We start from the raw sequence: 115,343 nt of genomic DNA, 5'->3' as shown, positions 1-115,343 counted from the left end.
TAACCTGTAACTTGTAACTTTCAAGGAAAACGTAGATTTCCGAGATTGGGACGACACCTGCCATTGTGGTAATAAGCTGGTCTCCGTAAAGCCGAACCCAAACGGCTATACCGATTAACTCATGCGTGCCCGCATCATAGACGGGACCTCCTGAGTTGCCTGGTAATACAGGTGCGGTAATCTCCACAGCAAAGGCGCTAATGGAACTGATAATGCCGGAGGATGGCCTGGGATTTAAGCCTAATGAACATCCGACAACATACACCGGGGTAAACAGATAATATGTATAATCGCTTGGAGCCAACCGTGCCGTTTTGTCATTGCGAGCGTTAGCGAAGCAATCTCGTATTTTAAGAAGCGCAAGATCCTTATTTGTATCAGTCATCACCACAAAGGCACTAAGTTCACAAAGAGGAGCGTAAACAGTAACGGTAACTGTTGAATAATTCCCGACTACATGAGCCGCTGTTAAGATGTATAGTTCATTTGTTGAATTGTTCAATTGTTCATTAGCTAATGAGCCGGTGGACTGATGAACCAATGAACCTGGAATGATTACGCCAGTTCCTCTGCCTGATAATGCCGTAATCATGACAACAGGTTTGAGCATTTCATCATATTCCCGTTGATAAGGATTGTTAGCCTTATCCATAGGCCTGATGATAATCACATCCGGCGGCATCTCCATTGGCTTGGTCGCCCGCGCCGTTAAGCCTATTAACGCAATTCCTAGAACTAACAGGATGAGCAACCTAATAACTTGAAACTTATAACTTATAACTTGGTTTCTCATACATTCACCTCTTTCCTTTCTCTGGCTCTCCAGTAATCCAGCATCTCTTCCCTGAATTCCGGAGACCACAGTTCCGTATTAAACCCAGCCTTTTCCAGAAATACCCGTTCATAACTGGAAAGTAAGCCACCAGAGCTTGACCTCAAAGCCGGGCCTCTTGACCGGTTCCTTTGCGGAAAATTGCCCAGATAGCAATACCGGCAATAGCCCAGGGTTCGGGCGGTTTGGGAAACCAGGCTGTTACCGTTCGGTAACGGTTTATGGCATTCCTTGCAATTGGTTCTTGGTTCATCCGTTATTTGTTCATTCCTTTTCATATCTTTATCCTCCTTGAAGGGGTCTCAGGGGTTTTCTTCCCCTCTCCCTCCATAAGTACATGCAGGAGTGGGGCGAATGTCACAGGAAATCTTTGGAAAATGGTGAAAATAGTTACGATTTATATTGGCGGAAATGGATAAAAGGAAAACAAACACTAAAAGGGATTTCACTTGACTATCACCGGAAACAAGATATAATTGGTGGCATTAATAAGGTGTTTTAGAATTACTTGGATATCAACTATATGACGACTAAACTTAAAGCCAAGTCTAAACGACCATTAAAAATTAAGGAAGAACTCGCCTTATATACTCCGAATTTCTCATTAAAACAGCCTGATACGATACAAGAAATTAATAATCTTGATTCTAACCTATCGCAGCATTTTCACAGTAAGTTTTTATCTCAATCGGTTTTAACACGTCAACATGTCAGTTTTCAGGCTAATAAAACAAGACCAGCTTATCGTTGGTATAAATTCAAAGAGGCTTTCTCCGCTTCTTTAGTGGAATACCTGCTATCAAAATATCATATCTCCGGTAAAATACTTGACCCGTTTGCCGGAAGCGGCACGGCTTTGTTCGCCGCGAGCCAATCAGGATTAGATGCCGATGGAATCGAATTGCTTCCCTTTTGTCACCGGATTATTTCCGCAAAACGGTATTTAGGGAACGGGCTAACCTCTAAAGACATAGCCATTCTTAAACGCTGGAGCGACGAGAAACCATGGGCAAAGTCGGCTAAAACCATTCCTTTGAATAAAATAAAAATTACGGACGGGGCATATTCTCCAAATACGCTTAATGCCATTGAACAATATTTGGCGTCGATATCTAAGGAAGAGCCAAAAATACAAATTATCCTGCAATTCGCGTTATTATGCGTCCTGGAATCAATTAGTTATACCCGTAAAGACGGACAATGTCTTCGTTGGGATATACGGTCTGGTCGCCAGCTGGGAGGCAAAGCATTTAATAAGGGAAATATTCCAACTTTTACCCAGGCAACGTCCTCTAAAATCAATGAGATTATCAATGATATCTATGAAAGGAACCTAAGCCTTTCTTTCGACAAAAAGCCTCTGCAGGGGAATATTAATCACTTTAAAGGCTCCTGTTTAAACGTCCTGCCCGAACTCCCCAAGAATACATACAACGCGATTATTACCTCTCCTCCATATTGCAACCGGTATGATTATACCAGAACATACGCATTGGAATTAGCCATGCTCGGGACGACCGAAGATGAGATACGGGATTTAAGGCAACAAATGCTTAGTTGCACGGTCGAGAACCGCGCCAAAGACCTCTTGCACATCAATCCAAAATGGGCTCAGGCGATGGAAATAACTGACCGGCAGGAATTATTGCAATCTATACTCAAGTATTTAGATGACCAGAAAAATATGGGGGTCCTCAATAATTCGGGGATACCGCGGATGATTCGCGGTTACTTCTACGAAATGGCTTGTGTTATCAGCGAGTGCTTACGCGTATTAAAACCAAACGGCTTAATGTTTATGGTCAACGACAATGTGCGCTATGCCGGTGTAAGCATATCGGTGGATACGATATTATCCAAAATCGCCGAGGAATTAGGGTTTAGGATTGAAAACATTTTGGTATTACCCAATGGCAAAGGGAACAGCAGTCAGCAAATGGGCAAACACGGACGTGTTTCCTTGCGAAAGTGCATATATGTATGGAGGAAAGCCTAATGCCGTTAAGCAAACCGTATTTGAAACATTTATCAGGCAGTCAAAAGTTGATTACGACTTATGAAGCCACCCGGGCCGGTTTTGTCTCTCTGGCATTGGAAAGAAATCGGCGCGCCACTCCTTTTATTGAACAAGCCCGCTCCTTGAAATCATTTGCCTCTTCCGCTGAAACTCCAAAAGACCTGCTTAATATCAGGGAAATCCGTTCCGCATTATTATGCGCGGCCGGGGTGTCGGATAAAGCGAGCGGTCATTTGGAGGAAAACGATAAAACCGAGGCAATAAAAGGGTTAGTGAAGAATTTCCTTGAACCTGCCGGGGCAAATTTTGTGGAAGAACTGGTTTACAGGTTTCTATTGACCAAAGGTGATACCTTGGGCGGCAGTATGCGTAATGTGGGAGGCGTTCTCGGACAGAGGAAATTCGCCCGCGCCATCATTTCTGCCCTTTCAATCACCAAAACCACATATTACTGGCTGAATTCCAAGAGCAAGACCTGGGTTAAAGCAAACGATGATGACGCGGATATAGAATTGTTCTTGAGAGGAATTAGCTGGAAACGAAAAGGAGCGAAAAGAACCGCCCTTTTCAACCTGACTCCGCCCGTAGTTAAAAATAATATAGATTTTTGCCTGTTAAATTGTGATTATGGGAAAGTTCCCGTCGCCTACAAAAAGCCCGGCATGTATATTTCCTGCGGGGAATTAAAAGGCGGGATTGACCCGGCCGGCGCAGATGAACACTGGAAAACCGCCAATACCGCATTGTCACGGATTAGGAAATCGTTTTCCAAAATAAATCCTCGTCTATACACATTCTTTATCGGAGCGGCTATTGAAAAGAAAATGTCTACGGAAATTTGGGAACAGTTAAAAGACGGGATATTAACAAATGCCGCAAATTTAACTAATCAGGTCCAGGTTAATTCATTATGTAATTGGTTGGTCAAGCTATAAAAATAATTATTAAAAGGATAATATCGTGAACATTCAATGCCCAAAATGTGGCAGACAAAATGAAATTCCTGACAATTGCAAGGCATCTTCTTATGCTTGTTACAATTGCAGGAAACCTCTTGGTTCACCTAAAAGCGGAGAAAATTCAGCAGCTGTAGGACTTATCGGAGGGGCTCTTCTTGGCGCATCAATTGGGGGGCCAATCGGCGCAATAGTCGGAGGAATTTTTGGAGCAATACTTGGAAGCGAAGCTAAAGGATTAGATAAATAATGGATACAACGGCGTTAGGGATTATGGCAGGGATTGGTGGCGTATTTGTCTTTGTAATAATCCAGCTATTTCGACAACGAACATGGAATATTATCAATACTGTTCTCGTTTTTCTGGCATATTTTTCGATTCCTGCCGGTGTGGACCTTCTAATGGCAGCATTTTGGGGTGACGAGAAAAAACTTCCCGAATTATGGAGACAATATATTGTTGTAGCAAGCATAGTTGTAATCGGGGTTTCTATTCAATTTGTTATACAAACCCTAAAGTCGGCGTGGACTAAATTACCCGCGTCTGAAGAAGATATACAAACCGGAAACTAAGCCCTATTGTTATAAGAAAGGTGCTTTATGGAATTATCAGAATTTACATTAAGAATTATCCTGCTCTTCATGCCGGGTATAATATCATTATTTATAATTGACAAACTAGTGCCACACAAAGAATTTAAAAGTTATCAGTTATTTTCTCTTTCTTTATTATTAGGCTTCATTTGTTATTTGCTATACTATCCCATCGTAAAGCTTGTAACTCTAACAGGCATCGAGCTTAAATTTAAATTTATAGAGTCTCTTTTAAATAAGACAATTCCTTTAGATTTAACTGAAATCTTTATAGTAGCAATCCTTTCGATTTTCGTGGGCTTTATATTTACATATTCAATTACTTATAAAATATTATATCGCTTTGCTCATTTTATAAAAGCATCCAATAAAATGGGTGAAGCTGACGTCTGGAGTAATCTTATGAACCAACCCGAAATTGGATGGGTAGTAATTAGAGATGTAAAAAACGACCTTATGTATGAAGGTTGGGTTTTAGCATATTCAGATAGCACAGACAAAAACGATGAAATTTGCTTATCGGATGTCAAAGTATATAAAAACTCTACCGCTCAAGAAATGTATAATATCAATGTTTTATACTTGCCCATAAATAAAGAGGATATGCGGCTTGAAATTACTAAAATGGAGGTGAATTAAAATGACAGAAGACAAAAAGAAAGATGAAACAATTAAATTCGGGTTACTTAAAGAAGGGATGATAAAAAAAGGGGGCGTAAATACCCGACCTCAAACTCCAAGGCCAGAACCACCAAAAGCTCAAGCACCAAAGGAAAACACCAAAAAAGATTCTCTTGGTTAATCAGATACCGATAAGACCAAAGATAGCCCGGACAAGAAACCCGACTCCGGTTCGGATAATACGGAAAACCCCTTCGATGGAACTCAGGACAAGTCCAAGGATAAATAGTTTTTCTTTGTGCCTTTGTGGTGAAAAAATATGGGTACTCAATCCGACGAAACGCTTGCCCTTTCCTACGGTGACGGGAACGATTCTGCGATGGATATCCTCGTCGGCCGCTATTACAAGCCCGTCTGGGGCGTCCTCATTAATAACAGTAACTACAAGGATAAATCCTTTATTGACGACCTTATCCAAATCACTTTCTTTACCATCTGCAAGCTTCTAAAAAACGATAAATTTGGGCCAAGATATCCTGGCCTGCCTGCCGAAGCACCGGCGCAGGCAGGCTCATTCAAAAACTGGATATTCGATATCGCCAAGAAAATCGCCTTTACGGAAAACCGCCGTTATGGACATGCGGAACACGGGCTTGATAAGGAATACCTGGAAACCTTTACCGAAGACCCGATGGCGCGGATACCCGAACCAAGCAGTGATAATCCGCAAAAAGAAATGATGATTAAGCTGATGAATCAGGCGATAAATAAGCTCGAATCCTTAGACCGGAAACTGTTTTTATTAAAGCAAAATAATTCCTATGCCGCTATACTTGAATACGATGAGTTCAGGTTTAATGAGAAGGGCGAGCCAAATAAATCTGGACAATTAAGGATGCGATATTGTAGAATATTAAAATCAATAAGGAGCGAGATTTTATGGAACCTAAAAAAGCTAAACAAGGATTGAACCCGGAACCCGCCTCGCCGTTAGGCGGATGCGAGCAATACAGCCTGGATATCGTTGACCTCGCCACAGGCGAAAGCGCTTTTGTCGGCAAGGAAAGGCGGGAAGAAGTCCTGCGCCATTTGGTTGACTGCGCCCCATGCCGCCAGGCGTTTAAGGATTACGAGAATATTTACGCGACATCCGTAACCGAGGAATACAGCAAGACCCCGGAATTCCAGAAGAAAAAGGAAGACCTGGTTGCCCTCCTGAAAAAAGGCTCTTTCGCCGCCAAAAAGCCGTCGCCATTCGTTGTAAAAATAGTTAAACACGCCGATATGATTTACAGCTACCTGCCGGAAAACGGCAAGCCCATGCCTTTGCCGGAACTGGAAACCAAGTCCAAACTGCCTTCGGATGACCTGCATGACGCAATCGGCTGGCTTGTCTGCAAAGAATGGATTAACATCACGGAGAATGAACAGGTTCATAGGGTGTAAATATATTTACCACGGAGGACACAGAGAACACGGATGAAAGATTTTATAAACTCATTAAAATTAATCGAAATATTAGCTATTTGGGGAGCTGCGTTATCAACAATATTAGCTGTTTTTAAGATATTTGAATATCGTAGGGATAAAGCAAGCATAAAAGTTAGTGTTAAACAGGTGTATGAATCAAGTCCTACCAACTCAATTACAAGGAAAAACATGATAAGGATTTTGGTGGTTAATAAAGGCCGTAGACCGGTAACACTTAAAGAAGCGGGGTTGCGACAGCCTAAAAATTTAGGCGGAAATGATCTAGTTGAAACACAGAATTTAAGTAAAGAAGTTGAATTAACCGAGGGAAAATCTAAAGACTTTTATATGGATGAAGACCAGCTGAAAGAAAAAGAAAAATTATCTTCTGATAAATATGTCGCTTTTGTCAGGGATGCAACCGGTAAATATTACTGGTCACATAATTGGCTAAGCAGATGGCGTAAACTCGGCAGAATAAAATAAATTAGATTATTCTGCCCCTACAAGAGGCTTTGCACTGTAATCTGTGGCTTTGGTTGTTTTTGACATTTTTCAAAATTCCCCCACCTATATTTTTTCGCGCATCTGAGGTGGATTTTTCGCACAGCTGAGATGTTTTTTTGGCACATGAGAGGCGAGTTTTTGGCACATCTAAGGCATTTTTTTGGCACATCAGAGGCAAATTTTAAGCACGTCCAAGGCATTTTTTAAACACGTGAGAGGTAAATTTTTCGCACGACTGAGGCCTTTTTTTGGCACGCCAGAGGTAAATTTTTCGCACGTCTGAGGCATTTTTTTGGCACGTGAGAGGCAATTTTTTGGCACGTATACGGCGTTTTTTTGGCACGTGAGAGGTGGATTTTTAGAACAGTGTCGGAATCTACCCCCCTCCCCCTAGGTGCACCTTGAAACCCGCTTATATTGAGTTTGAGCGAAATTTTTATCTAATTTCAATTTTTCCTGTGACATTTGCCCCACTCCTGCATGTACTTATGGAGGGAGGGTGAAGATATGGAAGACGAAAAGGTAATATCAAGGATTAAGGCGAAGGTGGATATACCATCAGAGCCGCCCGCGGAGTATCTGGAAAAATGGAAACAATCTATGCTAAATGCCGGAACGAAGATGGGGGAAAATATCAAGAATTCCATTTCCGGCTTAGGAGACTACGCCCAAAAGATGGCGAATCATAATATCAAGGACAAGATTGAGTTCTTTAATCCGAATTACCGCACCAGGAGCGGCCGGACATACGAGAGTATTATTAATAGCATGATTAGCAATATGCCCGCTGGCTATAACAAATATAAAGGCAAGATTGAGCAGGCTTTTGAAAAAGTGGATGGGGAAGAAAACAAAAGATTTAATGAATCCATAGAAAGCCAGTCATACCAATCCGCCTTAAAGATAGCGCGGACAAGCCTGCCTTTTACCGGGTATGGCAATAAGATTAGGGGAATAGCGCCGTTTGCGGCGCGGTGGCTCTCCGGAAACCCGGAGGCCCTAAAGCTTACCAAGCCCGGTGATTACGGAATAGAAGGCGGGCCGGTATTAATCACACAACCTGAGCGGGCAGGCGAATTCAGGCAAAGGCTGATAAACCGCATCAGGCAGGCTGGAGCGAGGATAGTTAAATACGGCTTTGCCCCGTTCATCATTGCGGACGAAAACGCCTTAACTAATCAATTAGTAAGCGAATACCTTCTGGACGGCTTGGCGGCCAGGGTGGATTTTGTGTTAGAAAATACCTTGCTCTATCTGGACATCCAGGTTTTCAAATCTTAAATTCTGGGCTTACACAACTTTAACCTCTCCTTTATATTTCCTTAACAGCCTTAGTTTATAATTATATTTAAGAAAGGAGGTAATATTTTACGCGCGACACGGTTATTAAGGAGGCGCCATCCCGAATCCCGTCCGGGGAGGCTTAACCTGATATTCATGCCTTCTTAATACAATCTTAACACAAGAATGTTAAGATTCACCACAGAGACACAGAGAACGCAGAGATTGTTTTATAAGAAAACCAAAGATATAGGAGGATGAAGAACATGAGAAACCTAATATGGTTAATAGTGATAGGGTGCAGCGTGCTTATGGGTTGCGGCAGGGAAGCATCACCTTCCAGCAACACCCCAGCCGGCAACTCGGAATTAACCGGAAGCCTCCAGATTAAAGGCTCGGACACCATGGTCAATCTCGGCCAGGCATGGGCAGAGGCGTTCATGAAAAAGCATTCTAAAACAAGCGTGGCGGTAACCGGCGGCGGCTCGGGCACAGGCATTGCCGCTTTAATCAACGGCACCTGCGATATTTCCCAGTGCTCGCGCGCCATGAAGGATAAAGAAAAGCAACAGGCAAAGGATAAAGGGAAAAACCCGGCAGAGTTTGTCGTCGGGCTTGACGGGCTGGCCGTGGTCGTCCATCCTTCTAACCCAATTGCTCAATTAACCACAGACCAGTTGAGGGATATCTTTATGGGAACAATCACCAACTGGAAAGATGTCGGCGGGAATGGCCAGTCCATTACCATACTCTCCCGCGAGGTTAATTCCGGGACGCACGTGTATTTTAAGGAGCATGTTTTGAGAAAAGGCAACGAGAAAGGGCCGGAGGAGTTTGCACCGAACGCCCTTTTGATGTCCTCTTCCCAGGCGATTGCGGATGAAGTATCGCAGAACCAATCCGCCATAGGCTATTACGGATTAGGCTATGTCAGCAATAAACAAAAGGCGCTGGGGGTTTCCCAAAAAGGCGGGCCTTTTGTCAAGCCCAGCATGGAAACGGTCAAGAATAATTCTTACCCGATTTCCCGCCCGCTTTTCATGTATACGGCAGGCGAACCGCAAGGACTGGCTAAGGCATTCCTGGACTTTGTGCGTTCAGCCGAAGGGCAGGAAATCGTGAAGAAGCTGGATTTTGTTCCCATAAACTGAAGAGGGTTTTATGAAGGCAGGCATTTTCAGGCAGGCAAAAGAATTCGTTATTGAAAAATCCATCCTGATTAGCGGGCTGTTAATCGTTCTTTTCGTCTGCCTGATATTTGTTTTCCTTATCAAGGAATCAAGCCAGTTGTTTAAAACAACCGGCTTAGGCGAGTTTATTACCGGCAAGTTCTGGTATCCGATTTCCGACCCGGCGCGGTTCGGAATCCTGCCCCTCATAATGGGTTCTTTCCTGGTAACCATCGGCGCGATGGTTATTTCCGTTCCTTTGGGAATCGCCTGCGCCATTTATATCGGAGAGGTGGCGCCCGCCGCGGTGCGCGAGATATTGAAACCGCTGGTGGAATTACTCGCCTCGATTCCATCGGTCGTCCTCGGATTTATCGGGATAGTGACGCTGGTGCCTATGGTGAAAAGCGTATTTCACCTTAATACCGGCTTAACGGCTTTAACCGGCTCGATTATGCTCGCCTTTATGGCGATGCCAACCATCGTCTCCATTACGGAAGACGCCTTAAACGCCGTGCCCAAATCATATAAAGAGGCATCGCTGGCGCTGGGGGCGACCAAATGGCAGACGATTATAAAGGTATGCGTGCCGGCGGCGTTATCCGGGATTGTTGCCGCGGTCATGCTCGGATTCGGCCGGGTGATAGGCGAGACCATGGCGGTCATGATGGTTACCGGAAACGCCGCGGTCATGAGCTTTAACTTCCTGAAACCGGTCCGGACGATGACCGCGACAATCGCCGCGGAAATGGGCGAGACCGTGCACCAGAGCGACCATTATTTCGCCCTTTTTGCCATCGGCGCTATTTTATTCATTATAACTTTTATGATTAACCTTACCGGCGATTTCTTTATAAGGCGGATTAAGAAATGAGAAAGTTAATAAGCCCGAAAGTTTCCCAGCGCATCGCCTTCGGCGTCTTGTTGTTAGCCACGCTGGTCGTGGTCGTGCCGGTCGTGTTGATTGTCGCGATGATTGTTATTAAAGGCCTGCCGGCAATCAACTGGACATTCCTGACGGATATGCCGCGCGACGGGATGAAAGCGGGCGGGATATTCCCGGCAATCGTCGGGACGCTCTATTTGGTAACCGGGGCGGTTATTATCGCCCTGCCTATCGGCATCATGTCCGCGATTTATCTTACGGAATACGCCCGGCAGAACCTTTTAACCAGGCTTATCCAGCTGGCAATCGTAAACCTTGCCGGGGTTCCATCCATTGTTTACGGGCTTTTCGGGCTGGGGCTTTTTGTTATCATGCTGAAATTAGGCGCCTCGATATTGGCCGGCGCGTTAACCTTATCCATAATGATATTGCCCGTGATTATCGCTTCAACGCAGGAGGCGTTGACGGCTGTGCCGCAGGGGTTCCGCGAGGCATCGCTGGCATTAGGGGCGACCAAATGGCAGACCATCCGGCGGTGCGTGCTTCCTTACGCCCTGCCCGGCATTCTTACCGGGACAATCTTAGGCATCGGCCGGGCGGCCGGGGAGACCGCGCCGATTCTTTTTACCGCGGCGGCGTTTTACCTGCCGAACCTGCCCGAATCAGTTTTTGACCAGGTGATGGCTTTGCCTTATCATCTGTACGTTATCTCCACGCAGGTTCCGGGATTGAGCATCAGCCTGCAATACGGCACGGCATTGGTATTAATCCTTTTGGTGTTAGGAATGAGTTTATTAGCCATTATCATCAGATGGCGCTTCAGGAGAAACAAGAAATGGTAATCGAAAATCCCAAGATAGAAGTAATCGGCCTTAATGTTTATTACGGCAAGGTCAGGGCGCTGAATGATATCAATATCAAAATAGCAGCCAATAAAGTGACCGCGTTAATCGGCCCTTCGGGGTGCGGCAAAAGCACTTTCTTAAGGACCTTTAACCGGATGAACGATTTGATTAAAGGATGCGGCTGTAACGGACGAATCATTATAGACGGAAAAGATATGTGTAATTGCGACATAGATGTAACGGAACTGCGCCGCAAAATCGGCATGGTCTTCCAGAAATCAAATCCGTTCCCCAAGACTATTTTCGAGAATGTCGCCTACGGGTTAAGGATTAACGGGATGGCCAAATCGCACAAGGAGTTATCCGAAAGGGTCGAGCAAAGCCTGCGCGATGCCGCGTTATGGGATGAGGTCAAAGACGTCCTCCATAAAAACGCCTTTGATTTATCCGGCGGCCAGCAGCAGAGGCTGTGCATTGCCCGCGCGCTGGCAATCAAGCCGGAAATAATACTCATGGACGAGCCGGCATCCGCCTTAGACCCCATTTCCACTGCCAAGATAGAAGAACTTATTTATCAGTTGAAAAAGGAGTATACAATCGTTATCGTAACGCATAACATGCAGCAGGCGGCAAGGATTTCCGATTATACGGGATTCTTTTTGCTGGGCGAGCTGGTGGAATTTGACGAAACCAACCAAATATTCACCAAGCCGAAAGATAAGCGGACGGAAGATTATATTACAGGGAGGTTCGGATAATATGACAAAGATTTTATTTCTGTGTGTCGGAAATTCAGCACGAAGCCAGATGTCGGAAGGGTTTGCCCGTGCTTTGGGGAACAACATGATTGAGGCTTACAGCGCCGGCTCAAAGCCGGCAGTACGGGTCGAACCCTTTGCCATAGAAGTGATGAAGGAGAAAAACATAGATATCTCCGCGCAACGGCCTAAAGGCTTTGAGGCTTTCAAAGATAAGGAGTTTGATTACATCGTTTCCATGGGTTGCGAGAAGGCCCGCCTGAACGGAAAATCATTCGGGCAGGTCTGCCCTTTTATGCCCGGAAAGAAGTATCTTGAATGGGATATCCCGGACCCGAAAGACAAGAGTATAGCCGAATTCCGGGCCGTCCGCAACATCATAGAACAGAACGTCAGGAATTTGATAGATTCCATCAACAAAGGAGGCGAATAAATGAAACGGCATTTTGATAACGAAGTAAAAAGCATCAACGAAAAGCTCGTCCGGATGGCAACCTTGGCGGAGGCGATGATTCGAATAGCGATTACGGCGCTGGTCGACCGCAATGAGCGGATTATCGCCGAGGCGCAGGAAAAGGAAAAAGAGGTGAACACCCTCCAGATAGAAATAGACGAGGATGTGATTACGCTGATAGCCCGGATGCAGCCGGTTGCCGGCGATTTGCGTTTCCTCATCGCCGCTTCTAAGATTAACGACGAGCTGGAGCGGATTGCCGACCAGGCGATTAATATTTGCCAGAATACGGTTTATTTATTAAAATATCCTCCGTTAAAGCCTTTTGTGGATACGCCGATTATGGCGGATATCGTCCAGAAGTCGGTGCGGGACAGCCTGAACGCCTTTATCCAGAGAGATGTCGCCTTGGCGCAGAAGGTGCTTGATTCGGATGATAAAATAGACGCCTTCAAGGACCAGATTTTCAGGGAGCTTTTGACTTATATGATATCAGATTCCCAGAGTATCCAGCGGGCGCTGGCGTTAATCCTTATTTCCAGGAACCTGGAAAAGATGGGCGACCACGCCACGAATATCGCCGAAGAGGTTATTTACCTGGTGCAGGGACGGGATGTCCGGCATCATCATGAGGAAAAGAAGCGCAAATGAAAACAATATTAGTCATTGACGACGAAAAAGACCTGATTAAACTGATTGAACACCATCTTTCCAAGGAAGGGTTTCTGGTCATCGGAGCCAAAGACGGAATACAGGGGCTGGAAATAATCCGCAAGCATAAACCGGATTTAATACTTCTGGATATTATGTTGCCGGGAATGGACGGATTAGAAGTATGCAAACGCCTCAAAATAAGCGCCGAATCTTCAAAGATACCCGTTATCATGCTCACGGCCAAGGCACAGGAAACGGATAAAGTGGTTGGATTGGAATTGGGGGCTGATGATTACATCACGAAGCCATTCAGCCCGCGGGAACTGGTGGCGCGCGTCAAGGCGGTCTTGAGAAGATTCAAGGAAAGCGAATCCAAGAAACAATTAACCATAGAAGATATCGTGATAGATTATAGCGGGAGAACCGTTGCCATAAAAGACAAACTCCTGAGCCTGACCAATACGGAATTCAACCTCTTGTGGCATCTGGCAAATAATATGGGGAAAGTCGTATCGCGGGACGAGCTTATTTCCGCCGGGCGCGGGGATGACGCCATGGTGATTGACCGGACCATAGATGTACATATCGCATCGCTAAGAAAGAAGATGGGTAAATATAAAAGCCGGATAGAAACAATCCGAAGCGTTGGTTATAAATTCACCGCCTCATAAAGTGTAAAATAACCGGCCCTTAAAGGAGTATCGTTTTGTTCCGTAAACTGTTTTTAACTTATTTCATCCTGATTATCCTGTCACTGGCGGTAATGTCGCTTATCGCAATCGGGTCGTTTAAGGAAGTTTACATACAGGAGATTAATCAGCAGCTCGATAACAACGCGCAAATGGCCAGCGCTTTAATCAAGGAAATAAACGTAAGCATTCCTTCGCTTGAATCAAGAATGGTTGAATTAGGAAAAAGCATCCGGACACGGATAACCATCATTGACAGGGACGGCAAGGTGCTGGCAGATTCCGAAAGAGACCCGGAAACGATGGTAAACCATAATGACCGGCTGGAAATTATCAACGCCCGTGCGACAGGCAAAGGACAGGCAATTCGTTTCAGCAACACCCTTTCTTTGGATATGATATATCTGGCAATCCCTTTAACACCGAACGCCCCTGCTGATAAAATAATCCGTGTAGCCCTGCCATTAAGCCAGATTAACCATATGACAAACCAGATGTATCGAACAATAGGGATTACGTTCGGCATCCTGATTATTATTGCGGTTTTAATGGGATTCTGGCTGACCAGGAAAGTCACGCGGCCTCTCAACAAAGTGGCTGCGGTTGCCGAATCCATCGCCAAGGGGGATTTCAGCCAGCAGATTTCCATTGCCTCCAATGACGAAATCGGGACGCTTACTAAGACAATCAACGTAATGAGCGACGAACTCCGGCAGAAATTCTCTGAAATCAGGGAAAAATCCAATATGCTTAATACCGTCCTTTCCACGACCTCCGAGGGAATAATCGCTTTCGATGATGAGTTGAAAATCATATTTGCCAATGCCGCCGCGGGTAAACTAATGGATTTTACCATAGAAAAAGCCGCGAATACCCATCTCTGGGAAACAGTCCGCCACGAACAGCTTGTTAAGTTTGTTAAAAACCGGCAGGTCGGTTCAATGAAAGGCTCTGCATCCATGGATATTGTATCGCCTAACGCCCGCCAATTGCGGCTGTATTACACGCCTATAAACGCGTTGCCTGATAACTTTATGCTGGTAATTTATGATGTGACGGAACAAAACCGTTTTGAGCAGTTGCGCAAGGATTTTGTCGCCAATGTCTCGCATGAATTAAGGACACCGCTTACTTTTATCAAAGGCTATGTGGAAACATTAAAAGAAGGCGGGATGGAGGATAAGCAAAGCGCCGCGGAGTTCTTGAATATCATCGACCGCAATGTCAAGCAGTTAACCAACCTGGTAGAAGACCTCTTGGAGCTGTCGCGCCTGGAATCTTCGCGCCCGATGGGGAGCATCATTCGCCTGAAACCAACCGCTATTAACAAGCTTATCGAAAGGGTGATTGAGAACTACCGGCCGGCTATTGCCGGCAAGCAGCATATTGTTACCAGGAATATTGATGCTTCCATTCCGGAAACGCCTCTTGACCCTGACCTTATGAGCAAAGCGATAGGGAATCTTATTGATAACGCGATTAAATATACTCCCAGCGGAGGTAAGATAGAGCTTAAAGCCGAAATCGAATTGGATAAGCTGAAGATAGAATGTATAGATAATGGAATCGGCATACCGCAAGAGGATTTGGCGCGGGTATTCGAGAGATTTTACCGGGTGGATAAATCCCGCTCCAGGGAAATGGGCGGGACCGGGCTGGGATTATCAATCGTCAAGCATATCATCCAACTGCATCAGGGCGAGGTTTCCGTACAGAGCGAAATCAATAAAGGAAGCACCTTTACCATAAAATTGCCGCTAAATTAGCGTGGAAATCACCGGTGCTAAGCCTGCTTTTAGGCATTATCAATTTATTGACTTTTGCGTAATAGCGGTTTATAATACGCGTAAAATTCCCATCGCCGAATCTCCTATATAGTAGGGGAATGGGGGAACCGACCCGCCCGAACCCCGATTTAATCGGGGGCAGGTAATTGGGGCGAATCCCCGCACTTACTTTTGGAAGAAAGGCTATCAGGCAAAAGATAGTTTATCTACAAAAGTAGGTGCGGGGTAGGGCAACTCTTTTTGCCCGAGCCCGTCAGCTAACCCCGTAGGCGTTAAAGGAGAGAACCCCCGCCCGGACGAATGTCCATTCGGACGAGTGCCGGAAATCCCGGAGGGCCCGACTCTCTAATAGGGATTATCCACGGAGGTTCTGTATGGAAGGCAATCCACTCAACGGCTCCAATCTTAACACCCCTCAAGAAGAACCGGATTTTGGCGCGCGCCTGAAGCGTTTCTTAATCGGCCCGCCTCGTGATCTGAAGGATAAGGGCATCCTGCACCGGCTTTCCCTGATTGCGCTCCTTGCTTGGGTGGGTCTGGGCGCGGACGGGCTTTCTTCATCTGCCTACGGACCGGATGAGGCCTTCCGCACGCTCGGGACGCATACTTACCTGGCAATCATCCTGGCAGCGGTAATGGCGCTGACCGTGTTTGTCATTGCCATTGCCTACAGCCGCGTCATCGAGCATTTCCCGCACGGAGGAGGCGGTTATGTCGTCGCCACGAAACTGTTGGGGGAGAAGGCGGGCCTTGTTTCCGGCTGCGCGCTTTTCGTGGATTATATACTGACCATTACTGTTTCAATCGCCGCTTCGGGAGATGCTTTGTTCAGCTTTCTGCCGATAGCCTGGCACCCATATAAAATATTCGTCGAGATTTTCTTTATACTCGTGCTGATTATCCTGAACTTACGGGGCGTCAAGGAATCCATCCTTATCCTTACGCCGATATTCATGCTTTTCGTGGTGACGCATTTTATCCTGATTTCGGTCGGGTTCTTAGTAAAGGCGCCGTCGCTTGGGGCAACGCTGGATACGGCACAGCAGGGATTTTCAAACGGATTGTCCACAATCGGCATCGGCGGTATGTTTGCGCTTTTCCTTTACGCCTATTCGCTGGGCGGCGGCACTTACACGGGAATAGAAGCGGTTTCCAACGGGCTGGCGATAATGCGCGAGCCGCATGTGCAAACCGGCAAGCGGACCATGCTCTATATGGCGATTTCGCTTGCCTTTACCGCTTCCGGTCTTTTGTTCTGCTATCTCCTCTGGAATGTCAGCGCGGTTGAGGGAAAAACCATGAACGCCGTTTTGGTTGAGAGATTTATTGAAGTCATTCCGCTCGGTTATATTTTCGTGGTGCTGACCCTGGTTTCCGAAGGCGCGCTTCTGGTGGTGGCGGCGCAAGCGGGTTTCGTGGATGGGCCGCGCGTGCTTTCCAATATGGCGATGGATTCCTGGATGCCGCGCAAGTTTGCTTCATTATCCGACCGCCTGACCATCCAGAACGGGGTAATGTTGATGGGTGGGGCGGCGCTTATCGCGCTTCTCTATACCAAGGGCGATGTCCGCCAGATCGTCGTCATGTACAGCATCAATGTTTTCCTGACTTTTTCCATGACCGAGCTTTCCATGTGCCGCTTTTATTTCAGCCGGCGCAAAGACCCTGCCGGATGGAAGAGAAAGATTTCCATCCACGTCATCGGCTTGACTATGTGCTCAACGATTCTTTGTGTGACCGTTTACGAGAAATTCCCGGAAGGCGGCTGGTTGACGCTGGCGGTTACGGGAGCCATCATACTTTTCTGCTTCTGGGTCAGGCGGCACTATCGGGCGCTGGGCAGAAAACTCGCCATGCTTTACACGCATCTTTCCAGTATGCCCAGGGTAACGGAAGTTTTGCCCGGCGCGGTAGATAAAACCCAGCCGACCGCGGCCGTTTTGGTGGGCGGATATAACGGGCTGGGAATCCATACCGTCTTCGCGGCCTTCCGCGAATTCCCCAACCAGTTTAAGAACGTGGTTTTCCTTTCCGTCGGCGCGGTTGATTCCGGCATCTTCAAAGGCGAAGATATGATTGAGCGCCTTAAAAATCAGACCGAGGACGACCTTAAAAAGTATGTCGAACTGATGCACGGGCAGGGCATGCCGGCGGATTACCGGATGGCGGTCGGCACGGACGTGGTGGCCGAACTTGAAAAACTCTGCCTGGATTTGAGCAAGGAATTTTCCCACGTGACATTCTTCGCGGGGCAATTGGTTTTCCAGCAGGAGCGCTGGTATCATCCGATGCTGCATAATGAAACCGCTTTTATTCTTCAGAAGAGATTGCAGTTATCTGAACATACATTGGTAATTATGCCGGCGCGGATTAAATAGTTTCGTTAATCGGTAATAAGTAAAAGAAGCTAAGGTTAATTCCACTTCGCTTAGCTTCCGCGACATGCGTTACTTTTGTGGACACCTGATTATTTAAAGGATAGAAGCACGTGGATGTCGTTGGGATGAATCGGTCCTTCTGGTTAATTCTGTTAAATTAGGAGTTGTTTTTTTGTAATGGAGAGTATCTTTTGGGTGAGGGGTTCTATGCCAATCCTCTTTAATGCGGAAATCGATAACGCCTTTATCTTTAGCCTGCCTAAATCCGCACTCTTAGGCAAGTCACACTTATTTATAGCTAAGATTGTTGCCCTCTCCCTGAACCGTGTTGGGTTCAGGGCGGTGAACCCTAAGTGGTTAACCGTTTCTTCTGCCTTCTCACGCCGTTTGGAACCGTCTACCATGTAAATAATAATATCGCCTTTCCGGAATATTCTTTTTGTGTTTATTGAATTACCTTTTAACCAACCGGCGGTATCCGCCAGCACAAACGGGATTCCTTTTATCGCGATTGTTTCTTCCACCACATCACGGGTTGTGCCGGGAGTCGGATGCTCAATTACCCGCTTTTGGCCTGCCAGCACATTGAAGAGTGTAGATTTCCCGCTGTTTGCCTTTCCGACTAAAACAATTCGCCTTGGATGGTTAAACAGTTTTTCCATCCGCTTTGATTCCGGTGGTTGTTTGCTTGGTTTGGCAAGCCTTTGCAGGAAGAACCTGCACGCCAGTTCTGTCTTTGCACTCAACAGCGATTCCAGAATGCCTTTTTGGACGGAGTTTACCCTTCTATTCTTCAGGGCCAGTTTCAGCAATTGCTGAGTAGTAATTATTTTAATCCCGCTCTTTTTAAGTGCTGAGATTATCTTATCTGCTACCAAAACGCTGCCGTGTGAGTTTATCTCCACGGTATCCAGCCCGCTTAAACTTTGTTTGGCAGGAATCAGGTTTATAATAACTTCGTCTATGATTTTGCCTTTATCCTCGAAATACCCGAGATAGAGTTTGTTAGGCCTGATAATTGAGGTTTTCCCCTTAAGGAAGGGCAATATCTTTTTGTTCACACCTTTACCAATGAAGTGTATAATATTTATCCCGCCTTCTGCTGGGGGAGTAATAGGTAATGCGTAAAGCATTGTTTGGGGCTCTTTCATTAGTACACCGATTTAGTGGATTAGGCGGATTTTTATCATATAAGGATTATCAGCTTTATCAGTTCAATCCGTGTGCAAAATTTTTCTTAATACGCGCGTTTAAAGAGAACCACAAAGACAGTTTTAATGATTATATTAAGGTCTAATCCAAAAGACCAGTTTTCTATATAATATATGTCGAGCTTTGCCATTTCGTCAAAGGAAACCATATTACGGCCACTGACCTGCCAAAGTCCGGTTACTCCAGGTTTGGTTTCCAGGCGGCGTTTGTGCCATTCCTTGTAGTGTTCTATCTCATAAGCGAGTGCGGGGCGGGGACCTATTAAGCTCATATCGCCTTTAATCACGTTAAATAATTGCGGCAGTTCGTCTATGCTCAGCTTCCTCAGCCACTTTCCGATCTTGGTAACGCGCGGGTCGTGTTTTATTTTATACACGGTTTTCTTTTCCCCGGACGCTTCTTCAATGGTGCCTTCAATCCATTTCTTGGTGAAATCCTTGTGTATCGCGCGGCTGGTATCCGTCATCATGGTGCGGAATTTCAGGAAGACAAAGCGTTTGCCGTTATGCCCGATGCGTTTCTGCATGAATAAAACAGGCCCGGCAGAGGTGATTTTGATAAGCAGTGCGGAAACGAGCATTACCGGTGAGGTTAGGATAATGAGAAGCCCGGCACAGAAGAGGTCCAGAATCCGCTTGGTCAGGGCGTTTAAGCCGGTTATATTTGAACGGCGCATCCCGATTAAGGGGATGCCTCCTAGGGAATCCACCTTTACCCAATCCATCATGATTTCGTATAAGTCAGGCACCATTTTCCAGGATATTTTCGCTTTCAGGCATATTTCTACGAGATTTAGCAGTTTTTCCCTGGGTGCGCCTGTAAGCGCAATCCAAATTTCCTGGACATTTTTTTCCGCGATGATTTTTTCTATATCCTTTAGTTTTCCCAAAACAGGGTAATTAAAATGTTTGGGCGGTTCATCTCCAGTCCCGATAAAGCCTAGGAGGTTATAGCCGAATGAATATCCGGAAATCTCATCAGCCAGTTGTTTGCCGACGCTATTATTACCTATGATAATAAGGTTGGTGATACTTCCGGATTTTTTGAGCAGGATTTCCTGCAACCAGCGCATTATAATCCGGCAGGTTAGGATAGCCATGGCCGCCAATACGGCGAAAAACGCCAGGACTGCACGTGAATATTCAAATTCCCGGTAGAAGAAAAGGAAAGAAAGCGAGATTAGCACGCAGAATAAAACGGCCTTAAAAACGGTGATTATTTCATCCGAACCTTTGAGTGCCAGAGCATATACCCCGCTGAAGCGGAAGATAACCAGCCAGATGATCAGGATATAAGGAAGCGTTTTGAGGTAGATTTCCAAAGGCGGGTCGCCCTGCCTGAAAATATCCCAATCTTTAAAGAGATAGAAGCGTATTGCCAGGCTTGCCAGATACGCCGCGGAAATGCCCAGTATATCGGCAATTAAGAGCAAAGCCTTATACCTTTGTTCCTTTTTTATGATCATTTTTGCGGAGTTTGTTGTTAATAGGGGATTACATCATCCAGAAGGGAAAAACTAACGATTTGCTCCTTACGGATGATTACTTCATTCCTGTTTTTATGTATTCCGTTTTTCCTCGTTTGGTTTATATACTGTTCTTTGGTGGATGTGCTTTCGCGGTTATCATGGACATCCACATCATTAAGTGTGATGAAACAATCATCGTATGATTTCAAAGTCCCCATATAGATATAGGAGGAATTGGTATCCACAATCACTTTTTCCACTTTAAAGCCTTGCCACTTTTTGGTTTCGGATGCCATTTAAATTATCCTAATACGATATTAACGATATCGTTATAAAACGCAAAAAATACAAGAGAAAGGATGATAAAAAGTCCGATATATTGCGCCACCATCTGTACTTTTTCGCTAACCGGCGTTCCCTTCATTTTTTCTATTAATGTCAGGAATATCCCGCCTCCGTCCAAGACCGGAATTGGCAAGAGATTTAGGATTGCTAGGTTCAGGCTGAATAAAGCCAGTAGCCAGAGGAAATACGAAATACCTTCTGTCTGGACGACAATATAAGAAAACCTGAAAATTCCTATCGGACCGGCCAGTCCCTTGGTGGATTCTTCCCCTTTGAACAGTTTTCCTATTAGCTGGAAAGTAAGGACGACCAAATCAACCGATTCGTTTAATCCTTTGATGATGGCTTCTCCGAATCCGTATTTTTGCTGGACGCTTTTCGGTTTGAACTCTATTCCTAATAGCCACTGATCCTTTGCTTTTGGTGCAAGAGAGGTTTCAATTATTTCGTCGCCTCTTTTTATCTGGAGCTTTATGAGCTTGCCTTTGCTTTCCCAGACGATTTCGTCCAGTTCGGTTAAATCAGAAATTTCTTTATCGTTAGCCTTGATGATTATATCATCCGGTTTGAGGCCAGCGGATTCCAGGGGGGAGCCGGCTGGAATTTCTCCTAAAACATTACTTGAGGCAAAAATCATATCAACCACTCCTGAGCCGTCAAAATCAGCCCTTGGTGTGAGCTTAAGCGTGAACTCTTCTTTTTTTCTCAATATTTTTACAGATAGTTCGGTATTGCTGTGGGCGTTGACTATCTCCTTGAATTTATGCCAGGAAAGTACGGGCATATCGTTTATAGACAATATTTTATCGCCCGGTTTTAAGCCTGCCATATCAGCCGGGGATTCTTTTTTTACCGAGCCGACAACTGCAGGAATGTTTTCGACCGCCTCGATATCATATAAAGAGTCCATAAACCTTTCGGGTTTTAGAGTCAGCGTTGTAACTGCCGAGACATTGATATTATCGGGCGAGGGTCGGCGTATTTTTATATTAATGGGCTGGTCCTTTTTTTCACTTGCCAGTTGGAGCATTTGTTTGTTACTATAAATGACTTTGCCTGAGATTTCCAGTATTTCATCTCGTGGTTTTAGGCCTCCTTTTTCCGCGGCCGAACCTTTCCTGATATATTTGACCACGTTTGCCAGAGGCAGTGCGCCGAAGCCCTGGCTGCCCTGCGCTGTTACCGTGGCAGTGATTGTTTCTTCACCCCTCAGTGCTTTGACACGTAGTTCGGTGCCCAGAGGTGAGCGCAATACTGCCCTGCGATAATCTTCCATTGTTTTAACAGGCTGGTTATTTATTTCAAGGATTGTATCGCCTACCTGCAAACCCGAATTCCATTCTGATTTTCCCGGAGAGATTGAGCCGATTTGCGGGGAGCTGAAATTTACGCCCAGAAGATACATTATGATGCATGCCGGAATGGCAAACAGCAAGTTCATGGTTGCCCCGGCGGCAAAAACCCCTATGCGTGTAAAAGGTGGCTTCGAGATAAACTCATCAGGAGAGCCTTTTTTCTCCTTATCGGCAAAGCTTTCGCCGGCCATTTTTACATAGCCGCCCAGCGGAATCAAGCAGATGCGGTATTCCGTATCTTTGTGGGTATAACCGATTATTTTGGGTCCGAAGCCGATAGCAAATGCCTCCACTTTTATTTTAGAAAGCTTTGCCACTATAAAGTGGCCCAATTCATGGACGAAAATAAGAATTGTTATGCCAAACATTACGATAAGAACGGTGAATACAGGACCGAATATTGACATCATTTTTTATGCCTCCTTATTTCTTTTCTTGCCCATTCATCGGCTTCCCAGATATCCCTTATGGTGGGGTTAGCGATGATTTTATGCTTATTCAGCGTTTTTTGGGCTAATGGAATTATATCGGTAAAATGTATCTTTCTTGCCCTGAACATTTTCACGGCTTCTTCGTTTGCTGCATTGAGGACCGCTCCGCTTGTCCCGCCTTCTTCTACGACCTGATAGCCCAGCTTTAAAGCGGGGAATCTATCCTTATCCGGTTTGGAAAACGTCAGATCAGGCAGGCAATTATTTATGATTGTTCCGTTTGATGCCGGAAGCCGTTCGGGGTAAGTCAGGGCGAATTGTATCGGAGTTTTCATATCGGGTTTGCCCATCTGCGCGATTATCGAGCCGTCGCGGAATTCAACCATGGAATGGACGATACTTTGAGGATGGATTACTACTTTTATCTGGCCGACTGAAAGGTTAAAAAGCCAGTGTGCCTCTATTATTTCCAGCGCTTTATTCACCAGAGTTGCCGAATCTATGGTTATCTTTTCTCCCATTTTCCACGTAGGGTGTTTTAGCGCCTCTTCCAGCGTTATTTTATTAAGCGCCTGCTTTTTATGGTTATAAAAAGGGCCTCCGGATGCCGTAAGGATTACTTGTTTGATATCGCTGTGATTTCCGCAATGAAGCGCCTGGAAAACCGCGCTGTGTTCGCTATCTACCGGCAAGATAGTAATCCCTTTTTTACTGGCTAAAGGAATGATTATTTCACCGGCCATTACCAGGACTTCTTTATTAGCCAGCGCTAGGTTTTTGCCGGCATTAATTGCGGTCATCGTAAAGGGGAGCGCTTCCGCTCCGGAAATTGCCACCAGCACCATATTAACCGAAGGTTCGCCTATCATTCTATGGATATCATCGCGTGTTTGGCAGATATTGACGGGATAATGTTTCAGGCGGCTTGCTAAGGCATCCGAGGCGTTTTTGTCAATCAAAGCAACCGATTTCGGCTTGACTGTTTTTATCTGTTTTAATAAAAGCGGCCAGTTGGAATTTGCGACCAATCCGGCAACCTCAACTTTTTCTTTAATCACGCCTTTTTTATTTAGGTTATTGAGATGTGTTACGACTTTCACGGCGTTTTGGCCGATTGACCCTGTAGAGCCGAGGATAATAATTTTCATATCGGGATAATTTATATCGGGTTATATAATTTATATATTGCTATTTGGGTGGCTCGCACTTCAGCACATCACCGGGTTTAATGCTTATTTTGTAAACCTGGACTTCTTTTGCCTTTCCTTTAAGTTTCACTCCGCCCACGCAGGCAAACTCAAAGTCCTTCTTTACGCATTCATAAGTGCTTTCTCCTATGGCTACCTCGTTAGAATCGGCATATTGGTTAAGGCGGGAAGCGATATTAACCACATCGCCCAGGACTGCATATTCAATTCGTGTTTTGGCGCCCACGTTGCCGGCAACCACGGTTCCCGTATTGACGCCCAAGCGGACATTATATTTAGGCGCATCCGGAGGTTCGTTTTTCTGTAGTTCCTGGACCGCCTCTATTATTTTCACACTTGCTTTCACGGCGTTAAGCTGGTGGTTTTCCAGGTCAATCGGTGCGTTAAAAGTGGCCAATACCGCATCGCCGATAAATTTGTTTACGCTTCCTTTGAATTCAAATATGATTTTAGTTATTGTTTCAAAGAATCCGTTCAGCATTTCCGCCAGTTGTATCGGGGTTATTTTCTCGGAAAGCGTGGTAAAGTTTTGTATATCCGCAAAGAGTATCGTTACCGCCCTTTCCTTTACATCCAGTGGATTTTCCTTGCCGCCTGACTGCTTGATTATCATTTCCACGACGTCGGGTGAGTGATACCGTTCCAGGTTTCCTCTTAACAGCGCTTCTTTCTGCAGCTTGTTATGCAGTTCATCCTGTTTCATACGGATGGCCACCTGGTTTGCGATAGCAGTCAGGAGCTCCAAGTCGTCATTGGTAAACGCATGCGTTTTCATCAAATTATCCACGTAGATAACGCCGAAGACATCTTCCTTTTCCCACAGGGGGACGCAAAGCGCCGAGCGGATGTTGAACTGTGCGATGGAAAGCCCGGATTGGAAACGCGGGTCATGCGCCGCATCGGATGTAATAAGCGAAACCTTGTCGGTTACCACTTTATTGGTAATGGTAGAGCTTATGTAAACTTCCGGTTCTTTTATTTGTTTACCTTCGGCTTTATCCTGTTTTTCTTTATCGGTAAGGCGCCGCTTAGTTAATTTAGGAACAAGTTTTCCGCTTTCTTTATCTAGGATCATGATAGTGCCGCGGTCCGCGCTGATGACGTCAAAGACGGAACTCATCCCTATTTCGAGCACTTCATCGAGAGTATCCGCCGTTGCCACGGCCCTGCCCAGATGATACAGGATGAAAAACCGCTCGCTTTCCTTGGATTTTTCTCCTGTTGCCTTGGCTGCCTGGGCGATTGATTGCCCGCTGGCGATTATATCCTTCACGTTCAGCCGGTAATCCAGCGAGAGCTCGCCTATATGCTTGACGACGTCGCTGTCAAAACTGCTTTTGCCCTGTTTAGGCGGCGGTACGGGCGGTTTGGGCGGGACCGGTACGTTAAACGATGATTGCTCCTTAAAAATAATAAGGGTGTTTCCTATCTGGATTTCATCACCGTCTTTTAAAGGTTCTGATTTTATTTTCTTTTTGTTAAGGAAGGTCCCGTTGGCGCTTCCCAAATCATAAATCGTATAAGTGGTTCCCTGTTTTAATATTTCAGTATGGCGCCGTGAAGCAAGGTTATCCGCCAGTTCCAGGTCATTTTCTGGTAGGCGGCCGATAGAGAAAGATGGTTTATTGATAACTACTTCCTTGATGACCCTGATTCCCTGTTTTACGGTTAATGTAGGCATACCGTATAATATACAAATATATAAAAGTTTTTCAATATTATGATACTAAAAAGTTAACCGGGATTATTTACCTCGATGTAGCCTGGTTAGGCGCTTCACGCGGAAACTACCCGCCTATTTTACTTGCCATTTCAGGGTATTATTATTAAACTAAATAGCCGAATAAATGAAAAATATGTTTGAAGGTGCTTTTGTCGCTCTGGTTACACCTTTTAGAAGGGGGAAGATTGATTTTCCCAGGCTTATCGAACTCGTGGATTTCCAGATAAGATGCGGGATTAACGGCATTGTTGTCTGCGCCACGACCGGTGAGTCGTGTACTCTTTCCGGGGAAGAAAAAATATCCGTCATAAAAACAACCATCAGGCGTTGTAAAGGCAGGGTTCCTGTAATCGCTTACACCGGCACGAACGATACTTTTCGAAGCATTGCTTTTACCAAAACTGCTGCCTCGCTTGGTGTTGATGGGGCGCTTGTGGTCGTTCCTTATTACAACAAGCCTTCCCAGGAAGGAATGTTCCAGCACTTTAAAGCCATTTCCCAAAGCGTGCCGAAGGTCCCGCTTATTCTTTATAATGTTCCTTCGCGGACCGTCGTTTCCATAAAGCCGGAAACCATTGCACGCTTGAGCAAACTTAAAAACATCGTTGCCGTTAAGGAAGCGATAAGCGATATGGAAGAAATAAAACGCCTGAGGCACTTGTCTGATATTACCATCCTTTCTGGAGAAGATTCGCTTACCTGCCAGATGATGGAGCTTGGTGCGAAAGGCGTCATTTCCGTGCTTGCTAATATCATGCCGGATGAAGTTGTTCTTTTAGTCAATTTGTGCATCCAGGGGAATTTCAAAGAAGCGGCGAAGGTGCATGAGTATTTATTACCGCTTTCCAAGGCGCTATTTCTGGAATCCAATCCTGTCCCGGTAAAAACCGCCCTGGCGCTTGCCGGCAAGATAAACAACGAAGTGCGCCTGCCGCTAGTCCCTCTTGCCAGGGAAAACCTCCGCAAGCTGAAATCCGTTTTAAGGAAATATAAAAGTTAGTATCGGTAAATGGGCAAACTGTTTTCTTTCTTTATCGTTGTCTTCTGGGGAATAATGACTTTCCTTTATATAAGCAAGGAGGTTATTCCCGGCTTGCCAATTCTTTCTAATCCTTCTTATGAGACATTCCTTAAGAATAAATCAGCCATTACCCAAACGCGGATGGGTATTTATTTTCTTAATAAAAAGGTCGGATTTTCAATTACCGATATCGAACTCCGGGAAGATGGCTATCATAAAATATCAAACAACTCGGAAATAAATATCAGTTCATTTGTCCTCAACGAAAGAATCAAAATAAGCGGTTATACCCTGGTTAACCCGAAATACCAGCCGGACTCTTTCGAGTTTTTCATAAAGTCATCCGTCATCAATTATAAAATCAGCGGCAAGGCCGAAGGCAACGATATGGTCGTCACGGTATTTGACGGCGCCCAGACCAAGACCAGCCGTTATGAAAATACATCCAATGCGACACTCTCCAACGGCTTTTCGCCTTTTATTTCCATGCCTGCTTTAAGCGTGGGCAAGGAATGGACTATTACCATGGTTAATCCGATAAACGGTGCGGTCGAGCGCGTCCGTGCGGTGGTCGAATCCATGTCTAAAATGGAATGGCAAAACAAGGAATATGATGTTTATGAGGTTGTTCTGGATTATAAAGGATTTAAGCCGACCGCCTGGATTACACCGGACGGCCGTGTGCTAAAAGAAGAACTCATCGGTCCGGGCATATATTTCTTGAGGGAGCAAAACTAAGAGTAAATGATGTGGTATCTTATTAGATAGTCATACTTGTGAAAGCAGGTATCCAGTTTTGCCAACAGGATTGCTGGATTCCCGCTTGCGCGGGAATGACAATGAAGGAATGAGTTTGTGTTAAGCCGAGGAGCAGTATGATAAAACTTGAAAACTTAACCAAGCATTACGGAGACAAAATTGCCGTTTTTAACCTTAACCTGGAAATACCGTATGGCGAGCTTTTCGCCTTTATCGGCCCGAACGGCGCCGGCAAGACCACCACGGTCAAGATGATGGTCGGGCTCCTTAAGCCCACGTTTGGCTCTGTCAGTATCTACGGGCATAATATCCATCGCCAGAAAGAATACCTCGAAGCCAAAAAGATGCTCGCTTATATTCCTGACCAGCCGTTTGTTTATGACAAGCTTTCCGGCAGGGAGTTCCTCAAGTTCGTCGGCCATGTTTATAAGATGGAAAAAGACGTCTTCAAGCAGGCGCTGGATAAATATGTCGCCATGTTCGAGATGGGCGAGTATATCGACCAGCTGACGGAAACTTATTCCTTGGGCATGAAACAGCGCCTGATAATTTCCGCGAGTTTCCTGCACCAGCCCGCCCGGGGCGGATTGATTGTGGTGGATGAGCCTTTGGTCGGTTTAGACCCGGCAAGCATCAAGCTCGTCAAGGATTTATTCCGTAAGGAAGTAAAAGAAAACGGGCGGACGATATTCATGTCGACCCATCTTCTTTCCGTGGCGGAGGAAACCGCCGATCGCATCGGCATAATTAATAGGGGGCAATTGCTTACCGTAGGGACATTGCAGGAACTTAAAGCGCGCGCCAAGCAGGAAGGCCTGCCCACCGAAGCTTGGGCGCAGGCGGGAGATTTGGAGGATGTCTTCATGGCGCTGACACAAAACTGCTCAAAGGCAGACTAAAGAACGTAAGGATTAAAAAATAGATGAATAATTTTACGGCATTAGCCCAGACCAAATTCTGGGGATTGAAAAACCGCCTGCTCGGCTTGTTCCGGGAATCCAAGCTTAAGATTATCGTTATATTCCTGGCAACAGTTAGTTTCTGGTTCGGCCTGTATGCTGTTTTTACCAGGGGATACGTTTTCCTTTCCACCTTTCCGGATGTCGGGATAGATTTCCTTACTGAATATCTTTTCGGGCTATTATTCCTTGCTTTGACACTTATGCTTGTCGTCAGCAACGCCATCATCAGCTTTTCCGGCCTTTATAAAGCCAGGGAAACCGAATTCCTGATACCTTTCCCTTTAAGCAACGGCAGTTTGTTCGGTTACAAGTTAATGGAATCACTGAGCTTTTCATCGTGGGCGTTCCTTTTTCTGGTGACCCCGTTCCTTTTTGCTTACGGAATCCACCGGGGATTGCCTTTTTCCTTTTATCCTTTGAGCGTTATCTTTATCATCATTTATCTCTTTATCCCGGCCGGGATGGGCATATTTATCTCCATGATGATTGCCACCTACATGCCGCGCCGTAAAAGGCAGATTGTCCTTGTCGCCGTTGCCGCGACAATAGGCTTAGCCATGGTTTTGATAAGCACTCTTATAGAACTGCGCGGAACCGCGTTGACCTTTACCGTGCGCTGGATGGAGGAGTTCTTAAGCAAGTTCTCCTTTGCCCAGAACCCGCTTCTCCCCAGTTACTGGCTGGTGCAGGGGGTGATGTCCTCGTCAAGGGCGGACTTGCACGGGATAAGTTTCTTTTTCCTGTTTATCCTCGCGCAGTCTCTTTTTATCGTGTTCCTCTTGACGGCATTTGTCCGCCGGTATTATCTTACGGGCTATTCGCGGATGCAATCATCACGGAGCGATAAGAAATATCCGGTTAGCACATGGGTGGATTTCTTAGGGGGGATATGTCTCTTTTTACTGCCGAGGCCTTTAAGGGAAATAATAATCAAGGATATAAAATCGTTATTACGCGACCCTGTCCAGTGGTCGCAATCGCTTATCTTCTTCGGCCTCTTGGGCGTATATTTCGTCAACTTAAGGAATCTTCCGTATCTGCCGACTACGGAAAGGTTCTGGCAGTTCCTGATATCGTTCCTCAATCTCATGGCAACCAGCCTGACCATGGCGACCTTTACCACGCGTTTCGTCTATCCGCAGTTGAGTCTGGAAGGCCAAAGGTTTTGGGTCATCGGCATGGCGCCGATTACCCGGCGAACCATTGTCTACGGGAAATTCCTGCTTGCCCTGATAAGTTCTTTGGTGATAAGCGAGAGCCTGATGTTTGTCTCTAACCAGATGTTGAGGATTTCGCTTTATGATACGATAATGCAGGCGTATACGGTTTTTATTATATGCCTGGGTCTTTCAGGACTGGCGGTCGGCTTCGGCGCGATATACCCGAATCTTAAGGAAGATAATCCTTCCAAGATGGTTGCCGGCTTCGGCGGGACACTGACCCTGGTTTTAAGCATGATATTTGTTTTATCGATTGTATTCATACAAGCCGCTCCATCGCATTTATATCATTCATTCAGATATTTAGGCAGGCACGATTTGTATTTCTGGCGGATGGTAACAACCGGCTTAATCACCGTAATAGGCGTTGCCGCGGCATATTTTCCTCTGAGGTATGGACTGAAATCCATTGAACGGTTGGAGGTGTAGGGGGATGCTGATTTGCCGTTAGCTTCCCCACGTGCCCTTGAAGAGACCGCGAACGAATGTGAAGCGAACTAACGGAGCGGGCAGGGCTTTTAAAGCGATTTCTACCACTTTTCTTTAACCCGGTCAATCAACCGCCTAATGTCTTTTTCATATTCCGGTCTTAATCTGATGGATTCTTCGTAATCTTCAACTGCGCCCGGAAAATCACCCATTGTTTCCTTTATCGAACCTCTTTTGATGTAAACCTCGGCGTCTTCGGGATCAAGTTCAAGCACTTTAGTGAAATCAGCCAATGCTTCATTAAGCTTGTTGCTATTCCATTCTTTATCGGCGCGCCGATAATAAAATGACTTCGGGTCGCTTTTCATATTCTCCACCATTTCTTTGGCATGCTCGTATTCACTCTTGTGTATTATATAGATTTCTTTTTCAAGGGTAAGGTAAATTTTCCAGTCTTCCAGAGCACTCTCGTATTCCTCCAATGCGCATTTTGCCATGGCGCGATTGGTATACGCTTCTGAAAGCTTGGGATCTATTTCAATGGCCCTATTGAATAGGTAAATGGCTTCTGCATAAAACGCTGCGTTGAATTTTTCCGTTCCTTCGTAGTTGAAAGCACGAGCATCGCCATTGTTTCCACAGGAAATCAACCCTGCTAACGAAATCACGCCTAATAAGAACCTTTTTCCCACTGAAAGAGATTTACCTGCGTTTCGCATTTGTTTTCTCCTTTATTTGTGTACCGCATTTGGCCATGGAAACAGGTTGGGGCTATCGTGGAATACTCCTGTTACCTCCCCGACGCCATGGGCCGGGACTCCACTTCCCCTCTCGAGATGCCTATTGGATACGTTCCGCTTTATTTACCAGATGTTATAAATCAATTTTCTTTATGGGCACTAAACTCTGGATTGGCACGTGCAGCTTTTAGAGCATATTACTTATCGCTTATTATATGAAAGGAGTATTTTGTGTCAAGAATAATTCATTAGCAGCACGTTGATTTTATTGGAATTGGCAAAAGTGTCCCACGTGTTGCTCACGTGTCAGGCCATGTGTTTTATGGGTAGAGTGTCTCATGTGTTTTACTTGCACGCTGTTTTTTCATGAGATAAAGCATCCGGTAATAAGCGACTTTAAAAAGCAGGGTGAAGACAAACCCAAAAACCAGGAAAAACGATTCGCCATCGGTGATGGTGGCAATCGTGCTGACAATCGTCACGGCGGAAATAATTGTCTCTATTACTGGAAAATTGTCATGGGTTTTCAGGCGATAAACCAAAAGGCACACAAAATCAGAAATTAGCAGTCCCTCGAAATACCCGCGGAAATCGCCCATGGCATCCATAAAGAGCATTGTGGAAATCAGAATCGCCAACCGTAATAGATTAAAAAGAATTCGGAAGAGAGTTCGTGAAGAAAGAAATTTATCGTGCTCAACGCTGATTTCTTTCCTTTCCGGTTTGGGCGATTTCTCCACCCGGGCGTTTTCTTCTTGCTTTTTTGTGCGCCAAAGGCATTCCGGACAGAGATCCCGTGCGCCGGCCATGCGGATAGCCTGGAAAGGAAACGGCTTAAAGCAAACTTCGCACAGACGGCCTTTGTCGGTGGTTTCCTTAACCATAATTGGCAATATAACATTTATCCGCTATGGCTGCAAATTATAAGCGGATTAAAAGTCACGCGAGGAAAACCCATTGAGCGGTTGGGCACTGGGGACAGATTCGGACTATAGGGACATCCCACGCCTCAAAACCCTTAATTTTGTTGACATATAAGGCTGTCCCTATTAACTGTTTTTAAATTACTCCTCATTAACTTTATCCACCCGGCCCATGTATATTATAGACGGGGGAGATGTATACTGTAGACCGGGGAGAAGTATATTGTAGGCCGGGGAGAGGTATCTTATAGGCGGGAGAGAAGTATATCATAGACCGGGGGAATAAGTATTATGGATGGGGGAGAAGAATATTATAGGAGGGGGGCATGTATACTATAGACGGGGGAGATAAATATTATAGGCCGAGGACCTGTATACTATGGACCGGGGAGAGGTAGATTGTAGACCGGGGGCATGTATATTATAGGCCGGGGAGAGGTAGATTATAGACCGGGGAGAAGTATCTTATAGGCCGGGGGGATGTAATTAAGGGGTGGGGGGCAGTACCCCCCTGAGCGAAAACGAATATATTTATTCTTTAAGGCTGAAAGTGTATTATATTGTATTCTACTGAATCATCAAAAACCGCTTTGTCAAGATTGAAGTGAAAAGCACCGTAGATTAGGCGAATGAGGGGCGTTTAGTTTACGCTTGTTTCTTTCTCTTTATATACATTAATGTAACATCAGTGCTAAAGTCATAACGAATTAATTCTTGACCCCAGCAAGCGGTTGTGTTAAATTCTTGAACGCTATGAAACCAATCATTATAGATAAGAATAATTTGTTCGACTTGCAGTTCTCCATCCAGAAGGCGATGCTGGAAGATTACCGTCTGGATGTCTACATTACCAAGCGCCTGAAGGAATATTCCAGGAACCTCATCCAGCGTTTTATCAAGGATGGCTTAGTCAAAGTGAACGGGAAAACTTCCAAGCCTTCTTACGAGCTCCATGTGGGAGATAATATCACGCTTTCCGTTCCGCGCCTCATCAAGCCGCAGATGGTGCCGGAATCTATCCCGCTTACCATCATCCACGAGGATGAAGATATGATTATCGTCAACAAGCCCCCGAATATGGTCGTTCATCCGGCAGGCGGGCATTGGTCGGGCACGCTTGCCAACGCATTGCTGGGCCATTGCGGGGTTTTGCCTTCCGCCGTGGATTTCGAGCGAATCGTCGGAGGGAAAAAAAAGCCAAGCGATGAATCCATTTACCGCCCGGGCATTGTCCACCGGCTGGATAAGAATACGAGCGGCATCATGCTTGCCGCCAAGACCGCGCGGGCGCATATGTCGCTGGGGAAGCAGTTCGCCAAGCGGACTATTAAGAAGGAATATCTGGCAATCGTGGAAGGTGAGGTAAAGATGGATTCGGATATTATAGACAAGCCAATGTCGCGCCATAAATTCCATAAGGAGAAAATGGCGGTTGCCAAGAAAGGCGAAGGCCGAGAGGCTGTTTCCCATTACGAGGTCCAGGAGCGCTTTAAGGGATTTACCTTTGTCAAGGTCGCGCCCAAAACTGGCCGGACCCACCAGATACGGGTTCATCTGGCTTCTATCGGACACCCGATAGTCGGTGACACCACTTACGGAGGCAGTGCAAAGCTTTCCATAGGCGATTTACTGACGGAGGAACTCAAAAAGGAATCCGACGATAATTTATTAAATGAGATATTACTTGACCGGCAGGCGTTACATGCTTATAAAATAATGTTCCAACATCCGCTAAGCGGCAATATAATGTCGTTCTGCGCGGATTTGCCGGATGATATGAAACGTGCGCTGGAGGCTTTAAGGAAGTATAGAAAGTAAAAGATAGTTTGCGGTGCGTCCTGAGGACGCGGAGTGTCCGAAGGATACACGGATTAATCTGCTTACTATAAGAAAGGTCTTCTGATTATGGAAATGAATGTCAGTTACAAAGGCGGGATTAGGTTTGATGTATCCGTCCGCGGCCATAATATCATTGTTGACCAGCCTAAAGAGCAGGGCGGCAAGGACGAGGGACCGACCCCTCCCGAGCTTTTCATCGCTTCACTTGGGACGTGCATTGGCGTTTATGCCGTCTGGTATTGCCAAAAGCACAAGATTCCTTATGAAGGGATGAAGGTGTCCATGACTTGGGCAAAATCAACCAATCCGCCTGCCAGGATTGATATGATTGACGCGACGATATCTTTGCCCGGCGGCTGTCCGGAAGAACATAAGAAAGGTTTGCATGAGCAGGCGGAAAAGTGTATGGTTCATAATACGATAATGCAAACGCCGGAGATTAATATAATAATATGAAGAAAAGCAGCAAAAAGAAATCTTTGGTCATCGTTGAGTCTCCTGCAAAGGTAAAAACGCTTTCCAAGATATTGGGCGATAACTTTGAAATCAAGGCGTCCTACGGCCATATCCGCGACCTTCCGAAGAAGGGCTTTGGGATAAATATAAAGAAGGATTTTAAGCCGAAATACCAGCTGATGGAATCGCGCGATAAGGTAATAAGCGAATTGAGAAGTTCGCTCGCCGAGGTGGATAAGGTTTACCTGGCGACCGACCCGGACCGCGAGGGCGAGGCGATTGCCTGGCATTTGATGGAAGGGCTGGAGCTGGCGCCGGAGAGGGTGGAACGCGTTACTTTTAACGAAATTACGCCCCAGGCGGTTTTGGATGCCTTTAAGAAAACACGCCAAATTTCCATGAGCCTGGTCAATGCCCAGCAGGCCAGGCGTTTCCTGGACAGGATTGTCGGCTACAAGCTTTCGCCGCTCCTCTGGCGCAAGGTTGCACGCGGGCTTTCTGCGGGTCGTGTCCAATCCGTGGCGGTCAGATTGCTGGTCGAGCGGGAAAAGGAAATAGGCGATTTCAAGCCGCAGGAATACTGGAAAATCAGCGGAGATTTTAAGATAAAAGAAGATGATGAGAAGCCTTTTGAGGCAGCTCTTTATAAAATAGACGATAAGCAGGTCGGGAGTCCCTCTGATGATTCAACCGAGGTTTTTATCCCGAATGAAGCCAACGCAAGGAATTTAGTCAGCGCTCTTGAGGCGACAGATTTTAAGGTTGCGAATATCAGGGAGCGGGAGAATAATCAACAGCCGCCACCTCCTTTTATCACGAGCACCCTGCAGCAGCAGGCCTCGACGCAAATGGGATTTTCCACCAAGAAAACCATGATAGTCGCCCAGCAGCTTTATGAAGGCGTGGATATCGAAGGCGAGCCGGTGGCGCTGATTACCTATATGAGGACCGATGCGGTCAGGGTCAGCGAGATTGCCATCAAGGAATGCCGTGATTTTATCTCCAAGAAATACGGCAAAAGCGAGGTCTTTAAAACGCCGCGCCATTATAAATCGCGTAAGGGCGCGCAGGATGCGCACGAGGCTATCCGGCCGACTTATGTCAGTCAAATGCCTTCTGAGATAAAAGGATACCTGACGCCGGAGCAATACAAGCTTTATAATCTTATCTGGAAGCGGTTTGTCGCCACCCAGATGAAGCCGGGCCATTGGAGAAATAAGACAATCGAGATAGAAGCGGCTTTAAAGAAGCCGTTGCCGCTTGATGTGAATATTATTTCCGGGGAAGCCCAGCCAACGGCTGATAAGATGGATGTAAATAAATGCGTTTTCAGGGTGGACGAAAGGCGATTGGTTTCAAAAGGTTTCCTGGCATTATACGAACCTGAGGAGCAGCTTCTCCCGGAAATGAAAGGCGGCGAAAAGGTTTTATTGATGAAGCTTTTCCCGGCTGCCAACTTTACCCAGCCGTCGCCGCGTTATAACGAGGCGAGCCTGGTTAAGGCGCTGGAGAAATTCGGCATCGGACGGCCATCCACTTACGCCCCGATTATTTCCACCATCCAGGACAGGGGCTATGTCCAAAAAGCCGGGAGGCAACTGGTGGCGACCGAATTGGGGATACTCGTGACCGAAAAGCTGATTCCTTATTTTACGGATATTCTTAACACAAAGTTTACTTCTCAGATGGAAAAGAGGCTGGACGCGATAGAAGAAGAGCGTTCAGATTGGATTTCTTTGCTGAAGGCTTTTTACAGGCTGTTCAAACGTGACCTGGAAAAGGCGACTTTGGAAATGGCATCGTCGAAGGGCAAAGAAAGTGCAACCGGCGAAAAATGCGATAAATGCGGAAAACCGTTGGTTGAACGGTGGGGGCGTTTCGGCAAGTTTCTTGCCTGTTCGGGATATCCTGAATGTAAGAACATTGTATCTCTTAAACCCAAGGTTGAAACCCAGTCTACAGGAGAAGTTTGCGAGAAATGCGGTAAGCCGATGGTGATAAAACGCAGCCGCAAAGGCTGGCGTTTTATGGCCTGTTCAGGCTATCCGGAATGCAAGACTACGAAATCATTGAAAAAGCAGGCCGAACCGGCGGTTGAGCCGGAAAAGGAAACGATAGGCGAATAGAGCACAAAATTATTTGCATATAGGGAAGGATTGAGGTATATTATTGTTGTATGCAAAAGAAGAAATGGTTTTTATTTGTAACGGTTTTCTTGGGATTGTTACTGCTTTTCAACAGTTGCCGTGTTCAAAACACAAACGGGGAAAAGATCCCGGATAATAATGGGGTCGTTGTCCAGAAACGTATCGAGCGTATTAAACACTACCGGGAAATCATTACCGGCACGCTTCCTTTTAAGGATATATTATGGGAAGCTACTACTTCCGATGAGGGCATCAAGAACATAACTCTTATCGGGACAATGCTTTATATTGAAACAGATAAAGCTAAACTTAGGGCATTCACCACAGATATCGGTCGACCGCAATGGGTGCTTAATCTGGCCACGCCTCTTAATTTCCCTCCTTGCGACATAACAGGCCTTTCTCAAAAGCAGGAGTCGCTAAAGGTCCGTATTAGAGATCTGAAAAAGCAACTGGATGATGCAGAGATTTCTTCAGATCGCGATGAGAATAAAATTAACGGATTAAAAGAAAGCTTGCGCAGTGCTAATGAAGTGCTTAAAAGCATATATAGCCAGGATGTGGCGTATTATATTTCCGAGGGATTATTGTATTGTTTAGACCGTTGGAGCGGCGATGTGTTATGGCGAAAGAGGCTGGATTTTGTCCCAAAAGGCGGGCCGACCGCTTCCGGCACTATTGTTTATATAAGTTCAATTGATTTTGACCGGGTATATTACTTTGACGTCAGCAAGAAATTCGAACGCGACTGGTTGAAATTAGACGGTTCCGTTGTCAGCCATATTTATTACGAAAGCCCTGCCATATATTTTGCCTGTGATAACGGCAAGGTTTATGCCTTTAACGCGGATACAGGCGCAAAAATCTGGGATTATAAGACCGAGCAGGCAATCAGGTCTGATATATTGATAGACGGCGATATTATTTATGTGGGCAGCACGGATTATGCTATGTATGCGATTGACCGTAATACAGGGACGCTCAGGTGGAAATACGAAACGGGATTGCCAATATCTTCGACTCCTTACATAGGCGCCAGACGTATTGTTAAGGGAGCGGATGTAATTATCGAGAAAACGCTTTTCTTCAGGACTGATAAGAAAGAAGATTTTTACAGCCTTCTGGTTAACGCACCGGATTTAGCCGGCTCTTATAAATTAAGATGGAAATTCGCCGATGGCAAAAAGTATATGTTGTTCGGTTTGGCTGGTGTTTATATCCTGGGCAAGGACGATATTACTTTATATTCCCTTGATATAGAAAAAGGCGATATTCTTGATAAATATTCGCTTCGAGATTTTCCTTTCAGGGCCGTTGACCCGAATGAATCAATCATATATTTAGGGACTGCTGACGGATATGTTTTTGCGGTTCGAGAGCCCCCTCCGAAATGGTAATGATTTAAAATTGCGGTTTTGAGCAATTAGACATTTTCACTTTGTCAGATTTATGAATTTATCAATCCGCCGGTTTGCCGGACAGAATTCAAAAGAGAAAGGACAATCCGTTGTCTTATTGCTAGGGTTTTTGGTGGTTCTAGGCTTGATGATGGTGGTCTTTTGGATATTAAACCGTGTCCAGGGGGTTAGCCACTCTGCTTATATCGACCAGTTCAGGGCTAAATTCTTGGCACAGGCGGGTATCGAAAGAGCTCTTATAGAATTCCAAAACAATCCTTATGTTTATTTTATCAATGATAACAATACCCCGTGGTTTTACTGGGGAGAGGATTATAATCATAACAATCAGCTCGACAAGGAAGAGGATCAGAATAAAAACAAGCAGCTTGATATTATTGAATGCCCGGGCGAACTGGCGTTAGCTCCTTCTTTTGCCTCGGGCAAAACCCAGAAAATACAGGGTAAAACTATCGGGTGTTCGGGCATCATTCCGCGCCTTGAAGGTGATGTCAGTGATTTATATGTTTTAAAAATCATCGATACAAGCGGTCAGATATATATAAACGGGCGGGGTGAAGGGTTTCTTCAGCTGTTAAATAACCTGGGAAAAATCCTTGATGTAGACAGCGAATTAGGCGACCGGATTTTTGCCGGCAGGGAGAAACTTTCCAATAAATCATTTTCCATAAAAGAAGAATTAAAAGAAATGCTTACGGAAAAAGAATACCGCAGGATAGAGCCGTATATTACTGTTTGGGGACAGCCTAACATAAAGGTGATAAAACCAAAACCATTTTCTAAACGCTTGGGTCAGCCGAAGCATGGCGAGAATATTACCGGAATCAGCCGGTTAAATCCCGGCCTGTTGGAAACAGAGCCGAGGGTTCCGGTAAATATCAACACAGCCCCAAAACCTGTATTAATGGCTGTTTTATTGGGTCTTAACGGGTCTTATATTGCCCAGTCAGGTGTTGTTAATCCGGAATTATCCGATGAAGAGGGAGAGCCTCTTGATAAATTCAATTATGAGGCGGGGGAAGGCCTTAAAATAGGGGTAATTAAAGAAGCGGGCATTGATTATAAATTAACCTCCAGGCTGGCTGAATTGATTATGAAGGAACGGCAGGTGCGGCCTTTCTTTTCATGGACGGATTTTAACAGGTTTTGCGACCGTTTGTTGGAAGAAGGTGTTTTTGGTTCAATCGAAAGTTCGGAAGAATACGAAATAGCCCGGGCAAAAGCGGATCTTATCAAAGCCAGTGCGAATCCTAACACTATGCTTAATGATTTTAATCCCAATGAATTAGTTTTACGGGTTATCGATAAATCAGATTTAAATGTTTATACAACAGAATTTTGCTTCCAGCCCCAAGGTTATTTTGAAATAGAATCAACAGGGATTGTTATAAGGTCTGTTGCAAACCCGATAGAGAGTGCGGAGAAAGGAGAAGGCGATTTTAATGTTACCGGATTGCAGAAAATACGGCAGGTGGTTAAATTATTCGAAAACCATTACGAAACTACCCAGCAAGATTTTTCGCATGGGGTGATTTCCCGCTCCGGAAAAAATGAGTTCACGCACCATAATAAAACCTTGCAGCTTTACCCGGAGCCCGATATCGGTGATTACCAGGAACAGTGTGTTGCTGATGGGCAGATTATGCGTGCGACGACCCAAAACCGCTCCCGCAACAAGGAACGCAACGAGTTGCTTACTTTCCGGAATCATTTTGACGGCACTTTAAAAGCGGATTACAGTGCGGGAAACCCGTCTGCCGTTGAAGGAACGGGAGTTTCGGTATTTGACAATGAAGAGAAGTCTCTATTTGCCGCGGAAAATGCTACGGCCGGTTTGCTTTATCCTGATGGAATATATTCAGAATTGATGTCGTGTCCTTCGTATAAAGCGGAAAATAATCTGGTTGATGCTTTTATTCACCGTAATTTATTTGGGGAAAAACGGTTTCGCGGGACGGTTAGTTTTTGGGTAAAACCGGCTTATTTTGCCAAATCAGCCAAGCCGCAGATTATCTTTAGTTTATCAAAAAGTGATGAAACGCAGAACCTTTTCAGCCTGTTTTTGATTCCTTCGAATTACCAGCCCCGTGGATGGAAAGGATTAAGGTTTTCTCCTGGTCCGCAGGCTATTTGGATGTGGGATGTGGATAAAAGAAAAGGCGATAAGGTGGCTGAGTATATTTTTAGTAACCCCTTGGAATCCAACCGCGGGAAGGGGTGGATTCATATAGGAATTGCATGGGATACCAATCCTCCCCCTAGAATATGGAGTTATAATTGTCCGAATTGTAACGGTAAAGGAAAAATCGATTGGCTATCAAACGTAATTATTTGTCCTCGGTGCAAGGGTGAAGGAAGGATAAGGGAAACTAAATTGACACCTTCGGATATAACCGCATTTTGCATTAACGGTCGGGACATAGGAAAATATATTGGAACAAGCCAGGAAAAATATCCACCTTATATCAGCGAGTATATTGATTTTTCAAGGGATAATCTGATTAGATTAGGGGAGCGTGCCGATGCCCCTTTTTGGAATATTCCGGCGGATGCCACCTTTGATGAGATTGCTATCCAGATACATAGAACTGTGCCAGATGCGAAAGAGTTTATACTCGGAGAATTTCATGAAGGCCGTTATTATAGGGAAGAAGGAGTTTTTACCTCCGGTCCCGTTGATATACCGGGGATTCTTGTTGCGGCAAAAGAGATTGGCGATACTGATGAAAACGCATTGAAGAAAGATAATCCTGGCTTTATTAAATGCCGCGTTGACTGGACCTCTTATTTCCCGTCAGATGCGGAACAAGCATCCGCGCCGATTGGGATACAGTTTTTCGATGAGAGGGGGAGCACGATTTCAGAAATCATGTCCGATCCCGAAAAAGCCAGGTTTGAAATACCTTGGAGACAAAACCCTTCCGAATCGGTTAAATACAAAGTGATTTTCCGGGGATTGCGCGGCGATGTGTTGAGCCCGCTTTTGACAAGCCCTGTTTTTGATGATATATCCATAACTTTTATAAAATCATCGCCGCAAATATGTGAGTCTTATGTGTTGCCATGAAGAATAAAAACATTCTGTTTATTTATATGATTTTGGTTTTAACCGTTGTTTTAACGGCGGTTTTATATGAACAACGCCGGCTATTTGCTGAAGAAGCCGATATCGCAGATTTTAAGAAAGACGAGGAGGATAAAAAAAAGGCGTTTCTGAAAACAGAAACACAATTGGTTGAAGAACAAGGTGCCGAAAGTATCTTTGTGCGCGGTGAAACCAACCTGCCGGCCAACACCTTGTTGCAGGTGGAATTGAAGGGCGGGATTTCACTGCTTAACCAGCCGGATAATGTTCAACTGATTGATATGCTAAAGGTTAGCGTAAATAATGATGGGCAGTATTTCGTCCGGTTTGCCGGTTTTAAGCTTTCTTTTAATGCCGAATATTATGAGGTTAAAATTAGACTCTTCCCCGACCAACCTAAAGATGTGCTGATCGCAGAAAACTTTTCCGAAGATTCCCTTAATCAGCTGGGTGATTACCACCTGATAAATGTTTTGTCTACAAACATCCCTAATATAAGGCAGAAATCGGTAATTGCTTTTATCGGTTTGATAAACGAGCATAAGGAGCTTTACCAGCAGTTGATGGATAAGGTATACGATATAGAAAAAATGAAACAGGGCGATAGTGCAATCGAAGAGAATCTAAAAAAGGTATTCGGTATTAAAAACAAGGAGGAAATATTTGATGCGCTTTCAAACGATTGGCTGGCTTGGGAAAAAGAATGGTTGGCTAAAATTAATAAAATGATTGCAAGCCTGAAAGAAGAAGGGGTGTGCTTCGGGACAGCATCCAATATTTATCAGACAACTAATCAAATACTGGACTATTATCGGGGATACCGCCGGGCGGCTTTTGATGCTAAAAACGTACTGAAGGGTATTCCTTTGCCGGCGTATTTGGTTGAGCCGTTTAAATTATCTGATGAACGCAAGATTCAGCAAATAGATTTGCTTGAAAGCGAAGTTTTGTTGAGAATCAGCCGTGACCTTATTGCCCGGATATATGAAACCGGCTCGGTTTACGGGAAATGCCTTAAAGATAAGGAAAAAGGAAACGAAACTTGGGCAGATTTTAAATTCGCGCTCGTAAAATATCTCAACGGATTAATACTGGAAATGAAAACCTATGCCGATCTTTCTCTCTTTCTGGAAATACCGCCTGATAAGGATCCCAAGAAAGAAAGTTATAAGCAATTAGCATATACGATAGAGTTTTCTTTGATGCTGATAGATAAATTAGATTCAAAACTGATAAATCCGGATAACCAAAAAATAGAAGCGGATATTAACGAACTCATCAATTTCATTAACCAGAAAACAAAAGACTTCCTTTTGAAATAAATATGTTGCGAGTAATTATGATTATTAGTTGCTTAGTTGTTATCTTATCGGCGTGTTATAATTTCCTGGCTGAATCGCAGGAATTTCTTCCGGAAAAGCAGGGTTTTTACCTGAAATCAGGAACGCCGGAGATTGTTTATTATGAGACTGAACAAAAAAGCCTGGTTAAAATAAATGGTAAAACAAATTTGCCGGATTCGTCCGTTATCACTTTGTTTTTTTATTATATTCCGTCTTGTTCCGGGCAAGAAACCGATAAAAGAATGGTCGAGCTGAAAAAATATAAAATTGACAAAGGGGTATATCAGGCGGAGTTCGGCCCATTTCGGGGAAAATTGAATTCAGGCACTTATGTTATTACGGTTACTTTTGATCCGGCGAAACAATACAAGGAAGTGAAAGCGATAATTGGAGATAATCCCGAAGGGCTTAAACAGGAAATAAAGCTTTGTCGGGGGACGGACGATGATATGTTAAAAGAAATCAAGCAGTCTGAAAAGGCCATCCGAGATAATGCCGATGCCTTAAAATCCGTTTTTCAGTCAATCAGTGAAGCGTTCCATAACCAGATAACATTAAAAACGGTTGATAAAAACGCATGGCGTGAGTACTTAATAGGATTCCATAAGGAACTTTCAGCCATATCAGACCGGACCATGTTGATTGACCCTCTTAATGCGTTTAATAGTGTACTCAAAGGTAAAGTTTTTATCGGGGCTTTCGTCCAAGAGCTTGAAATGCTTTCCGAATTATGTGATAAGACTCTTTCAGCAGGCGAGCGGGTTTCAAGCGATAAATATGAGTTCGTGCTCAAAACTATAGAAAAGATAAAAACAGATTTCGAGGCGGAATTTATTCAACTGGGAATTGAAATGGGTAATAAAAAAGTTATTATTGAGCAGATTAGCATTATCGAAAACCACTTTGCGTTTATCCAAAAGGAAATCATCGGGCAAAATAAGTCCGTTAATTCTGAAGAATGGCATGATTGGTTTGAAAAGGAAAAGGACGCCCTCAATAAGGTGCTTTTGGATATTTCCTCTAACCCCGGTCTTATTAAATATAAGACCATATCGGAGATTATACAGGATGTTGTTGTCCTTTGGAAGATAATGGAATCCGATGACGAAAATATGGCTGAAGAGTTTGATGAGAAACTGACGCAACTACAAAAGGTTTTTGAGAAAATTAAAAATCCGCCTGAAGAAAAGCACGAAGAAGAGAGGTGATATTGGTTTAGCCGCACTTTTGGGTCTCGGAATATATTTTTGCCTGCCGGATTAATTCCTTAAATAAGCTTTTTGATTCGGGCGTATCCATTATCTTTTCTGGATGCCATTGCACACCGATAAAAAAGTGGCCAGGCAGTTTTGATTCTATTCCTTCTGTCAAGCCGTCATCAGACCGCGCGCTTATCCGCAGGCTTTTACCAATTTCCCTGATTGCTTGATGATGAAGGCTGTTAACATGGATAGAAGGTTTTCGGATTATATTATACAGAAGGGATGTTTCTAGGATATATAGCCGGTGTTTTGTGAAACTGTGCGAGCCAAGCGATAGGTCGCGTTTTATATCCTGGATAAGGTTTCCGCCCAAAGCCACATTCATAAGTTGTGCGCCGTAACAGATGCCGAGAGTTGGAATACGTTTGTGCCAAGCCTGCCGCACCAGCGAGAAATCAAACTGTTGCTTCGCTTTCAGGATCAGGTTTGTTTTAGGCAATATTTTTTCTCCGTAAACCGCGGGGTGGATATCATCCCCTCCGGAAAAAACCAGCCCGTCGATTAAGCCTAACAATTCGGTTATTGTTTTTTTATCGGTGATTGAAGGCAAGATAATCGGAAGTCCTCCCGCACGCCTCACTGCCTGGTAATAATTTTCCGGCAATTGGCAATAGTCGGAATCTTTTTTATGAACCATATCGCAGTTAATCCCTATAAGCATATTGCAAAACCCCGTATTATTTTAAGTTGATATACTATAACAAGATACATAAAAGGTCAATTATAAAATATCTTGATTTATCTGCCGCAAAATTGTATAAATTAAGGCTTGTTTCTCTATTGCCGGATCGTCTAACGGTAGGACCGCAGACTCTGGATCTGTGTATCTAGGTTCGAATCCTAGTCCGGCAGTTATCATTCTATTACTTAAGCGGGGCACAGAAGAAGCCCCCATCGTCTAGCGGCCAAGGATACGAGATTCTCAGTCTCGGGACTGGGGTTCAAATCCCCATGGGGGTATTAAACAGTGGAAAATAGTTTGCGGGTCACCGATGATTAAAATAGGAATTAACGGCGCTTGCGGCAAGATGGGATTAAGGCTTGCCGGTTTGGCTTCTCAGCAGCCGGGCGTTAAGCTTACGATTGCCTTGGAAAAGCCGGGCCATCGATTGTTAGGAAAAGATATTGGAAATACAGCCGGTTTTGACAGTCGCGAACGTCTTTTAATAACGGATGCCGTTAACGGAAAAATAGCAGACGTAATCCTTGACTTTTCAACACCTTCCGCTACAATGAATTGCCTTGATGTTTGCAAAAAGTATAGGATAGCGTTGTTAATCGGGACGACTGGTTTTAATCCGGCGCAGTTAAAAAAGATAAAAGATGCCGGAAAGTTGATACCGGTTTTATTAAACCCCAATTTCAGCCAGGGAGCCGGTCTTTTAGGGCAGCTTGGAAGCGAGGCAATAAAAAGCTTTGGTAAAAATGTGAATGCTGAGATTATCGAAACCCACCATAGCGCCAAGCGTGATGCACCCAGCGGAACTGCTCTTAAGCTGGCTCAAGCATTGCTTAAAGACCTGAAACGAAAAAGTATGCCTATCCATTCGGTAAGAGTGGGACAGGTTGTCGGAGAACATAAAATAATCTTCGCTATTCCGGGAGAAAGAATTGAGCTAACCCATAAAGTAGACAGCCGAGATGCATTCGTTTACGGTGCTTTGAAAGCGGCTGTTATCCTTGCCCGCAAAAAAGCCGGATTTTATGCGTTAAGCAATATTTTAAGGAGTGAATAAGCATGATAAAAAAACTGGCGTATTTGGCTTTATTTCTTTCGTTAGCGGCTATTTTAAATCTGGCATATAGTGAAGATAAACCTGCAGAGCCTTCAAAGGAAAAAGCACCGGAAGCTCCTCCCTGGATGCAGGTGGTTCATTCATGCAAGGCAGAGAACGTAAAGAATAAAATCCTGAACATAAAAAAAGGTGGATTTATTTCATTCGATGATATGGTTAAGGACATTTCCAAAGTCCCGGTTGTTTTTATCGGCGAGATGCATATGGATGTCTCCCACCATCTGGTCCAGGAAAAGGTATTCAAAGCTCTATATGATAAATCCAAGGATATGGTTTTGGGGTTGGAAATGTTCCAGCATCCTTACCAGAAAGACCTTAACGCATATCTTAAGAATGAAATTACAGAAACAGATATGCTTAAAAACACGGAATATGAAGAACGTTGGGGGTATCCATGGGAATTTTACCGCCCGACGGTTTTGTTTGCCAAAGCCAATAAACTACCGGTAATCGCGCTGAATGTTCCTGCAGAAATAACCAGAAAGGTCGCACAGAAAGGCTTAAAAGGATTGAGCGATGAGGAAAAGAAACAAATCCCGGAATCGATAGATACTGCTAATGAAGCACATAAGAAATATATCAACTCCATTTTTGGGGAAGGCGACCACAGCAAGATGATGAATATGGACAACTTCTACGAAGCACAATGCCTCTGGGAAGATGGCATGGCGGATGCAATCGCCAAGTATTTTAAATCCGCACAGCAGCAACCTCCCCAAAGCGATAGCGGCGATGGGACAGAAGATAAAAAGCCTCGGGACAACAGCGACGTCCTGTCCCAACCGGGGCAGATGGTCGTATTCGTTGGGGGAGGCCATATAATTTATAAATTCGGCATACCCGAACGCATGGCAAAAAGGACCAATATGGCTTTCCGGACTATTCTGCTGGTTTCCGTTGAGGGCTTGTCAGATTTCAAGAAGGGTTTAAAGGCCAACAACCTCCCGCCGGCTGATTACGTTTATTTTACCGAACAGATTGATATGAATAAGAAAACACCCACTATAGGTTTGATGATTGAACCGGCCGGCGATGACAAGGAAGGAATGAAGATTGCTCAGGTTAATCCCGGGTCTCCTGGAGAAAAAGCCGGTTTAGAGGTTGGCGATATTATTATCGCGATTGACGGCAAAAAAACCAGCACCGCAGTCGAGTTAAAAATGATAATGATGGAGAAAAAAGCAGGTGATGAAATTGAGCTGACTGTCATCCGTGGTGGTGAAGAGAAAAAGATTAAAGTAAAACCGGAATAATCAAGAAAGGAGTAAATCTATGGCTAAAAAAGATGCTGTTACCAAAAGGCATATCGCTTTACGCATCGCCAAGCAGCAGCATATGCCCCAAACCGATGTTTTGAAAATCGTCCAGGGAACGTTTGATGCCATCATCGATATCCTTGCGGAAAAAGGCCGGCTGGAATTGAGAAACTTCGGTGTGTTTCTGGTTAAGATAAGGAAACCCCGTCAGGCGCGCAACCCGCGCACCGGCGAACCGGTCATGCTCCCGAAACGAAAAGTGGTTACCTTTAAGCCCGGTACCATGATGTATCAGAAAATAGTGTAATTAAAATATGAAACCTTCGGAAAAACCTATTTTTGATGTCCTTAATAAAATTGACAGGATTGACCAGCACGGTTATTTGTTTGAGTTGTGCGAGAACATCCTGAATATACTCAAGGCGGAAAGCTGCCTCCTCTTTGAAATTGACGAGCATACCGAAGAGCTTTATACTTTCTGCAGCGTGGGCAAGGGTTCCGATGAACTGCGCCGTGAAATAAAGATACCCAAAGGCAAAGGCGTGGCCGGACGAACGGCGTTTAATCTTAAGCCGCTTATTATCGAAGACATTTCCTCCGACCCGTATTACGCTGAAGAAGAAAAGTTTATCTCGGCTAATGTTGCCGGGAAACAAAACTCTAACGGCAAAAAATCCATACTGGCTATTCCGCTTGTCGTTTTCGGCGAGTTCTTCGGCGTGATGGAAATCGCCTCTAACGGAAGCCGTAAACTTGCCATGTCCGATATTGAACTCATTCAGCCGATAATCAATATGATTACCATCGGGCTTCGCCGAGAGAATCCTTATGCCTTTACCCAGCTGGCAGAGGTTTGCATAAGGTTTCTGGAAGAGCGCGACCGCTATACCCACGGCCATTCTTTAAGAGTCAAGGAATACTGCATGATTATTGCCGATGAAATGAAACTGACCGAGCTCCAAAAACAGGATTTGAGCCTGGCCGCGGTCCTGCATGATATCGGCAAGGTTACCTTGAAAGACACGCTTCTTTCCAAGGATACGAACCTGACCAAACTGGAACTGCAATCAATCCGCATGCATCCGATTATCGGATACAACATTATTTATAATATAAACAAATCACTGGCGCGGGTTATCCTTGCCCACCACGAGCAATACGATGGCGGCGGTTACCCCCAGGGCTTAAAAGGGGATGAGATCCCTCTCCTTTCCAGGATTATCTGCCTGGCAGATACTTTTGATGCCATGACTATGGACCGTCCTTATCGCCAGGCAATGGATGTGGATTATGCCATTAAAGAAATTTCACTGCTTTCAGGCAAGCAGTTCGACCCTCTTGTTAACGAGGCGTTTTTATCTATGTATCGGAAAGGGAGAATAAATATTTTAGTATGAGAAAAAAACGAGTGCAGAAAGTTAAAAAGGTCGTTCAGGTAAAACCCCAGTCTTTTAAGATAAAACCGGGCATGGCTCTTAAAAACGATGATTTTACCGAAGGCAACCTTTGCCTTACTTCTTTTAAACCTATCCTGGAATACCAATGGGATGCTGGCGTGGCTATCGGCAGATACCTGGAAGGCTTGAAAAAAGGCGTGCTTTTGGCGCGCCGTTGCCAGCATTGCTCCAGGGTGCTTATCCCGCCGAGGATGTTTTGCGAGTGGTGCTTCAAGCCTACTTCGGATTGGATTCCTTTGCAGGATACCGGTACGGTCAACACGTTTTCGCTCTGCTATATCAGCTGGAATATGAAACGGCTGGTTGAGCCGCAGATACCGGCGGTTGTCGAGATAGACGGCGCTTCTCCCGGAATGGGCATCATGCACCTTCTGGGCGAAATCGAGCCGCGAAAGGTCAGGGTTGGCCTGCGCGTCAAAGCCGTCTGGAAAGAACCAGCCCAGCGTACCGGCGCCATTACGGATATAAAATATTTTAAGCCTGTTTAACCCGAAACCGCGAAATTAGCGGAACGATAGCACGAAAGAGTAAATCCTTTGTGCTTTCGTATTAATTCCGTGTTTTTGTGTATATAAAGGAGTAAATTATGAGCGATTTCATTCGTTGGAAAGGCAATATGCCCGTTGAATATATCTATACCGCGGGCTTGGCCGGCGAAAGGTTCTTCCGCGAAATACGCGACAAGGAAAAACTTATGGGTACGGTCTGCTCCAAATGCCGCAAGCTTTACCTCCCTCCCAGATTATACTGCGAAAGCTGTTTTAAGACACTGGATAAATGGAAGCCCGTTCCCAAAAAAGGGACCATCCAGACATTTACCATCTCTTATACGGATATGAACGGCATGGCTTTACTGGAACCGATCATCGTGGCATTTATCACGTTTAAGGGAATCACCGGGGGAATCTTGCATAAAATAGGGGAGGCTCGCCTGGAAGAAATCAAAATCGGGATGAACGTGGTTCCTGTCTATAACGAGCCCAAAAAACGGACCGGCAGTATTCTTGATATAAAGTATTTTATTCCGACGTAAAAATTCTTAAGGCTTAAAGGATATGTCGGATTTGTCACTCCATCGGGCTTAGGAGTTGCATGGTTTCGTTCACTGCGTCTGCCACCGGGACCGCTTTCTGTTTTAGTTCCTTGCGTAACTTGATATCCACAGTTTGTTTTTCTATCGCGTATTTGCCGACCGTGACGCGGATGGGAATCCCTATCAAATCCGCATCCTTGAACTTAATCCCGGCTGAAAGGTCGCGGTCGTCCCACAGGACATCCACTCCCTTTGCCGCGAGCTTTGTATAAAGCATCTGCGATATTCGGGCGATTTCTTCCTTTTCCGGATTGATGGAGGAAATAACCACGTCATACGGTGCGATTTCGTTTGACCAAATGATACCGTTTTCGTCATAGGAATTTTCGATGAACGAGGCGATGATACGGTTAACCCCGATTCCGTAACAGCCCATGATATCAGGCAGTAGATTGCCTTTTTCATCCAGGAAGCTTGCCGAGAGCGCCTCCGAATAACGAGTGCCGAGCTTAAATACATGCCCGATTTCTATCCCGTGCGATATGGTAAGTTTTTCACCGCACTTCGGGCACAAATCTCCTTCCGCGACTACCCGGATATCCGCCGCCTTGGAGAAAGTGAAATCGCGGGTTAGATTGACATTCACCAGATGCGTATCAAACTTGTTGGCGCCTGCCACGAAGTTCCTCATCCCAAGCACCGCGTTATCTGCGATGATTTCTATCCCCTTTAATCCGACCGGCCCGGAAAATCCCATCGGTCCGCCGGTGACTTTTTGTATTGTTTCTACATCCGCCATGGAGATATTATTCGTGCCGACCAGTTGAGAGAGCTTATAAACATTAAGTTCGTGGTCGCCTCTTAACAAGACGGCAATCGGTTTCCCGTTTGCCATGCAGATAAGTGTTTTTAGCATCATTTCCGGTTTTGCCTTGAGGAACTCGCTTATCGCTTCTATAGAAGTTTTACCGGGCGTTAGTATTTCTGACATCGGTTTAAGCGTGATGGTCGCGTCTTTGGTTATCTTCATGTTGGCCGGTGCCAGCACGATGTTTGCCCCGTAATTGCACTTCGGGCAGGTGACGAATAAATCCTCGCCCATGGCAGAAGGCGTCATGAATTCGTGGGAAACATTGCCGCCCATCAGGCCGCTTTCCGCCTCGACTATGCTGTATTTCACCCCGCAGCGGTCGAATATCCGGCAATAGGCGTCGTACATCGCCTGGTAGCTTTTGTCCAGACCTTCCTTGGTTGTATCAAAGCTGTAGGCGTCCATCATCAGGAATTCCTTGGAGCGGATGATGCCGAAGCGCGGGCGCATCTCATCGCGGAATTTTGTCTGTATCTGGTAAAGCGTTACCGGCAGCTGCCGGTAAGAGCGTATTTCGTTGGCAACGAGGTCGGTTACAATTTCCTCGTGGGTCGGCCCAAGGACGCTTATCTTATCCGTCCGGTCTTTTACCTTATAGATGATATCGCCGAAAAGCGCCAGTCGTCCTGTTTTCTCCCAGAGTTCAACGGGATGAATCGCCGGCATAAGGAGCTCCTGCGCGCCTGCCCGGTCTATTTCCTCGCGGACAATATTTATGACCTTGTTTAAAACCTTCTGCCCTAAAGGCAGGTAGGTGTATGTCCCAGCGGCCAGCTTACGGACGAGCCCCGCGCGGACCATCAGCTTGTGGCTTATGGTTTCCGCATCCGAGGGGTCTTCTTTAAGGGTTGGAATAAACGCCTGTGACCATTTCATAAGTTATTTATATATATCGGAATTATCTGACAGAATCAAATATATTATTGTAAATATTTGCCGAGTGGTTTCTTCAATCTCTCCAGAGCCTTGGTCATGCGGGTTTTCACCGTTATCTCGGCGATGCCGAGTATTTCCGCGATTTCGGAATATGGGAGTTTCTGGTACATGCTCATCACCACGACTATCCGCTCTTTTTCGGAGAGCTTCCTGAGCGCCTCCTTTATGGAATCTTTTACTTCGTTGGACATTGCCTCCTCATCCGGCGCTGTCTTGTCTCCGGGGAAATCCGGCGCGGAGTTTTCATCCCTGCTTCCCGCAAATGTGGTGAAAGGGATGACGCGCCTGAGCTTTTTGCCCTCGTTAATCCAGTAGTTTTTGGCTATGTGGAAGAGGTAGGTTATGACCTTGGCCTGTGGCTGGTAATTTTCCCGGTAGAGCCATATCCTGTAGAAGACTTCCTGCAAGCAATCCTCGGCAATGGATTTGCTTCCACTCATCCGGTAGAAGAAATTGCCCAAAGGCTGGCTGTATAGATGATACAACTCTTCGAAGGCGGATTTGTCGCCGTTCTTCACGCGCATCATCAGTTCTATGTGTGCATCTCCAGCCATTGACTGTAAATTTAGTACACCGATTTAGCGGATTAAGCAGATGGGTTTTATCTCTTAAGGGAAAAGAAATAATCCGTAAAATCTGCTTAATCCGTGTACAGATTACACTTAATAATGCATAAATTAAAGCAGAGGGTCAATTAAAAACAGGGTATAAAAGAATTGAGACTAATAACTATATGCTGACAACTATCTTCTATCCGACTTCGTTATAAATCCTTCCGCGGAAATCCACTCCCAGCTCTCCGGCAATCTGGCGGCATTTCTGGACATCCACATCCGGGTGGGATACGCAGGTGACTTCAATCCTTGGGATGTATTGCTTGGCTTCCCTGATGAATTCCAGCACCTTATAGAAAGTTTCCGCACCGAATTTGGGATGGCAGATTTTTACATACTGCTCCGGAGTAACCGCATTGAGGCTTATGGACATGGCGTCAATCAGACCTTTTAGCTCCGACCCAATCGAGCGGTTATTAATCAGGTTGCCGTGCCCATTGGTATTCAGGCGTATATAGGTGTTTTTCTTCTTAAGGTACTTGGCGATTTCTTTTATCACATCAAGCCGCATGGTCGGTTCGCCATATCCGCAGAAGACCACTTCCTTGTATTTGGATGAATCGCCGATGGCGTCGATTATTTCCTTTACGCTTGGCTCCGTTTCCAGCCGCAAATTATGTCCCTTTACATAGTTGGTGAATTTGGTCACGCAGAAGATACAGCTGGAGGTGCACCGGTTGGTAATATTAAGGTAAAGCGAGTTCCTGATATTATAAGCAATCTTGCTCTTTTCGCTCAAAGGTGCGAGCTTGAATAATTCCATGGCGTTAAGGGTGGTGATTCTCCCGATATCGTCCTTGGAGAGTCCGTAGATTCTGGAGAATTCCTCAAGGGCGTGGACGATATAAGCCGGTTCGTTGCGCAATCCGCGCCTGGACTGCGGGGCGAGGAACGGGCAATCCGTTTCCAGAAGCAGCTTTTCGACCGGTATGGTCTTGGTCACGGCGCGCAGTTTCTCCGCGTTCGGGTATGTCACCGGCCCGGCAATCGAGATGTAAAATCCTAAATCAAGGAATTCCCTTGCCGTTTCCGTGGAGCCGGAAAAGCAGTGCGCTACGCCTTTGGCCTTTTCCCCCAACTCGGCTCTGATTATTTCTAAAGTCTCATTGTGAGCTTCCCTCGAATGGATGACCACGGGTTTGGCAACCTTCTTAGCAATTCGGAGTTGCCTTGTAAAAATCTCTTTCTGCTTATCGCGTGGGCTTTTATCCTTGTAGAAATCGAGCCCGATTTCGCCTATGGCAACCACTTTGGGATTGGCGGCTAATTTTTCCAGTTCGATATAATCAGCCTCTTTAACGGTTTGTGCCTCGTGCGGATGGATTCCCACCGCCGCGTAAAGGTTTTCGTATTGTTCGGCAAGCGCTATTACCTTACGGCTGGATTCGATGGAGGTTCCGATATTTATAATATAGCCGATATTGGCTTCCTTGGCGTGCTGGATGACGTCATCGCGGTCTTTATCGAAGTCCGGAAAATCAAGATGGGCGTGTGTGTCTATTAACATGGCGTTACAAGTTATAGGTTTTAAGTTGCAGGTTGAATTAACTTATAACTCGTAACCTGTAACCTTTAACAGTATTTGGTGGAGGTGAGGGGAATTGAACCCCTGGCCTTGTGAATGCCATTCACACGCTCTCCCAGCTGAGCTACACCCCCATTCTAATTTGCATCAATTAAAGTGATAGAATATATTGTTTATTTGCGTATGTCAATTTATTTTTCTTATAGAATTCTTGCCACTAAGACACCAAGACACTAAAAATATAATTAAGAATTAGATTCTTTTTTTTGTGCCTTAGTGCCTTTGTCCCGCTCCACTATGTTTCGGGGATACCCGATTAATAGGGAATCCCAACCTTCAGGTAGGGGATGGCAATATATTTTTCTTGACGGCAAATCAGCGGGGGAGTAAAATCCATATTGATATATGAAAATAACCACACCGCTTACCGATGCCGTGGTTAATAGCTTATCCGCCGGAGATAAAATCACCCTTTCCGGCGTAATCTATACCTCGCGCGATGCCGCCCACAAGCGCATCTACGACGAAATCATCCTCGCCGGCAAGGAAAAGCGCGTCCCGAAACTGCCTTTCGACCTGAAAGGAAGCGTTGTATACTACGTCGGTCCCACTCCCGCCAAGCCAGGACAGGTTATCGGCTCGGCCGGCCCGACCACTTCCTACCGGATGGACGCCTATTCCCCGCTCCTTATGGAGGACGGATTGAAAGGCATGATAGGTAAAGGCAAGCGCTCTCCTGAAGTGATAGAGGCGATTAAGAAATACAAGGCAATATACTTCGCGGCGGTCGGCGGCGCGGCCGCTCTTTTAAGCCAGCATATCAAGAAAGCCGACCTCATCGCCTACGATGATTTGGGACCGGAAGCAGTCCGCAGGCTCGAAGTGGAAGATTTCCCGCTTATCGTCATCAACGATACCAAAGGCAACGACCTCTACGAAATCGGCGTGAAGCAGTATGCCAGACTGACATAAATCTTAATCGGTAAGTCAGGCACGCTCGCTACTAATCTAATATTTATAATAGAAGTGCGAGACAGTGCCCGCCTTTAATCCCATACATCTATTATAAGGACGAGGACAGCGCTCGCCAATAATAACCGCATTTATTTGAAATACGCCAATATTTTTATTATACTCGCTTAAATGTTAATTCGCTGTTGGGGAAGCCGCGGCTCGATTCCGGTTTCGGGCAAAGAATACCTGAAATACGGCGGGAGCACCACCTGCCTGGAAATACGGACGAAAAACGATTACATAATCATTGTTGACGCCGGTTCGGGCATCCGGAAGCTCGGCAACAAACTTATTAGCGAAAAGCGGTTTGAATATTCGCTGGTCTTCACCCACGCGCACTGGGACCATATCCTCGGATTCCCTTTCTTTAAGCCCATTCACATGAAGCAGACTAAAATAGATATGTTCGGCTGCCCATTTGCCCAGGATTCCGTCAAGAATATAATTTCCGGCACCATGGTGCATCCGAACTTCCCGGTGAATTACAGCGAAGTCAAGGCGGATATTACCTATCACGGCATTTGTACTGAAACATTTAAGATTGATTCTATCTCTGTTTCACCGATTTTATTGAGCCATCCTGACCAGGGCATGGGTTATAAGTTTACCGAAGATGGGAAAAGCTTTATCTTCATAACGGATAACGAGCTTACATATAAGCATCCGGGGGGATTAGAATACGCGGATTACGTCAAGGCGTGTGCGGGTGTGGATTTGCTTATCCACGATGCCGAATTCACGGCAGAGGAATACGCCCGGACCAAGACCTGGGGGCATAGCGTTTATACGGACGCTTTACGGCTGGCGTTGGAAGCTAAGGTGAAAAAGTTCGGCTTATTCCACCATAACCAGGAAAGGGAAGACGAAGCGATTGACGGCTTTGTCTCGGATTGCCGTCGTATCATCAAAAACAAGAAATCATCATTGGACTGCTTCGCCACGGCTGAGGGGATGGAACTGGGTCTGTAAACAAAACGTCCTCTGAATTGTCCCTGAAATAATTGATATGATGCCTATAGAAATCAAATTAATAGTTACCGGATTTATCTTTCTGATAGGGATAGCTGTTTGTTTTATCGATATGAAAAAGGAAAGGGCTCTTCCTGATTGGATGTGGAGATGGGGGAGTAATGACCCGACTAAACGTCTTTTATATAAACAGGATCGGTCCCCAAGGAAATATTTTAAGCATGCTATCTTAATATGGTTTGTAATATGCCTCGGCGTGATGTGGGTAGTTTTCTGATAGTAAAAGCTATTTCCTCGGCCTCAACCCGTTCAGGAAGATGTCTATGGTTAGCTGGGCGATTTCGCCTTGGCTTCTTTTGCGGTAATACGCCTCATCCCCAATTTTCCTGAAAACGAATATATGCGTTTGCATCTCAATATAAGCGTGTTTCAGCCTACCCCCATACCCCTACCCCCCTCCTACCTAACTCTCCCTTCATTATAAATATTGCAAGTATGGCATCACAGTAAGGTACCTATCCATTATAATTAAGCTAAGTGTGGCAATATAGTAAGGTAGCCATCCATTATAATTAAAATAAGTATGGCATCAAAGTAAGGCCCCATTCCACTATAATTAAAATAGGCGTGGTATCATAGTAAGGTGTCTATCCATTATAATAGAGCTAAGTATGGCAACATAGTAAGGTAGCTATCTATTATAATTAAGCTAAATATGGCATCATAGTAAGGTACCCCTCCATTATAAAGATAGTAGGCTCTTCCTATCCAAAAATCAGGGCGGAAAATGGCGTCACGTTTCACTACCACTTCGTTACATTTCGGGAACGCTTGATTATGCTTTATTATGGATTGTATCCCGACACAGCCGGTCGGGACATCACCCCCTGTCGGGGACCTTCGGTTGCGTTCCGGAGGCGGGGACGTCATTGATACTAAAAAGTTATTAAGGTAAACATCCCACTTCTCCCGCCTTGCGGGATTCGGGGACACCTGATTGATTATATTGTAGAGGTGTGATTATTTCTTGACAATTTCCTATTAAATGTTATCCTATAAGAGTTAATAAATTAATAATAAATGATATGGCATTAGTAGCAGAAAAAAAGACAGGGGTTATTAAGGCGCACCAGGTGCATAAGAAAGATACCGGTTCGTCACAGGTCCAAATCGCGCTCTTAACCGAGCGGATAGCCGAATTAACCGAACATTTTAAGCGCCACCCCAAGGATACCAATTCCCGTAGGGGCTTGCTTATGATGGTCGGACACCGTTCAGCCCTTCTTAAATATCTTGCCAAACACCAGCCATCCAAATACCAGGAAATTATCAAGAAGCTCGGCATTCGTAAATAACACGGCTCGTTTTAAGAAGTCCGTTTATACATAAACAATAATATTCCCGAATACTGTGTATCGGGATAATAATAAAGTAGGGAGTTTAAACAGAACCGCGGAAGCGGGAAGTAATGAAGAAGGTTATTAGGGCGAGGTAGGTACAATATTGATGTGCCTATGCCGTTCAGCCCTGCGGGTTGAGAGGATGGCGGAAGTGTGGCGCCTATCCCACTCACCCCTGCGGGATTCGGGGATGGTGATTAATAAAAAATTAATGTAGTACCTACCTTTTCCTTAACCTTCATACTTTCCCGTCCGGAAAATCAGGTTCACGACACTCCCGCTAAAGGAGTTTAATCATGAAACAGGAAGTGACACTGCAATTAGGCAGGCGCCAGTTCACCATCCAGACAGGTGTGATGGCAAAACAGGCAGACGGAGCGGCTCTCGTCTCCTACGGCGATTCGGTCGTCTTAACGACCGTGGTTGCCGGTGAAGCCAGAGAATCCCAGTGGGACGATGCTATGGTCCCCTTGACCGTGGACTACCGCGAAAAGACCTCCGCCGCCGGAAAGATTCCGGGCGGCTTCTTTAAGCGCGAAGGCAGGCCGACCACGGAGGAAATCTTAACCATGCGGTTGATTGACCGCCCCTTAAGGCCGCTTTTCCCGGAAGGATTCCAGAACGAAATACAGCTGATGTCCATGGTTCTTTCCGCAGAAGGCAATTTCGACCCGGATATCCTGGCAATCAACGGCGCCTCGGCGTGTCTGGTGCTTTCCGGCATTCCTTTTAACGGGCCTATCGGCGCGGTAAAAGTCGGCAAGCTCAACGGGACGCTCACCCTCAACCCGGAAATATCGGAAATGAAAGAAAGCACGATGGATATCGTCATCGCCGGCACGGCGGACGCGGTCCTCATGGTCGAAGGCGGCGCCAAGGAGGAATCCGAGGAAGCCTTGCTGGAAGCAATCGAGTTCGGCCATAAAGCCGTTAAGGAACTGGTCGCTCTCCAGAAACAGTTGAAGACCGATAAGAAGAAGATGGAAGTGACTCCGCCGGAATTCGATAAGGCGCTTTATGAAAAGATGAAGAAGGAAATCCATGACGAATTAAAAACCAAAATCCAGATAAAAGGCAAGCACGAGCGGCATGACGCCGTTTCCGAGATAAAAAAGAAGCAGATTGAAACTTATTGCGCGAGTCTTCCCGAAGCCGATGCCCAAAAGCAGACCAAGCTCATCAAGGCGGCATTCACCAAGATTGAAGAGGAAATAGTCCGCGAGCTGATTACCAGCGGCAAACGGATGGACGGCAGAAGCCTGACGGAAATACGCCCGATTACCTGCGATTTGGGGATACTGCCCCGGACGCACGGCTCGGCGCTCTTTACCCGCGGCGAGACGCAGGCATTGGTCGTGGCAACGCTCGGTACAGCCGATGACGAGCAGATTATAGACGGGCTGGCCGATGAATACGTCAAGCGTTTTATGCTCCACTATAATTTCCCGCCGTTTTCGGTGGGAGAGGTGAAACCTCTGCGCGGGCCCGGCAGGCGTGAAATAGGGCACGGCCACTTAGCCGAAAGGGCGGTGGAACCGATGCTGCCGGACTTTGAGAAATTCCCGTATACCATCCGGGTGGTTTCCGATATCCTGGAATCAAACGGCTCCTCATCCATGGCAACGGTTTGCGGCGCGACGCTTTCCCTGATGGACGCGGGTGTGCCGATTAAGTCCCCGGTTGCCGGAATCGCCATGGGACTCGTTAAGGAAGGGAACGATATCAGCATACTTTCCGATATTCTCGGAAGCGAAGATAAATACGGCGATATGGATTTCAAAGTCGCCGGCACCGCCAACGGGATTACCGGTTTCCAGATGGATATAAAGGTGGGCGGCCTTTCTATGGACATCATGAAGAAAGCACTGGCGCAGGCAAAAGAAGGCCGTCTCCATATTTTGGGAAAGATGGCGCAGGCGCTTGCCGCGCCCAGGACGGATATTTCTGCTTATGCACCGCGCGTTGTCCGCTTGATGATTAAGCCGGATAAAATCGGCGCGGTTATCGGCGGCGGCGGCAAGACCATCCGCAGAATCCAGGAAGAAACAGGCGTCAAGATTGAAATAGAAGATACCGGAGAGGTTATCATTTACGGTAAGGACGCCGCCTCTCTTGATGCCGCCAAGAAACAGGTGGAAGGTATCGTGGAAGAAGCCGAAATCGGCAAAATCTACCAGGGCAAAGTCGTTTCCATCAAGGACTTCGGTGCGTTTGTCGAGATACTGGTCGGCCAGGAAGGGTTGGTCCATATCTCCGAGCTTTCCAACCGCTATGTCGGGAGCGTCACCGATGTCGTCAAGATGGGCGATATTATCCCGGTCAAGTGCATCGGTATAGACGACCAGGGCAAGATTAAGCTCAGCCGCAAGCAAGCTGTTGACCCGGCGAGCGAGCCACCGGTTCCGGAAGGGATGCAGCAGGAAAGGCCCCGTCCTCCCAGGCAAAATAATCGGTTTAGTGGCGATAGGCGCAGGTAGAGGAAGTTGTCAGAGGACAGTTATTAGTTGTTAGTATGTTATGAAGGGGCGTTCTGAGAAATCGGGACGCCCTTTTTTATTTTGGACGCAGAGCTTTGCTACGCGGATTTGAAGGATTACTTTTTCCCTGTGCACAGCTTCCCTTGACCGAAGGGGTAGAGGATGCCTTGCTTCATTGCGGGGGCAGGTATTAATAGCTAACTTTTTAGATTATTAAGGAACTCCTATGCACGTAGCATTCTCCCCGCCGAAGGCGAGTCCGCCTCTGGCGGAAAATTCTAACATCCTTATGGTGGTACTCCAACACACATGGCGTTCTCGAACTCAAGATAACTGCTATCGGTTATTTTAACGCCGGCACGTTGTCCGCCGCCGATATCATTTTTGAGTTTATATACAATATAATACGTTTTAGGTATTGTCGTTACCTCCCAGCGGTTCATATTGAGATACACGGTACCATTGGTAAAATTACCTTTACTGATAAACGTATCGCCGATATCCCAAAAACCATTATTATTATTTTCGCACCACACCTGTGTCTCTATTTTAGAATCAGAACAAGCAATATTTGTATATGTTTTCAATCCCTTGTCAATTCTAAATCTTTTCCAGCGCGCTGTTCCTGACAGAGTTTTCATCTCAAATTTTACGTGAGCTATTGATTGGCCCATTTGAACTGATTTTCCGTTAAGCAAATCTGACCAGTTTGTAGTTGTAACAGTTGTGCCTCCTCCTGTATAAATTATTCCCCAATCTGAAAGCGTGGAAGTTGCTATCGGATTCGAAGTAGCTAAATTTGCCCGGAGTTTAATAAGAGTATAGTTAAGAATAACAGATGCCAAATTAGTCCCCGAAGCGACATTGGCAACTAATACAGAATTATCTTCTGCTTTTAAGACATCAACGGTAAAAGTTGTATCGGCAGGTGTATTTTTAGTATAAGTTAAGACCCCCCAAGAAACAAGTCCGGTTGGATTAATTAAAGGAGAAATGTATGTGCCGGATGAAGAGTATCCCATTAGCAGTGTCCCGCTTGAATAATTAGGCGTAGGCGCAGCCCCATTAAAAGAATTATACGCAGCAAATGTTCTTCCTCCGCCGCCATTGCCGCCGGCATATTGTACCGTTCCTCCAGTGCCTCCATTAGCTATGATATTACCACTATTGTTTACCGTCATTGCATATAAGATAATAGAGCCTCCGGCGCCGCCACCTCCGGCACCCGGAAATGAACCTGTTGCAGTAGACGCAGAAGACCCATTAGCTCCGTTGGCGGTAATAGATGCCCCTGAAGCGGTGTTAAGCGTATTAGCGCTGATAAAAATAATACCTGCGCCTGAACCGCCCGAAGCTCCATTTCTTGAAGTACCGTAATTCGTATTACATACCGCGCCGCCGGCACCGCCGCCTCCGCCCATATACGCCCGTGTATTAAGGCCGGAAGAATCTGCTCTGCCGTCATAACCGCCACCACCACCGCCGCCGCCATATTGTGCGGCCCCGCCACTGGTGCTACCTGATGCGCCACCATTGTTTAAGCCACTACCTCCCTGAGAACCGGTTGGTGTTTGTCCGTTAGCAGAGCCGCTGCTGCCTCCTCCTCCAGCAGAACCATGTCCACCACCACCTCCTCCTCCAGCAAAGCTGCTGAAGTTACTGTTAGTCCAGCAAGCGCCGGCCCCGCCGCCTCCGGAACCGATTGTACCGGTTCCTCCGGCACGCTGGGTCGCATCAGAGTTAGTATCACCTGCGCCACCACCACCACCCTGTCCGCTATTTCCTACAGATACGGGATTGCCTTTTCCTCCGCTGCCGGCTGCACCGTTATAAGATTCTCCTCCACCGGCATTAGCATCATATGTTGTGCCTGTGCCCCCGGTAAACCCTTTACCATTAGCATTAATTCCATTAGCCACATTAACTGTTACTGTCCCGTTTGCCCTAAAAGCGAGGACGCCACCAAGAGTTCCATTCCATGCATTGCAGGTCAAAGAACCTCCTGTATCAATTGTTACATTAGTGTAGTTAGGAATTCGCTGGACCATTATTTTTTGGGTTGTTCCATCATAAGAATTAGTCAAGTTAGAAGTGACAGTAATTGAATTAGCGGCAACTACAGAAATTCGTTTGAATTCATATAAGCCGACATTAGCATAATTTCCGGAAGCGCCTTTGAGGTTAATTATAATAATCTCATCACCGACGGCAAATCCGGTAGGAACGGCTATTCCTGATGATATAACAGCCTGTCCTGAAACAACATTCTGATTGACCTGCCAGTTAATACCATCAGGTGCGGTCCGTCCACCATTTCCATTGGTATTCACATTAATATTAACAGATGTGGAAATAGTCCAAGGTCCATCTGCACCGTTACCGGCATCAATTACAAGAGTGCCGATTAGTTTTACATCATTGTCAAAATCAGCCGGAGAGGTATCGCTAAATACTCCTGTCCCTATCGGGAAAGTTGTTTGCGACCAGGTATCGGCATGAAGATGATTAATTACAAAAACACAAAGGAAAAAGAACGTGCCCACAATCAATTTCCAATTACTTATTCTCATGATTAATTCTTATGTGTTATTACGGCACCCCTATACCCCGACGCCATGGGGCGGGACTTCGGCGATAATTATTACACTAAGGAACGCCGACGCAAGTTGCGTTTTCGAATTCTAGATAACTGCTATCTGTTATTTTAACGCCGGCACGCTGTCCTCCGCCGACATCCCCTGATAGCTTATAGACAATATAATATGTTTTTGATGTCGTTGTTACCTCCCAGCCTTTCATATTAAGATAGCATATTCCATTGCCGAAGATGCCTTTAGAGATAAACGTATCGCCAATGTCCCAGAATCCGTTACCGGTATTTTCACACCAGATCTGGACTTCTATTTTGCTATCCGGGCAGGCGATATTGGTATATGTTTTTACTCCTTTATCAACCCGAAAACGGCGCCATTTGGTTATTCCTGCCTCGGTTTTCATATTGAATTTAACATGAGCGATTGATTGCCCCATTTGAATTGATTTCCCATTAAGCAAATCCGTCCAGTTAGTGGTGGTGACTGCAGTGCCCGTGGCGTATTCCAGCTGCCAGTAAGACAAAGACGGGGTTTTGGTTGTATCTGCGGCAGAGAAATTCGCCCTAAGTTTTATTCCCGTAATATTTACAAATGTCGCAGGGTAAGCGGCTTTAAGGTCTGTTCCAAAAGGCACATTTGCAACTAATAATGAATTGTTAGATGAGCTGATTACATCCACGGTTAAGGCGGTATTAGTGGGTGATGTTACCGAATATTTTAAGACACCCCAATAAGAAACGCCAGTTGGAATAAGCGCCGGGGAAATATAACTACCAGGCGTAATATAAGGTATTGCAAGGCTATAGTAATTCGGGGTAGGATTATTACCGCTGAAAGAAACATAGCGTGCGTAGATTCTGCCATTGCCGCCGGCACCGCCGGTGTATCCATCCGTCGTTGTTCCTCCGTTCCCTTTATCAGCAGTAATGTTGCCTGAGTTGATTATTTGAGTTGCTAATATTATAATAGAACCTCCGGCACCGCCCCCGCCGCCTCCTCCTCGTCCATATGTGCCGCTTGCACCATTCGCGCCGTTGTTGCCATTGGCGGTCATAGAAGCTCCCGTTGTAATATTAATGAAGGATGCATAAATAATAATGATGCCGCCTCCGATTCCTCCGTTAGCGCCTGTTTTGGCGTCGCCTAAATTATTTAAGTTAGTCGCGCCGCCGCCTGCGCCGCCGCCGCCGCCCATATACGCCCGTGTATTGAGTCCGGAAGAATCCGCCCTGCCGTCATAACCGCCGCCGCCCGCTCCGCCGCCGTTATCGCTGGAGCCTGACCTTGCCGCGATTGCGCCGGCGCCTCCTGATGTTGTTGTCCCGTTTCCTCCCGAGTTAATGCCAGCGCCGCCCATTCCGAAACTGTTATTCCCGTGTCCGCCGCCTCCGCCGCCTCCTCCTCTGGCAATATAACCGCCGCCTGCTCCTGCCCCGCCGCCGCCACCGCCACCGGAACCAAGCGCTCCACCGCCTCCAGCAAAAACAGAGCCGTTATTATCGCCGCCGCCGCCGCCGCCGCCCTGGCCGGGGCTTCCTCCGCCGTTATAAGGGCCGCCTATTCCGCCGGTTCCGTTATAGGATTCGCCGCCTCCGGCATTTGCGGTATAAGCGACGCCGGTGCCTCCTACAAATCCTTTTCCAGTAGCACTAATTCCATTGGAAACATTAACTGTCACGGTTCCTTTAGCGCGAAATGCCAGAATTCCGCCTTTCGTTCCATTAAAAGCATTACAAGTGAGCGATCCGCCTGAATTAATCGTTACATCTGTATAATTCGGAACACGCTGGACCATTACTTTTTGATTCGTTCCAACATTGGTATCGTTAGCTCCATCCCCATACCAATTGACCTTATTGGTCGTAAAAGTTAGGATATTCCCTGCGACCGATTGAACGCGGAGAAATTCATAGAGTCCGACATTAGAAGAAGCAGTGGATATCCCTTTAAGTGATATTAGAATAACCTCATCCCCCACGTTAAAAGTATTAGCCGGTGGTGCATCTACAAGAGTCGCTGTATTTGCCGTAAGGGCGGAAACGCGTGAGTTCCAGCCATCGGCGACAGTCCTGCCGGCGGCAATGGTATCCGTATTAATATTTTTTGCCGCGGCAACGGTTATTGCACCATCAGAACCGGTACCAACATTAATCGCAACTGAACTGGTAAGAATTATATCATTATCAGAGTTAGCCGGCGAGGTGTTATTGAACGTTCCTGTCTCGGGCGGAAAAGTCGTTTGCAGCCAGGTATCGGCACCCAAATCACAATTTACAATTGCTAAACTCCAAATAATTATCAATCCCCAAAATCCAAAGTTACAAACTTTCATGTGGCGCATAAAAATCTCCATTTTTATAGGTGTATAATTTCATAAGCGTTTTTTTTTCGCATTACTAAGTATTCATTCTTAAAGAAATAATATTTGTTGTAGCCGTTTCTAAGGAACGCCGACGCAAGTAGCATTTTCAAACTCTAAATAACTTGAATTAGTTATTTTTACTCCAGCACGTTGTCCGCCACCGATATCGTCTTTGAGTTTATATACAATATAATAAGTTTTAGGCGTTGTTGTTATCTCCCAGCGTTTCATATTAAGCCAGCACGTGCCGTTAACAAAGTTGCCTTTACTGATAAGCGTATCTCCGGAATCCCAGAATCCATTGCCACTAGTTTCACACCAAACCTGGATTTCTATTTTACTGTCCGGCGCGGCGATATTTGTATATGTTTTTAATCCTTTATCAATGCGAAAACGTTTCCAGCGGGTCGTCCCGGATTCGGTTTTCATGGTAAATTTCACATAAGCGGTTGATTGTCCCATTTGAACGGCTTTCCCTTGAGTCAAATCCGTCCAGTTTGAGGTGGTTACAGTTGTGCCTCCACCCGTATAATTTATTCCCCAATCTGAAAGTGTTGAAGTGTTGGAAGGATTTGTAGATGAAAAATTAGCTCTAAGTTTAATAAATGTATACGCTGGAATAAGGGATGATAAATTGGTGCCGGAAGTAACGTTACTAGATAAAACAGAATTATCATCAGCTTTCAGAACATCGATAGTAAGCGTTGTATTGGCAGGTGTGTTTTTAGTATATGTCAATGCACCCCAGGAAACAAGTCCGGAAGGATTAATTAGCGGGGAAAGATAAGTTCCTGAAGCCGCATAACCGCCTCCTCCTGTAGAAGATGAAATGGTGCCAGCCGCGCCGTTGTTAGGGACCCCGGTACCGCCGTTGGCAGTGCAATTGGCTAAACCGGTAATCGTGGGCGATTCCACTCTGATTCTTCCGCCGCCTCCTCCTCCGTTAGTAGAAGCCACGCCATTACCGCCATTTGCCCTGACAAAACCTGAAATAGTTACATTACCAGAGGTTAAGAAGATGCTTCCGCCACTGCCGCCGCCTCCGCCTCCGTTACCTGTGCATCCGCCGCCGCCGCCGCTGCCTCCGTATAAGGTGGCTAAATCAGCCGCTCCATAAGTAACTCCTGCCGAGCCGCCACCAACTCCTCCAGCGCCACCATAACCGCCGCCGCCACCGCCAGCAGTCCAGCCACCGCCACCGGGACCGGATCCAGTTCCTGGTCTGCCGCCTGATACTCCGCCGTAGCCACATCCCGCGCCGCCGGTGCCACCACCCGGACCACCAGGCCCGCCTGGAGTATTGGGGTAGTTATTATCAACATTTCCTCCGTTTCCCCCATTAGCCAGAATAAATCCACCGGCATTTATGGTAATATTTCCGGCGGACAATATTTTCACTGCGCCGCCGCCGCCACCGCCTGCCGCTTGTCCGGTAGTGGAACCATCTTGTCCATTACTGCCGCTGCCATTTAAAGTCCCGCTAATCGTTACATTTCCGGTTGCTTTAATAATTAAAAAGTTAGTTCCATTAGCTGTAACCGTATGCCCTGCGGCAATGGTAAATGTGGTGAAGTTATACGTGCCCAGTTTAGTTGCATTGCTGGTATTTATAGTTATATTAGGAGCGGTTCCGGAAATACCGGCAATAGAACTTCCGTTATATGTGGAAGAATCAAACGCGCCATCCGCACCTGTTCCGGAATCCACGTTAAAAGCATTGGATAGTGTAGCATCGGCATTTCCGTTAGCCGGTTGGGTGCTGGTAAAAACACCCGTCCCGGCCGGGAAGGTGGTTTGTGACCAGCTATCGGCGTAGAGATTCCCGCCCATCGGGGCGAGGCTCGCCAAAGACGGCACCACAAAGGCACAAAGAACACAGAGAAATAACACACCCCTAACCCCTCTTGATAGAGGGGAATTTCCTATTATCCATTTCTTTCCCATAATTTCCTCCTTTTACTTAAATATATTTACTGCTCATGCCAATCGCATAGAATACGATTGCTAAATAAATAAAATAACTGATAAAAAACGGCGTTTCCTGCCATTTCTTTCTTAAAATCCAGAAGCCAGCCAGTATTCCAAACAGGATAGAAGCCAGCCATAATTGAGGTATGCCTAAAATTAACGGAACAGCCAGATAAGCCGCTAAAACCAAAAAAGCAATAATTATCCTCCCTATCTTTTCCCCTAACAAAACCGGCAGGGTGATTACTCCTGCTTGCTTATCAGCTTTAACATCTTTAATGGTAATAATATTAGCCGCGAGGGAAAAACTTAGCGGGACCAGTATCATAAGCTCCTTAGGAAATTTCTCTACCGTTTTTGAGCCTCCCAACAAAGCATAACCCAATAGCATCGCCACCAAAGAGTTTATTCCTATCACCATCATATTAAACGGGAAAATACGTTTTAACCTGAAAGGCGGAATAGAATAAATCAGGTATAAAGCGCTAAAGAAAAGGGTGATTACCAGAGAAAGATATGAAATATTAGCCGCAAAATAACCCATTAACAGGAAATAAACCAATCCAATAGTTTTATATTCATCCAATGGAATAATTCCCTGTGTTAACGGCCGGTTTGGATTGGAGATACGGTCGCTTTCAATGTCAAAGATATCATTCACGACTATCAAAGACTGGATGGCAAAAAAGATTGCCAGGCATAGCCCTATGCAGGCAAGATAGTCTATCGGGTTGCTAAATACTCCAAGTAAATTATTTCTTTCCGCAAGATAGCCTAATAGTATTCCTCCAAGGACTAACCCGCAGAAGTGAATGCATCTGGTTAGCCTTATATTCTTTAAAAGCGCCAGGCACTTATTGCGGTCATACAAGAAATACCAGATAAATATCGCAACCATTATAACGAGCAGGAAAATTAAAGAGACCCTTTGGTCTGACCTGATTATCAAACTGGGGCTGTCGTTATATATTTTCTCAAAAGGCGTTCCGGTATTAAGCGGAGGAAGTTGCGGAAAAATTGCATTCCATATATGCGCCAATATAGCCAGGAAACCAGCGGCGTAAACGGTAAAAGACAAATAGAATAGAATCGCACCGGCAATTGATTTAATCAGTTTTTTAGTCTTGGTAAAAACATAGATAATGGCTAATAAACTAACCAACACAAACTCTATCCGGATGCCCGGGGGTGCGTTTTTGGGAAAACTTACCAGCGGATTGGCGCAGTTAATAAAGAAATTCCAGACTTCATTGACCGTGAAAAAGTATACGGCGTTTTCCCCCTTGCCTCCGGAGAAAAAGAAGTCGAAAACAGGCGGAAACCAGGTGATAATCCAGAATACTATGACTGTTTTGGATATCTTTTCTATCCGCTCCTTTGTAAGCAACCGGAGCAGGATTACCAGGATGAAAAACTGGCTAAGATAGAAAAGGGGATAGTGGCTAAAAAACCTCATTATAGATGCATAGGGGTCATCTATAAACCCGATGGTTTTATCAATCTCCAAAATCCCTTCGAGGAAATTTCGGACCAGAATGATGCATGAAAAAGTAATTATCCACCAGCCGAAACCAAGCTTGGTGTTTTCGATAGAGTCAATAAAACGTTTTAGTTTATTAATCATTCTGAAAATAAGATAGAAAGCTTTTTTAAATCGGATGGAATCCAAGCGGGCGAAAGATCGTCAGCTTCTGGATTATTGCTTATATTGCGCATATTTGAGCCGTCCACATTCCCGCCTGACGGACGGGCAGGCATTATATAAATCTCATGTTGCCCTTTTACCTTTGCGGCAAACGCGATTTGCGTGACGTCCGGACTCCAGATTGGACTGCCGACGAATTCAAACTCTTCCGGACATTTGGTTATCTGTGTTATTTCATCGCCCATTCCTCCGGCTGTGTATATTTCATATTTTCCGCTCCGGTTGGAGGCAAATGCGATTTTAGTCCCATCCGGATGCATTCCGAGAGCGGAAATATTATCCGCTTTAAGGCTAAGAACTTTCTGCTGGTTTGTCCCGTCAGGATTCATCGTGTAAATGGTGTTTGTTCCATCACGGTCGGAAATAAAAGCAATGAATGTGCCATCCGGCCTCCAGACAGGCATGCTATCATTAGTTTTATTTTCCGTAAGACGCTTTTGATTTTTTCCGTCCGCATCCATTACATATATTTCATCATTGCCATCCCGAGTTGAAGTAAATGTGATTTTAGTTCCGTCCGGACTCCAAGAAGGGGCAAAATCATCTGCCGTATCTTCTGTAAGCCGATAACATTTTTTCTCTGTTATATCCAGCTTATAAATATCCCTGTTCTTTTCCCGGTCATAGCCGACAAACAGGATTTTATCTCCAGCCTGATTGACCGCGATATTGCATTTCGAACAGATAGATGGCAAATCTGTTATATCGTTAAAATTGATTATCGGGGAATCGTTGCCTATTATATCCTTTATATGTAAGGCACTGCCGGAAATGTAAATGATTTTTGATTTAACCGAAGCCAAAAGGCTCAAGCGAACTTGATTGGCCCGGTCTTTAATCACCTGGTTTTTATTTTTGCACGCTTCCTTCAAAGTATCGCTAAACGGCTTGATTATCGGAGCCAAGAGACAGCATGCGGGTTGGTTAGAATCTTTGTTTTCCAGCAGTTTTTTACGGTCGGGGGTACCCCGAAGAATTTCGGGGCACGAGTTCTGCCCTTGCGGGCACAGGTTTTGCCTTTGCGGGCACAAGTTCTGCCCTTGAGAGCACAGGTTTTGCCATTGCGGGCACAGGTTCTGCCCTTGTGGGCACAAGTCCTGCTCTTGAGGGTACGAGTTCTGCTCTTGAGAGCACAAGTTTTGCCCTTGAGGGCACAGGTTATACCCTTGCGAGAACACGCACCTCCTTTCTGTTACACGAAAACACGAAAAGAATTCACGAAAACACGGAATATTAATCTTTCGTGTTTCCGCATTTCAGTTTCGCCCCCTGTCGGGGAGGCTTCGCACTGATTTCGTGTTACGGAACACCTACACATGTAGCATTCTCGAACTCAAGATAACTACTATCTTTCACGCTTACCCCGGCACGTTGACCACCTCCAATATCATTAGCAAGCTTATACACGATGTAATATGTTTTAGAGGTGGTCGTTACCTGCCAGCGGTTCATATTGAGGTAACAAGTGCCGTTAGTAAAATTACCTTTGGCGATAAACGTATCGCCGGTATCCCAGAAGCCGTTGGTATTTGTATCACACCAAACCTGGACTTCAATCTTATTATCCGGGCAGGCAGAGTTTGTGTATGTTTTCAGCCCTTTATCAACACGAAAACGCTTCCAACATGCGGTTCCTGAATCGGTTTTGGCATCAAACTTGATATAAGCAATTGATTGACCCATTTTAATCGGATTCGTATTAACCAAACCCGTCCAGTTGGTGGTGGTGACTAAAGCGCTGCCTGTATAATAAGTGATTATTAATTGGTCCAAGGACGGCGTAACGTTGGTATTAGCAGTAGATAAATTCGCGCGCCACCTAAGGTCGTTTCCCCTGCCGACTTGAGGAATAATAAATTCATTCCCTTGCGCGGTCGGCGTGATTTGATACCAGTTTGTCCCGGCGTTGGCGGTGATTTCATAAGTAATGGCGGTATTCGCCGGCAGAGTACCTGAAACGGACAGGTTAACCGCCTGAATGGTATCGAAGGTTGTATTGATTTTTGTAGATTGTCCGGTTTTAGGTGTTTGGTAACCGCCACCAACAGTGAATTCTATATCAGGGACTCCGTACATATAGCCTGTCCCCGTAAGGTTAGGATACGCATGGGTATTCACAAGATAACAATATGAGGTTATTTGGATATTTCCTCTGATTTGTGGTTGAGCCCATGCGCCGTATTTATAGCCAGTCGAACACCAAAGGCTTACCCGGTAAGCAGTGCCGGCCGTTACATTGACCGGTGTACCTAAGGCCGCCCATGACCATCCGGCGCTGTTTACCACCGTTACCTGGGCCAGTTGTCCGCCCGAATCGTTCCACAACGTAATAATAGTATTATTATGAGACGCATCATCATATCTGCCTAAGGCGGTGATTTGACCATTGACTTGAGGGATAAATCGCCAACCTATTTCATAAACAGCGGCAAGGGATGAAGTAGGGAATGTATTCGTGCTTAAAGGTTTTTCGGATGTCGCACCGCTTCCCGGAAGTTTTAAAAGACCGGTTGCGGTATCCCAGTTAGCCGTAGTGTTGCCGGCGTCTTTGTTGGTGGTGGTCGAAAAGTTTTCAATAAACGTTTCGGCGTGGAGAGAGCCAGAGATGATAAAGACGATGACAAGAACACCAATGGTTAATTTACCCATAAACAGCTCCTTTTGTTACTGCACCACGACTTTTACCGGAACGGTTATTCCTCCGCATCTTAACGTGATATTTGCTGTCCCGGGGTTTATGCCTTTTATGCTTAATTGCTTATTACATTGCGAACAACATGACAGACATTCAACCCGGTTAATATCCCAGGTAGAACCTTCGGTCTCAACCGGATTTCCAAGGGCATCATATCCGTTAATGGAAAGTATCCGTTCATCGCCAACCGGCAGGGTGATAACGCCGTTAGAAACTTCACAAGCCCGGCTAAGCGGAAGCCCGCATTGATAAACGATTACGCGGCTTAATTTAGCTTCAGCCCCTTGCCCTACGGCCAAGGGACGGCATCTATATTCTATTTTGTCGCCAGCCTGCGGTTTTATTTCATATTTAGCGGTGTGGTTAGTAAAACCAATAAGCGCCGCTGACACCAATCCCAAAACCCCAAGGATGCTTAGCCCTAATTTTGTTTTTGCCTTCATATTCATTCCTTTTCCGCCAGAGACGGACCCGCCTTCGGCGGGCTTTCGTCTCCCTGGCATATTAATGCATACTTTCATACCGCTGTTTTCTTCCATCCAACAAGCTGTTGATTTTCAAAGAAATAATGTTCATTAGAATTATCCCTGATAGATATGTAAACCCATTCTTCTGTTGTAGACGGGAACGAGTCCTTTGCAGGATGAGGATGGTTATTAATAGGTTGGATTATTTTTGCCATTGGTTTGCCGCGCAACACAACGAGATCATCCGTGCTGAGCGGGGGGCAAGCTAATCCCGATTTATTCGCTTTGTTGTTATTCATATGCTATCCTTTCGTTATTGATATATACATTATATATAGCAAATAACGTGCCAAAGAAGGCTGTTTTAGCTAAAAGCACCGAGTTTCTAACTGCTTAAAATAAAGAGGTTGTGGATGGATAGCCGCCTGCGATAAAATGGATTTGATTAAAGTGTGGAAAAAAGTCTACACCAGAGGGGTTTAGTCTACATCTTTGAACGGGATGTTTAATTCCCGCATTTTTTTGTATAAGCCGGAACGGTCTAATCCTAACCGGGAGGCGGTTTTGGTGATATTGCCGGAGCATTTTTTTATGGTTTCTTTGATGGTATTCCGTTCCCAGTCTGCCCTCTGTTCTTTTAAGGTTAATCTGTTGTTTGATAAATATTCACTGGTTGGTTTGCAAGCCCGGATAGCATCGGAAAGCATATCGTCTTTGATTAATTTGGCATCAGGATACAGCACGCAAATCTTTTTGGCCTCATTTTCCAGTTCTCTTACATTTCCTGGCCAGGAATAGGTGGTGAGGAGGCGTTGTGCGTCCTGCGTTATCCCTACGGGAGGCTGCGCACTGTGTCGTGCGTCTTTAGGAGAATATTTAGCAAGGAAGTGCTGGATTAGCAAAGGGATATCGTCCTTGCGGTCACGCAGGGATGGAAGAGTAATGACAATTGTATTAATCCGGTAGAACAAGTCTTCCCGGAAAAGTTTCTGGCGGACTAAGTTGTCAAGGTTTCGGTTGGAAGCAAAAATAAAGCGGGTATTGATAGGAATCGCTTTTTCCGCCCCCAGCGGCCAAACTTGTTTTTCTTCCAGGACCCGCAATAGTTTCTGTTGCATTGATGAAGACATATTGGCGACCTCATCCATAAAAAGCGATCCCCCGGACGCCAGTTCAATATAGCCTTTCTTTTTCTCGCTTGCCCCCGTAAAGGCGCCTTTGGTATGCCCGAAGAGTTCGCTTTCAATCAGGGTCTCCGGGAAAGCCCCGCAATTAAAAGCTAATAACGGTTTGGATGAACGCAGATTATGGAGGTGGTGAACCGCGTGGGCCACAAGTTCCTTGCCCGTCCCGGTTTCCCCCTGGATTAAAACGGGCAGGTCGGTCGGGCCAATCCGATTAATCAACTGGCAAACCTCCCGCATCGGCGGTGCATTACCGATAATCACACTTTTATAAGGCATTTGCGCGGAACAGTGGTTAATCGCCTGGGCAAGCACTTCCGGCAGTGGTTTTGTCCGGGTCAGCCACGTCTCCCGGCTCGCAGTATCGGGATGCATTGCCTGCGGTAAATTGACGCTTGTTTCCATTTGTTGATAGAGCAGTTCAAACTCCCGGGTTTTTTCATAAAACCAGATGATGTCCAGTTTCCGTAAAAGCGGTTTGATACGTTTTTCGATTGCCTGCGCCTTGTTCGGCTGGCGGAAGAGGGAATAACATTTACTTAAAAGCAATCCGGCTTCGCAAACGAGTTCGTTATATTTTATCCGGCGGGCGTCTTGAAAGATACTGGTTGCCAGCCGGACGGCAGAATCCAAATGTCCTTCCAGGATATCAAGGGTGACTATATGCACCTTTGCTTCCAGGATGCCGCGCGGGAATTTGAACTCCTCGCTGATTTTAACGCATTCGTTGAAAGCCTTGCGGGATGCGACATAATCTTTTATGGCGTAGGCATATTCGCCTTTCAGGTGATGATAACTATTTAAAATAATGCCGTTCGATTCTGTTTCCATCGGGCCGGCAAGTTTCTGTTCGATTACCTCCCGTGCTTTGTCTATTTCATTATTATAGAGATGGCAAAGAGCGATATAGATAAGTGAGAAATAATACTTATTCCGGTTCATCGGCGGGGTCGCATCGCCATATTTTTGGTAATATTGTTCCACCTTCAGTAATTGCGCTAAAGATTGCTTGATGTGGTGCATTACAAGAAAACCAAGCCCTAAGCTGTAATGGGCATAAGCTACTTGTATTGGCGGGAATGAATTGCGCGAGGCTACCAGATAGGCCTTGTAGAAAATATCAACCGAACGGGGATATTCCACCAGATTATAATAAGCCAGTCCCATCTGGCGGTAGAGCGTAAATTCTTCTTGGGGTGTGTAATGGAGTGTCGCCAGCTTTTTTACGGCCGTCTCCCCGAGATGCCTTACTTTTTGCCAGTTGCTTTTTCCCCCGAATGAACTAATCTTTTCGAGGTATTCTGATAATTGCTTATCTTTCATACTGGTATAATATAATAAATATACCTTTGCCTGTCAACTGGTTTGTGACTCGTCTTTATTTTTTATTACCGTGGCGCGGTGGATGGCGTCATCGCCGAACTTCTTCTTGATGGCGTCAAGCGCCTTGTGGAGTTCTTCCTTTTTCCGGTCGGGCTTTTCGAAGAGGTTCGTTTGTATTCCCACCTCGCCGAAGTGCGAAACCTTCACCCCCAAAAGCCGAATCCTTTTCCCTCGTGTCTCAAACTTATTATAGAGCGTTTTTATTTCCTGGTAAATCACGTCCTCGAAGTTCGTCGGCTCAGTTATAGTTGCCGCCCGCGTGTAAGTTTCAAAGCCTTCCAGCCGGATTTTCAGGGTGATGGTCCGGCCTTTTAATCCCTCCGCGCGCAGATTAGCCGAGACCCCCTCGCACAAGAGCATCAGGGTCGCTTCTATCTTTTTCTTATCCAGCGTATCAACATCAAAGGTGAATTCCTTGCTGACGGATTTGGTTTCATATTCGGTCACGACTTCCCGCGGGTCGATTCCTTTAGAGAGGGAGAGCAGATGCCGCCCGTTTTCTCCGAGTATCTCAACTAATTTCTCTTCATCCATCCGGGCGAGTTGGCCGATGGTTTTAATCCCCATTCGGTTAAAAATGATTTCACTCTTTTCCCCCAATCCCCAGAGTTTTCTGATAGGCAGTGGGTTCAGGAACTCGCGCACCTTGCCCGCTTTCACTTCGACAAAGCCATCGGGCTTTTTTAGGTCGGAGGCAATCTTGGCAACCATCTTGACCGGCGCCATCCCGAGCGATGCAGTCAATCCCGTTTCCTTTTTGATGCGTTCCTTGATTAATGCACAGGTCTTGAGCGGCGTTCCAAAGATTTTATAGCTTTCCGTGATATCCAGAAACGCCTCGTCAATGCTGACGGGTTCGATGACCGGAGTGAATTCATAGAGCAGTTTGAATATCTCGCCTGAGACGCGCGAGTATTTTTCCATATCAACGGGGAGAAAGATGGCGGTGGGGCACCTGCGATAGGCTTCCGAGATAGGCATGGCGGAATGGATTCCGAACTTGCGCGCCTCGTATGAGCATGTGGAGACTACGCCACGGCCTTTGCCCCCTTTAGGATCGGAACCTACAATAACCGGTTTCCCGCGCAAGGACGGATTATCCCGCTGTTCGATAGCGGCGAAAAACGCATCCATATCAACGTGGACGATATAGCGCTCGTTTAACATACTGCTATAATTGGTATAACGAGCACGTTCGCCTTTGATTTAATACTTAACTTTGGAATGGCGAAGCAGCGCTCGTTTAACATACTGCTATCAATGGTATAATGAGCACGTTCGCCTTTGATTTAATACTTAACTTTGGAATGGCGAAACAGTTCTCGTTTTCCATAAGAGATTAATAAAGTAAGTCCCTTTCATCCCGCTTTGCGTGATTCGGGGACGCCTGATTTAATAAATAGGTAGAGGCAGATTAAGCCAATTTATCTGATTTTTCTGATACACAAACCAAACCGGTTCAATCCGCTTAATCAGCTTACAAAATATTATTTATATCATAAAACACGGCTAAAGTCAAACTGGATAACAAAAAAAAACGAGGCAGAATAAATAGATTGACATTCCTGATAATTCTGATATTCTACTGTGGGAATAAAGGTTTGTGCCACCGTAGAAAATAAGGAGAATAAGATGACAAGAATATGCCTGGTAGTTTTGGCCGCGGCTCTTTTATCCGGCATGTTTCTGGGCTGTAACATGAGTCCGTCGGAAAAACAGCAAGAACCAAAGGTCGAGGCCTATACCCCGGCTTTTAGCTATACCCCGCCTGCCCAGGCCGAGCCGGATTCCGCGGGCGTAACGTTGCTGTTAGGCAGTGCTGATGTTAAAGTCAAAGCCCTTCCCGGCATTACCTGGCTTCTCTCTAAAGACATCGAGACTTGGTTTCCCCATCAACAATTTAAATCCTTAGGCGATGAGCTGGAACCGGGCTTTCTGAGCCTCCTGACGGCCAAAGGCTTTAGCGTCCGCGGCCCATTTGCTTCTTATGACAAGATTCCCTTTCCGGATAAAAAAGGCAGTGACCTGATTCTTATCTCCACGACAGAACTTTCCCTCGACGCGCAGGACTATGAATCCAAATCGGTCAAAATCGAATCCAAGTTGGGCGGCGGCAAGGGTTCAGACATGACCGGAAAGTTCGTGCTGAGCGGGAAAATCAATCTGGAATTGCGGGAACCCCTGACCCGCGAGCTGATGTGGTCTAAGAGCCTGGAGATTCCTAACACCGAAGTGCCTTATAACGTAATTCTTCGGGACGAAGATTCAATCAAAGGCAACGTGGCTCCCTATTATGCCGTTTTATTAAATTATGTGGCCAAGGCAATCGAGAAGGAGTATCCGGCGATTCTGGGAACCGCCTGGGAATCTTTTGACCCCGAAGAAATGAGACTGGTCAAAAAACAAGCCCAGGAACTCAAAGAGAAAAAGTAAAGGCTCCACCCCGTCCCGATGCCCTGAGTGTCCGACCCCAACCCCGAATGTTTTCGGGGTCGGGGAGGGTCTAGGGAGACATAGGGGCATTTAACTCTTATTTATGTGGTTTTTCCGCCTTCTACTCAAAATTTGCCAAACTCAAGTATTTAACTAAAATTTAACCGTAAAAAACTTGACTCTATACCCAAGTGCAGGGAGTATAATATTACCATGAAAGAATTAACCATCGGGCAGGCGGCTAAAAAATCCGGAGTGAAAGTTTCCACCATCCGCTATTACGAACGCATCGGCTTTATCCCCGCGCCGCCCAGGAAGCTATCCGCTTACCAGCTTTTCAGCAAGGGCTACCGGCTGTTTTCTCCGGAAATAATCCAGCGAATCGATTTTATTAAGCACGCCCAGCAATTCGGCTTTGCCCTCAGGGAAATCAAACAATTGCTCGACTTGATAGACGGCAAAAAGGGAACCTGCCGTGACGTCTATAAATCAGTGGCTCTTAAAATCACGGAGATTGAAGAGAAAATTACCAGCCTGCGTAAGTTGCGCAAGTCGTTAAAGGGTTTAATCAAGACCTGTCCGCGCAAAGGAATTCTCGCCGGATGTTCGGTGATAAAAACATTATCAAAGGAGAATCGGATATGAAACAAAATAAATGGATTCGCGCCTTATGGTCAATCCCGGCGGTTATCGCAGTCTTTCTTCCCAAGGTGACCTGACCGTGCTGCTGGCCCCTTTACGCGGGGCTGTTATCGTCGCTCGGTCTGAGCTTCTTGCTAAACGATAATTATTTGTTGGCGGCGGTTGGCTTATTAATCGGGATTACTTTGCTCTCGTTTTTATTCAGGGCAAGACAGCGCCGCGGATACGGGCCGTTCTGGCTGGGGTTAGCCGCATCGCTCGTAATGTTGGGCGGCAAGTTCTTATTTATATCGGGCGTAATATTGTATGCCGGCGCGGCAGTGTTGATTATCGCCAGCATCTGGAATATTATGCCAAAGCGCATTATCAGACAACCGGAAAATCTGCCGGCAGTCGAAGGGGACTGCTGCCGGATTACGCTAAATAACACCCCTGAAGAAAGGAAGTGACGTATGGCGGAGAAAAGATTGATAGAGGTTTTTACAGCCGGATGCCCGGTGTGTAAAGAAGCGGTAAAGCAGGTAAAAGCGATTGCCTGCGATTCCTGCGAGGTCAAGGTTTACGACCTTAATAAAGGTTGCAAGACCAATATCTGCCGCACCAAGGCAAAAAAATACGGCGTCAAATCCGTGCCCGCGGTTGCGATTAACGGCAAGCTGGCGGATTGCTGTAAGGGACGGGGCATTAACCTGAAAACCCTTAAAGCGTTGGGGCTTGGGAAAAGCAGGTGATTTAGCCCTGATTAAGGATAACGGCAAAGAGCGTATACATATTAACCTGGATGATGTAACGCATTTTCCCGTGTTTCAAAATCGTCTGAGCCTAATGGCTTAATCAGCTTCTCTGTATTTTGAGGATTTATTTCCCATCACTCTTTACTCGCAGGCCACTTCCTGCCGATATAACTCCTTAATCACGAGCGGATTAGAACGCCGATTTTTACTTTTCAGGAGTTTCACCTTCGGTTTGCTCCCAGTATGCTTTTATTTCGTCTATTATTTCTTTTTTGGACGTCCAGAGGTCGGTTTATAATTTTCTATGTATTTCTTGGCTGATTCAAATCTTTCTTTGCTTTCGCCACCTTTATTTATCATTATATCCATTCTATTTAAAGCCTGTTCTTTACCATCAATCTGCATTATTACCCATGCGGCTAAGTTTCGTTCTTCTTCCGAGTCGCCCTTCTGGATTTTGGCAAGCATTGATTCAATAGATTGGTTGCCTATTTCCACCAGCGCAACCGCGACCACATAATAATATTCAGATGGAAGTGTCTCGTCTGTTCTTAGATAGTCATATACATACATCAAATGGTTAGAGAGGGCGTTCACTGCTTCTTTTGCTCTTGATATCTTTAATAATTCAATAGCATAATAGAATGAATTCGATTCAGAAGATTTATCAATATTAGGTTGATTAATGATAGAAACGAGTTCATTAATAGTATTCTTCCTTTGGTCAAGTATCTTATTATAAGTTGTTCCTCGTTCTAATACATCCTCGCTTAATAAACCAGCTACAATGGTTAGTTTCATCTCTTCAGCATATAATGCTATTATCAACAACGAACTCATCAATAAACCGATTAACAACAATTTCTTAATCATAATAAAACCCCCTATTTCTTTATTTTTATAGTAAGAGTTTGAATATCTGCTGACGGTCCTTGCCCTGATAGGGCAGGTGGTGACGGCAATGCTGGTGAAGAATCCTGTGCTTCTACATCAAAGGTAAATGTCCCTGCCAAGGTTGGTGTCCCGCTTATTCCACCGGAAGCATTCAGGATTAAACCTGGCGGAAGTGTTCCTATATCCAGACTCCAGATAATCGGAGCCGTGCCGCCACTACTTGACAGCGTTTGACTATATACTTGCCCTACTTTTCCATCTGGCAATGAAGCAGTTGTAATTTCCACTCCTGCAATAGGAATTGCTCCCCAGAAGATATTACCCAGAGCAATCTCGTTTCCGTAAGTATTATCTGCAGACCAAATCCCATTCAATTTTATTGAACGGAAGACATGCCAGAGGTAATAATCTGAACAGCGTACTCCATCTCTGCCAGAGACACCACCAAGACCAACCCGCACCCATTCGCGCATATTCATCTTATCAACAATACCTTGTCCGCTACCTGCCCAAGATGGTTCGTCATTACCATATAAATGACCGTTTCCATCCCACGGATTGTTATCCTCATCGGTATCTACCGTATCATTTGTTGGCCAACTGGAAGAACGGTCATCTATCACCGACCATGTTCCGGCCGTCTTTCGCCAAACCTTAACCCTTTTATTTCGGCTAACATCCCATTGAATTTGAGTTTTATCAAAAAGATTTGCATTGCCGTCTGTAATTAAAATATCAGGTTTGACAGTAAATTCTATCTCACAACGACTTGCATAACTTCCAGTTGTTGAGTTAGGACCAAAGACTCCTGTACTTACAAACCAAGCTGCATTATTATCACTAAAATGCGTTCCGCCGGTACCATTCCTCGGGCTGAAATCTGTTGGTTCCGCCCCGATGATATAAGCAAGCATCGTAACAGTGCGATTAGTTCCATATAGCGTGGCGGTTACTGTATTTTTTACCCAAGTTGATTTGGAAACCTTTCTTTGTAATTGATTTCCTGATACACCTTCGCCGCCTTTCCAGATTATAGCATCAGGAGGAAGCAAAGGTTCGACAGAGGCTGGCTTAATAACTGCTTTTAATAAAACATCTCCTGTTTCTTTTATTGCCGCGCAAATATCAGTATCGGCAGGGGTAGCTGTTCCATCAGCAACCATAGTTGCACCGCTCACCAACTCTATTTTTTCTAATTTAATAACCGTAAACGTCATTTCCAGATTAATAGTAACATCGCTTATCTGAGCAGTAGCCGTAAAATTTGTTTTGTTTAAGTCTGTACTTGGATTTTTTCCGTAAATCCGTAGTGTTAGAGAATCATTTACGGCAAAAGTATAAAATTTCATAGGAAGGACTTTGGCATTAGTATCAGGTGTTATTTTTATCTCGTTAATAAGTTCCCCTTTTGTCCCTTGTGGTCCCAATAAATTTATAGTATAGCTTCCTAAACCATCTACACATACAAAATCCGGTTTAATGGGTGTATTAAAAGTTGCCTGTAAGTCAATCACGCTAAATCGTTCCTCGGCAAAACCTACTATCAAAGTAACATCGTCTTCTTGCTTGCTAACTTTTGTGCCGTCAAGTATTACTGCTTTAGTGTCGCTTTCTGTTTGACCAACTGGTATTATAAAAGTTAGCGGTGGACTCGTAACAATAGCATTACCTGATTTTACATCATCTCTCATTATGGTTATTGAAGGGGTTTCAGTAACCTCTTCCTCAACCGGTTCGTCTGTTACAAGTTTAACCAATACTTGTCTTGGGGTCTCTGTTTCAACATATTGAAAGGGTACGACTACTATTTTGGTTTTCGGTTTCTTAGCCTGTTTGCGGGAAGTAGTGCTGTATTGCGCACCGTCTAAAGGAGTGCCTGTCTGCGAAAAAACACCCTGACTTACCGTCTGAATAACACCGTTTCTTAAACCAAACGGATAAAAAGTGCCTTTTGCTACAGATTGAAACGGCAGGGGCGACCTACCTATAGATTCAAGATACGCGCTTTTTATTAATACTTTCTCTGTTATAACAATTTCTCCGGTTCGGCAATTAAGAGTCCCCTGTGAAAGATTATTCGGGTCATGCGAAATATAAGATTCGCCGAAATCTACGCCATTTACAGTAAATGCCGTCCCTGTATAACTCGCTTCATTAATAGTTATTGAAAGAATATCGGGATTCCCAGTTGGGGCAAGTCCTACAGTAAGGTCACCGGACATTTTCGTCCGAACCGTATTGCCGTCAGGCAGGTCAATAACAGTTTCGTTTTCACAGGGGTATCCATAGAGATATAACTTAAAACTTACCGGCAGACCAGAGCGTAATGAGAGATAATCCGCTAAGGTATTAACGGATTGGGCTAAACCTTCAGCCACCTCTACAGTAACTCCTTTACCGGTTTGTGCTTTGATTGCGTTTAATAAAGCATTGAGTTGTTCCAGAGCGGCTTGATAATTTCCCTGACTGATATAACTCTGTGCTGTGTTTAGCTTGGTAAGCAATGAATTGTAGATTCCAGGATTTTTAAAAGCACCTTGAGTATTGTAATTGTTCAGTAAATCTATCGTTTGTCCTACAACAGGGATATCAGCAAAGGTAACGGCAGCGGCTTTATTAGAATAATTACTGTTACCAGCTTGGTTATAGGCACAAACGCGATAATAATGAACCGTTCCCGGCAAAAGCCCTGTATGCGAATAATTGATATTATTCGGGCCTACCGTAGCGATTTGCACAAACGGATCATAACAACTGGTTTTGCTTTCAACTATAAACCCTTGTTCATTATCAGAATTATCCGTCCAGCTAAGGTCTATTTGATGGGGAGAAACAGCGGTGGCTACTAAATTACCAGGTGCGGCGGGCGGCTGTATTTGCGGGGCGAACTGGACTACCGCCGGAATGGACTCGCCTAATGCTTTAAGCATAGATATAGATTTTTTATGTCCCTGTTTAGCTGCTAACTTAAAAAATGTTATTGCCTTCTTTTCATCCTTGTCAACGCCCTTGCCGTCATAATAGAGCCGTCCTAATCTATATTGTGCCTTTGCGTCACCGGCTTCGGCTTTCATTTGCAGTTCAGTGATCGGTAATTTCGGCGGTAATTTCGGGACAGTTCCTTCCTTATCTTTAACCGCCACCTGTGAGTAATGTTTATGTTGGTCAATTCCAACAAAGCAATTTATTCCCGCTTGTGATATACCCATAAAGCACCTCCTTTTTTTGCTGCTATTATAGCATTTAGAGATGCCTCTTGCATACTATCACTTCCCACCGATACAACTCCTTTATTGCAAGGGGATTATAACGCTGATTTTTATTTATCCGGCTTTTCTAAATACTGTTTTATCTGGTTGAGGTTATTGATATAAGTCGCTTTATCCTTATCATCCTTAAACGTTTCTATTTCACTTTGGATGACAGCTCGTGATAGTCTTATACCGAGAATACTTTTTAAAACCCCATATAAATAATTCATCTCTTTATCGGTTTTGGCTTGTTCCAATGCCTTTAGAATAAAAGGAATAACTTTCCAGCCTGACTTTCTTAATACATAAGAACAAGGGTGTCGTTTAATCATTCCTTCCTCGCCATTAAAGGCTGGTTCAAGATTCAATGTAATACTATCTACAAGGAATTGGATTGCCTTTTTTGTCTCTAACTCACCTAATAATATTATTGCCAATAATCTCCTGTTCTCAAGCCCGATACGGGCGCGCAAGTCTCCGCTTATTTCTGTGGGTTTAGGTTTATCTTTTGCTTCCGCAATGGCGATAAAAATATCAGTTAATTTGTCGGATTCCGCTAAGTGTTTTTCCGCACTGATTTCCCATTCCGTCCTATCAGTAATGTATATATTTTCCCTTTTGCCTTTTTCGTTTATATCGATTTCATTTTCACGTTGCATACAACCACATAAAAAACTTAGCATACCTATTAGTATTAAATTGCAAGTTATTCTCATAACGAAACATCTCCTTTGATTATGGGATGTCTAAAACATCAATTGGACCAAAACCGAGGTCATATCCTTTCCCATCTGGCGCAGATGTTTTAAAGACACTAAACGTAAATCTATCTCCATTAGCAAAAGCAGTGGTCCCTTGAGTTATGGTTACGGTTATTTTATTTTGCACAGTAAGCGTCCAGATTCCATTGGCAAGGGAAGCACTAACTGGCTGGCTGTTCGTGCCTGTTAATGTCCATTTCTGATTAGTTGCATCATAAGTTGCGGCAAACCCTTCGGTTACGGCATTTGTTGATAGCGCAGTAGAAAATGTTCCATTACCGGTTCCGGTTTTTATTGGGACAGAACAAGTTGTAGGTGCGGTATCCCTCTCCATTTCACCATCACTATTTCTAACAGTATAAAATACTATATGCCAATCTTTTTTAGCTGAAGCTCGACTCCCTTGAACATCCTGAAGGATTTTTTCATTATCATGTTTGAAAGGAGTGTTATTTAACTGAATCCGAACCAATTCCTTAAACCAACTGCGGTATGTAACAAAAGCAATCCCCGTCAAGCTACTGGGATATCCTGGTCTGTCAGAAGAATATATCATTGAATTTTCTGGCTCATTGTCTTCATCCTCTGGATGACCATTATCATTTGGGGTTTCATTATCCATTGCAGGAGTTCGGTTTTCGGGAAATTTCCATTTGTCTGGAGGAGCGACAGGCTCTAAGATTCTCTTACCGCTTTGGATTCCATACGCACGCCACATAGCTTGTCTAGTAACATCAAATACCACCCCTAATTTTCGCAATTCTTCCCCGTTTGGAATAATATTCCATTCAAATAAAATTCTACCGCCAAGCTGCGTATTTCCGTCTTCGTCCGTGTAGGAGCCAAGACCATAGTATGAACTGTCAGATGCTTGATTGTTTTGAATGTCTGTCTTGCGAAGATAATTTTCGTCAATATCATTAAGATAATCAGGTATCTTGTTCTCATCACCACTTGTAGCTCTGGTATAATAAGCCCTATTCAGAATCACCCAAACGGCAGTGGCTTTGACAGTATCATTTGCTCCTTGATATTCCAGTGTAAAACTAATATCCCTTAATTTCGTACTTGGTTCAACTGTCTCAACCCACAATGTTATTGGTAAGTCAGAGGTGTTAAATACACGTCGTCTCTCCTTTTCTTCTTTAGTGGACTGTTTCCAAATCACAGCGATGCTACGGTTAGTTTCGTTAAGGCTAACGGTTCCCCCTAAATCAGGCACGGGTTTACGTAGTTCAAGCCGCATCAAATCTATTTCATTTCTGCCTTTAGCATCCTTATATTTAACCGAATCCTGCCATCTATCCATTGTTCCATCGCCATTCGTATCGTTCTTATTCGCCACAGTAACGGCACCTTTAAGATCATCTTCCTCATCTTCTGAAAGAAGTTGTCCCCCAGTCCAATCTTTTTTATCTGGGTCGGTAGTAACCCAATCATATAATCCATTATGTATGTCCAAATCTATAGCTACTACTGGGGCGATTTGATATACGGTGCTAGTCTCACCTTTGGTTGGTATGAATTTGAATTTTATCGTGGCGGTATCATCTTTGTCCGTACTTGGCTTTTTGAAGTGGACGCCAATGGTTGGATTAACACCTCCAGCAATTTTGCCCGTACGATTACCGTGAATCTCAACGTCATCCTGGCTGGGAGGAATAATCTCCCATTCATAAGTGCCTTCTCCTGCCGGTGGTATGCCGGTAAATGTTATAATCTTGCCGACTTGAAAATATTGTGGCAAAGGCGATACCCCATCGCCTGCTTTAATGGATGCAATAGGTTGCGACAATTTTTTAGCGGCATCCTCTAAAACCTGTCCGGCTTCATTGCCAATCTGCTTTCCCTTTTGTGCATTGACTTCATTACAAAAGGCACTTAGTTTGTTGACCATTGAAATAAGATTGCCGTTTTTAAAAGAGTCCTGCGCTGAATCGAGTTTAGACAGAAGAGAATTATAGATACCCTGATTCTTGATCGACCCGTCTTGAAAGTATTGGTTAAGTAAACCGCTTAAGTTATCAATATTAATAGCCTTGGTAATTGCGCTGGCTTCTTGAGAATAATAACTTTCTCCCTGATTATTATAAGCCTTGAGGCGGTAAAAATAAAGAGTCCCATCGAGAAGGTTTGTGCTTGAGTAATTAGTAACATTTGAAGTAACCGTGGCAACCTGTTCAAATGAACCATAGATACCCGTTTTCCGTTCAATAATTACGCCTTCTTCGCAATTGGAAGTGTCCTGCCAGGTAAGGTTTATCTGGGAGAAAGAAACCGAGGCGGCGACTAAATCCGAAGGCGATTTTAAGAAAGTCATTGCATTGGCTTCATTGGAATAATTACTTTGACCAGTTAGATTATATGCACTGACACGGTAATAATATGTCGTTTCTGCTGAAATAGGAAGGTGTAAAAAGGTAATTGTGGTGCCGAAACCGTTGTTTGGCCCGATTGCCGCAAAGATTTCAAAAGGCGCTTGGGGATTAGTTTTTGTCTCGACTATAAACCCATCTTCATTATTAGAATTATCTAACCATGTAAGGTCAATCTCAGAAGGAGAAAACGGAATGGCGGCTAAATTTGTTGGAGCAGCGGGAAGTTCCGGCAAAGTGGTCGCAGAGGCTTCATTAGAATAATCACTGTTACCCGCCTGATTGTATGCCCTGACCCGATAATAATAAAGCGTGCCGTCCGATAAACCGGTATCAGAGTAAGTAGTTATATCAGAATTAACCCCAATAATTTGTGTATAAGTACCGGATTCACCTATTTTACGTTCGACATAAAACCCTTGCTCATTATCCGAATTATCCTGCCAGCTAATGTTTATTTGATGGGGAGAAACAGCGGTGGCTACTAAATTACCAGGTGCGGCGGGCGGCTGTATTTGCGGGGCGAACTGGACTACCGCCGGAACCGCCTGCATATTATGGACTGTCCCTGTCAGGAAATAATTCCTGATTATCGTCCCACTGCTATTTGTAATACTATAAGCAAATGTGGTCGTGCCTGCCTGCTTGCCTTTCCAGGTAATGCTGAAAGCCAAGCGGTTCGGGTCGCTGGGCGGAATATCATCCTCGGAAAACCATAACCACGGGTCAACTATCACCCAGCCGGGACCTCTCCTCGATGAGCCAGTAGAAAATACCCCGGATGTGACATGGTCTATTTCCACGACATTCGGGTCAAATACTATCTTGAGATAACCCATACAAAAATACCCGAACAAGTCGCCTTCGTCCCACGTAATCACATGTGAGATGTTTTTAGTCTCACCTGCCTGGAAACTTTCAGTCCCTGTTGAGCCAACCGTCACATATAATGTATTATGCCCTGATGACGGAGGCTGGATATTGGATGATTCCAGGTTATCCGATGACTTTGTAATTTCCTCTTTAAGCACGGCTTGGGAAAATCCGGCAAGCTCGTTTGAGGGAGAAGTGGTTTCGTTGCTGGCTGAAGACCCGGTGATGGCATCTTCAGCAAACCCTATTTTACCGTTTCCAGCCAGGCAGATAACCATTGACAACAACCCTATTACGCTTAGTTTCAACAGTCTTTTTATATTCCGGCTCCTTTTAAAATATAGTTATAGTTATTTTTATTTTGTAGTATTATACCATTACCAAACTTACTGTCAAAGGAAAACCGATAATTTGGTAAAATATTTTTACCCTGCTACGCTCCGCTCGCAGGATGCCCGGTGTGTAAAGCGTTGGGGCTTGGGAAAAGCAGGTAATTATAGATGTCCTGAAGGAAGCGAGCCTGCCCGTCGGCCCGTCCGCCGTGGCAATCTCTCGGTTTTATGAGGGGCATATGAGATTGCTTCGTCGCTACGCTCCTCGCAATGACGGGGTGTGCGTAACTCGTACTAATAATTAAAAATTCCTATTCTACAATTTTTACATCTAACAGCTTCCAATGTAGGCGCTCTCCAAAGAGCTCTTTTCCCTAATGGTTCTCCGGACCACATCCAAAAGATCTTTTTGATTGACCAGCGAATCCGCCACCAATGACTATTTAGATATCCTTTTTCCATCTTATTCCCACATATGGGACAATTTTCTAAATTGGCCATATTTATACCTTTGTTAAAAATACTGTTTAACAGGCATTTAATTCCTTCGTTACCTTTCTTTAAACAGCTCAGAAATTTCATAAACCCCTCCCGGTTTCCAAGAGGGCGAACCTCGCCCCCCATGCCCGCTGGTTAATCTATGCTCATTAGAACCATCAAGATCCATTATATAGATATCAGAACAGTCTATCGTATGGGAGCGGACAAAAGCTATTTTTTTGCCATCCGGAGAACAAGCAGGTGAACAGCCTTGGGTTAATATTCTTTGGTCTTTACCGTTAACATCCCCGCCTACCCCAACCTCGCTCTCGCTCGGCGAGGCGGGCGGCGAGGCAGGCATTACACAAATCTTATTTTCACCATCCCGATTAGATGTAAAAACTATCTTTTTGCCGTCGGCACTCCAGGCCGGACTAACATCCTCTGCCGGGTTTTCAGTCAGGCGCTGTAGGGTTTTTCCATCAGTGGTTATTGTGTAAATTTCAGGATTACCATCAATTCCCGAAACAAAGGCGATTTTTTTGCCGTCAGGAGACCAGCTAATCTCTTCACTGTTTATTGCGATATGTTTTATTGTTTTTAAAATATCTTCATCGTCTGTCAAAGGCTTCTGGCTTTTACCGTCGGCATCCATGATATAAATTATACGGCCCTGCTTGGAATCCTTGCGGAAAGCAATCTTTTTCCCATCAGGGCTCCATACAGGATATAATGAATTGTTTTCATCACGTGTTAATCTGCGTTCGTTTCTCCCGTCAGCATCCATCACCCTGATTTCAAAGTTTCCCTGCACCTCTGCGGTAAAAACAATCTTCTTGCCGTCCGGGCTCCAGTCCGGCCAATAGCTATTGCCGTATTCTGTTTTTAATTGCCGGCAGTTCGTCCCATCAATTTTTATCAAATTAATCACACAATTACGTGATTCATTGGAAATGAAAGCGATTTCCGGCATATTTTGATAATAAAAATGACGCCTGATTTGATTCGCCCTGGTTTTTATCTCCGGATCGTTATTCTGGCAGGTTTTTTTTATGCTGACAGCAAAATCATTTATTTTAGATTTTTCAGCTTTTAGTTTTTCATTATCATTCTTAGTCTTAACTTTTTTATATTCTTCAATCAACTTTTCGCCGATTTGGATTAATTCATCTTGCGCCTTTTGGCGTGTATCGAAGTCATCCGAGCCGAGCTGGCTAATCAATCCGTTAAACCGTTCAGCCTGTTCGTCAAACAGCGATTCTTTTTCTTCTTCTCCCGCAATCCAATACGGAATCGCTATTATTCCAATCATTAAACAAGCCATTATCAGTTTTCTCATATACTTTCCTTTCTTTTTATTAAAAAATTTATACTCAATCATTAATACAATATTGCCCGTCTCTGGGCAAAACGGCTCCTTTGTCCGGACGGAAAAGAATCCTTCCTTCGAATATCGCAGGCAAACCGCGGGCATTTGAAAAATCACCTTTATCCATCAGTTGGTAATGTATATGAGGCATCGGCGATTCACCGCTGTTCCCGCATTCCGCTACCGTTTGCCCTTGACGCACACAATCACCCTTTTTTACCTTCAATGATTTATGTTTTAAGTGCCCGATGCATGAATATTCCCCGTTGTTGTGGTCGATTATTATGTAATTTCCCCCAACTGTTTTTAAGCCATATTTTTTGAATAATGCCGCATAATCCAACTCTTCAGGAGTAGGCATTCTGTCGGTATAAATCGGATTATCCGCCATATCGTCAAAACAATCTCCAATTACTCCATCGGCTGGGGCAAGAATTGGTTTTCCGAAGGCATAATAATTGTTTAATTCACTGCTTTGGTTAGGAGACAGGTTCCCTTCCTTATCAATCTGGACAAAATCAACCGCGCATTCTGTCGGCACCGGCCCGAACCGGTGAGGGGTTTGGGCTTGCCAGACCCCCTTAAAGGGAAACGTTAATTTTGTTTTACACCGGTATTTTACAAGAGGCAACCCAATTCTCTTAATAATTAGTTTACCTTTAGAGTCTTTAGCCGTAATTTCCACATCCAGGTAATCTATGTTAAATTCTGACGGGATATCCCCCCTGATTCCATGCAACACGGCTATTTTCCCCGGCGGCAGGTTTGCGGTATTAGAAAGGGTTTGGATATCCTGCTCTTTGAATAAAACCCCATACTCTAATTTTATCACTGATAATGCCGTATTGACGTCAGTAAACCCCCGGCAGAAACCGGAATATTGTTTTATGCCATCAAAACTTTCCTGCAACATCGTTTCAAGGACTTTACCGCTGATTTCGTTTGTAACACGCGCCACTCCGCTTGATAATAAATAGATTTTTACATCTATAATAGAAATCGCCTCACCGCTGTCGTTTCTAATCACAACCGTGCGCAAATAAAAAGTGTCGCCGCCAATGATACGATTTTCTTTTGCCGTGTAGATTTGGCCGGAAGGATACACCTGAACAGAGAATGAATCGTTTACCATGTTTTTATCAGTTTTTCCCCGATACATTCAATCGGGACTCCCCGCCTGACGGACGGGCAGGCGTTTTACTTCGCATATACTTTCCTTTCATTTATTTTCAATATCAACGTTGATTGTTATTTTTCGTTCATATTTTGTCTTAGCACACACCTGGCTTACTGCATTCGTAATAGCGTCAATATCCGATTTACCAGGAACCTTGCCTGTCACAACAGACGGCCAATTTTGAGAAACAATTATTCCGCCGCTTTTAGAATAAATGATTTTTACTCCGTCAAAACGCGGTCCCAGCGAGTTGATAGCGGTTCTAAGCTCCTGCCCAACGGATTGATTGTAGGAATTATTCCCGGCTTCAATAAACGTCACTGTGATAACGACTATCCCTAATAAAATACCGAGATATTTTATCTTAATCAGTTTTTTCATAATACTTCCTTTCGATGATTATAAGAGTTTAATTCTTGCTATCCTCTTTTTTTCCGCGTTTATACGCTTCATGGGCGGTTAGTATCATCATCGCGGCCATCATTCCTCCCATCGTTCCGGCCGCCAAGCCGACGGAAGGGGTGATTTTAAAGAGGTTTGCCGCTATAATAAAAACAACGCAGGCGGCCAGAATCCCGATTGCCGCATATTTTATCCCGATTATGCTTGGTGGTGACATTTTCGCTCCTTTCATTTATTTTTCCATTCTTCATGGATGGCTCCGAAAATCTGAGGCGGGTTTTCAAGCGTTTCCCCGTATTCAACAAACAATTTATTGATATCATCCGGGGCAATATTTAACTTTGCCTGTATAAGCTGCTTATAGTTTTTTTTGCCGTTAAGCGCACGATAGAACTCGTAAAGCTCCCTTTCTCCTAAACGCTCCATCAGAAATGAAACAAAAGCGGCCGCGATGTTCCCTGAAGCATACGTGTAATTATTAACAAAAATATTTGCCGCTTTCCAATCATCCGGCGGTTCAAGCTTGGCAAGGCGAAAAGGCTTGCAAGAATACGGCTCGCCGTTTTTATCGGGAATTGCCCTGGTTTCATAAAAGCGGCAGATTCCTTCCTGGAAACCATACGGCGCTTTAGGGTTAATATCATAGAGAAACAGATGGATTATTTCATGAGCGGAGTCATCTCGCACCGCCTGAGAATACTGGTAGAAAACGGTTCTTTTCCCCATAAGGGCGCATCCGCTTATCGGGTTATTGCCATTCTTATCAGCTCCTTTCGAGTTGAATTTTTCCACCAAATACAGGTTGATTTTATTTTTTACATCACTGAATCCGATTTCACGGAATTTATCTTTAGCCGCCTGGTAGCTATTTTCATAGGATTCCACAGCGTTTTTGATATCGGTTTGCGCGTATGAATCAGGCTTATAATGTATGGTTAAGTGCTCTGTTTCTTTGATAAGCCACTCTGAATTGATTAGGCTGGAGGTTTCATAAAAAATCGCAGGGGAGCAGCCGGCGCAAAGAATTACAGCGAATAGTATTAAAATCAAAACAAAATTAAACTTGATGCACATTATCTTTATTTGTTTTTCCCCCGCGTTTATAATCTTTATGGGATATTGCTATCGCCATAGCTGATATTATTCCTCCCCCTGTTAGAGATGCCAAACCTACAGAGGCAGAAGGGATGATTTTCAGGAGGAGCGTTGTTATGGCAAAAATAATGCAGGCGCCCAGAATCCCGATTGCCGCATATTTTATTCCGATTATGCTTGGTTTGGACATTTTTCCTGTCCTTTCCGTCTCACCACCCCGACTTAGCGTCGGGGTGGTTAAATCTTTTCTCACGCCCCGAAATAATCGGGACTCCGCTTCGCTACGCAATGACCACGCCTTCGGGTTTGGTCGTCCAGTCGCTGTTGTTTTGCGGGTTGGTCAGGTTCACCCAGCGGAAAAACCCGTAAAAAGTGTCTCCGGCATTTTTCACCCCGCAAGCAATGGAAAACCGCGCCTTTTTTGATACCTGATTTTTAGGGCAGGATTCCGGGTCGTCCGGCGGCATCTCGCCTTTTGGCACAAGGGTATATCTCACTTCCACGGCATCGGCTAAAGAATGCATACTGGATCTGGTCTGGTCGGTCGTGACGCGGGCACGGACTTCAATAGAACCGCCGCCCACGGCGATTAACCCGATAATCGGGAAGGAAGTGATTTTTCCCCTGGGGGTCGGTTCAACATCGCGCACGGTCAGTCGCATCCGGCGGCGGTCCTGGTCCATAACCATTGGATTAAACATCAACCAGGTCTTGACGAATGCCCTGATTTCCTTTTCATAGAGTTCGCGCATCTGGCGATGGGCTAAGACGTCTGCCTGAGTCCGGTTGCCTTTATTCTGGCTTTTGGTATAGAGCGGCTCATACGAAGCCCGGCGGGCGACCAGCGCCGTTACCGCCGCAGGCATAATGCCCCAAGCCGTGTTGGTTACGACCTCGTTGACCAAATTGCCCTGGAAATTGAAGAAATCATCGTCCTTTTGCGGGAGATAGTTAGTCCCTTTTATTATTGCCATAAACAATTCTCCTTTTCTCCCCGATATAATCGGGGGTACCCCGAAGAATTTCGGGGCACGAGTTCTGCCCTTGCGGGCACAGGTTTTGCCTTTGCGGGCACAAGTTCTGCCCTTGAGAGCACAGGTTTTGCCATTGCGGGCACAGGTTTTGCCTTTGCGGGCACAAGTTCTGCCCTTGAGAGCACAGGTTTTGCCCTTGCGGGCACAGGTTTTGCCTTTGCGGGCACAAGTTCTGCCCTTGAGAGCACAGGTTTTGCCCTTGCGGGCACAGGTTCTGCCCTTGTGGGCACAAGTCCTGCTCTTGAGGGTACGAGTTCTGCTCTTGAGAGCACAAGTTTTGCCCTTGAGGGCACAGGTTATACCCTTGCGGGAACACGCACCTCCTTTCTGTTACACGAAAACACGGAATATTAATCTTTCGTGTTTCCGCATTTCAGTTTCGCCCCCTGTCGGGGAGGCTTCGCACTGATTTCGTGTTACGGGACTCCAATTGCCGTAGCGTTTTCAAATTCAAGGTAACTGCTATCAACTATCTTAACGCCCGCTCTTTGCCCCCCTCCTATATCATTGGCTAATTTGTATACAATATAAAATGTTCTCTGAGTAGTTGTTATCTGAAACCGGTTCATATTCAAATAGCACGTGCCGTTGGTGAAGTTGCCTTTAGCGATAAAGGTATCGCCGGTATCCCAGAAGCCGTTGCCATTATTCTCCATCCAGATTTGGACTTCTATTTTGGAATCAGGGCAGGCGCTACCGGCATAGGCGCCGACGCCTTTATCAATGCGGAGCTTTTTCCATTTAGCTGTTTTGCCTGCCGAGTCAGTGCCGGTAAAGACGGCGGTAAAGGAAACTTGGGCAATAGATTGCCCCATGACGATGCTTTTTCCGGATGAAACAAGGCTTTGCCAGTTGGCGGTCTGGATGTATTTGTCGAGTGCAAAACTTTCCGCACCCGGTGCGGAAACTGTCGGTTCTGGGGAAACATACTGGCGGCTTTTGCCGTTAACAATTCCCTCTCCGACAAAAAGCCAATCGGTTGCCTGCACTGAAGTCCCGCACTCTTTATTAATTTTAAATTTAACATACCTGAAAACACGGGGAGTGGTCGTTATGTCCAGTGGGGAAATTCCTATATCCGCGGTGCCTAAATTCAAATTTCCTGCGGAACCAATCAGGTAAAAAGCGGTGTTATCAGGACTGCCGTAGATTTCCACATAATGCGCCCGATATCCAGTTCCGCCGCCGGTATACAAAATCGGATTCTTTATCAGCTTGGAATAAGTTAAATCAACGGTGATTTCCAGCCAATAATTGGTGCTTGGTTTACCATAACCAAAAGAATCCGCCCATGTTTCATCAGGCTGGCCGTCGGTAAATTCAGCATTGCCTGTATCCGGATAAGAGCCGGAGGGGGCTTCTGATTTAGTATATGTTTTACCCAGGGCGAGGTTAGAAGTTGCCGACCCGAAGACATTGTTTTCGTCGCTTGAATTTTCCGCGCTTAGGTTGCCGTAATACATATAGATATAAGAATCGCCAGCGGGCAGGTTGGGAATCTTCAGCCAGAACTTGTTATCAGTCTCCTGCCAGTAAGAAAGTTCATTGCCGGAATTTGGGGGAGGACTAAGGGCGAAGCGGATATCAGAATAATCGCCTGTGAGTTTGTTGGTGTAGTAGTTATAGCGGGTGGTGATTTCGGCGGCGGTGAGCGCCCGGTTATAGATGCGGACTTCGTCAATGAGACCGTTAAAATAGTTACTGCCACTCTCTCTTTCGCCTATTTTAAGATTGGTAGCAAGATTTTCCATTGCGGTATAACTGCCTGAACTTGACGCAGTTGTTGCCTGCAAGACGCCATTAAAATATAATCTCATTCCGGAAATACCGTTGCCATCATAAGCTGCTGTGATATGAGTCCATCGATTTTGGGAAATCACGGCATATATTCCTATATAACCACTGGCGCTATTATCTACCAGCCTGAAATATAAATTTCCTCCGGCAGTTGTGATATAATATTCACCGGCATTAGAAGCAGTTGCTTTTGCTATAACAGCACCACTCGCAGAATTAGGGTATACCCATAATTCTATTGAAAAAGGCGAATCGGTTGTCCCGTTGCCAAATGTTAACGCATTATTATCCGACACGCTTACATAATCATTCGCTCCATCAAAGGATAATGCATTTCCGAACTTGCCGTCTACCCATATTGGACTGTTAGTTAACGTTCCGTTATTGCCATTGCCTGACATATCGGCGGCGGCGGTGCCGGAGTTTTCGGAGAAGTGCCACGAGCCGACCAGTCCGGAGTTATTGATAAAGTTGCCGGTATCAAACGCGTCTATGGTAACATAATAATTAGTAGACGAAGCGTTTTTTGTGCCGGTTACTTCCACTTTAATTGTGTGAAACCCATTTGCCAGCCCATCTTTAGTATAAACAGCTTGCTGGAATATATTCGTTGAATTATAAAGGTCTACGTTTTGCTGATAGACATCGTCGATGTAGACTTTAGCAATACCATAATCTGCGTTCTTTGTTGAAACCCATGTAACACCGGTGCCATTAAAGGAAAAAGTTGCGGTGTTGTTCGTTGTGGTTGACCATTTTTGGGAACCGCGGCTGCAATTTACATTATTGTAAACATTCCATGTCCCATTATACGTGACATTCCCATTGTTTTCTTCATATTCCGGGCCAAATGGAGTTACCGCAACTTGATAATCGGTCTGGGCGCCGGCGGTATTGGTGATGGAGATGGGACGGTAGTAGCCGGTAGTCCAGGAGCCGCCGCCGGAGTTGTCAAAGTTAGGGAAAGAACCGGCAGAAACAGAGAGGGGAAAGATGAGAGATGAGAGAAGAAAGACAGAAGATAACACACCCCTGACCCCTCTCAAGAGGGGATTTAATGAGATACATGTTTTCGGTAACATCTTGTAACCTCCTATAATCCCTTGTAACATCCTGCGCCCTGCCTCTGGCGGAGAACTTATGGCACTCCGATACAAGTGGCATTTTCAAATTCAAGATAGCTGCTATCCGCTATCTTCACCCCGGCGCGGGTGCCGCCGCTGATATCACTGGCTAATTTATACACGATATAATAAGTCTTGGTGGTAGTCGTTACCTGCCATTGTTTCATATTGAGATAACACGTGCCGTTGGTAAAATTGCCTTTAGCGATGAACGTATCGCCGGTATCCCAGAAACCATTGGCATTTGTATCGCACCAGACCTGAACTTCTATTTTAGAATCCGGGCAGGCAAGGTTTGTGTATGTTTTTAATCCTTTATCGATACGGAAACGTCTCCAGCGGGCAGTGCCATCAAATGTTTTCATTTCAAATTTAACGTGGGCGATAGATTGTCCCATCCGGACGGATTGCCCGTTAACCAAATCCGTCCAGTTGGTGGTGGTGATGGTCGTCCCGCCGCTTGTGTAGTTTATTCCCCAGTCAGAAAGGGTCGGGGTTTGGGTATTATCTGAAGTAGAAAAGTTAGCCCGGAGCCTGATGGCATAGCATAACGGCGATGGAAGAACCGATGAAAGATTAACGCCGGAAGCAACGTTAGAAACCAGGATGGAATTATCTATGGCCTTTAAGACGTCAACTGTAAAGGTGGTATTTGCCGGAGCGGTTCGTGTATAGGTTAAAATACCCCAAGAGGAAAGACCAGTCAAATTAATCAGCGATGAAACATAGGTGCCGGCAGTAGTATATGATGATGGATTTCCACTTGAGTAATTTGGGGTTGGTGCAGTGCCGCTGAAAGCCACATACCGAGCATATGTTCGACCACCACCACCCGCGCCGCCGGAAAGAGCATTGGAACCTCCTGAACCGCCAATAGCAGTGACGGAACCTGAATTAGACACGCTGATTGAGTTCAGAATTATAGAACCACCAGCCCCACCGCCACCACCACCTACATAGGTGCCGACAGCTCCTCCGTTTGCTCCATTTGCGGCAATAGATGCACCTGAGGCAACGTTAATATTATTAGCACAGATAAATATTATACCTCCGCCATTGCCTCCGGGTTGTCCGGCGGTAGATGTCGTACCTTCAAAACCGCCGCCACCGGCACCACCACCGCCACCCATATATGCCCGATTACCCAGCCCGGAAGAATCTGCCCGACCATCGTTCCCACCGCCGCCGCCGCCACCGGCAGAGCGGGTACCCACCCCCGCACTACCATTACCACCGTTAGTTCCTGAACCAGCCCCGGCCGTACCTCCGCCACCCACGCCGCCACCGCCTGTTCCTCCATTACCGCCGCCGCCGCCACCACCACCAATATCGTTACTGGAGTAGTAACCACTGCCGCCGCCAGCACCACCACCTGAACCAAGCGCGCCAGCGGCTGCAGTACCAAGAGTACTATCATACGCACCAGCGCCGCCACCGCCACCTTGGCCGGATTGACCCGCTAAACCAACGCTACGAGGACTATATCCATCTCCATTTACACCACCGGCACCACCCGTGCCATTATATGACTCACCACCACCCGAACGACTGGAGTAACCGCCTCCAACGCCGCCCCTAAATCCGCGGTCACTCGCATTTATACCATTCAGCGCATTTACCGTAACTGTTCCGGTAGCTTTAACGATAAGAATCCCTCCCTTTGTCCCATCAAAAGCCGAACAGGCAAGTGAGCCGCCGATATTAATCGTTACATCAGTATAATTAGGCACCCGCTGGAGCATCACGACTTGATTTGTTCCGACATTGGTATCATTAGCGCCATCACCGTACCAGTTAATTTTATTGGCGGTAAAGGTAATTATATTACCAGCAACTGACTGGACACGAAGGAATTCATATAATCCAACATTACCATAAGCCGCAGAGATGCCTTTGAGACTGATTAAAATAACTTCGTCACCGACTGCAAAAGTATTAACAGGAGGTGTGGTTACTAATGTAGCTGTATTTGCCGTAAGGGCGGAAACGCGTGAGTTCCAGCCATCGGCGACAGTCCTGCCGGCGGCAATGGTATCCGTATTAATATTTTTTGCCGCGGCAACGGTTATTGCACCATCCGTGCCATTACCAGCATCAATGGATACAAAAAGACTTACATCGCTGCCACTGGTAGCGCTCATCGTGCTATTAAATGTCCCATCGGTAAAGGTGGTCTGGGACCAGGAGTCCGCACACAAATCCCAAGCACCAAAACCCAAGCTCCAAATAATTAATAATACACAAAATCCAAAATTCCCCCGACGTGCGTCGGGACTACCCCGATTAGGTCGGGACTCCACTGTCGTTTCGCACTTCGCTTCGCAAACTTTCGTGTTACGCATAAATCACCTCCATTTTCATACGGCGGTTTTCTTCCAGCTCACTAAACAGCCATTTTTAAAGAAATAATGCTCTTCAGAATTAGTTTGCGGGAAGAGATAAATCCATTCTTCCGAGACAGGTGTTTAATGTTGTTTTATTCATAACAGTTCTCCTTGTAAGTATATAAGTTGATACGATAATAAGTTTATAAGGAGCATAGCCTCGTATTAACTTATCACCTTATTTCTTATCAACTATAATGTATAGCAAATATCGTGCCAGAAATGCCTAAAAACAGAGAAATACCGACAAGCCCTAATTTGATATGAATAAAGGAGTTAGGCTGAAAGAGCAAATATAGTATGAATTAGTTTTGACGGGTGGTGTCAGGGAAATCTGACAGGTGTTACTTTTTCACGACAGTTTCCGGAGTTATCTTAAGCTGTTTCATTTTATCGTAAAGGCTTTGGCGCGCATAGCCGAGCTGGCGGGCGGCTTGGGTCATATTGCCCTGGCATTGGCTAATCGTTTCGATGATAAGGCTCCTTTGGAAGGCATCAGTTGCTTCTTTCATGTTCAAGATTTGTTTAAACGGTTCGGGCGTTTTTTTATAATTTCTGATTGAATCTGAGAGTATTGGTTCTTCGATGGTTTTTGCATTTGGGTATAATACGCAGATACGTTTTATCTCGTTTTCCAGTTCGCGGATATTGCCGGGCCAGGGGTAGGAGGAGAGGAGGCGTTGTGCGTCGGGCGTTATGCGTTGTGAGTCTTGCGTCATGCGTTGGGCGTCATGCGTTTTATATTTGGAGAGGAAGTGGTTTATCAGCAAGGGAATGTCATCCCCGCGTTCGCGCAGAGGCGGAAGGTTAATTACAATGGCGTTGATACGATAGAACAGGTCTTCACGGAAGGTTTTGTTCTTGACCATCTGCTCAATATCCTGATTGCTGGCAAAGATAAAACGGGTATCTATCTGAATTGGTTTTGAGTCACCGACACGCCAGAGAAGTTTTTCTTCCATGACCCTTAGAAGTTTTTGCTGCATACCAAGCGACATATTGGCAATCTCATCCACGAAAAGCGTTCCGCCGGAGGCGAGTTCAATATAGCCTTTTTTCTCTTCAATAGCGCCGGTAAAAGCGCCTTTGGCATGGCCGAAAAGCGTGCTTTCCAAAAGAGTTTCGGCAACCGCTCCGGAATTAAATCCGAGGCAGGAACGGGATGCCCGCAGGCTGTTTTGGTGGATAGCGCGGGCGATGAGTTCTTTTCCCGTGCCGGTTTCCCCCTGGATTAAAACGGGCAAATCGGTCGGAGCAATTTTTTCTAACAGTTGCCAGATTTCCTGCATTAAGGGAGTGACGCCTATGACAATTTCTTTATGGGGTGATTTTTCATAACGTGAATTAAGGGTGCGAACGAGTATTTCGGGAGCGATTTGCGATTTGACTTTCGATACGGTGGTTAATTGGCGGTAGAGTTTTTCGAACTCGCGCATTTTTTCATAGAGCCAAACCGTGTCAAGTTTGGACAAATTAAGCTTAATCCTGTTTTCGATAAGCACGGCTTTATCGGGAAGACCTTGAATGATGTAACATTTGCTTAAAAGGAGCCCTGATTCACAGAAGAGGTCGTTTAGCTTTAACTTCCGGCTTTCTTTCATTACGGCGCGCAAGGTTTGGATGCCGCTATCTGTTTCGCTTTCCATGATATCAATTAGGGCCAGGTGTATTTTTGCTTCGAGGATGCTTACCGGGAAGTTAATTTGTTTTCCCATCGTGATACATTCGTCAAAACATTTACGGGCATCGGCGTATTTTTCGGCTGCCGCCAGATATTCCCCTTTAAGGTGGGTGTAATCTATAAAGCTGATTCCGTCAAACGCGTCCGGCCGGTAAACAGAAAGTTTTTCTTCTATAATCTCACGTGCTTTTTCCGTATCATTTTTATATAGATAACAATACGCCAGGCTTAAAAGCGTATCAATATAGATATCTTTATCCATCGGAGGATTATTATCCCCGTATTTTTTATAGTATTCTTCCACTTTCTGGAAATGAGCCAGGGCTTGCGGTATATTCCTGATAGCGATAAAATTGCTTCCCATCATAAAAATCGCGCAGGCGATATCGGCTTGGTTGAGTTTATGCCTGAAGGCGGCCAGGAATGCTTTGTAGAAAAAGTCCAGGGAGTTTGAATATTCCGCCAAATGATAATGGGCGACACCCAGCCGGCGAAACAAAAGATATTCTTCGGATGGAGAATAAGCCAGATTAGGCAGGTTTTTTAAAACGATTTTCCCCAGGCGCTTTACTTGAATCCAGTTTTGTTTGGTATTGGCGGATTTGATTTGTTCCAGGTAACCCGCCAGACCTGCCTTTCCGGCAGGCAGGCTGTCGGGCTGGTCGGATAGAGGCTTTCCGGTTTTCATGATATTGGTTATATAGAAAAAATGGGTGATTGTCAAGTAGTAAACGGGAAATCATCGCCTGGATTATTGGATTCTGATAAGCGCAGTCCCCATACTGGTGTGTTGGGTGGTGAAATTATCCGCCGGACCGTAAGCCAATATTATCGTGCAGTTGGTCCCAACAACCAGCGGCTGGTCCTGGGCGTCGCCGGAATTAAGCGGTATTTTAAAACTTATTTCGGTAATGCCGCCGGCCTCGGTCCCGGTTTTTTCCGTAACGTTTTGGATTCCATCGGTAACATGGGTGGTAGGGCCGTTGCCGAAGTTGTCCTCGATAAATGCCACGCCTCCGCTGACATAGCCGATGATAATATTGGCGCCCTGGTGCCTGTTGGTAGGGTTAAACCCGACCGCGACCCAGCCGGCAGTCTGGGCGCTGAGTGTTACGGATAAATCGGTTCCCACCACAGACCACTTCATGGTAACACCCGCGGCCGTCACCTGTCCTACGGCGGCGCCGGAAGAGCCGGATGACACCTGTTCGTCGTGGGTATTGCAACTGAAACCATTATTGATTGCCATTATTGCCAGACAGAAAAGAGCCAATACTATTTTTTTCATGCCACGCCATCCTTTCAGAATTTCACGAGTATATTAAAACCGAAGTGAAGCTCGTCGTCAGGCGCGCCCAGCATAAGCCGCCTGACACCCGCTTCGTTGCCGTTAGTCACCTGGAGGACAAAATTGTGCCGGAAGGTATCTATGCCGATGCCGAAACAGGAGACCGGCTTGGGCTGGGTGATTCCTGCTTCGGGATCCGTAATAGGATAATATTCGCTGATGATGTTTACTTTTTTTACCGTTGAGTTCGCGATATTGAAAGCTATTTTTAAGCCGAAGCCGTAGCCGAACCTTTCATAGTAGCCGTCATAACCGGCATTAACCACCGGCGTAACATGCTTGAAAAGCGGCTTGGTATCCATAGAGAGCTGGTAAAAAGCATTGATGCTTCTTTCTTCAAAGGCAATGTCCTTATAATCAAAAAGGGTGGCATTGAATTGGCCGTGTATAATCCCTGAGTTCAGGAAATAATAACCGGCGCCGATGCTGTATTCATTCTGGTTCATTCCGTAGAGCGCTTCCAGTTCCACCTTGGGAGAAGCGATATATTTAATGCCGAATAAGAGGTTGGCGGTTTCCATGGGGTTATGGTTTAACTCACCGTAGAAGCGGTGCGTGATGATGAAAATCAGCGAATGCGGCTCCTGCTGGTTGGGCATTTTCAGGTTAATCATTTCTGAAGGAAAATAAACATATTCCAGGGATTCTTCTTCCGTCTCCTCTTCCGGTTCATCCGCCAAGACCGGCAGGATAATTAATCCAACCAGGAGCAAGATAGGCAATATTTTTTTTATCATTGGATTTTTATCTTTATGACCCTGAAAAACGTATGCATGCCGGTAAAATTATCCGTTTTGCCGTAAGCCAGCATCGTATTGTAGGTATTGCCGACGACGAGTTTTTTATCCCGGTCATCGCCGGAATCGAGCGGGATAGTGAAAACCAGTTCGGTGGTCCCTTTGGCTTCGGTGCCGGTTTTCTCCGTGACGTTATCGGTTCCTCCCCCGGCAGTATCGGCGGCGTGGTTCGTGGCGCCTATGCCGTAATTATCCTCGATAAATACCCCGTTCTTTTTAACGTATCCCATGATGATATTAGCGTCCTTTTTGCCCGCGGCAGTTTTAAAACCGACTGCAACCCAGCCGGCAGTCGGTGCGCTGACCCTGATTCTGAGATTATTGCCTTCGGCTTTCCACTGCAGAACCATATCACCGGCAGTCGTCCGGTTGAATGTAACGGCAGGAACCTCATTGGAATAGGCGCTCGTTTCCGTGTCATTAACTGCCGAGAGGCGGTAATAATACGTGGTGAATGATGACAGCGCGGTATCGGTATAAACGGTCGTATTGGCGGTCGTTGTGACAATCGCCGCATAAGTGCCGGTGACAGCAGTTTTGCGTTCGATGACAAAGCCGGTTTCATCAGAGGAATTATCCGACCAAGAGATAACGACCTCGGAAGAAGATAAGGAAGTTGCCGTTAATTCGGATGGCGCGTTTTCTGCTTCATCTGCCGATACGGACTGGGCGAGTAATGCCAGCAAGCCTAAAACCACTAATATCTTTTTCATGCCGAGAATCCTTTCTGCTTAAAAAAGCTCATTGAATCTTTATATTTATAGTTCTAGCGAACGCATGCATGCCGGTAAAATTATCCGTGTTGCCGTAACCCAGTATTACATTATAACTATTGCCGACAACGAGCGGTTTATCGCGTGAATCGCCTGAATTAAGCGGAATCGTAAAAACCAGTTCGGTGGTCCCGTTGGCTTCGGCGCCGGTTTTCTCCGTGATGTTATCGGTCCCGCCCAGCGAAATATCGGAGGAGTGGGTGGTGGAGCCTGTGCCGTAATCGTCTTGGATAAACAGCCTGCCGTTACTGATGTAACCTATGATGATATTTGCGTCCTGATGCCTATTAGTCGCGTCAAACCCGACAGAGATCCAGCCGGTAGCCGGTGCGCTGACCCTGATTCTGAGATTGTCGCCTTCGGCTTTCCACTGCAGGACCATAGTGCCGGAAGCAATCCGGTTGAAAGTGACGGCAGAAGCTTCATTGGAATAAGCGCTATTTCCTGAGGCATTGCATGCCGCCAGCCGGTAATAGTAGGTGGTGAAGGGCGCTGCGCTGATATCCGTGTACACACCGGTATTTGCAGGCAGAGTGGTAATTACCGCATATGTGCCGGCGGGACCGGTTTTGCGTTCCACGATAAAGCCGGTTTCATCGCCGGAATTATCGGTCCAGGAGATGACCACCTGGGAAGATGATAATGCCGTAGCCGTTAATCCGGATGGCGGATTGGGAGCGGTTTCTTGTGCCCGTGTGGTAAAGTTCCATACTGCTCCCTGGGTGGTTCCGACGATATTCTTGGAATTTACCCGCCAATAATAAGCGGTATTATTATTAAGCGTTCCCGGGTTATAGGTTGTGTCAAGGGTGGTTATTTTGAGCGGCGGCGGGTTAACTGTTCCGAAATACACGTCATAAGAAGTGGCATCGGTGGCCATAGCCCATGATAGTTGGGTATTTGCAATAATATTCGTTGCGCCATTCGCCGGCGTTGGATTTGTTGCCTGAGCTGGCGGATTTACCGGCGGTGCTTTGGTTTTAAAACTCCATACTACTCCCTGGGTGGTCCCAGCGTTATTATTGGAATCTATCCGCCAGTAATAGGTGGTGTTGTAGGCAAGAATACCCGGATGATAAGCTGTTACTGTGGAGGTTGTTACTAAGGGAGGAGGAGAGGATGTTCCGCAATAAATCGTATAAGAATTCGTCCCGGTTGCCGCAGCCCAGGAAAGCTGGCAGGCAGCTGGAATATTAGTGGCGCCATTTGCCGGATTGGGAGTGTTTGCCTGCGGCGGAGAATTTGTTGCTTGAGCCATCGTAGTAAAAGACCACAATTGTCCGATGACAACCTGATTAATGTTATTAGGATCTACCCGCCAGTAATAAGTAGTGTTATATTCAAGAATTCCCGGCTCATAATTAGTCAACATCGTATTTGTAACCGGGCTCAAGCCGTCCGTAGTTAAACCGAAATAAACCGCATAATGAGTTGCACCGGGAACAATTTCCCACGAGAGTGTGGCGGTAATCGGGATATCAACCGTTCCGCCGGGCGGTGCAGGCGAAGTAATCTGGCTTATCCCGCTGCTTCCGACTTCGGTTTCATTTCCTTCATATTTATTGCAAAAACCGCTAATACCAAAACTGATGATGCTTAATAATAAAAAAAAGAGCGCTATTGTAAACCAGTTTGCCCTTCCTTTGATAAAGAGATTTATCTTTGATAGGGGTGTTATCATTCTAGTATGCAACATAAGCTATAATATAGCAAATATCGTGCCAATAAGAGTATAAATGCTGTAGATGTATCTAACCCATTATAAATAAAGGCATTAAATAAAAGACGATAGTTAAATTATGTGATAAAACTGTATCATTTAATCGCTATTAATGAGACTGTTCTGGCTTAAATTATTGTTATTGAGACAGATATTTAAATCCTACCTTATCATAACACCAATGATTATATGGTATTAGGTAGTGAGATATATTGAAGTTTGGAAAAATCGGTTTCTTTTAAAGTAAATGAGGCTTTATGATAAATGAGACAGTTGAAACACAACAGGGGCGTTTTTTAATGGTTTCGTTTACCCCATATGATATCGAGCAATTTCAAAAATAGCACTATGATACAAAAAATACTTGCCGGTAAGGTAGCATGGGGCAAAGGAGTGTAAAATGTTTTAATCCATTCTATCCAATCAGGTATTTTCCCTAAAAAGAGGATATGCCCTAAAGCAAAACCCAGTGCAAGCCAGACGAATTTCGGAAAGAACTGTAATTTCTTTTTAACCAGCCATTTAAATCCCGATGGATAGGAAAGCAGGGCAATCATCAGGAGCAGTAAAACGGCCGGGATGCAGAAGATGATAGTCGGCCAGTGTTCCAGGAACCATTCCAGGGGAAATATTTCAGGGAGAAAGAAAAACGAAAGCGTTATATGCGCAACAACCATGTATGCGCCAATCATTCCCAGGGTGCGCCGGTAGGGTAAAAGTTTGCCGATGAAAATGATAAACCTGGAAAGAGGCCCCAGGGATATGGAAATGCATATCGAAAAAAGCGCCGCCAGGGCGATGCCTTTATTGACTGTAAATAAATCGTAAGAGTAGCCTCGCACAGAGTAATACCACATGAAAAACCCGCCGAGCGCCAGGTAAATAGCTATGGAAACTATCCACTGTACGACGGTGTTTTGCAGAACATGTCTGGTTGGTATTCTTTCCATGGTTTATCCAATCTTTTTACGGTAAGATATCATTGTTAGCGGAAATGTCAATAATTTACCGGAGTTTAAAGTTAAATTAGTTATGGGTTAAAAAGTATTCTGTTGGGGCCGTTTAACAGCCGGTGAAGTATTTTACTTGAAGACAGGGGGAAAATATCTATACTATAGCCATCATGGCACGTATTTTTCATCTATTGGTCTTGGGGCTTTTGAGCTGCGCCATAGTCCTAAAACTCCTGGTCTGCGGGAGCACTGCCGGAACCGGAGTGAATATCTTTATCACTTCTTTTATCATTATTGCCTTTCTTATTCGTCTGGTTTATCAGGCGTTTTCAGGTGAGCTTAGGCTGATTAATCTTTTGGGCTTGGGCGGATTGCTTTTGGTCTGGGCTATAACGATTATCCTTTCGCCTTTATGGGCAGGATACAAATTCGCGGCATTCGGCACGGCTTTTATCTGGCTGGGCGATATAATGCTGTTTTATCTGGTCATACAACTCGTAATGGGAGTTGTCAGTTATCAGTTGTCAGTTGTTCGTCTAATAAGCGGTGTTTTCCTGGCGACCGGAGCGGTGATAGTTTGTTTCGCCCTTTACCAGTATCTCTGGGGATTGGAGGAGATGAGACAAACGATTATTGCGAATTCCTCAGGAGGGACGAGTGTCCCGCAGGAATTAGAGGAAGAATTCATGTCACGCGTCAATGCCAACGAGCCTTTCGGGACTTTTATCTACCAGAACTCTTTGGGTGGATTTCTCGTTTTGGTTATCCCGATTTTTTTAGCGTGTTCCATCTATTCGTTTCTTAAACGTAATTGGAAATTGGTAATTGGTTATTGGTTATTGCTTGTCCTTATGAGCTTCATTCTTTACTCAACGGGCGCAAAAGGCGCCTGGGTGGCGGCCCTCATAAGCATTATCTTATTGTTTACAATCGCGTTGTGGAATCGATTCAATAAACCGTTGCGTTTTATCGTGCCGCCTGTTGTGATTATCGGGCTGGCGGTATTATTCTGGGCACTTTGGGGGAACGAATCTATGCAAACCCGGTTCGGCTACTGGCAAGGCGCCTGGGGGGTGATTAAGAATAATTTATGGACCGGGGTGGGGCTGTCCAACTTCGCCGACCCCTATACGATGTATAAGCCGGTCTGGGCAGGGGAAACGACTACGGCGCATAATGTTTTATTGGAAGTGTTTTCCGAATTGGGAATTATCGGCATTATAACTTTTTGCACTATCTGGCTTATTATCCTTATCCGCGGGTTTAAGGGGATAAACAATCTTAAAACAGAGGAAAATACCCCTCTCCCGGCATCTCCCAGAGGGGGAGAGGGAAAAGGTGTGGTGGTAGGCGTTATCATAGGGGCGTTCGTTGCATTCTTATTGGCACAGGCATTTCAGGGAGTCTTTGCCATATCGGATATCCCGGAAATAGGGTTGGCTGTATTCTTTATCATCTGGCTGGTTTCTTTCCTTTTAATATATAGGATACCCATCACTAATTATTACATTACGGGATTGATTGCCGGGATTTGCGGATTCCTTTTGCATAGTTTGGTTGATTTTAACTTCTCCGAGGCCGGGCTTTCCATGAGCATCTGGCTGGCCGGGGGATTGCTGGTGGGGCTGGTATTTAAAAGTAAAGAGCATATCATCAAAACCGGTTTCGTGCTTAAGGCAACGGTATTGGCAGTCGCACTTGCCATAGTTTTTCTGGTGAACCTGTGGCTTGTGCCGAGGTTGATATTGGTTGATTATATGATTGATATGAGCCAGGAAGAATTGATATCCGGCAGGGTGGAAGCGGGAAAAAAGTTAGCCATGGCGTTGGAGAGTAATACTTGGGATATCAGGCCGAATCTAGTAATGGCTCCTTTTTTACATATGGTTAATAAGCCGGAAAAAGTAAGGTTTGACGTATGGCAGAAAGTTATTTATGGATATATTAATAAGGCAATAGAACTAAGCCCGTTTTCCGCCTCGCTTTATTTTATGAAAGGGACGTTTCTGCAGGAGGATGCGGAGATGTTAGCGGAATGGATTAAAACAGAATCGGATATCGCGCAAAAGGTTTCTTTCATGCGCCGGCGAGATGAGAGGCTAAAGGAAAGCGCGGAATGTTTCAGTAATGCGGTTTCTTTATACCCGACCAAGCCGGAATATATGTATAGGCTTGGCAAAGCGCTTGAGGCGATTGATGAAATCCCGGCAGCGCTTGAGGCTTACAAACAGGCATTGAGATTGAATGAGGGCGTAAAGCTTAAGAGACTGAAGCTGACGCCTGAGATGATAAAGGATATAATGAGGAAATCATCCCTGCGGTGACTCTTTTTTTATCTGCTGGGTAAGGAAGGAAAGGTTCGCGCGCACCTTGGCGGTTTCCGGCTTATCGGGATAATAATGCAGTATTTCATTTGCCTTGGCTAGAGCCATTCCCCATGCTTCCAATTTAATATAATTCTTGAAATCCTCCATCAGGGTATTGAAATCCGGTTTGTTATCATCTGAGAAAACCACAAAATCAGCTTCGGTCGCCGGTTTCATATTGTGCCTGGATGCCTTTTTGTGGACCACGGGCTTTTTGAATTCCACCCGCGGATATGAAGACGGAGGTGGAGGGGGAATCGGCTGGGCCATCTTTTTCCACTGTGCCAGGACCAAGAGGCAGATACCGGACGTCAAGGAGCCGGCAAATGTAAGCGCGACCATCAGATAATCTTTAGGCTGGAAAAAGTGCAAATCGCTGAATTTGAGATACAATACCGGCGCGATAACGGACAATATGATAAACAGCATTCCGGGAAGACGCAGGTAAATCATATTGTAATTATCGGCTATTTCCAGATGTGATATTTATAAAAATAGGGTGGTGAAAATCCTTGACCCTTTATTTAAGGGAATATATAATTTTAACGCATTTGATTAGATTTTAGAAAGGAAGAATGAACATGAAAGCAATTGTAGATAAAGAAGCATGCACCAGTTGCGGGCTTTGCGTGGAAACATGCCCTGACGTTTTTGAGATGGGAACGGATGATATTGCCAAGGTCAAGGTTAATCCGGTCCCGGCGAGCGCAGAAGCTTGCTGCAAGGAAGCAGCTGAATCATGCCCGGCTGAAGCGATTAAGATCCAATAATAAATGGCGGATAATAAGGAAAAACTTGTTACCTACCTGCAAAAGGCTTTGCGGATGGAATACAGCGATATTTTCCTGTATCCGAGGCACGCCACATCTTTCGCGAAACATCCATGGCTGGTCCAGCTTTTCCACAATTTCGGGCAGGCGGAAAGCCGGCATGCTGATTTGGTTTCGCTGGAAATCAGCCGGTTGGGCGGAACGGCTGAATGGGACTTTGGATTTACGGAAGGCATGAAAACCCCGGCGGAAATCGTCCGGAGCCATCTTGCTTCAGAAAAGAAAGCCATTTCGATTTATAAGAAATGCGTTAAGTTGGCTTCGAACAGCAACCTTAGGAATATTCTCCAAAATATTCTTACCGAAGAAACAATTCATGAAGCCGCTTTAATAAAAATACGAAACTGGTTATAAGCATTTCTTAAATCATTAAAGATGTTTCCCATGTCTTGACGATATGATATTCGTATGGTCAGGATATTTGATTTTATCCTCAGCATCGGTGCGGTCGTATCGCTCCTGGTCGCTACATATCTTTTCACAACGGATAAAAACATCAACGATTCATTTGAAGAACTTACCGGTAAAAAGAAATCCACCGCGGAAGGTCAGATGAAAATAGAAATACCGGAGGCCGTAACGTCAACTCAAATAAGTTCCTCTCCCTGGAAATACGTGGTGATTCATCACAGCTCGACCAAAAGCGGCAATGCCAGGATATTTGACCGTTACCACAGGGAAGAAATGAAAATGAAGGACGGGTTGGCCTATCATTACGTCATCGGCAACGGCACCAAATCCGGGAACGGCGAGGTTGAGGTGGGCGAGCGCTGGTTTAGGAAGATTCCCGGGCTGCATTGCTTTGACGCCAACATGAACGAGCAATCAATCGGTATCTGCCTGGTGGGAGATTTTGAGAAAGACAAGCCGACCAAGGCGCAAATGAGCGCGTTGAATGATTTACTGAAAAGGCTGCAGAGGGATTACCATATTCCTTTAGAAAATATCATAGGTCATTCAAGCGTTGATAAAGGCAAGACAGATTGCCCTGGCAAGCTTTTTCCATGGGATGAAATGAGAAGAAAGCTGAAACAGGGACAGGTGGCAGAAAACACCGACCGGTAATCATTTCCAAAAGCCAGGCTATTTAGCCTTGTTTTTATTGGCTTCCAGATAACCCATCACTTTTGCCTTAGCATGCGGAGACAGGCGTATTTTTATCCGGACCATTCCGTCACGGTACGTTTTTGAAATGATATTGCCCATTTCTTCCAGATAAGAAAGGAACTTGCCGTCTCCGGCTGAAACGGAGAATGTCGATAGTGTTTCGTCTTTGGCGATGAATTCCACGATTCTTCCGGCGAGTGCATCAAGCCCTTGTTTATTTTTAGCCGAAATGAAAACAGAATCCGGGAATTCCTTGCTGACTATCTGCATCTCAAGCGGGTCTATTTTATCTATCTTATTGAATACCAAGAGTCGCGGTTTCTGGCTGCAACCGAGTTCTTCCAATACTTTATCAACTGCCTGGATACGCTGGTCGATTCCCGGCTGAAAGACATCCACAATATGGAGGAGCAAATCCGCATCAATGACTTCCTGTAAAGTTGCGTTAAAAGAGGCGACCAGGTGGTGTGGAAGATTGCGGATAAAACCGACCGTATCGCTTAAAAGGACTTTATAATGATTCGCCGGGTTCCATAGTTGGGTTTTGGTGTCCAAAGTGGAGAATAATTTATTTTCCACCAGGCAATCCGTGCCGGTTAAGGCGTTCATCAGGGCGGATTTGCCGGCGTTGGTGTATCCTAAGAGGGCGATATTGAAATAAGACGAGCGGTTTTCCGTGGTGCGCTTGTGGTGTTGGTTGATATCCTCGATTTCCCGTTTCAGCTTGGTGATGCGGTCGCGCGCGATGCGGCGGTCCATTTCCAGCTGCTTTTCGCCCGGACCCCTCTGACCGATGCCGACGCCTCCTTCAATCTTGGAAAGATGTGACCACAGGTGCGTTAAGCGGGGAAGCGTGTATTCAAGCTGTGCAAGCTCCACCTGCAGTTTTGCCTGCAAACTCCTGGCGTGCGTGACGAAGATATCCAGGATAAGTTCCGTCCGGTCAAGCACTTTTATCTTCAGCTCGTTTTCCAGGTTACGTATCTGTCCGGGCGAGAGGTCGTTATCAAAAATCACTGTATCGATATCGTTTTTATCCGCTAATTCTTTTAGTTCGGAGACCTTGCCACGGCCGATATAATAAGCGACATCAGGCTTTTGCTTTTTCTGAGTTATCTTTTCCACAACGATGGCGCCGGCTGTAATAGCCAGTTGCTCCAGTTCGGCCAGCGGATCATCTTCCTGATGGTCTTTAGGCGAAACGTAAGTGGAGTCCCGCCCAAAGTGTCGGGGAGAAATAGTTCCGACCAGTATGGCGCGCTCGCGGTAGACAGTCATGAGCCTTTGAGATTTCACTATGTTTAATTATAAGAAAAGCAATGTTTTCGTCAATATAATCCTATGGTTGTTAAATTTGAACTTGACCCGTTAGAAATTTGCTGGAGTTTTGGTTTAGGAGAAAAATGAAGCATTATTATTAAAAGTTGTTTTGATGAGAAACAATAGTTAAATAAAATCTCTAACGGGTCTTGACAGTCGCCCCTTCTTTTTGTATAAATGGAACCATGCCAAAACGCACTCGTAGTGAACGAAGAGAATCTAAACCATTATCTGATTGTCTGGAACAAATTAGGTCCGCCTTGGATAAACAGGATTGGGATAACGCCAAGCGTTTGGGCGAAAAGGCGCTAAGGAAACTCCCTTCCCTTTCTTATTCGCCTTTTGAAGAACACCTTTTATATTGCCATCTGGGATTTGCTTGTTTTAGCCTTGCGGAATATGCCCGCTCGCTGGATGCTTTCTATAAAGCATACTTAACCGCTTCAAAACATAATCTTGAACAAGTTCGCGTCGCGTATGCTTCGTTTAAGATGGGGCTTAATTTCCTGGTTATGATGCATATCAATCAGGCTTTAAGCCAATTCCATAAAGTAGAGCAATACTGCCAAAAACTCACGAGTTACACGTTTCCAATGAATAAGGAAATGTATGTTTCGACCCTGATTAATTTAGCTTATTGTTATTTATATAAAAACGATTTGGGGAAAGCAGGGCAAATTATTGAACAAAAACTTTCACCTTCCCTGCTGTCCCCGTCCGGCGAGATATACTTCATGGATTATATGCACATTAAAGGCGAGTATCTGATGTCAATAAAAGACTATCGCCAGGCACGCCAGTCTTTTCAGATATCCCTTAAAGCATGCGAGCAAGCGGATTTCCCGCGCGGCATCCTTGAAGCGAAAATACATCTTGCTGCCATTGACCTTTTGGAAAACCAGTTGGATTCCGCGTTTCGGATTTTGCCGGACATAATGAAAGAAGCATTATGCTTGAAATTAAATAACCTTGCCTGTGAAGCCGGATTCCTTTTATGCAAATGCTATTCTCTTAAAGGGCTGTCGCGTAAAGCCAGCTCTATAGAAAACAGGATAAAGCCTGTTTTATCTAAACTGGATACGATTTGGCTGTATGAAAAAACCAGGGAATTTGACAGGCTCTATCAACAATTACAGGGTAAAACCAAACATGAATCCAGGTTTATCCCGCAGATATTGGTTCAAACCCTTGATGACCGTTACGAAAATTCGGTTAATAAATATACCATTGTCGGCAATTCCCCCTCAATGCAAGAAATTTATCATCTTATAGAAAAGATTTCTCCTACGGATATGCCGGTTTTAATCCAGGGAGAAACAGGAACCGGAAAAGAACTTATTGCCAATGCCATACATAATAATAGCCTGCGTATAAACAAATCCTATTTACCGTTCAATTGCGGGGTGCTTCCCGAAACGCTTGTTGAAAGTACGCTTTTCGGCCATGCCAAAGGCGCTTTTACCGGCGCTATAGAAGATAAAAAAGGTTATATTGAACTCGCTTCAGGCGGAACGCTTTTCATAGACGAGATTTCTAATATGTCTCCGTCTATGCAACAAAAATTACTTAGGGTTATGGAAGAAAAACTTCTCTGGAGAGTGGGTGGACAAAAACCTATTCCGGTTGATACCCGCTTTGTCTTTGCCTCTAATCAGACTATTGAGCAGATGGTTAAGCAGAAGTTATTCAGGGAAGACCTGTTTTATCGTATCAATACTATTATAATCAATCTTCCTCCTCTTCGCGACCGCGGGGATGACATTCCCATCCTCGCTCAGCATTTTTTACGAAAATGCTCTCTTTCCCGTAAGGAAATTCCGGAGCGAAGCGAAGTCCCGACGAACGTCGGGGCTGACATATCCCCCAGCGCGTTAGCGCTTTTCACCGCCTACCCCTGGCCCGGCAATATCCGCGAACTAGAAAACGAGATAAAACGCATCTGCGCATTGTATCCGGATGTTAATGTTATTGAAGAATCAATGCTATCTAACCCAATCCGGAGTTACATTAATATGAACCAATCTGCTATCAAATCGGATAGTCCTCTTAAAGAATTACGTAATGAAATAGAAAAGAGTATTATTATAGAAGTTCTTAAAAAGAACAATGGAAATATCACCAAAGCGGCTTGTCAACTTAACAGCGACCGTTCAACTCTTTCCAAAAAGATAAAACAATTAAAGATAACCATCTCTAATGTTACCAAACGGTAACGGCGTGAATTTTTACCACGCTCATTATACAAAAAACATTCTTATTTGACTTGTTTTCGCTTTCTAACCCCTTTATTTACAAGGCATTAAATAATTTATAGTTCTCCTCCATTATTGCGAATTATTGGCACGATATTTGCTATACATTATAGTTGATAAGAAATAAGGTGATGAAATAAGGTGATAAGTTAATACGAGGCTATGCTCCTTATAAACTTATTATCGTATCAACTTATATACTTACAAGGAGAACTGTTATGAATAAAACAACATTAAACAAAATGCTTCCCCTGACCACTGATGATATTATGGCATTACGCGGCAAGCCCGTGGCTAAATGGCTTAAACCCAAGAAAGATTCTGAACCTGTTTCAGAAGAATGGATCTATCTCTTCCCGCAAACTAATTCCAAAGAACATTATTTATTTAAAAATGGCTGTTTAGTGAACTGGAAGAAAACCGCCGTATGAAAATGGAGGTGATTTATGCGTAACACGAAAGTTTGCGAAGCGAAGTGTAGTCCTGGCGCACGTCGGGGGAATTTTGGATTTTGTGTATTATTAATTATTTGGAGTTTGGGATTTGGTGCTTGGGATTTGGCTGCCGACAGCTGGTCCGAAACCGTCTTTACCGACGGCACATTTACGAATACTGTTGCCACTGCCGGCTCTGCCGAGGTCACACTATCATCAGACACCAGCCAGGAGACGCCCGCCTTTATCCTCGCAGCAAACGCTTACCACAGCCTCTGCCCGCGGACAGACGGCACGCTCTGGTCTTGGGGCTATGGTGAATACGGACAGCTTGGCCATGGCGGAACAGCCCAATACGACGGAGATGGGGCTTATCTCTACAATCTTGATAAAAACACGCCAACTCAAATCGGAGCATTGACCACCTGGAGTAAGGTCGCCTGCGGGGCTCAGCACACCATGGCAATCAAGACCGACGGTACGCTCTGGGCTTGGGGTTTTAATTCTAATGGCCAGTTGGGTGATGGGACGACCATTCAAAGAAACTCGCCCGTCCAGGTCGGGGCGCTCACCACTTGGAAACAGGTCGCCGGTGGGAATGCTTTCACCTTAGCCGTCAAGACCGACGGCACGCTCTGGGCTTGGGGTTATAATTGGAATGGCCAATTAGGCGACGGGACACAGACTAATAGATCGTCCCCGGTCCAAATAGCCGGAACGACCTGGAAACAGGTCGCTTGCGGAGGTAATCATACCGTAGCAATAAAGACTGACGGAACGCTCTGGGCTTGGGGTTATAATGGACAGGGTCAATTAGGCGATGGGACGACTACCCAGCGGCTTTCACCGGTCCAGGTAGCCGGGACGACCTGGAAACAGGTTGCCTGCGGGAATGTTTACACCATGGCAATCAAGACGGATGGCACGCTCTGGGCATGGGGTTATAATTTCAATGGCCAATTGGGCGATGGGACATACACTCAAAGAACCTCGCCTGTCCAAATCGGGGCATTGACCACCTGGAGTAAGGTTGCCTGCGGGGCTGCGCACACCTTAGCTGTCAAGGCCGACGGCACGCTCTGGGCGTGGGGATGGAATAACTCTGGCCAATTAGGTGATGGGACGACAACCCAACGCACCTCGCCTGTCCAGGTCGGCGTCGCTACCACTTGGAAACAAGTTGCCTGCGGAACTCAGCACAACTTAGCCGTCAAGACCGACGGCACGCTCTGGGCTTGGGGGTATAATGGTTTGGGTAGTTTGGGCGATGGGACAAATACCGACCGCTATTCGCCTGTCCAAATCGGCGCCTTGACTACCTGGAAGGCTGTGGTGGGAACGGCGCCATTTCTTACTCCGGGTAGTTACCTGGGTTCAGCCATTGCGCCGTCCGTGGTCTCTTCCTGGGGCGTTTTGACTTATACTATCAGTGTGCCGGCTAACACACTCTTGACCGTGGATGTCTTAAGCTCGTCGAATAATTCACTATTGGTTGCTAATGTTTCTTCTGGGACTAATCTTTCATCTGCTTATCCGGCGACATTCACCAGTATCACCGGTATAAAACTCCGGGCGAACTTGTCCACCTCTAATACCACGGTTGCCCCGCAATTAGCCTATTGGTATGTGGGATATGTAGTTGACAGGCCGCCGGTTCTGACCTCGCCGGGAAACAAGAGCATAAATGAAAAACAATTATTAACCTTTACGCTTTCTGCTAATGACCCGGATGGTGACCCGATAACGTATACTATGACCGCAACTCCGACAGGGGCAACGTTAAACCTGGCCAGCGGCATATTTAATTGGACGCCTTCCGGTACGCAATCCGGGAATTATATGGTCACTTTTACCGCCACGTCTAAAACACTATCTGATTCCAAGGCAATTACAATTACTGTAAACGAGGACCCTGCCAGTCTTGTCACCACAGCCGCATGGACGATGCTTACCAACGGCAATACTCCGGTAAGAATGGGGCAATCTGTTTGTTATGTCAAGTTCAATATGCAAATAGGCGCTGGCACTACCCGCTGGAGACGTTTCCGCATAGATAAAGGTGTTACCGGCGTTAATACACCCTGTAAGATAGAAGTCCAGGTCTGGTGCGATACGAATACTAACGGCTTCTGGGACGCAGGTGATACTTTTATCAGCAAAGGTAATTTTACCAACGGCACGTGTTACCTCAACATGAACCGCTGGCAGGTAACAACCACTCCCAAGACCTATTACATCGTGTATAAACTGGCGAGCGATATCAGCGGCGGCACCCGCGCCGGGGTGAAGATAGCGGATAGCTCTTATTTAGAATTCGAAAACGCCACGGCTATCGGCGTGCCGCCTTAATCCCTTCCTCCCGGTCCCGGGAAATCCGCCCCGGAGGGCGGGAACTGTTTCCCGGAAGGCGGGAAAAGTTCTGCGGAAGGCGGGGAGTGTTTCCCGGAGGGCGGGAAAAGTTCTGCGGAAGGCGGGGAGTGTTTCCCGGAGGGCGGGGAAAGAGCTACGGAAGGCGGGGAAAGTTCCCCGGTGGGCGGGGAAATAGCTGCGGAAGGCGGGGAAAGAAATCCCGCCCTTATTATTATAAGAAAGGAGGAATATGCCAAAGAAAGATTATATGCCAGACCCAGATGGTGATTTTAACATCTGGCAGGGTAACTTTGTGATGAAAGTCGTTGGAGCACCGGCCGCATATGGGCTTACTCCGGCTGATGTGGTTAACGTCAGTGCGGATTCCGCTGCCTGGCAAATGGCGCTGGCGGCACACGTGGCGGCGCAAAATGCGGCTAAAGCCGCGGCGGAAACCAAGGACGATACCCGGGATATCTTGGAATCGGAGATACGCAGTCTGGTCAAAAGGATTCAATCCTATCCGGCTATGACCGATGCCCAAAGGGAAGATTTGGGGATTACCGTGCCTGACCTGACCCGGACGCCGCTTTCGGAACAGATTGTCTTGAGCGAGCCGCCGCCAATAATCGAGGCGAAATGCACCGGTCCGAAGACGGTTCGTTTTCTGGCGCTGGATACTAACTCACCCTATATTCATAATGTGGGGAATGTGACAACGGTAACTCTTGCCTATAAGGCGCAATGGTTTGACCGCAGGAAACGGATGGGCCCGTTTGGCAATCCGGTTGTCGTGGCGGTAACACCTTAAAAGAAAGTAGAATATCTTGCCCCGTTCCATTTTCCCGCTCCGCACCCCGAAAGCTTTCGAGGCGATTAATAGGGTATCCCAGAATGGGGCATTACGGGGGCATCCGATAACAGGGAGTCCCCGTAGGGGGCGTTTTACCGTAGATGCGGGACGGCTTATCGATTAAATGCAGTAGAGCCGGGTAGGGGCGCGTTGGGGTAGGGTGGTTTATATAAAAAGAAAAGGAATATTATGAAAAGAATACTACTGGCTTGTTTAATGCTTGGTATAATAGCGATTTGGATAACAGGTGATGAGGGAAAAGAAGCCAAGGCGAATGATGAAATCCAATCGCTGATTAAGCAATTAGGCGATGACGACTGGGAAACCAGGGAAAAGGCAAAAGAAGAATTAACTAAAATCGGCGAACCGGCTCTGGAGCTCTTGAAGCAAACCCTCAAGGAAACCCAAGAACCGGAGGTCCGGATGCGGGTGGAATGGATTATCAAAACAATC

98 protein-coding genes and 3 tRNA genes (1 of these 101 running past the window's edge) are annotated in these 115,343 nt (G+C 45.5%); 55 read left to right on the top strand and 46 right to left on the bottom strand.

The features are described 5' to 3' along the window. Positions 1 to 793, bottom strand: partial view of a trypsin-like peptidase domain-containing protein gene (locus HY811_01130; protein MBI4833409.1) — the start only. Its footprint begins 965 nt before the window's first position; only the first 793 of its 1,758 coding nucleotides appear in the window; the start codon lies at positions 791 to 793; its stop codon lies beyond the left edge, outside the window. Continuing rightward, positions 790 to 1,110, bottom strand: a complete 321-nt coding sequence (locus tag HY811_01125; protein ID MBI4833408.1) for a hypothetical protein — start codon at positions 1,108 to 1,110, stop codon at positions 790 to 792. The genes HY811_01130 and HY811_01125 overlap by 4 nt, the downstream gene beginning before the upstream one ends. 287 nt (positions 1,111 to 1,397) lie before the next feature. On the opposite strand from HY811_01125, the gene HY811_01120 reads away from it, so the two are divergent. The 19 genes from HY811_01120 (at position 1,398) to HY811_01030 (ending at position 17,898) form a co-directional block, all read left to right on the top strand. Continuing rightward, the gene (locus HY811_01120) at positions 1,398 to 2,828 is read left to right on the top strand and encodes a site-specific DNA-methyltransferase (GenBank protein ID MBI4833407.1); all 1,431 of its coding nucleotides are present in this window, start codon (positions 1,398 to 1,400) and stop codon (positions 2,826 to 2,828) included. Beyond that, positions 2,828 to 3,784, top strand: coding sequence for a restriction endonuclease (locus HY811_01115; protein ID MBI4833406.1), 957 nt, complete (start codon positions 2,828 to 2,830; stop codon positions 3,782 to 3,784). The genes HY811_01120 and HY811_01115 overlap by 1 nt, the downstream gene beginning before the upstream one ends. Positions 3,785 to 3,809: 25 nt before the next feature. Further along, positions 3,810 to 4,055 (top strand): hypothetical protein, encoded by a 246-nt coding sequence (locus HY811_01110; protein ID MBI4833405.1) that lies wholly within the window; start codon positions 3,810 to 3,812, stop codon positions 4,053 to 4,055. Further along, positions 4,055 to 4,378 (top strand): hypothetical protein, encoded by a 324-nt coding sequence (locus HY811_01105; protein MBI4833404.1) that lies wholly within the window; start codon positions 4,055 to 4,057, stop codon positions 4,376 to 4,378. Before HY811_01110 ends, HY811_01105 begins: the two co-directional genes overlap by 1 nt. A 27-nt stretch (positions 4,379 to 4,405) precedes the next feature. Next, complete coding sequence (locus HY811_01100) at positions 4,406 to 5,038, top strand: hypothetical protein (protein ID MBI4833403.1); 633 nt, start codon at positions 4,406 to 4,408, stop codon at positions 5,036 to 5,038. A 1-nt stretch (position 5,039) separates the two neighbouring features. Next, on the top strand, positions 5,040 to 5,201 hold the full coding sequence (locus tag HY811_01095) for a hypothetical protein (GenBank protein ID MBI4833402.1): 162 nt from the start codon (positions 5,040 to 5,042) through the stop codon (positions 5,199 to 5,201). A gap of 138 nt (positions 5,202 to 5,339) precedes the next feature. Then, positions 5,340 to 5,990, top strand: a complete 651-nt coding sequence (locus HY811_01090; GenBank protein ID MBI4833401.1) for a hypothetical protein — start codon at positions 5,340 to 5,342, stop codon at positions 5,988 to 5,990. After that, positions 5,960 to 6,466: a hypothetical protein gene (locus HY811_01085; GenBank protein ID MBI4833400.1), complete on the top strand. Its 507-nt coding sequence runs from the start codon at positions 5,960 to 5,962 to the stop codon at positions 6,464 to 6,466. Before HY811_01090 ends, HY811_01085 begins: the two co-directional genes overlap by 31 nt. Positions 6,467 to 6,499: 33 nt before the next feature. After that, entirely contained in the window at positions 6,500 to 6,976 is a 477-nt protein-coding gene (locus tag HY811_01080; protein MBI4833399.1) for a hypothetical protein, read from the top strand. A 528-nt stretch (positions 6,977 to 7,504) separates the two neighbouring features. Beyond that, a complete protein-coding gene (locus tag HY811_01075; protein MBI4833398.1) occupies positions 7,505 to 8,278 on the top strand; it encodes a hypothetical protein in 774 nt (257 codons plus the stop codon). 257 nt (positions 8,279 to 8,535) lie between these two features. Next, entirely contained in the window at positions 8,536 to 9,429 is an 894-nt protein-coding gene (locus HY811_01070) for a phosphate ABC transporter substrate-binding protein (protein ID MBI4833397.1), read from the top strand. A 10-nt stretch (positions 9,430 to 9,439) separates the two neighbouring features. Further along, a complete protein-coding gene (pstC, locus tag HY811_01065; GenBank protein MBI4833396.1) occupies positions 9,440 to 10,321 on the top strand; it encodes a phosphate ABC transporter permease subunit PstC in 882 nt (293 codons plus the stop codon). Beyond that, positions 10,318 to 11,175, top strand: a complete 858-nt coding sequence (pstA, locus tag HY811_01060) for a phosphate ABC transporter permease PstA (protein ID MBI4833395.1) — start codon at positions 10,318 to 10,320, stop codon at positions 11,173 to 11,175. The genes pstC and pstA overlap by 4 nt, the downstream gene beginning before the upstream one ends. After that, on the top strand, positions 11,145 to 11,936 hold the full coding sequence (locus HY811_01055) for a phosphate ABC transporter ATP-binding protein (protein ID MBI4833394.1): 792 nt from the start codon (positions 11,145 to 11,147) through the stop codon (positions 11,934 to 11,936). Before pstA ends, HY811_01055 begins: the two co-directional genes overlap by 31 nt. A gap of 1 nt (position 11,937) precedes the next feature. Further along, positions 11,938 to 12,369 carry an arsenate reductase ArsC gene (locus HY811_01050; protein ID MBI4833393.1) on the top strand — a complete coding sequence of 144 codons (432 nt, stop codon included), beginning with the start codon at positions 11,938 to 11,940 and terminating at the stop codon, positions 12,367 to 12,369. After that, a complete protein-coding gene (gene phoU / locus HY811_01045; protein ID MBI4833392.1) occupies positions 12,370 to 13,041 on the top strand; it encodes a phosphate signaling complex protein PhoU in 672 nt (223 codons plus the stop codon). Then, positions 13,038 to 13,715 (top strand): response regulator transcription factor, encoded by a 678-nt coding sequence (locus HY811_01040; protein MBI4833391.1) that lies wholly within the window; start codon positions 13,038 to 13,040, stop codon positions 13,713 to 13,715. The genes phoU and HY811_01040 overlap by 4 nt, the downstream gene beginning before the upstream one ends. A gap of 35 nt (positions 13,716 to 13,750) precedes the next feature. Further along, positions 13,751 to 15,499, top strand: coding sequence for a HAMP domain-containing protein (locus tag HY811_01035; GenBank protein ID MBI4833390.1), 1,749 nt, complete (start codon positions 13,751 to 13,753; stop codon positions 15,497 to 15,499). Between the two features lie 395 nt (positions 15,500 to 15,894). After that, the gene (locus tag HY811_01030; protein ID MBI4833389.1) at positions 15,895 to 17,898 is read left to right on the top strand and encodes an APC family permease; all 2,004 of its coding nucleotides are present in this window, start codon (positions 15,895 to 15,897) and stop codon (positions 17,896 to 17,898) included. Between the two features lie 152 nt (positions 17,899 to 18,050). Here HY811_01030 and HY811_01025 read toward each other — a convergent pair whose 3' ends face one another. The 6 genes from HY811_01025 to HY811_01000 form a co-directional block, all read right to left on the bottom strand. Further along, the gene (locus HY811_01025; protein ID MBI4833388.1) at positions 18,051 to 19,031 is read right to left on the bottom strand and encodes a GTP-binding protein; all 981 of its coding nucleotides are present in this window, start codon (positions 19,029 to 19,031) and stop codon (positions 18,051 to 18,053) included. A 104-nt stretch (positions 19,032 to 19,135) separates the two neighbouring features. Then, positions 19,136 to 20,575 (bottom strand): sugar transferase, encoded by a 1,440-nt coding sequence (locus tag HY811_01020; GenBank protein ID MBI4833387.1) that lies wholly within the window; start codon positions 20,573 to 20,575, stop codon positions 19,136 to 19,138. 17 nt (positions 20,576 to 20,592) lie between these two features. Continuing rightward, positions 20,593 to 20,874 (bottom strand): hypothetical protein, encoded by a 282-nt coding sequence (locus HY811_01015; GenBank protein MBI4833386.1) that lies wholly within the window; start codon positions 20,872 to 20,874, stop codon positions 20,593 to 20,595. Between the two features lie 5 nt (positions 20,875 to 20,879). Further along, positions 20,880 to 22,688, bottom strand: coding sequence for an RIP metalloprotease RseP (gene rseP, locus HY811_01010; protein ID MBI4833385.1), 1,809 nt, complete (start codon positions 22,686 to 22,688; stop codon positions 20,880 to 20,882). Further along, complete coding sequence (locus HY811_01005; protein ID MBI4833384.1) at positions 22,685 to 23,857, bottom strand: 1-deoxy-D-xylulose-5-phosphate reductoisomerase; 1,173 nt, start codon at positions 23,855 to 23,857, stop codon at positions 22,685 to 22,687. The genes rseP and HY811_01005 overlap by 4 nt, the downstream gene beginning before the upstream one ends. Positions 23,858 to 23,897: 40 nt before the next feature. Next, entirely contained in the window at positions 23,898 to 25,598 is a 1,701-nt protein-coding gene (locus HY811_01000; GenBank protein ID MBI4833383.1) for an FHA domain-containing protein, read from the bottom strand. A gap of 175 nt (positions 25,599 to 25,773) precedes the next feature. Between HY811_01000 and HY811_00995 the strand changes: the two genes are divergently transcribed. The 4 genes from HY811_00995 (at position 25,774) to HY811_00980 (ending at position 30,031) form a co-directional block, all read left to right on the top strand. Continuing rightward, positions 25,774 to 26,640 carry a 4-hydroxy-tetrahydrodipicolinate synthase gene (locus HY811_00995; protein ID MBI4833382.1) on the top strand — a complete coding sequence of 289 codons (867 nt, stop codon included), beginning with the start codon at positions 25,774 to 25,776 and terminating at the stop codon, positions 26,638 to 26,640. 9 nt (positions 26,641 to 26,649) lie between these two features. Then, positions 26,650 to 27,399, top strand: a complete 750-nt coding sequence (locus HY811_00990; GenBank protein MBI4833381.1) for a hypothetical protein — start codon at positions 26,650 to 26,652, stop codon at positions 27,397 to 27,399. A gap of 137 nt (positions 27,400 to 27,536) precedes the next feature. Continuing rightward, positions 27,537 to 28,319, top strand: coding sequence for an ABC transporter ATP-binding protein (locus HY811_00985; GenBank protein ID MBI4833380.1), 783 nt, complete (start codon positions 27,537 to 27,539; stop codon positions 28,317 to 28,319). 23 nt (positions 28,320 to 28,342) lie between these two features. Continuing rightward, positions 28,343 to 30,031, top strand: coding sequence for a hypothetical protein (locus HY811_00980; GenBank protein MBI4833379.1), 1,689 nt, complete (start codon positions 28,343 to 28,345; stop codon positions 30,029 to 30,031). 101 nt (positions 30,032 to 30,132) lie between these two features. Here the strand turns inward: HY811_00980 and HY811_00975 are convergent, their stop codons facing one another. Beyond that, positions 30,133 to 30,750, bottom strand: a complete 618-nt coding sequence (locus HY811_00975; GenBank protein MBI4833378.1) for a tetratricopeptide repeat protein — start codon at positions 30,748 to 30,750, stop codon at positions 30,133 to 30,135. A 341-nt stretch (positions 30,751 to 31,091) separates the two neighbouring features. Beyond that, positions 31,092 to 31,655, bottom strand: a complete 564-nt coding sequence (locus HY811_00970; protein MBI4833377.1) for a hypothetical protein — start codon at positions 31,653 to 31,655, stop codon at positions 31,092 to 31,094. 855 nt (positions 31,656 to 32,510) lie between these two features. Between HY811_00970 and HY811_00965 the strand changes: the two genes are divergently transcribed. The 7 genes from HY811_00965 (at position 32,511) to HY811_00935 (ending at position 43,190) form a co-directional block, all read left to right on the top strand. Next, positions 32,511 to 33,512 (top strand): RluA family pseudouridine synthase, encoded by a 1,002-nt coding sequence (locus HY811_00965; GenBank protein ID MBI4833376.1) that lies wholly within the window; start codon positions 32,511 to 32,513, stop codon positions 33,510 to 33,512. An 87-nt stretch (positions 33,513 to 33,599) separates the two neighbouring features. Further along, a complete protein-coding gene (locus HY811_00960; GenBank protein ID MBI4833375.1) occupies positions 33,600 to 33,989 on the top strand; it encodes an OsmC family protein in 390 nt (129 codons plus the stop codon). Continuing rightward, entirely contained in the window at positions 33,986 to 36,115 is a 2,130-nt protein-coding gene (gene topA, locus HY811_00955) for a type I DNA topoisomerase (protein MBI4833374.1), read from the top strand. The genes HY811_00960 and topA overlap by 4 nt, the downstream gene beginning before the upstream one ends. 50 nt (positions 36,116 to 36,165) lie before the next feature. Further along, on the top strand, positions 36,166 to 37,533 hold the full coding sequence (locus HY811_00950) for a PQQ-binding-like beta-propeller repeat protein (GenBank protein MBI4833373.1): 1,368 nt from the start codon (positions 36,166 to 36,168) through the stop codon (positions 37,531 to 37,533). A 52-nt stretch (positions 37,534 to 37,585) separates the two neighbouring features. Then, entirely contained in the window at positions 37,586 to 40,621 is a 3,036-nt protein-coding gene (locus HY811_00945) for a hypothetical protein (GenBank protein ID MBI4833372.1), read from the top strand. After that, positions 40,618 to 41,961, top strand: a complete 1,344-nt coding sequence (locus HY811_00940; protein ID MBI4833371.1) for a hypothetical protein — start codon at positions 40,618 to 40,620, stop codon at positions 41,959 to 41,961. The genes HY811_00945 and HY811_00940 overlap by 4 nt, the downstream gene beginning before the upstream one ends. Positions 41,962 to 41,978: 17 nt before the next feature. Further along, positions 41,979 to 43,190 carry a hypothetical protein gene (locus HY811_00935; GenBank protein ID MBI4833370.1) on the top strand — a complete coding sequence of 404 codons (1,212 nt, stop codon included), beginning with the start codon at positions 41,979 to 41,981 and terminating at the stop codon, positions 43,188 to 43,190. Between the two features lie 7 nt (positions 43,191 to 43,197). Here HY811_00935 and HY811_00930 read toward each other — a convergent pair whose 3' ends face one another. Beyond that, positions 43,198 to 43,881 carry a gamma-glutamyl-gamma-aminobutyrate hydrolase family protein gene (locus HY811_00930; protein ID MBI4833369.1) on the bottom strand — a complete coding sequence of 228 codons (684 nt, stop codon included), beginning with the start codon at positions 43,879 to 43,881 and terminating at the stop codon, positions 43,198 to 43,200. Between the two features lie 144 nt (positions 43,882 to 44,025). Here HY811_00930 and HY811_00925 point away from each other — a divergent pair. The 8 genes from HY811_00925 to HY811_00890 all read left to right on the top strand — a co-directional run bounded on the left by HY811_00925 (position 44,026) and on the right by HY811_00890 (position 48,786). Further along, positions 44,026 to 44,096, top strand: a tRNA-Gln gene (locus HY811_00925). A gap of 35 nt (positions 44,097 to 44,131) precedes the next feature. Beyond that, positions 44,132 to 44,204: transfer RNA gene (locus HY811_00920), tRNA-Glu, on the top strand. A 32-nt stretch (positions 44,205 to 44,236) separates the two neighbouring features. Further along, the gene (gene dapB, locus HY811_00915; protein MBI4833368.1) at positions 44,237 to 44,980 is read left to right on the top strand and encodes a 4-hydroxy-tetrahydrodipicolinate reductase; all 744 of its coding nucleotides are present in this window, start codon (positions 44,237 to 44,239) and stop codon (positions 44,978 to 44,980) included. Positions 44,981 to 44,982: 2 nt separating this feature from the next. Then, positions 44,983 to 46,293 carry a ChaN family lipoprotein gene (locus HY811_00910; GenBank protein MBI4833367.1) on the top strand — a complete coding sequence of 437 codons (1,311 nt, stop codon included), beginning with the start codon at positions 44,983 to 44,985 and terminating at the stop codon, positions 46,291 to 46,293. A 19-nt stretch (positions 46,294 to 46,312) separates the two neighbouring features. Next, on the top strand, positions 46,313 to 46,603 hold the full coding sequence (locus HY811_00905) for an integration host factor subunit beta (protein ID MBI4833366.1): 291 nt from the start codon (positions 46,313 to 46,315) through the stop codon (positions 46,601 to 46,603). 7 nt (positions 46,604 to 46,610) lie between these two features. Continuing rightward, positions 46,611 to 47,693 (top strand): HD domain-containing protein, encoded by a 1,083-nt coding sequence (locus tag HY811_00900; GenBank protein MBI4833365.1) that lies wholly within the window; start codon positions 46,611 to 46,613, stop codon positions 47,691 to 47,693. Beyond that, positions 47,690 to 48,241, top strand: a complete 552-nt coding sequence (locus HY811_00895; protein ID MBI4833364.1) for a Zn-ribbon domain-containing OB-fold protein — start codon at positions 47,690 to 47,692, stop codon at positions 48,239 to 48,241. Before HY811_00900 ends, HY811_00895 begins: the two co-directional genes overlap by 4 nt. A gap of 98 nt (positions 48,242 to 48,339) precedes the next feature. Then, entirely contained in the window at positions 48,340 to 48,786 is a 447-nt protein-coding gene (locus HY811_00890; protein ID MBI4833363.1) for a Zn-ribbon domain-containing OB-fold protein, read from the top strand. A gap of 34 nt (positions 48,787 to 48,820) precedes the next feature. Here the strand turns inward: HY811_00890 and HY811_00885 are convergent, their stop codons facing one another. The 4 genes from HY811_00885 to HY811_00870 form a co-directional block, all read right to left on the bottom strand. Then, positions 48,821 to 50,533 (bottom strand): proline--tRNA ligase, encoded by a 1,713-nt coding sequence (locus tag HY811_00885; GenBank protein MBI4833362.1) that lies wholly within the window; start codon positions 50,531 to 50,533, stop codon positions 48,821 to 48,823. A 44-nt stretch (positions 50,534 to 50,577) separates the two neighbouring features. Beyond that, positions 50,578 to 51,147 (bottom strand): RNA polymerase sigma factor, encoded by a 570-nt coding sequence (locus HY811_00880; GenBank protein MBI4833361.1) that lies wholly within the window; start codon positions 51,145 to 51,147, stop codon positions 50,578 to 50,580. A 196-nt stretch (positions 51,148 to 51,343) separates the two neighbouring features. Beyond that, the gene (locus HY811_00875; GenBank protein ID MBI4833360.1) at positions 51,344 to 52,714 is read right to left on the bottom strand and encodes a YchF/TatD family DNA exonuclease; all 1,371 of its coding nucleotides are present in this window, start codon (positions 52,712 to 52,714) and stop codon (positions 51,344 to 51,346) included. A gap of 76 nt (positions 52,715 to 52,790) precedes the next feature. Further along, positions 52,791 to 52,866, bottom strand: a tRNA-Ala gene (locus tag HY811_00870). 271 nt (positions 52,867 to 53,137) lie between these two features. On the opposite strand from HY811_00870, the gene HY811_00865 reads away from it, so the two are divergent. From HY811_00865 to pnp, 4 genes are all read left to right on the top strand, one after another. Next, positions 53,138 to 53,704, top strand: coding sequence for a Fe-S-containing hydro-lyase (locus HY811_00865; protein ID MBI4833359.1), 567 nt, complete (start codon positions 53,138 to 53,140; stop codon positions 53,702 to 53,704). A gap of 171 nt (positions 53,705 to 53,875) precedes the next feature. After that, the gene (locus HY811_00860) at positions 53,876 to 54,715 is read left to right on the top strand and encodes an MBL fold metallo-hydrolase (protein MBI4833358.1); all 840 of its coding nucleotides are present in this window, start codon (positions 53,876 to 53,878) and stop codon (positions 54,713 to 54,715) included. A 1,085-nt stretch (positions 54,716 to 55,800) separates the two neighbouring features. Beyond that, positions 55,801 to 56,070, top strand: coding sequence for a 30S ribosomal protein S15 (rpsO, locus tag HY811_00855; GenBank protein ID MBI4833357.1), 270 nt, complete (start codon positions 55,801 to 55,803; stop codon positions 56,068 to 56,070). Between the two features lie 338 nt (positions 56,071 to 56,408). Further along, entirely contained in the window at positions 56,409 to 58,592 is a 2,184-nt protein-coding gene (pnp, locus tag HY811_00850) for a polyribonucleotide nucleotidyltransferase (protein ID MBI4833356.1), read from the top strand. A gap of 287 nt (positions 58,593 to 58,879) precedes the next feature. On the opposite strand, the gene HY811_00845 is transcribed toward pnp, so the two are convergent. The 10 genes from HY811_00845 to HY811_00800 all read right to left on the bottom strand — a co-directional run bounded on the left by HY811_00845 (position 58,880) and on the right by HY811_00800 (position 74,117). Continuing rightward, positions 58,880 to 61,162, bottom strand: a complete 2,283-nt coding sequence (locus HY811_00845) for a hypothetical protein (protein ID MBI4833355.1) — start codon at positions 61,160 to 61,162, stop codon at positions 58,880 to 58,882. Between the two features lie 76 nt (positions 61,163 to 61,238). Continuing rightward, on the bottom strand, positions 61,239 to 63,527 hold the full coding sequence (locus HY811_00840; GenBank protein MBI4833354.1) for a hypothetical protein: 2,289 nt from the start codon (positions 63,525 to 63,527) through the stop codon (positions 61,239 to 61,241). A gap of 99 nt (positions 63,528 to 63,626) precedes the next feature. Continuing rightward, complete coding sequence (locus tag HY811_00835) at positions 63,627 to 65,492, bottom strand: hypothetical protein (protein ID MBI4833353.1); 1,866 nt, start codon at positions 65,490 to 65,492, stop codon at positions 63,627 to 63,629. Positions 65,493 to 65,508: 16 nt separating this feature from the next. After that, on the bottom strand, positions 65,509 to 67,140 hold the full coding sequence (locus HY811_00830) for a UbiA family prenyltransferase (GenBank protein MBI4833352.1): 1,632 nt from the start codon (positions 67,138 to 67,140) through the stop codon (positions 65,509 to 65,511). Then, entirely contained in the window at positions 67,137 to 68,315 is a 1,179-nt protein-coding gene (locus HY811_00825) for a PD40 domain-containing protein (protein MBI4833351.1), read from the bottom strand. Before HY811_00825 ends, HY811_00830 begins: the two co-directional genes overlap by 4 nt. 205 nt (positions 68,316 to 68,520) lie before the next feature. After that, on the bottom strand, positions 68,521 to 69,870 hold the full coding sequence (locus HY811_00820) for a DUF4082 domain-containing protein (GenBank protein ID MBI4833350.1): 1,350 nt from the start codon (positions 69,868 to 69,870) through the stop codon (positions 68,521 to 68,523). Positions 69,871 to 69,885: 15 nt separating this feature from the next. Beyond that, positions 69,886 to 70,359, bottom strand: coding sequence for a hypothetical protein (locus HY811_00815; GenBank protein MBI4833349.1), 474 nt, complete (start codon positions 70,357 to 70,359; stop codon positions 69,886 to 69,888). A gap of 74 nt (positions 70,360 to 70,433) precedes the next feature. Beyond that, a complete protein-coding gene (locus tag HY811_00810; protein ID MBI4833348.1) occupies positions 70,434 to 70,682 on the bottom strand; it encodes a hypothetical protein in 249 nt (82 codons plus the stop codon). Between the two features lie 180 nt (positions 70,683 to 70,862). After that, positions 70,863 to 72,890 carry a sigma 54-interacting transcriptional regulator gene (locus HY811_00805; protein ID MBI4833347.1) on the bottom strand — a complete coding sequence of 676 codons (2,028 nt, stop codon included), beginning with the start codon at positions 72,888 to 72,890 and terminating at the stop codon, positions 70,863 to 70,865. A gap of 33 nt (positions 72,891 to 72,923) precedes the next feature. Continuing rightward, positions 72,924 to 74,117, bottom strand: a complete 1,194-nt coding sequence (locus tag HY811_00800; protein ID MBI4833346.1) for a DNA polymerase IV — start codon at positions 74,115 to 74,117, stop codon at positions 72,924 to 72,926. 465 nt (positions 74,118 to 74,582) lie between these two features. Between HY811_00800 and HY811_00795 the strand changes: the two genes are divergently transcribed. The 4 genes from HY811_00795 (at position 74,583) to HY811_00780 (ending at position 76,756) form a co-directional block, all read left to right on the top strand. Further along, on the top strand, positions 74,583 to 75,383 hold the full coding sequence (locus HY811_00795; protein MBI4833345.1) for a hypothetical protein: 801 nt from the start codon (positions 74,583 to 74,585) through the stop codon (positions 75,381 to 75,383). Positions 75,384 to 75,596: 213 nt separating this feature from the next. Next, positions 75,597 to 76,028, top strand: coding sequence for a heavy metal-responsive transcriptional regulator (locus HY811_00790; protein MBI4833344.1), 432 nt, complete (start codon positions 75,597 to 75,599; stop codon positions 76,026 to 76,028). 101 nt (positions 76,029 to 76,129) lie between these two features. After that, positions 76,130 to 76,474, top strand: coding sequence for a MerC domain-containing protein (locus HY811_00785; protein ID MBI4833343.1), 345 nt, complete (start codon positions 76,130 to 76,132; stop codon positions 76,472 to 76,474). Between the two features lie 3 nt (positions 76,475 to 76,477). Next, on the top strand, positions 76,478 to 76,756 hold the full coding sequence (locus HY811_00780) for a thioredoxin family protein (GenBank protein ID MBI4833342.1): 279 nt from the start codon (positions 76,478 to 76,480) through the stop codon (positions 76,754 to 76,756). A gap of 264 nt (positions 76,757 to 77,020) precedes the next feature. Here the strand turns inward: HY811_00780 and HY811_00775 are convergent, their stop codons facing one another. From HY811_00775 to HY811_00685, 19 genes are all read right to left on the bottom strand, one after another. After that, on the bottom strand, positions 77,021 to 77,632 hold the full coding sequence (locus HY811_00775) for a hypothetical protein (protein MBI4833341.1): 612 nt from the start codon (positions 77,630 to 77,632) through the stop codon (positions 77,021 to 77,023). An 11-nt stretch (positions 77,633 to 77,643) separates the two neighbouring features. Next, the gene (locus HY811_00770) at positions 77,644 to 80,862 is read right to left on the bottom strand and encodes an SEL1-like repeat protein (GenBank protein ID MBI4833340.1); all 3,219 of its coding nucleotides are present in this window, start codon (positions 80,860 to 80,862) and stop codon (positions 77,644 to 77,646) included. A gap of 110 nt (positions 80,863 to 80,972) precedes the next feature. Beyond that, positions 80,973 to 81,620, bottom strand: a complete 648-nt coding sequence (locus tag HY811_00765) for a hypothetical protein (GenBank protein ID MBI4833339.1) — start codon at positions 81,618 to 81,620, stop codon at positions 80,973 to 80,975. Between the two features lie 19 nt (positions 81,621 to 81,639). Then, positions 81,640 to 85,191 carry a fibronectin type III domain-containing protein gene (locus HY811_00760; protein ID MBI4833338.1) on the bottom strand — a complete coding sequence of 1,184 codons (3,552 nt, stop codon included), beginning with the start codon at positions 85,189 to 85,191 and terminating at the stop codon, positions 81,640 to 81,642. A gap of 604 nt (positions 85,192 to 85,795) precedes the next feature. After that, positions 85,796 to 87,064 carry a PD40 domain-containing protein gene (locus HY811_00755; GenBank protein ID MBI4833337.1) on the bottom strand — a complete coding sequence of 423 codons (1,269 nt, stop codon included), beginning with the start codon at positions 87,062 to 87,064 and terminating at the stop codon, positions 85,796 to 85,798. 34 nt (positions 87,065 to 87,098) lie between these two features. Further along, on the bottom strand, positions 87,099 to 88,253 hold the full coding sequence (locus HY811_00750; GenBank protein MBI4833336.1) for a M23 family metallopeptidase: 1,155 nt from the start codon (positions 88,251 to 88,253) through the stop codon (positions 87,099 to 87,101). A gap of 60 nt (positions 88,254 to 88,313) precedes the next feature. Further along, a complete protein-coding gene (locus HY811_00745; protein ID MBI4833335.1) occupies positions 88,314 to 88,652 on the bottom strand; it encodes a hypothetical protein in 339 nt (112 codons plus the stop codon). 28 nt (positions 88,653 to 88,680) lie between these two features. Further along, positions 88,681 to 88,890, bottom strand: coding sequence for a hypothetical protein (locus tag HY811_00740; GenBank protein ID MBI4833334.1), 210 nt, complete (start codon positions 88,888 to 88,890; stop codon positions 88,681 to 88,683). Positions 88,891 to 88,901: 11 nt separating this feature from the next. Next, on the bottom strand, positions 88,902 to 89,747 hold the full coding sequence (locus tag HY811_00735; protein ID MBI4833333.1) for a hypothetical protein: 846 nt from the start codon (positions 89,745 to 89,747) through the stop codon (positions 88,902 to 88,904). Further along, positions 89,731 to 89,958 (bottom strand): hypothetical protein, encoded by a 228-nt coding sequence (locus HY811_00730; GenBank protein MBI4833332.1) that lies wholly within the window; start codon positions 89,956 to 89,958, stop codon positions 89,731 to 89,733. The genes HY811_00735 and HY811_00730 overlap by 17 nt, the downstream gene beginning before the upstream one ends. Before the next feature lie 91 nt (positions 89,959 to 90,049). Further along, positions 90,050 to 90,742: a hypothetical protein gene (locus HY811_00725; protein MBI4833331.1), complete on the bottom strand. Its 693-nt coding sequence runs from the start codon at positions 90,740 to 90,742 to the stop codon at positions 90,050 to 90,052. 476 nt (positions 90,743 to 91,218) lie between these two features. Then, positions 91,219 to 93,681, bottom strand: a complete 2,463-nt coding sequence (locus HY811_00720; GenBank protein MBI4833330.1) for a DUF2341 domain-containing protein — start codon at positions 93,679 to 93,681, stop codon at positions 91,219 to 91,221. 56 nt (positions 93,682 to 93,737) lie between these two features. Further along, positions 93,738 to 95,864, bottom strand: a complete 2,127-nt coding sequence (locus tag HY811_00715; GenBank protein MBI4833329.1) for a hypothetical protein — start codon at positions 95,862 to 95,864, stop codon at positions 93,738 to 93,740. A 587-nt stretch (positions 95,865 to 96,451) separates the two neighbouring features. Next, positions 96,452 to 98,476: a sigma 54-interacting transcriptional regulator gene (locus tag HY811_00710; protein ID MBI4833328.1), complete on the bottom strand. Its 2,025-nt coding sequence runs from the start codon at positions 98,474 to 98,476 to the stop codon at positions 96,452 to 96,454. A 63-nt stretch (positions 98,477 to 98,539) separates the two neighbouring features. Next, positions 98,540 to 99,076, bottom strand: a complete 537-nt coding sequence (locus HY811_00705) for a DOMON domain-containing protein (GenBank protein MBI4833327.1) — start codon at positions 99,074 to 99,076, stop codon at positions 98,540 to 98,542. Positions 99,077 to 99,090: 14 nt separating this feature from the next. Beyond that, entirely contained in the window at positions 99,091 to 99,873 is a 783-nt protein-coding gene (locus tag HY811_00700) for a hypothetical protein (GenBank protein MBI4833326.1), read from the bottom strand. Beyond that, complete coding sequence (locus tag HY811_00695; GenBank protein MBI4833325.1) at positions 99,870 to 100,646, bottom strand: fibronectin type III domain-containing protein; 777 nt, start codon at positions 100,644 to 100,646, stop codon at positions 99,870 to 99,872. The genes HY811_00700 and HY811_00695 overlap by 4 nt, the downstream gene beginning before the upstream one ends. A gap of 28 nt (positions 100,647 to 100,674) precedes the next feature. Further along, a complete protein-coding gene (locus HY811_00690; protein MBI4833324.1) occupies positions 100,675 to 102,387 on the bottom strand; it encodes a hypothetical protein in 1,713 nt (570 codons plus the stop codon). Positions 102,388 to 102,722: 335 nt separating this feature from the next. After that, positions 102,723 to 103,376: a hypothetical protein gene (locus tag HY811_00685; protein MBI4833323.1), complete on the bottom strand. Its 654-nt coding sequence runs from the start codon at positions 103,374 to 103,376 to the stop codon at positions 102,723 to 102,725. Positions 103,377 to 103,549: 173 nt separating this feature from the next. Between HY811_00685 and HY811_00680 the strand changes: the two genes are divergently transcribed. Next, on the top strand, positions 103,550 to 105,703 hold the full coding sequence (locus HY811_00680) for an O-antigen ligase family protein (GenBank protein MBI4833322.1): 2,154 nt from the start codon (positions 103,550 to 103,552) through the stop codon (positions 105,701 to 105,703). Here HY811_00680 and HY811_00675 read toward each other — a convergent pair. After that, positions 105,689 to 106,198, bottom strand: a complete 510-nt coding sequence (locus HY811_00675) for a hypothetical protein (GenBank protein MBI4833321.1) — start codon at positions 106,196 to 106,198, stop codon at positions 105,689 to 105,691. The two genes, HY811_00680 and HY811_00675, sit on opposite strands and share 15 nt — an antisense overlap. Before the next feature lie 128 nt (positions 106,199 to 106,326). Here HY811_00675 and HY811_00670 point away from each other — a divergent pair, with 128 nt between their 5' ends. From HY811_00670 to HY811_00660, 3 genes are read left to right on the top strand one after another with little or no spacing between them, the layout of a single operon-like run. After that, on the top strand, positions 106,327 to 106,515 hold the full coding sequence (locus tag HY811_00670; protein ID MBI4833320.1) for a ferredoxin: 189 nt from the start codon (positions 106,327 to 106,329) through the stop codon (positions 106,513 to 106,515). Between the two features lie 3 nt (positions 106,516 to 106,518). Further along, a complete protein-coding gene (locus tag HY811_00665) occupies positions 106,519 to 106,929 on the top strand; it encodes a ferritin-like domain-containing protein (protein ID MBI4833319.1) in 411 nt (136 codons plus the stop codon). 54 nt (positions 106,930 to 106,983) lie between these two features. Further along, positions 106,984 to 107,640: an N-acetylmuramoyl-L-alanine amidase gene (locus HY811_00660; GenBank protein MBI4833318.1), complete on the top strand. Its 657-nt coding sequence runs from the start codon at positions 106,984 to 106,986 to the stop codon at positions 107,638 to 107,640. Positions 107,641 to 107,658: 18 nt separating this feature from the next. On the opposite strand, the gene hflX is transcribed toward HY811_00660, so the two are convergent. Continuing rightward, positions 107,659 to 108,978: a GTPase HflX gene (gene hflX, locus HY811_00655; protein ID MBI4833317.1), complete on the bottom strand. Its 1,320-nt coding sequence runs from the start codon at positions 108,976 to 108,978 to the stop codon at positions 107,659 to 107,661. Positions 108,979 to 109,187: 209 nt separating this feature from the next. On the opposite strand from hflX, the gene HY811_00650 reads away from it, so the two are divergent. The 5 genes from HY811_00650 to HY811_00630 form a co-directional block, all read left to right on the top strand. Continuing rightward, on the top strand, positions 109,188 to 111,215 hold the full coding sequence (locus HY811_00650; protein ID MBI4833316.1) for a sigma-54-dependent Fis family transcriptional regulator: 2,028 nt from the start codon (positions 109,188 to 109,190) through the stop codon (positions 111,213 to 111,215). Positions 111,216 to 111,472: 257 nt separating this feature from the next. Further along, a complete protein-coding gene (locus HY811_00645; protein MBI4833315.1) occupies positions 111,473 to 111,685 on the top strand; it encodes a hypothetical protein in 213 nt (70 codons plus the stop codon). Positions 111,686 to 111,700: 15 nt separating this feature from the next. Continuing rightward, positions 111,701 to 114,037 (top strand): hypothetical protein, encoded by a 2,337-nt coding sequence (locus HY811_00640; protein ID MBI4833314.1) that lies wholly within the window; start codon positions 111,701 to 111,703, stop codon positions 114,035 to 114,037. Between the two features lie 250 nt (positions 114,038 to 114,287). Then, a complete protein-coding gene (locus HY811_00635; protein MBI4833313.1) occupies positions 114,288 to 114,848 on the top strand; it encodes a hypothetical protein in 561 nt (186 codons plus the stop codon). A 231-nt stretch (positions 114,849 to 115,079) separates the two neighbouring features. Beyond that, positions 115,080 to 115,343, top strand: a 264-nt coding sequence (locus HY811_00630; protein MBI4833312.1) for a HEAT repeat domain-containing protein, incomplete at its 3' end; no start/stop codon positions are given.

Source organism: Planctomycetota bacterium, assembly GCA_016207825.1.
Classification (GTDB): Bacteria; Planctomycetota; MHYJ01; order JACQXL01; family JACQZI01; genus JACQZI01.
The sequence above is the reverse complement of the archived record's forward strand: the minus strand, read 5'-3'. Positions and strand labels throughout refer to the sequence as shown.

What these genes read in the sequence shown, in the direction of transcription:
- HY811_01125 (MBI4833408.1), bottom strand. Translation starts at nt 1,110, where the DNA reads ATGAAAAGGAATGAACAAATAACGGATGAACCAAGAACCAATTGCAAG.
- HY811_01115 (MBI4833406.1), top strand. Translation starts at nt 2,828, where the DNA reads ATGCCGTTAAGCAAACCGTATTTGAAACATTTATCAGGCAGTCAAAAG.
- HY811_01105 (MBI4833404.1), top strand. Translation starts at nt 4,055, where the DNA reads ATGGATACAACGGCGTTAGGGATTATGGCAGGGATTGGTGGCGTATTT.
- HY811_01100 (MBI4833403.1), top strand. Translation starts at nt 4,406, where the DNA reads ATGGAATTATCAGAATTTACATTAAGAATTATCCTGCTCTTCATGCCG.
- HY811_01095 (MBI4833402.1), top strand. Translation starts at nt 5,040, where the DNA reads ATGACAGAAGACAAAAAGAAAGATGAAACAATTAAATTCGGGTTACTT.
- HY811_01090 (MBI4833401.1), top strand. Translation starts at nt 5,340, where the DNA reads ATGGGTACTCAATCCGACGAAACGCTTGCCCTTTCCTACGGTGACGGG.
- HY811_01085 (MBI4833400.1), top strand. Translation starts at nt 5,960, where the DNA reads ATGGAACCTAAAAAAGCTAAACAAGGATTGAACCCGGAACCCGCCTCG.
- HY811_01080 (MBI4833399.1), top strand. Translation starts at nt 6,500, where the DNA reads ATGAAAGATTTTATAAACTCATTAAAATTAATCGAAATATTAGCTATT.
- HY811_01075 (MBI4833398.1), top strand. Translation starts at nt 7,505, where the DNA reads ATGGAAGACGAAAAGGTAATATCAAGGATTAAGGCGAAGGTGGATATA.
- HY811_01070 (MBI4833397.1), top strand. Translation starts at nt 8,536, where the DNA reads ATGAAGAACATGAGAAACCTAATATGGTTAATAGTGATAGGGTGCAGC.
- pstC (MBI4833396.1), top strand. Translation starts at nt 9,440, where the DNA reads ATGAAGGCAGGCATTTTCAGGCAGGCAAAAGAATTCGTTATTGAAAAA.
- pstA (MBI4833395.1), top strand. Translation starts at nt 10,318, where the DNA reads ATGAGAAAGTTAATAAGCCCGAAAGTTTCCCAGCGCATCGCCTTCGGC.
- HY811_01055 (MBI4833394.1), top strand. Translation starts at nt 11,145, where the DNA reads ATGGCGCTTCAGGAGAAACAAGAAATGGTAATCGAAAATCCCAAGATA.
- HY811_01050 (MBI4833393.1), top strand. Translation starts at nt 11,938, where the DNA reads ATGACAAAGATTTTATTTCTGTGTGTCGGAAATTCAGCACGAAGCCAG.
- phoU (MBI4833392.1), top strand. Translation starts at nt 12,370, where the DNA reads ATGAAACGGCATTTTGATAACGAAGTAAAAAGCATCAACGAAAAGCTC.
- HY811_01040 (MBI4833391.1), top strand. Translation starts at nt 13,038, where the DNA reads ATGAAAACAATATTAGTCATTGACGACGAAAAAGACCTGATTAAACTG.
- HY811_01030 (MBI4833389.1), top strand. Translation starts at nt 15,895, where the DNA reads ATGGAAGGCAATCCACTCAACGGCTCCAATCTTAACACCCCTCAAGAA.
- HY811_01025 (MBI4833388.1), bottom strand. Translation starts at nt 19,031, where the DNA reads ATGCTTTACGCATTACCTATTACTCCCCCAGCAGAAGGCGGGATAAAT.
- HY811_01020 (MBI4833387.1), bottom strand. Translation starts at nt 20,575, where the DNA reads ATGATCATAAAAAAGGAACAAAGGTATAAGGCTTTGCTCTTAATTGCC.
- HY811_01015 (MBI4833386.1), bottom strand. Translation starts at nt 20,874, where the DNA reads ATGGCATCCGAAACCAAAAAGTGGCAAGGCTTTAAAGTGGAAAAAGTG.
- rseP (MBI4833385.1), bottom strand. Translation starts at nt 22,688, where the DNA reads ATGATGTCAATATTCGGTCCTGTATTCACCGTTCTTATCGTAATGTTT.
- HY811_01005 (MBI4833384.1), bottom strand. Translation starts at nt 23,857, where the DNA reads ATGAAAATTATTATCCTCGGCTCTACAGGGTCAATCGGCCAAAACGCC.
- HY811_01000 (MBI4833383.1), bottom strand. Translation starts at nt 25,598, where the DNA reads ATGCCTACATTAACCGTAAAACAGGGAATCAGGGTCATCAAGGAAGTA.
- HY811_00995 (MBI4833382.1), top strand. Translation starts at nt 25,774, where the DNA reads ATGTTTGAAGGTGCTTTTGTCGCTCTGGTTACACCTTTTAGAAGGGGG.
- HY811_00990 (MBI4833381.1), top strand. Translation starts at nt 26,650, where the DNA reads ATGGGCAAACTGTTTTCTTTCTTTATCGTTGTCTTCTGGGGAATAATG.
- HY811_00985 (MBI4833380.1), top strand. Translation starts at nt 27,537, where the DNA reads ATGATAAAACTTGAAAACTTAACCAAGCATTACGGAGACAAAATTGCC.
- HY811_00980 (MBI4833379.1), top strand. Translation starts at nt 28,343, where the DNA reads ATGAATAATTTTACGGCATTAGCCCAGACCAAATTCTGGGGATTGAAA.
- HY811_00975 (MBI4833378.1), bottom strand. Translation starts at nt 30,750, where the DNA reads ATGCGAAACGCAGGTAAATCTCTTTCAGTGGGAAAAAGGTTCTTATTA.
- HY811_00970 (MBI4833377.1), bottom strand. Translation starts at nt 31,655, where the DNA reads ATGGTTAAGGAAACCACCGACAAAGGCCGTCTGTGCGAAGTTTGCTTT.
- HY811_00965 (MBI4833376.1), top strand. Translation starts at nt 32,511, where the DNA reads ATGCTGGAAGATTACCGTCTGGATGTCTACATTACCAAGCGCCTGAAG.
- HY811_00960 (MBI4833375.1), top strand. Translation starts at nt 33,600, where the DNA reads ATGGAAATGAATGTCAGTTACAAAGGCGGGATTAGGTTTGATGTATCC.
- topA (MBI4833374.1), top strand. Translation starts at nt 33,986, where the DNA reads ATGAAGAAAAGCAGCAAAAAGAAATCTTTGGTCATCGTTGAGTCTCCT.
- HY811_00950 (MBI4833373.1), top strand. Translation starts at nt 36,166, where the DNA reads ATGCAAAAGAAGAAATGGTTTTTATTTGTAACGGTTTTCTTGGGATTG.
- HY811_00945 (MBI4833372.1), top strand. Translation starts at nt 37,586, where the DNA reads ATGAATTTATCAATCCGCCGGTTTGCCGGACAGAATTCAAAAGAGAAA.
- HY811_00940 (MBI4833371.1), top strand. Translation starts at nt 40,618, where the DNA reads ATGAAGAATAAAAACATTCTGTTTATTTATATGATTTTGGTTTTAACC.
- HY811_00935 (MBI4833370.1), top strand. Translation starts at nt 41,979, where the DNA reads ATGATTATTAGTTGCTTAGTTGTTATCTTATCGGCGTGTTATAATTTC.
- HY811_00930 (MBI4833369.1), bottom strand. Translation starts at nt 43,881, where the DNA reads ATGGTTCATAAAAAAGATTCCGACTATTGCCAATTGCCGGAAAATTAT.
- dapB (MBI4833368.1), top strand. Translation starts at nt 44,237, where the DNA reads ATGATTAAAATAGGAATTAACGGCGCTTGCGGCAAGATGGGATTAAGG.
- HY811_00910 (MBI4833367.1), top strand. Translation starts at nt 44,983, where the DNA reads ATGATAAAAAAACTGGCGTATTTGGCTTTATTTCTTTCGTTAGCGGCT.
- HY811_00905 (MBI4833366.1), top strand. Translation starts at nt 46,313, where the DNA reads ATGGCTAAAAAAGATGCTGTTACCAAAAGGCATATCGCTTTACGCATC.
- HY811_00900 (MBI4833365.1), top strand. Translation starts at nt 46,611, where the DNA reads ATGAAACCTTCGGAAAAACCTATTTTTGATGTCCTTAATAAAATTGAC.
- HY811_00895 (MBI4833364.1), top strand. Translation starts at nt 47,690, where the DNA reads ATGAGAAAAAAACGAGTGCAGAAAGTTAAAAAGGTCGTTCAGGTAAAA.
- HY811_00890 (MBI4833363.1), top strand. Translation starts at nt 48,340, where the DNA reads ATGAGCGATTTCATTCGTTGGAAAGGCAATATGCCCGTTGAATATATC.
- HY811_00885 (MBI4833362.1), bottom strand. Translation starts at nt 50,533, where the DNA reads ATGAAATGGTCACAGGCGTTTATTCCAACCCTTAAAGAAGACCCCTCG.
- HY811_00880 (MBI4833361.1), bottom strand. Translation starts at nt 51,147, where the DNA reads ATGGCTGGAGATGCACACATAGAACTGATGATGCGCGTGAAGAACGGC.
- HY811_00875 (MBI4833360.1), bottom strand. Translation starts at nt 52,714, where the DNA reads ATGTTAATAGACACACACGCCCATCTTGATTTTCCGGACTTCGATAAA.
- HY811_00865 (MBI4833359.1), top strand. Translation starts at nt 53,138, where the DNA reads ATGAAAATAACCACACCGCTTACCGATGCCGTGGTTAATAGCTTATCC.
- HY811_00860 (MBI4833358.1), top strand. Translation starts at nt 53,876, where the DNA reads ATGTTAATTCGCTGTTGGGGAAGCCGCGGCTCGATTCCGGTTTCGGGC.
- rpsO (MBI4833357.1), top strand. Translation starts at nt 55,801, where the DNA reads ATGGCATTAGTAGCAGAAAAAAAGACAGGGGTTATTAAGGCGCACCAG.
- HY811_00845 (MBI4833355.1), bottom strand. Translation starts at nt 61,162, where the DNA reads ATGAGAATAAGTAATTGGAAATTGATTGTGGGCACGTTCTTTTTCCTT.
- HY811_00840 (MBI4833354.1), bottom strand. Translation starts at nt 63,527, where the DNA reads ATGCGCCACATGAAAGTTTGTAACTTTGGATTTTGGGGATTGATAATT.
- HY811_00835 (MBI4833353.1), bottom strand. Translation starts at nt 65,492, where the DNA reads ATGGGAAAGAAATGGATAATAGGAAATTCCCCTCTATCAAGAGGGGTT.
- HY811_00830 (MBI4833352.1), bottom strand. Translation starts at nt 67,140, where the DNA reads ATGATTAATAAACTAAAACGTTTTATTGACTCTATCGAAAACACCAAG.
- HY811_00820 (MBI4833350.1), bottom strand. Translation starts at nt 69,870, where the DNA reads ATGGGTAAATTAACCATTGGTGTTCTTGTCATCGTCTTTATCATCTCT.
- HY811_00815 (MBI4833349.1), bottom strand. Translation starts at nt 70,359, where the DNA reads ATGAAGGCAAAAACAAAATTAGGGCTAAGCATCCTTGGGGTTTTGGGA.
- HY811_00810 (MBI4833348.1), bottom strand. Translation starts at nt 70,682, where the DNA reads ATGAATAACAACAAAGCGAATAAATCGGGATTAGCTTGCCCCCCGCTC.
- HY811_00805 (MBI4833347.1), bottom strand. Translation starts at nt 72,890, where the DNA reads ATGAAAGATAAGCAATTATCAGAATACCTCGAAAAGATTAGTTCATTC.
- HY811_00800 (MBI4833346.1), bottom strand. Translation starts at nt 74,117, where the DNA reads ATGTTAAACGAGCGCTATATCGTCCACGTTGATATGGATGCGTTTTTC.
- HY811_00795 (MBI4833345.1), top strand. Translation starts at nt 74,583, where the DNA reads ATGACAAGAATATGCCTGGTAGTTTTGGCCGCGGCTCTTTTATCCGGC.
- HY811_00790 (MBI4833344.1), top strand. Translation starts at nt 75,597, where the DNA reads ATGAAAGAATTAACCATCGGGCAGGCGGCTAAAAAATCCGGAGTGAAA.
- HY811_00780 (MBI4833342.1), top strand. Translation starts at nt 76,478, where the DNA reads ATGGCGGAGAAAAGATTGATAGAGGTTTTTACAGCCGGATGCCCGGTG.
- HY811_00775 (MBI4833341.1), bottom strand. Translation starts at nt 77,632, where the DNA reads ATGATTAAGAAATTGTTGTTAATCGGTTTATTGATGAGTTCGTTGTTG.
- HY811_00770 (MBI4833340.1), bottom strand. Translation starts at nt 80,862, where the DNA reads ATGGGTATATCACAAGCGGGAATAAATTGCTTTGTTGGAATTGACCAA.
- HY811_00765 (MBI4833339.1), bottom strand. Translation starts at nt 81,620, where the DNA reads ATGAGAATAACTTGCAATTTAATACTAATAGGTATGCTAAGTTTTTTA.
- HY811_00760 (MBI4833338.1), bottom strand. Translation starts at nt 85,191, where the DNA reads ATGGTTATCTGCCTGGCTGGAAACGGTAAAATAGGGTTTGCTGAAGAT.
- HY811_00755 (MBI4833337.1), bottom strand. Translation starts at nt 87,064, where the DNA reads ATGAGAAAACTGATAATGGCTTGTTTAATGATTGGAATAATAGCGATT.
- HY811_00750 (MBI4833336.1), bottom strand. Translation starts at nt 88,253, where the DNA reads ATGTATCGGGGAAAAACTGATAAAAACATGGTAAACGATTCATTCTCT.
- HY811_00745 (MBI4833335.1), bottom strand. Translation starts at nt 88,652, where the DNA reads ATGAAAAAACTGATTAAGATAAAATATCTCGGTATTTTATTAGGGATA.
- HY811_00740 (MBI4833334.1), bottom strand. Translation starts at nt 88,890, where the DNA reads ATGTCACCACCAAGCATAATCGGGATAAAATATGCGGCAATCGGGATT.
- HY811_00735 (MBI4833333.1), bottom strand. Translation starts at nt 89,747, where the DNA reads ATGTGCATCAAGTTTAATTTTGTTTTGATTTTAATACTATTCGCTGTA.
- HY811_00730 (MBI4833332.1), bottom strand. Translation starts at nt 89,958, where the DNA reads ATGTCCAAACCAAGCATAATCGGAATAAAATATGCGGCAATCGGGATT.
- HY811_00725 (MBI4833331.1), bottom strand. Translation starts at nt 90,742, where the DNA reads ATGGCAATAATAAAAGGGACTAACTATCTCCCGCAAAAGGACGATGAT.
- HY811_00720 (MBI4833330.1), bottom strand. Translation starts at nt 93,681, where the DNA reads ATGTTACCGAAAACATGTATCTCATTAAATCCCCTCTTGAGAGGGGTC.
- HY811_00715 (MBI4833329.1), bottom strand. Translation starts at nt 95,864, where the DNA reads ATGAGCGCTACCAGTGGCAGCGATGTAAGTCTTTTTGTATCCATTGAT.
- HY811_00710 (MBI4833328.1), bottom strand. Translation starts at nt 98,476, where the DNA reads ATGAAAACCGGAAAGCCTCTATCCGACCAGCCCGACAGCCTGCCTGCC.
- HY811_00705 (MBI4833327.1), bottom strand. Translation starts at nt 99,076, where the DNA reads ATGAAAAAAATAGTATTGGCTCTTTTCTGTCTGGCAATAATGGCAATC.
- HY811_00700 (MBI4833326.1), bottom strand. Translation starts at nt 99,873, where the DNA reads ATGATAAAAAAAATATTGCCTATCTTGCTCCTGGTTGGATTAATTATC.
- HY811_00695 (MBI4833325.1), bottom strand. Translation starts at nt 100,646, where the DNA reads ATGAAAAAGATATTAGTGGTTTTAGGCTTGCTGGCATTACTCGCCCAG.
- HY811_00690 (MBI4833324.1), bottom strand. Translation starts at nt 102,387, where the DNA reads ATGATAACACCCCTATCAAAGATAAATCTCTTTATCAAAGGAAGGGCA.
- HY811_00685 (MBI4833323.1), bottom strand. Translation starts at nt 103,376, where the DNA reads ATGGAAAGAATACCAACCAGACATGTTCTGCAAAACACCGTCGTACAG.
- HY811_00680 (MBI4833322.1), top strand. Translation starts at nt 103,550, where the DNA reads ATGGCACGTATTTTTCATCTATTGGTCTTGGGGCTTTTGAGCTGCGCC.
- HY811_00675 (MBI4833321.1), bottom strand. Translation starts at nt 106,198, where the DNA reads ATGATTTACCTGCGTCTTCCCGGAATGCTGTTTATCATATTGTCCGTT.
- HY811_00670 (MBI4833320.1), top strand. Translation starts at nt 106,327, where the DNA reads ATGAAAGCAATTGTAGATAAAGAAGCATGCACCAGTTGCGGGCTTTGC.
- HY811_00665 (MBI4833319.1), top strand. Translation starts at nt 106,519, where the DNA reads ATGGCGGATAATAAGGAAAAACTTGTTACCTACCTGCAAAAGGCTTTG.
- HY811_00660 (MBI4833318.1), top strand. Translation starts at nt 106,984, where the DNA reads ATGGTCAGGATATTTGATTTTATCCTCAGCATCGGTGCGGTCGTATCG.
- HY811_00650 (MBI4833316.1), top strand. Translation starts at nt 109,188, where the DNA reads ATGCCAAAACGCACTCGTAGTGAACGAAGAGAATCTAAACCATTATCT.
- HY811_00645 (MBI4833315.1), top strand. Translation starts at nt 111,473, where the DNA reads ATGAATAAAACAACATTAAACAAAATGCTTCCCCTGACCACTGATGAT.
- HY811_00640 (MBI4833314.1), top strand. Translation starts at nt 111,701, where the DNA reads ATGCGTAACACGAAAGTTTGCGAAGCGAAGTGTAGTCCTGGCGCACGT.
- HY811_00635 (MBI4833313.1), top strand. Translation starts at nt 114,288, where the DNA reads ATGCCAAAGAAAGATTATATGCCAGACCCAGATGGTGATTTTAACATC.